Genomic DNA, 115,343 nt, shown 5'->3' with positions numbered 1-115,343 from the left:
TTCTACTTCGATTTCATAATCATCCGCATCATCCGGATTGGTGATGACCCCTGCAATGTTGATTTCGATCTCGTCATCAGCCGAATAGTCGTCATTCAGCGTAATCGTGATCGAATTGTCGTAGTCATCGTATTCAACTTTTTTCGGCGTATCTCCATTCACATCGATATCGCTTTTGCTGACATTATCGTCAATGCTGAATTCCTCGGGAAAATAAATCGTGACCGTATCCCCCGATGTCATGTCTTCCTCCGGGGTAAATTTGATCGTATAGTCGCTGTCATCACCAGCAACATCCGAATCATCCGCTTCTACAGATACATCAGTAACGGCATATGCCTTCGGGATCGATAGAAACGGTGTCGCGACAAGCAACGTTGCCAGCGCTATCGGAAACGCCTTCGTACCTTTCGTAAAGGCTTCACCGCTCTTTACTCCATTTGCTTTACGTACCATTTTCATCGCACCTTTTTTCATTCAATTTCGTTTGAACTTATCAAGATTTCATTATATTAGAGATTTCTTAGATTTTTCTTTGATACTTATGAAATTTTATGATTTTGATCGTTTAATTTCTTCCAATTGAGGTAGGTTTTTCATCTATTTTCATGGAAACGCTGAAAAAGCCAGCTTGCGCGTTAGCTGGCTTTTCTTCCTTTATGAGGTTTTGCGGGATGCCCGCTTGAGAAACTTGGACGCAACATCGAATATCATCGACTCGCGCAACAGGATCAGCACGATTGCATACACGATCGCAGCTCCGCCGATCCCGACCACGGTTTGCACCAGCACATGGAAGTGCGAAAGGAACGGCTTGGCCGCCCAAAGCGCAGCGCCCATCGCGCTCCCGGCAACGGTCACCTTCCCGCACGTGAGCAAAAATGACCGGCTCACCGGAGCGCCGATGCGCTTTGCCAGTAAAATGAACAGTAACACCGCCTGGAACCATGCAGAGATGGACGCGGCCAGCGCGATGCCGCCATGTCCCAGCGACGGGATACCGGCATAAGCCGAGGCGATGTACACCAGGATTCCGCAAGCTCCGATGGTCACGGGCGTCCGCGTATTGTCCAGCGCGTAAAAGGCGCGCGTCAGCAAATCGCGGGCGGCCAGCCCAAACAGGCCAAGCGAGTAAAAGGCCAGACCCAACACGGTCCAGGCGACGCCCGTCTCATCGAATTTGCCGCCTTGGCGTACAAAAAACAGGCGGATCACCGGCTCGCCGAACAAAATCATCCCGATCGTAACCGGCAGCATCAGCATCCACAAATAGGCCAAGCCTTTTTGCAGCGTATCTTTCATCAAATTCATCTCGCCGCGCTTGACATAACTCGCCAGCAGCGGGAAAAGCGGCAGCGTAAACGCGCCGACGAATATACCGAGCGGAAGCTGGAAAATCTGGTTGGCATACGAAAGCGCCGCGATTTTCCCTTCTCCGAGGCCGGCCGTCAGCCCTCTCTCCAGAAAGGTCGTCGCCTGCGAGATGCAGGAGCCGATCAAAATCGGGATGACCCGCTCGCCCATCCCTTTGAGCGACTCGTCTTCTTTCCATTGAAAGGAAAAGCGGGTCGCGTAGCCAAAACGCTTGAGCGTCGGCAGCATCGGGACTGCGGCGGCGATGTAGCCAAGCGTGGTCGCGATTGCGAGACCGACCGGCCCGTAAGCCGGCACCAGCGCATACATGGCGACGATTACAACCGCACCGTTCGTCACCGTCCCCAGCGCAGGGGTAAAAAAGTGCTGGTGCGCATTGATCACGCTCGCCCACAAGCCCGCCACGCCGATGAAAAAGACGGACGGCCACATCCAGGCGAGCAGTTCAGCCGTCAGGGCAGCCCGCTGGCCGGTCATGCCGATCCAGCCGGCGATCTGCGGCGACAGCGCTGTGCCCGCCGCGCAGAGCACCAGGAAGAACAGCGTCACCATCGCCAGCATTTTTCCGTACAGCGCCTCTCGCTCGCCTTCTGCCTTTCGCTCGATGAGTCCGCGCATCGTCGGGATCAGCACCGCATTAATTGCGCCCGGAATGACCATAAATAATGTCATGGGGATCGTCAGCGCCGTAAAGTAAGCGTCCGCTGCCGCCCCTGTCCCATACAAATCTGATACATACATCGTCCGGATAAACCCGAGCAAACGCCCGAGCAAGGTTAGCGCCACAATGGATGTGGCTGCCTTCAATACGCTCATCTGAAAACTCCCATCTGTCTGTCACACATCTACTTGCCAAGACTACCAACTTAGATCATATAGCATTTCTCAGATACTTTCATTATAATGTTTAGGTTGAACTATGTCGCAGGGGGACGAATTTTCATGAAACATGCGATTACCAAGCTGCCGATGGCTTCGGCCAATTGGCTCTATCTATTGCTTTGCTTTCCGATCGTTGACTATGTCTTGCGCAAATTTGTACCGATCTCGTTTATCTCCTCGCTGTGGGATGAAGGAGTGCTGATCGTGCTTCTGCTCTTTTGCGTCACACCGTTTTTGCGGGGGGCGCGGATCGTGCCCGGCATCAAGCATGTGTTTTCCGCCTTTTTTGTGCTTGGCCTTGGCATGACGGTCGCGGACATGTCCAATGTGGATGCGAGCGTCGAAGGCTTTCGGGCCATCTATGAATATGTGCTCACCTTCTTCATCGGCTTTTATTTGATCGCCTCTGAAGAACAACTGGCAAAATTCATGAAAATGCTGGGCCTGGTCAGCTTCATCGTGGCCTTCATCGGCGTGATGCAGGTCGTGCTTGGCGTACAGACGCCGGAAGCATGGGTGAACGCTGGTGAGAGCACGCGGACGCGCGCCTTCTCCATCGTTACCAGCCCGAACGTATTGGGCAGCTTCATGGCGTTCGCCTCACCGCTCGCCATCGGGCTGTTTTTGAACAGCAAGGACAAGAAGGAACGCATCGTCTGGGCGATCGTCAGCCTTACCACCATCGCGGCGCTTTTGTTCACGATGTCGCGCGGCGCGTGGTTCGCGTTCGGCTTCGTCGTCTTTGTCGGCTGCTACTTGTGGAAAAAACGGTTGACGCTCTATCTCGCGCTCGCGGCCATCGTGCTTGCAGCCGGGCTTTCCTTTGTGCCGCACATGCCCGTCCTCTCCACCGTGAAGGATCGCATCGGCACCCTGTTCACCGCCGAATATTTGGAGAAAAGCGAAAGCGACGGGCGGATCGCACGCTGGAAAAACTCGTACTACGAGATGATGAAAGAACCGCTCTTCGGCAAAGGGCTTGGCCATTACGGCGGTGCGGTCGGCTCGCGTCATTTCGGCACTATCTACTCGGACAGCTATCTGTTCAAAACGATCGCAGAAACGGGCATTCTCGGCACCGGTCTTCTGCTCACACTCATGTTCATGGGGCTCCGCTACGCGCTGCGATTCGCGCAGGAGCGGCGAAAATCCCCTCATTACTTCCTTTATGTCGGGATATTTTGCGGCTTGCTGGCTGCTGCCTTGCACAATATGGTTGAAAATATTTTCGAGGTTCCGTTCATGAGCACGTATTTCTGGCTCACGACGGGCTTTCTCGTCGGGCTTCTGGCAGAGAAAACCTTGCAGAAGCAGCGATAGGAGGGGAACGCGATGCGCAACATTTTCCGTTTACAAACATTATTATGGGCGGTTTATGCCGCAATTCTGTTCCTTGTGTACCATCTGGTGATCAAGGTGGCGTTCCTTGACGGCTCCTGGATCGCGCTGATCGTTTTTGTCCCTGTGCTCATTTTGGGGCTGTACTTGATCCGCCCGGAGCATCGCAAAGAGGTTGCTGTCTTTACCATCGGCTTCTTGCTTCTGGACCGCGCGTTCAAGACGCTGGAAACCGATCAGATGAAGCATATCATTCAAGGCGTGATCGGCTCGACGCTGGTCATCGTCATTTTGGCCAAGCTATACGGCAAACTGCGCTGGAATGCGATCATCGCGCTGCTTTTGATAGCTTTCCTCGGCAACTTTACGTTTAACCGCGACAATTTGGCGGTGCTGAACCATTTCTACGTCAAATGGGAATCGCCCAAGCTGTACCAAGGCGAATGGGCCGACTTTTTCCCGATCACCCTGTATGACGTCGACCATGACGGCAAAATGGAGATCATCACCTACGGCAACAAGGACGAGGTGCCGCCATTGCCGGAAGAGGAACCAAAGCCGGAGACGCCGGAAGAAAAACTCGCGCTCGCCGAAAAAATCGTCAAGCTGAAAACCGAGCCGGTCAGCATGTACATTTACACCTACAAAAACGGTGAGATGGTGCGGATTCCAAATGAGCAAGTCTCGGCCCAGGACATGGCTGCGATCAAGGAGCAAATGCCGGTCGACTATCCTGGTTTCCCTTACTATATGATGAAAGGCGATCAGCTTCTGCCGAACGTGCAGCGCCAGCCTTACTCCGAGGGCATGATGCAGGCCGGGACAGCACCGTACCGCGCGTTCCTTTTGGATATGGTGAACATCGACAAGGTACTCTCCGAGCGCAACGGCCAGATGGACAGCCGCTCCACGTTTGGCCACGGGTCCAAGTTCGCCAACCTGTCCATCCGCGCCGGCAAGCTGAGCGGGACATTTGATGGCGTCGCCTTTTCAACCCCGACCACCGCGACCAAGCTGCTCGATACGATGCGGCTGCCCGGCGGCAAGGAAGGCTTGATCCTGCTCGGAGAAAACTTGACGGTGATGACCGTCAACCCGAACGGCACGACACAGGATGCGTATACGATCCTGCGTAAAGAAATCAACGGTCTGGCGACCAGCGATATCATCGTGGCAGACATCGATCACGACAATGTAGACGAGATGCTGGTGGCCAATACGCCATCCTATGTGCTCAAACCGCTGGCTGATGGCAAGTGGGACGTCCTGTGGGTCAGCGCTCCGAACGATAAAGCGTTCCGCTTCTCCAATTTCGCCACCGTGGGCAACGATCCCCAGCCGGAGATCATCGCCAAGGCGAAGAGCTGGGTCAGCAGCTACTACTTGCGCTATTTGGCCGGCTTCCACTATACGCCGCAAGGGCTTGAGCAAACGTGGAAAATTTATTTGCCGCTGATCAACGTACAGATCGGCGATGTCGACGGCGACAAGCAAAATGAAATCGTCGCATCCATTTACGGCACGCATCAGGTGCTCGTCTTGAAACAGCACAATGTGCCGGTGATGTGGATCGTCATTCTGCTGTTTGCAGCGCTTGTCGGCTACGGCCTGGTAAGGAGGTTCCGTCATGTTTCCTAAAGCAATCCGCCGTATGGCTCCCGTCTGCTTGTCGGTCGCGTTCCTGCTGGGCGGCTGCACCTACCCTTCAGCCGTGAAGGAGTTGAAAGCAAACACGCCGTCCGCTCCCACCGATATCGGGACGCCGGCAGGACCGCTCGCGGTCGAACGGCTGAAAAAGGCAATTGAAAAGGCTGAAACCGATCCGAAAGCGCAAAAGTTCTGGTATACCGGTTATGTGAAAAACACCATCCTGTCCCGGACGACGACCAGCATGTTCGATGGCATCGTCAGCAAGCCGGAGGGCTATCTGGTCAATGCGCGCATTGCGGCACAGCCGTATCAATATTACCGCTATCACGATAAAACGTATTTGCGCAACGGCGACTATTGGATTACGGCGCAAGAGCAGCCGCTTTCCTTTGACGTATGGAAGGGCTTTGACGATTGGCTTCCGTTCCTGACCGATGCGGTGCAGCTGCCGAGTGAAAAGATCATGGGTGTGGACACGACGCCCTTCCAGATCAAGATCAGCGGCGCACAATGGCTGGCTGGCAGCAAGAGCGACCTGTTTGGCGACTTGAAAAAAGAGATCGCGGATCGCCCTGACATGCAAGAGCTTTTGAAGCAATCGACGATCAAAACCACCATCTGGGTCAGCAACGAAGGCAAAACGGACAGCGAAAAAGAAGATTCCGACCTGATTTTCAAATATCAGACGTGGATCATCATCCCGCTCCCAGGTGCCGGATACATGGACCAGGAAGTGAACTACACCTTCTTCAAATACAACGATCCGGGCATCAAGCTCCCCGACATCAGCGAAGTGGAGAAGTATCTGCTTTATTAATTGGGAAGCAAACATAACCGTTCTGCTCATTTCGCGGGCCGTCAGAAAATTTCTGGCGGCTCTTTTGCATTGCGTTGACAGTTGAGGAAAAACATGCTAACCTAGTCAACAATACTAATGCCGACTATTTTTATCGGTTTTATTCATCCCGGATACTCTGTCGGCGCAACAGCTTGGCCAAGCCAAGTTTTCTAATTGGGGGAGAGAGAACATGACAGCTTTGAACAAGTTTTCCACAGGACAAAAACGCCAGACCAACAAGTGGATGAGCACGGCGCTCGCCTCCGCGATTCTGCTTTCTTCGCTCGGCACAGGAACAAGCGCATTCGCGCAAACGACCGTTGCGCCTACCGCAGCAGCTGCAGTAACACCAGCAGCAGTTGAAAACTACGCCGCTTACCTGAAAGAAAATTACGACATTCAATTTTCCGCTTCCCTTACGAAAGCGAGCTACATCGACGCTTTGGCGAAAGCGCTGAAAATTGAAAAAACCGCTCTTTCGTCCGACACGAAAGCAGACAGCGCCTTGACTGCTGCTGATGCGGTTTCGCTGGCTGTGCGCGCAGCTGGTCTGAAGGAACTCGCTTATTCCTACCCGCAAGAAAAAGTAGCGAAATCGCTGGCGAAAGCAAACGTAAACGGACAAGCTCTGGCACCTGCCGCCGCACAGGAGATCGCGGCAGCGATCGACACGAACCTCGTCCCTGCTTCCTACTACGGTTTGCTGGCTGACAAAAAGCCTGCGACAGCTGAATTGGCAAGCACGCTGATCGGCAAGGCGCTTTCCTTTACCGGCGCGTACAAGCATTATTTGGGCTATGTCAGCGACAGCGACATCTACGGCAAAGTGTATCAAGCATGGACAGCGTCCAGCCTGATCGATGCGCCGGAATTGCGCAAAGTTGTCGATCAAGCGGTAAAACAAAGCCTGGTGACCGGTTATAACCTGAAAGACAGCCGTTTCAACGCCAATTTTGACCCAGCGCGCTCCCTGACCTACGGCCACAGCGACATCACGCACGCGATCCAGCTGATCGGTTTGCTCAAAAGCGAAGGGCTGGATGCCAAAGTTCAGTTTGAGCCAAAAACATCCGCATTCCTTTATTTGAAAGAATGGGGCGAGCCGACACAAACCCCTGACTATAAAGTGGTGCAAATCGAGAACGGCAATTACATCGCCTACTCCAAGGAGTATGACCTGAGCTTTGAATTCGCGACAGCTGCCGACAAGGAAGCATTCGATGCCGTAATCAACAAGTTTGCGAAGAAAAATGAAGAAAATCCAAAAGGCCTGATTTACGCTTCCTGGTGGCAGCCGCTCTACTACTCTGCGAACGAACTGAAAGGCTACCAAAAAATCACGAACAATTACATCGCAAAAGACCACTACATCGCGCAGTCGTTCTCGCTCAACGACAAAGCTGCTGACGTCGCCGCCGGCTTCAAAAAGATCGATCCAAGCGTCTCCGTCACCTCCTACCAGTTCTGGGTAGACCAGCCGTTCTTCAATTATTTGAACGGCGAATCGAAATAAGGTCGAAATAAGGCAAACGAAAAAACCCTCACGCACGCGAGGGTTTTTTCGTTTGTTCCGCAAGAACGAGCTTGTCCAGCTCAAGGGCGAGCTGTTCCGCCTGATACCGCCGCTCATAGCGCTTCACACGCTCGTAGAAGCTCGCATCGTCGCGTGCGGCTCCTTCTGCCCCGCCTGCGGCTTGCTGCGCTCTCTGCGCCTTCCACGCTTGATACAGAGCGAGATACGCTTGCTTGATCTGGGCTTTGTCCGTCGGGTCGCACACCTCACCCAACTGGAACTGCTGGATGATCTCGGTCGCCTCTCCCGCCATGTTCAGCGCCAAAATCGGCTTGCCGATTCCCATGTATTCATAAAGCTTGCCCGGGATATAGGCACCGGCATCCGCCGATACGTCGCCGACCAGCAACAGGGCATCTCCGCCCTTCATCAGCCCAAGCGCCTGTTTGTGCGGCAAATTGCCCAGCAGGCGAACCTGCTCCCCAAGCTGCAGCCTTTCGACACAATCCCGGTTTTCCGAGTAGCCTGGATAATCGAACACACCTGCAAAGCTGAACAGGATGTCAGACTGTTCCACACGGCCCTCATCGATCAATTCGCGCACGGCTTCAAGCAGCAGGCGCGGATTGCGCTTTTGGTACAAAATGCCCGCATAGACAGCGTGGAATCGGTCCGGCACTTCGAATTGCGGCTGCAGGTTGGCAAAATCGGCGCGGTCGAAGCCGTTGTAAATCAGCTTCATCGCCTTGATCGTGTCTCCATACTTCTCGCGGAACATCTCCACGAACGTCGCCGTTACCGTCGTCACGACATCGGCTCTCGCCATGACGCCTCGCTCCAGCCGCTCCTCCAGCGCTTCCCGCCATTCGATGCCGGTCTGATGCATGTTTTGCGTCCACGGGTCGCGGAAGTCCGCGATCCATTTGCAGCCGAACTCATCTGCAAGCTTTTTGGCCACCAGATGGTTGGTTGCAGGCCCGGAGGTGGAAAAAATCGCGTCGAATTTCTCCCGCTTCATCAATTCCCGCCCTGTTTTTACCGCCTGTGGATACCAAAGGATTTGATCGTCTGGTATCATGAAGTAAGGCTTCACTTTTTTCAAAAAAGCAACGATCGTTTTTTTCAAGCGCGCTTTGGCGGATGGAGCAGCGGGATTCGCTCCTTGAGACTGCGCAGCTGGCGTTGGCGCAGCTGCCCCTCCTCTGGCGAAAACTTTCCATTCCTTGGCGCGCACGATCCGCACAGAAGGCGGAACCTCCTGCAAAAGACTATGATCAAGCGTTGCATGGTAGCCGGGCTCCACGGTCAAAACCGTCACATCCCAGCCAAAATCGCCCAAATACTTCGCCATCTTCAACGGGCGGGGAACTCCTCCGCCGCCGATCGGCGGGAACCCATAGCAAACCATCAGCAACTGTTTCTTTGTCATTGGACTAACCTTCCCTGTGCAAAAATTTCACTGATAACCATACCATATCTCGCGTGTTATTGCGAATGTAATCACCATCTGCTATATTGGAAATGGTCTGTTTGGAAAGGTTCGGGTGGATTCGATGAATAGCAAATTACGTATCCTCCACGTCATCGGGGGAGGAGAGTTTGGTGGCGCTGAACAGCATATACTCAACCTGATACAAGCCTTTCCGGAAGAAGAGGCGCAGGTTGCTGTTGTCTGCTTCTATGATTCCGTTTTCGCTTCCCGGCTGCGGGAGGCCAATATCGAGGTCATTCCTTTACATCAATTCGGCCGTTTTGACTTGCGCCTTTTGCAGGGCATCAAGCAAGCGGTCCATACATATCAACCGGATATTATCCATACGCACGGGATCAAAGCCAACTTTTTTACCCGGCTGGCCGTCAAGCATTCGGTTCCCGTCCTCGTCACGACCGTACATAGCAACCTTCGCTACGATTATCACAGCAAGCTTGCCTATTTTGCCGTATCGTGGATGGAACGGCTCACCCGTCATTACAATAAGCATTACATCGCGATCAGCGGGGCCATCGGCGAACTGCTGCGTCAAGACCGCGTCGCACCCGATGCGATCAGCCTGATTTTCAACGGGATCGATCTCTCTCCGTTTCGCCAGACACAGCTGAAAGAATCCGATCGCAAGCGGTTGCTTGCGGAATGGAACTTGCCGCAGGACGCCTTCATATTCGGCACAATGGCGCGGTTTGTTCCGGTGAAAGGCTTGCATTTGATACTGGAAGCATTTGCGCAGCTGATCGCCGCTGAAAAAGGGGCGGTCCCCTACCGGCTCGTGCTTGTCGGCGACGGACCGGAACGGACGCGGCTGGAGGAGTTGACGGCGAAGCTGAATTTGTCCGAGTACGTCCGTTTCCCCGGCTTCCGTCAGGACATTCCAACTGTCCTGCACGCGTTCGATACGTTCGTGCACTCTTCCTTGTATGAGGGCATGGGCTACACCATCATCGAGGCGATGGCAGCGGAAGTGCCCGTGATTGCCACAAGCGTAGGCGGCGTGAAAGAACTGGTTTTCCCGGATCAAAACGGTCTGCTGATCCCCCCTAACTCCGTTGCAGAGCTGGTGCGGGCGATGGAAAGGCTGGCAGCCGACCCGGCATTGCGCGAAAAGCTCGCGGACGCAGCCCTTGCCAAGGTGGAGGAAACGTTCACAATCAGCCAGATGGCTCGGCAGACGCTGGAGCTGTACCGCAAATTGTTGACTGATGCTGCACGATAAAACAGAAGTACCGTTCACCGGTACCTCTGTTTTTTTGTTTGTCTGTTTCCACTGGCAAAAAAAGCAAACGTTTTACTTGCACAAACCGTCGCAATAAGAGAAGATTAATTCGAAATATTTTTGAAAGGTTGTGTCATAAGCATGAAACTCTTTATCTCGATCGACATGGAAGGGATTTCCGGCATTGTCGATGTTACCTATTGCGATCCCGATCGAGGCATCAACTACGATCGCGGCCGCCGATTCATGACCGCAGATGCCAACGCTGCGATTGAAGGCGCGCTGGAAGCGGGCGTAACCGACATTCTTGTGGCTGACAGCCACGACAACATGCGCAACGTCCTGATCGAAAACCTGCATCCGCAAGCCAAGCTGCTCTCCGGTACAAGCCGCGATTACTCCATGATGCATGGGCTGGACAGCTCCTATGACGCCGCCATCTTCCTCGGCTACCATTCCCGCCACGGCGCGCCTGGCGTCCTCAGTCACACAATGTCCGGCGTCATCAAAAACATGTATGTGAACGGACAAGTCGTCGGCGAGTTCGGCTTCAATGCGATTTATGCCGGCCTGCTGGGCGTTCCGGTCGTCATGGTTTCCGGCGACGACCACATTGCGGAAGAAGCGAAAAGCTTGATCCCTGGCATCAGCACCGCGATCGTCAAAACCGCCGCTTCCCGCACGGCAGCCATCTGTTTGCCATTGTCTGCCGCCCAGGCGGAAATCAAGGCGAAAACAATCGAAGCGCTCGCTCGCGTCAAGGAGATTCAGCCGCTCACCACCGAAACGCCGCTGGAGCTGAAGATCGAATTCTCCCATGCCGGACAAGCCGAGATGGCCGCACTGGTTCCAGGTTCGGAATACAAGCTCGGCACGACCGAGGTATCTGTCGTGTGCCAAGATCAGCATGACATGTACAAAGTGATGCGCGCGATGCTGAATCTCGCGGGTGTTGCGAAGTTTTGGTAATGATATGAAAAAGAAAAAACCTTGCCGCGGCAAGGTTTTTTTCTGTAATAAGATGCTTTTATTGCTTGCTCAAATGCGCAGTACGTTTACCGTCGCATCCAGCTCGCGCGGAATGCGGTTTTTCAGATCGAACAGGATCGGCGATTTGCCCATCAGGCTGACGACATGCGCCCAATCGAGATCGGCGAACTCTTTCTGGATCGCGGCCAAAATGACAGCGTCGGCGCCGCGTACCGCTTCTTCAAGCGTTGCTACCTTGTGCTCACGGGCTGTTGGTACAGCCGGATCGTAGGACACGACATCGGCATGCTGGGCTTTCAGGCTGTCGATGATGTCGTGAACCGGGCTTACGCGGTCGTCGTTGGAGAAATCTTTCATCGCGATCCCCAGCACGGCGACACGGCTGTTGGCCAATGTCTTGCCCGACGCGACAAGCGCCTTTTCCAAAATGCCGACCAGCGTTGCCGGCACAGCGTCATTCGTCTTGCGTGCCGTCGTCAAAAGCGGCAAAGCTACGCCCAGCTCTTTTGCCTTAGGCATGAGGTAATGCAGCGCATTCGGCAGGCAGAAGCCGCCTACGCCCGGTCCCGGCGTCAACAGGTTGACGCGCGTATGCGTATTGGCCACTTTGATCAATTCAAAGGTATCGATGCCAAAGGCTTCGGAAAAGCGGGCAAACTCTTGCACCATGGCAATATTGACATCCCTCTGAATATTCTCGATGACTTTTGCCGTTTCAATCACGCGGATGTCGGACACGGTGATTTCGGTATCATTGATGAAGGAAAGCAGCGCTTTTCCTTTTTCCACGCTCGCTTCGTTGATCCCGCCCAAAACGAGCGGCATATGCATAAACTCTTCGAAGGCACGCCCTTCCGCGATGCGCTCGGAGCAATAGGTCAGATAAAAATCAACACCGGCGACAAGCCCGCTCACCTCTTCGAGGATCGGCTGGATCACTTCCTGGGTTGTACCCGGCACGACGGTACTGCGAATCATCACGGTATCGCCAATTTTCAGGACAGCACCGAGCGTTTGTGCAGCGCTTTTCAGTTGGCTGAGATCAGGATCGCCGTTGTGAACCGGCAAACCTGCGGTAACAATATAATTGGAAACCGCTTGCGCAGCTTCTTCATAGGAGGTGGTGGCGCGGAAACGTCCGGCAGCCAGCTGCTCCTTCAAAATATCTGCAAGCGTTTTGCCTTGGTAATGCTCCAGATGGTGCGAATGACCGCTGTTGATCTCATCGACCACGTGCGGCAGCACATCCAGCCCAATGACGCTTGCTCCTTTCATCGCATATGTCAAAGCGAGCGGCAGCCCGACGAAACCAAGCCCCACAACCGCGACACGGACAGAACTGGTCATGTTCAAATCTCCTTTTTCACTCGTGAGCGTTTGACGCTCATGGTAATAATTGCATCAGAAGCGAGCCGAATGCGCCGCTTGGTACCGGCACATTGGGAACCTTCGGGAGAAAATACAGGTAATACACGACGCCTGATGCGATAAACAGCAGGCAGAATACGATGAGCACCTTGTACAGCACTTCCAAGGTGAGTTCACCTCGCTATTCTAGCTTTCGCTTTCCTCTTGCAAGTCCTCATTATACTTCGTTGCGGGAAAAGCATCAATAAGACAGCTCCAAATCGACCTGCATCGGCCCTTCCACGAACACACGGCACGCAAGCCGAACGCCTTGGGCGATCGCCTGCTCGCCCAGGCGGTAACGCTCCGTATCGCTTGGCAGCGCAGCGGAACCCGCAGGTATCTCCATCCGCAGGCGGCACGTCGTGCATTTGCCTGTCGTGCAATGGTACGCCACCGGCAAGCCGGCATCGACCATAGCCATCAGCAAATTCTCCCCGCGCCGCACAAGGATCTCCTCCGTCGCGCCGCCGTGTTTCACCGTCACCGGAATTTGGTCCGCTCCCATTATGCCGCCTCCCTTTACTTGGGTAACGTCGTTTTCATGATACCATCACCTTGACAATGCAGCCCCGATGATATAGGAAAACCCGATGGAAAAAATCATCGCAATAAAGCCGATCGCCCGGTTGTCGCGCTCGATCTCCCCATCGACATGGATGCTTGGGGTCAAAAATTCAAACACAAAATAACTGAACAGCAAGAGCACAAAACCAAACGAGCCCCAGGCCAACGCCTGTCCCATGCTGTCATTATGCTGAATCGAAAAGCGAAAAATGTTGGCCACGCCAAAAATTTTCCCGCCGGTGGCCATCGCGACCGCCAAATTTCCCCGTTTCAATTCGTTCCACACGCGGTACTTGGTGACCATTTCGAAAATGCTCAGAAACAAAATCATGGCCAAACCGGTCAGGGCAAAATAGGCGACAGTGGCGAAATAAGGATTGTGCAGCAATCCAGCCATTGTATCCTCTCCTTATAGGGGCGTCTCGCCCTTATTTGACTTCAACAATGGTTGCGCCGACCCCGCCCTCGCCTTGGCCGCCCAAGCGGAAGGATTTGACATGGCGATGGTTGCGCAAGTAGTCGTGAACCCCTTTGCGCAAAACCCCGGTGCCGTGCCCGTGGATGATCGAGACGGAATGAAGGCCTGCAAGCAGCACCTCGTCGAGATATTGATCGATTTCCCGGATGCCGTCCTCGACATTGTAGCCGCGCAGATCAAGCTCCATCTTGACACGGTCCCGCGACGCTTTCACGGCTGTGTATTGCGCGTGCGGCTGCTCTTGCTTTGACGGCTTGATGACTTGCATGTCGTCGCTCTTTACCTTCATTTTCATGATCCCGATCTGCACGAGGAATTCCTTGTCCGTCACTTTTTCCAGCACGATGCCTTTTTGCCCGAAGCTCGTCACCAGCACCTCATCGCCCACCTTCACCAGCGTGGCGCGAACGGCCTTCGGCTTCTTCACCTTTTCTTTTTCCAGCTCCAAAACGGCGTTGTTCAAACGCTGCTTGGCGTCGATCAGCAGATGCTCCTTGATCTCCACGCCTTCCTTGCGCATTTTCCGCAGCTCGCGAATCACCTGATCCGCTTCCTCGCGGGCCAGCTGCACAGCGATGCGCGCTTCTTCCTCCGCCTGCTCCAGGAGGCGGTTTTTCTCCTCGGCAAAGGCGTTGCGTTCCGCTTCCAGCTGCTTGCGCATATCCTCGACTTCGCGGCGCAGCTGTTCGGCGGTTTGTCGTTCGCGTTCAGCCGATTTTTTGTTGCGCTCCAGCGAAGCGATCATCGTCTCGACCTGGTTCTCTTCCTCGCTGATGGAGCCGCGCGCGATGTCGATGATCTCTTGGGACAGGCCGAGGCGCCGCGCGATGGCAAACGCATTGGAGCGGCCCGGTACGCCGATCAGCAGCCGGTAGGTTGGACGCAGCGTCTGCACATCGAATTCCACGCTCGCGTTGATGACGTCCGGACGGTCGTAGGCATATGCTTTCAGCTCGCTGTAGTGCGTGGTGGCAATCAGGCGCGCGCCTTTTTGCAGCACATGGTCGATGATCGCCATCGCGAGCGCCGCCCCTTCGGTTGGATCGGTTCCTGCGCCCAGCTCGTCAAACAGCACGAGGCTTCGCTCATCCATCTTTTGAAGAATCCCGATGATGTTGGTCAAATGGCTGGAAAACGTGGACAGACTTTGCTCGATTGACTGCTCGTCGCCGATGTCGGCAAACACGGAGGAGAACATGCTCATCTCGCTGCCCTCTTCGACCGGAATCTGCAACCCGGCCATCACCATCAAGGCGAACAAGCCCGTCGTCTTGATCGAAACGGTTTTCCCGCCCGTATTGGGACCTGTGACGATAATCGCTTTGTACTCATTGCCCAGCTCGAGATCGATGGGCACCACCACATCTTTTGCAATCAGCGGATGCCGCGCTTTTTTCAGGCGGATGTAGCCGTGATCGTTCAGTGCAGGAGCTGTCGCTTTCATCGAGTGAGCAAGCTGCGCTTTGGCAAAAATAAAATCAAGCTCTGCAAGCGCCTCGATGTTTTCTTTCAGCGCCTCGATATGTTCGCCCGTTTTGACCGTCAGTTCGTACAGAATGCGCTCGATCTCCCGCTCTTCCTTGAGCCGCACTTCCCTAAGCTTGTGGTTCATCTGCATCGTCACTTCCGGCTCGATGAAGAGCGTTGCGCCCGAGGCGGACTGGTCGTGCACGATTCCGCCAAATACGTTGCGATACTCCTGCTTCACCGGGATCACAAACCGATCGCCGCGAATCGTCACGATGTTTTCCATCAGCATCTTCTGGTAGCTGGCCGAACGTGTCAGCTGATCCAGCTTTTCGCGGATGCGTGCTTCCAGCGAACGGATTTCCTGACGCAGCTGGCGCAATTCAACGCTTGCGCTGTCCATCACCTCGCCATTTTCATCGATGCAGCTTTTGATGACTTGTTCGAGTTCGCGCAACCCTTCGATGCGTTCCGCCGTCATCTGGATGATCGGCAATGGCTCCTCTTCACACAGATCGAGCAAAAAGGTTTTCAGCCGTCTGCCGGAAAAAATCGTGCTCGCAATATCCAGCAGCTCCATCGGGGCGAGCATGGAGCCGAGACGGGCGCGTTCGATCGGACTGCGGATATCGCGGATGCCGCCGAGCGGTATGCTGCCCTTCAACCGAAGCACCGTCGCTCCTTCCACCGTAGCTGCCTGTGCTGTTTTGACTTCATCTATGGTTGCAAAGGGAATGAGTTGTTTCGCCTTTTCCTTGCCTAATGTCGATGTCGCCTTTTCTTCAAGCATGGCGATCACTTTGTAATATTCCAAGGTTTTAAAAACCCGTTGCTCCACTCCACTTGCCTCCTTTAGCCTTCGTCCCCCCATTATAGCACGTAACAGCAAGCCCAATCCAAATATTAGCCTGCATAGCCGCATGGTGTTTTACACAAAATGAAATCGAAACTCTTAAAGAATAGTTGAGGAGGAAACAAGATGACCATCCTGCGTCACGTCATCCGTTTCATCGTTGCAGCCATCGTGCTAATGATCGTTGGCTTTCTGGTCCCTGGTTTTACAGTCAGCAGCTTCTGGACAGCGCTGTTTGCAGCAATCGTCATCGCTGCGATCGGCTGGGTCATCGAGGCGATGTTCGGCGATCGGGTTTCTCCTTTCAGCCGTGGAATCGTTGGCTTTATCGTCAGCGCCATCGTGATCTATGTTACCCAGTTCATCGTATCCGGCTTTCATGTGACAGTCTTGGGCGCACTCCTGGCTTCGCTGGTGATCGGGATCGTTGACCTGTTCATTCCGATTAAAAACCATATGGACCTGCGCAACGGTGATGCGGGCAACCGCCAAAACACGTAGCCTATACGCAGAAAAAAACGGCCGAGTGGAGGCCGTTTTTTTTCTTTTCCAAGATTAGTTTTTGCGGTAATACGTCGATGCCAAAGCGAGCGCCAATACCGCGCCCTTGACGATATTGAGCGAGTAATACGGCACCGACATCATGACCAGACCGTTTTCCAGCACCCCGACGAGAACAGCGCCGACAAAGGTTCCGATCGCATTGGGCCGCCCCAGTCCACCGAAGGAAAAGCCGATGAACGCAGCCGCAACCGCAGGCATCAAGTATCCTGCCCCCGCATTAATTTGGGCGGAACCGATCCGCGAGGCGAGGATCACGCCGCCTAAGGCAACCAGAAACGTGGACAGGAAATACGCGATCGCCCGGTAGCGGTCAACCGGAATCCCGGAGAGGCGGGCTGCCTCCTGGTTGCCGCCGACGATATACATATAGCGGCCGTGCTTCGTGTAGTTGAGGAAAATATGTGCCAGCACGACGACGACCAGCATGATGATGATAATGTAAGGCGCTTGTCCAAGCAGCTTGAAAACTTCCGTAAGCTTCCCTTCTGTCGGCGTTCCGTCGAGCCGCGGCATCCCTTCGGAAATCGAACCGCCGCCCGTATACGTCATCGCTACGCCTTCGAAAATAAACATGGTGGACAGCGTCGCCAACATGTCTGGAATCTTCACCTTGACGATCAGAAACGCGTTGACCGCCGCCACGACGAGCGTCACGGACAATGCGACCGCAATGGAAGCGAAGGTGGACATGCTGTACCAGACGTACATGGACACGACAAGCGAGTTGGAAAACGTCGCCGCCGACCCTACGGACAGGTCAAACCCGTTTACTGTCAAGGAGACTGTCAGGCCAATGGCGATGACCGTCACGATCGAGATGCTGCGCAGGATCGTTAACATATTGGATGACTCAATAAATTGCGGCATCATGGCCGTGAAAAAGATGACTAAGAGCAAAATCGCCATCACCGTTCCCCACTTGTTGGTGAACGCAAGCAGCGATGCATGCCATACTTTTTCGCGGCCTTTTGCAGACTCTGTTTTTGCAAGCATCTTCAATTCCCTCCTGTAGAGTAATACAGAATTTCTTCCTCGGTTGTTTCGGAGGTGAGAAGCTCCTTCACGACGGCGCCGTCATACATCACGTAAATCCGGTCGGTGATGGCCAAAATCTCCGACAGCTCGCTCGTTGCGTAAATGCTGCCTTTGCCCAGTTCCGCAAGCTGTGCGATCAGATTGAAAATATCGCGCTTCGCCCCGACATCAACGCCTTTTGTCGGCTCATCGAACATGTATACATCCGCATCGGCCAAAAGCCATTTGCCGACCGCAACCTTTTGCTGGTTTCCCCCTGATAAGAGCGCTACCTTTTGATTTTCGTGCGGCGTCTTGATTCCGAGGTCACCGATCATTTTTTGCGCAGCGGCACGCTCCTCGCGCGGCTTTACAAAACCGAATGCACCGCTGAAAGCGCCGAGGCTCGCCGCAGACAGGTTGCTCACGACCGATTCATCGACCAGCACGCCTTCCTTGCGCCGCTCTTCCGGGACGAGCGCAAGCCCTTGTTTCACCGCAGCGTGCGGCGTTTTGTTTTGCAGCTTCTTCGCTTTAAGCTTGATCTCGCCCGACTGCGCCGCATGCGCGCCGAAAATGGTTTTGCACAGCTCGGTTTTGCCTGCCCCGACAAGTCCCGCAATGCCGACGATCTCACCTGCCCGCACATGGAGGCTGACGTCGCGCACCATGCCTTTGCGGTCGTACAGATGACTCACCTCAAGCAGCGGTTCGCCGATGGCGGTTTGCTTTTTCACATACGTCTCATCCATTTTGCGGCCCAGCATCCACTCCACGACCTGCTTGGTGGTCAGCTCCGTGATCGGGCTGCGCGTGACCACCTGACCATCGCGCATGATGGTGATCTCCTCGCAAATTTCAAACAGCTCCGGCAGGCGGTGGGAGATGAAGATGATGCCGACATTTTGGTGATTGGCGAGTTCGCGTACGACGCGGAACAGCTCGTCGGTCTCTTTATGGCTGAGCGGTGCAGTCGGCTCATCCAGGATCAGAAAGCGGCGCTCCTCCGCGATGGCGCGCGCGATCAGCACCATTTGCTTTTGCGCCAGCGTCAAGTCCTGGACGCGCTTGCGTGTATCCAGCCGGATGCCGAGACGCTCCAGCACCTTGCCGGCCGCGTCGTGAATGTGTTTCCAATTGATGAACACCTTGCCCTTCATCCGGTTCACCATCACGTCGAGCATGATGTTTTCCGCCACGTCGAGATACGGGATCAGCGCCGTATCGACCTCCTGGTACACGATATCGATGCCCAATTCCTTCGCGTCGCGCGGCGTACGGATCGTCACCTGATTGCCATTCAGATGAATGGTGCCGGTGTAATGGGAATAGGCCCCCGAGAGCACCTTCATCAAGGTGGATTTTCCCGCTCCATTGGCGCCGATCAGCGCATGAATCCGCCCGGACTCCACCTGAAAATCCACATCGGACAGCGCCTTTACGCCTGGGAATTCAATTGAGATTCCCTTCATCTCTAACGTCGTTCGCTCTTGTTGCGCCATGCCTTTTCACCCCATCTGCACCCAAAAATAAGAAAAACTTCTTTCAGAAGTCCTTTCGAGAAGCAGGTCCTTCGGTCAATGAAAGTTTTTATTCCGCTCCAGAATTTATAAGCGCCAGCACTTATAAATTCTTCTACGATAAAGCGAGGAGAACCGGGCGGAAGTGCTAAGCCGCTCCGGTTCCTCTACCCGGCCGAGTTTATTTCTTCGCAAAATTGGTCCGCAGCGTCTGCATCCATGCTTCATTGAAGACGTCGGACGTCCCCCAGCCCTCGATCACATCTTTCAGCGTCGTCATGTTCGTTTCCGGTTTCAACTGCTCTTTTTTGATCAGTCGCGCTTCCAGGTCAAAGGTAGCAGGCGTCTCTTCGCCCGCCAGTTTTTTCGCCAGCAGGCGCATGTCGACGATTCCGATCAGTTTCGGATCGACGGCCGCTGTGGAAATCCAGACGCTTCCGTCTTCGCGCATCAGGTTGATGTCCTGGTTGGAGACGTCGATGGAGACAAGCTTGATGTCGGTGCGATTGTTGTCCTTGAGCGCCTTGAATGCCCCTTTGGACATTTCATCCCATGAACCCCAGATCGCATCGACTGTTCCCGCAGGATACTTGGCCAAAATGGCGCTTACTTTTGCCGCGATGTCCCCTTGGATGTCTTGCATATTCGTTGGCCCGATGACTTCAAGCGTCTTGATTTTGTTGTTTTTCTCGTAGTCAGCATAAATTTCCTGACGGCGGTCGAGCGGCGGCACCCCTGGACCGAACCACAGCTTGATCACGCGGACCGGCTGCCCGTCCTTGGACAGGGCGGCGACTTCGTTTAACGACAGCTCTGCCAGCTTGTGGTCGTCCTGCGCCGTCGTGGTGATCTCCGGCAAGTTTTTGCCATCCTTTTCGATGACCGTATCGAACGTGACAACCTTCATCTTTTTATCGATTGCCGGCTTCAGCATGTCATAGGAGTAATCTTTTTTCCCGTGGGAAATGATCAGTCCGTCGTAATCTTTCTGGATCGCTTGGGCGACCAGCTCCTGGAACTTGGCGTCGTCATTGTCCGCGATGAACGTGTCGACCTTGAAGCCGAACGACTCCCCTTCGCTTCTCGCCCCATCCAAAAACTGCTTGGTATGGTCGTCGGAAGGCAGGTTGCGGATGACCGCCACTTTTTTGCCTCCCTGCACGCCGTCCGGCACGCCGCTGATTTTTTCCGCAGGCGCACCGCTGTTGGCTGTCTGTGAGTTGCCGCCGCATGCCGTCAGCACAAATGCTGCCGACAGTACGGTCAAAAGAACTTTTTTCATTTGTTGAAACCCCCTCTATATTTTGGACTCATTGAAACCGTGGTGCGCCTACTCATTATTCATAAGATTGCGAATTGACTCGGCAAACGGAGCCCGGATGATGCCTTTTTCCGTGATGATGCCCGTGATGTAGTCATGCGGTGTCACATCGAACGCCGGATTGTAAACCTTGACCCCTTCCGGAGCGGTGCGTGTGCCAAAGCCGACCGTGATTTCCGACTCATCGCGCTCTTCGATCGGGATGGCGCTGCCGTCCGGCGTCATGATGTCGATGGTAGACAGCGGGGCCGCCACATAGAACGGGATGTTGTGCGCTTTCGCCAAAAGCGCTACGCCGTATGTGCCGATTTTGTTCGCGGTATCCCCATTGGCCGCGATCCGGTCAGCCCCGACGATGACGCCGTCGACCCAGCCGTTTTTCATGACCATCGCCGCCATGTTATCGCAAATGAGCGTCACATCGATGCCAGCTTCCTGCAGCTCGTAGGCCGTCAGCCTGGCGCCTTGCAATACCGGACGCGTCTCATCGGCATACACCTTCACATGAACCCCTTTTTCTGCCGCGATGTAAATCGGCGATAACGCTGTGCCGTAGCGGCCTGTGGCGAGTCCTCCCGCATTGCAGTGCGTGAGGATGCCCATGCCGTCTTGCAAAAGCTCTGCACCATATTCGCCGATTGCCCTGCAAGCCGCTTCGTCCGAGTCCTGGATGCGCTTGGCCTCGTCCAATAAAACCGCCTTCAGCTCCGGAATCGGCAAATGCTTTGCTTCCTGCGCCTTCTGTTCCATACGCCGCAGCGCCCACCCCAAGTTCACCGCTGTCGGCCGGGATGCGTTCAAATAGTCGGATTGTTCGCGCAGTTCCGTCCAAAACCCATCGAATGTTTCCTGTTCCGAGTTACGAACCCCCAAGTACAGACCGTATGCCGCTGCCATGCCGATCGCCGGCGCGCCGCGAACCGTCAAATCTTTGATCGCATGCCACGCCGCTTCCGCCGTCTCCAGTCTGACATACTCCTGTCTGGTTGGCAGCAAACGCTGATCCAACAGTACCAATGCATCATCTTCCCATTTTACCGATTGTAAATACGTCACGTGGAAATCCCCTTCCTTCAACTCGCTGTATCGATGATTGCAAGTATCGCATCAATGCCTGTTGCCTGCTGACGCCCTCTGATCAGCCCCGCGCCGATCGCGAGCGCCTGCTTTTGCGCGGCGACCCTCGCCCCGGTATCCGCGATCGAATCGATGTCCGCCACATGTGCCAGCCCGACGATGCGGCGGATCATTTTGCAGCCGGCAAAACCGATCGCATCCTGCAAAATTTGCTGCATGTACCAGTCATAAAATCCTGCCGCTTTGGCCATCGGCTCCGTCGTTTCCGTCTCGTACAAGCGGCGGAATTCCGCCTCGAAATACAGCCACATCTCCTCGATTGTCTGCAGCAAGTAGCTGCGGTACTCCGCTGCCTGCTGCGCATCCGCCCGATGGCCTGGCTGTGCGCAGTAGCTGAGCAGCAGATTCGCCAGCATCGCCCCGACATCAAAGCCGATCGGGCCGTAGTACGCGAATTCGGGATCGATCACCTTCGTCCCCAAATCCGTCACCATCACGCTGCCTGTATGCAGGTCGCCATGCACCAGCGTCTGTGCTTTTGTGAGAAAAGCATGCTTGAGAATGGCCACTTCCCGCTTGAGCGCTTCATCCTGCCACAAAAACGGTTCGACAAAGTCGCGAATTTCTGCCGGAATGTTGTTGGACGGCGCATCCCGGTACGGATCGGTAAAGACCAAATCTTCTGTAATCTTGCACAACTCAGGATTGTGGAATTGAATCTGACGCGCTTTTTTCTCGCCCGGATTCATGTAAAGATCGGATGAGTAAAACAGCGTGCGCGCCATATAAATCCCGATGTCGCGGGACAGATTCCCGTAACGCCTGCCCTCGATCAAGCCTTTGCGCAATATGAGGTGATCATGCAAATCTTCCATGACGATCAGCGCCTGCTCCTGATTGAAGCTGTACACCTCCGGAACAAGCCCGGGACACACATCTGCTGCCAGTTTGAGCGCCTGCGCCTCGATCCGTGCCCGATCGAGCGACAGCGGCCAATCCCCTCCTACGATGCGGACATAAGGCAGCGCCTGCTTGAAAATGACGCTTTTGCCGCTCTCGCTGTCTTTGATGCGAAACACGTAATTCAAATTGCCGTCACCGATCTCCTCGGCATGCAGGATCGCCGATGGAGGGAAGCGATCCGGCAGCTCCTTCGCATACGCGATCGCTTCATCGGTGGAAAACGCACGATATTGTTCCACGCTTCATCTCCCCTAACTCTATGGCTTCAGCGGATTTTGACCGTACCTCGTCGCATAAATCTCATGCAAAACCGGGATTTCCTCATCGTTAAGGCGAATCGCCCGTTTCCCTGCCATAAGGCTGAACAAGTAAATTTTCGCTGCCTCTTCCGTATCCACAGCGATCAAAAATGCTTTTTGCAAATCTTTGCCGGCACAAACCACCCCATGGTTTTGCAGCAGCGCCGCCGGCTTGTCGCCCATCGCGGCTACCGCCACGTCGCCGAATTCCGGCGTCCCGAACCGCGCATAGGGGGCTACGGGAATCGGCCCGCCCGCGATGGCCGCCACTTCCGCCAGAATGACCGGGATCGGTTCGCCCATCGCGGCAAGCGCCGTCGCGTACGTGGAATGCGTGTGAAAGACGGCATTCACATCCGGCCTGCTCTGATAAATTTTGATGTGCAGCATTTTTTCGCTGGATGGGCGGCGAGTGCCATCCACCACCTGTCCTTCCATATCGATGAGCGTGATGTCCTCCGGCGTCAGCTCGTCGTAGTCCATGCCGCTCGGCGTGATGGCAATCGTATTGCTGTCACGGTCGATAGCGCTTACATTTCCGGAAACGCCGACCGTCAACCCCGCCTTGTACATTCGTTGCGCATATCGCAACACATCGGTTCGCATCTCTTGTAATAACATGTTGCACCCCTTACTCGCTTATTTTCGTGCTCCTGTATCAGTCTGTGAATAAGATCGGGATCTCCCGGTCCAAGAACGGCTCCCGGCTCTCCTGGCTCAATCGTCCGTCCGTGATGATGGTGCTCACCTGATCGAACGGGCAAACGTTGGAAAAAGCCACTTTGTTGTATTTGCTTGAATCCAACAAGGCGATCGCTTCTTTTGAACGGGAAATCATCACTCGTTTCATGCTGATTTCGAACATGTTGGTGTCGGTGATTCCGTTGACGGGATGGATGGCATTGCTTGAGAAGAAAGTCTTGGTGAAGTGAAAGTTTTGCAGGAACGATTCGGCGAGCGGCCCGACAAAAGACGTGGCTTCCTGGCGCATGATGCCGCCGCACATGATCAAGGTGACATTCGGGTACAGATGGACAGCGTTCGCCACCAGGAGGCTGTTGGTCACAACGGTCAGATTGGGGATATCGTACAGAAGCTTGGCCAGCTCGGCGACTGTCGTGCTCGCATCCAGCGCGAGGATGTCTCCTTCCTGAATGAACGTGCGCGCCTTTTCCGCGATCATCCGCTTTTCTTCCAGCTGTTTGGTCTTTCGTTCCTCCACATTCAAATCGCGGCCGGTTTCCTCAATGATCAGCGCCCCTCCATGGGTGCGCTTCACCATTTCCTTGCGCTCCAGCTCCTCCAGATCGCGGCGGATCGTCATTTCCGAGACATGAAACAGCTGTGCCAGCTCGTTCACTTTGGCCGAGCTGTTCTTTTGCAGGTGCTGGTAAATCGCCTTCTGCCGTTCAGCCGGAAAGAGCAAGCTTTGTGAGGTGGAGTCCATTCGTTCGGTCTTCCTTTCCGCTGTTCATTTCTGTTCGTTGATGTTTTTTTGTGTGAATATTAGTTATTTTATGTCATTATATCGATCGTAAATAAAAAAAGCAAGCCATACTTTTGGCTTACTTTTTGTCTCTATCGGTTTGTCGATGAATCATCCCGGCCATATAACCTGCACCAAATCCGTTGTCGATGTTGACGACCGCGATGCCGGTCGCGCAAGCGTTCAGCATCGACAGAAGAGCCGCCATGCCGCCGAAATTGGCGCCGTACCCGACGCTCGTCGGCACCGCGATCACCGGCTTGTCGACCAGTCCGGCCAGCACGCTGGCCAGCGCACCTTCCATCCCCGCAACACAAACGATGGCGGCCGCGCCGCGAATTTCTTCCAGGCGGGCAAACAGGCGATGGATGCCTGCCACGCCCACATCGACGATCACCCGCGCCTCGCTGCCCATGGCCCGAACCGTCCACGCGGCTTCCTGTGCCACCTGCCAGTCAGAGGTTCCCGCTGCCACAACCGCGACATAGCCGCCGCGCTCCGGCGCAAGCGGGCGGCTGCTCCAGATCGCAACGCGGGCGTCCGCATGGTACACGACATCGCTTTCGCGCTCAAGCAAAAGCTCGGCCTGCTCCTGCGATACACGGGTCGCAAGCACGATCTTTTGCTCGCTGCGCAAGGCGCGGAAGATGGCGCAAAGCTGCTCAGCCGTTTTCCCGGCGGCATAAATCACCTCGGGAAAGCCGGTCCGCTGCTCGCGCCCGTAATCAAGCGTCGCGAAATCAAATGTTTCGCGGTCAATCATTTTCGTTCGATCGACATTATCTGTTCGATCGTGTTCATTTTTGCGAATTTGTCTGGCTGTAAACGGCTCTGCTTCCGCTGTCAGCCCTCTGATCAGCCGCTCCGCTTCTTCTACGCCAAGCTGCCCTTTGCGCACCTGCTCCAAAATGTCCGTCATGTTAGCCATTGCTCGTTCTCACATCTCCGCTCAACACCGCGTTCATGCTGCCGGTTTGGTAGCCGAACAAATCCAGTGTGACATATTGGAAGCCGATCTTGCGCAGCTCCCGGTCAATATCCGTTCGTTTGGCCAACAGCATCGGAATATCATCAGGCATGACCTCAATGCGCGCGATCGTGTCATGATGGCGGACCCGCACCTGGTGAAAGCCGAGACTCAGCAAATACCCCTCGGCCCGGTCGATCTGATCGATTTTTTCCAAGGTGATGGCGGAGCCGTACGGAATGCGCGAGGACAGGCAGGCGAACGACGGCTTGTTCCACGTCGTCAATCCGAGTTCACGGGACAGCGTGCGAATCTCTTTCTTATAAAAACCGGCTTCCTGCAACAGGCTGCGCACCCCGCGCTGTGCTGCTGCGATCCGGCCGGGGCGGTAATCGCCCAGATCGTCCATGTTGGCGCCGTCGCAGATCGTGGCGCCCCAATCGTTCTTTACAGCCAGCTCGCCCAGGTGCTCATACAGCCCGTCTTTGCAGTAAAAGCAGCGGTTGACCGGATTCGCCACGAAATTGGGGTTCTCCATCTCGCGAATCTCGGTCTGATGCCAGCGGGCGCCGAGCGCTTCGGCCAACCGCTTCGCCGCCTCGAACTCCCGCGTTGGAAACGTCTCAGACGCGGCTGTAACCGCAATCGCCTGCGTACCCAGCTCCTGCACCGCGCGCGCCAGCAAAAACGTGCTGTCAACGCCGCCGGAGAACGCGATCACGACCTGTTTCTGCTCGCGGAGCAGCCGCCCGAGCAGCGCATCCTTTTCCTGCAGCGTGAGCCGCTGCGCTGATGCTATCAGCTGTTCTTTCGTCCATGTCGACACGCCAAACCGACCTCCCGTTCCTCCCGCTCCCTGTCCGTTGCGCGGAGGTTTTTGCTCTCTTTTTTTGCTATGTGAAAGAACAACCCTTCATTCACATGAACAACTGTGAAGAAGGGTTGCCGCAGGTTCGTTATTTCGATTGTCCTTTGCCGTCTGCCTGGAGGATTTTCAGCAGCTGTTCGTACTCTTGCTTCAGACGCATGTATTCGTCAGCCATGTTTACTGCAGCCAAAACGGCGATTTTCGCTGTATCCAGTCGAGTATTCCCTTGGCCAATCTCATTCATTTTGTCATCCACATAACCGGCAACCATCCGCATATGGCTCACATTGGCACTGCCGCTAAGCCGATATTGCTGACCATAAATCTCCACCGTTATGCGATTTTTCCCCGCTTCCTGCACGCAGGTTTCCTCCCAACTACACAAGACTACTACCGTGTTCCTTTAAAACTACCGAAATTGGGTACGCTCGTCAAGAATTTCCTCGTGAAAAACGCGCTGCAGCGGCACACTACATCCGCAGCTCTGCGCCGAGTTGTTCCTTCAGCGCTTCGATCACTTTCGCCGTCGACTGCTGCACCTCTTCATCCTGAAGCGTGCGCTCTGCATGGCGGTACACAAGGGAGAACGCCAAGCTTTTCTTGTCGGATGCGATCCGCTCGCCCGTGTACACGTCAAACAGCGTCACCGATTCGAGCAAGTCGCCGGACTGCTGGCGAATCAGCTCGGTCAGGCTCGCCGCCGGCACCGAACGGTCGACGACAAGCGCGAGGTCGCGGGTGATCGCCGGGAATTTCGGCAGCGTACGGTAGTCCTTCAGCTTGCTTGCCAGCTTGATCAATTTGTCCAGGTCAAACTGGAATACGTACGTCGCTGTCAGATCGTAAGCTTTTTCCAAAGCCGGATGCACTTGGCCTATATAGCCGATGTTCTCGCCGTTCACCGACACATCTGCCGTACGTCCCGGGTGCATGCCTTTGCGGTTCGCTGTCTGCTGATAAGACACATCGGCAATGCCCAAGTGAGCGAACAACGACTCGACGATGCCTTTCAGCAAGTAAAAATCGACCGGCTGCTTTGCCCCTGACCAGTTTTGCGGAATCCACTCGCCGCTCACCAGACCGGCTACATAGAGCGGTTCTTCCGGCAGCTTGGTCAGTTTGGTTTCGCTTGTGATGAACACTTTGCCTTGCTCAAAGAAAGCGAGGTCATGGTTTTGACGGTTTTTGTTGTATGCGGCCGTTTCCAGCAAGCTCGGGATCAGGCTGGTACGCAGGACGCTGCGCTCTTCGCTCATTGGCATCGCGAGTGGAATCGGCACCGCTCCTGCGTGCAGCCCTTCGACTTCATCCACGCGAGCAGGCGATACCAGCGCGTACGAAACGGCCTCCGACAAGCCGGATGCCATCAGGTGATGGCGGATGGAACGGCGGACTTGCTGGGACACCGACAGCTGTCCTTGCGTCGTTTGCCCTTCCATCAGCGAGGTCGGGATGTTGTCATAGCCATACAGGCGAGCCACTTCCTCGATCAAGTCCTCTGGCAGCGTGATGTCGCCGCGGCGCGTCGGCACGGTAACCGTCCAGACGTTATCCGCTGCTTCAAACGGGAATTGCAAACGGGTGAAAATGCCGGAAACGTCTTCTGCCGTCAAGCTCATGCCCAAATGCGTGTTCAGCTTGGACAAGGTGAGCTGCACCACTTTTGGCTCAATCGTGTTCACCCGCACGTCAGCGATGCCAACGGACACCGTTGCGCCGGCAAGCTGCTGGATCAAGAGGGCCGCGCGATCGCCTGCAGCCAGGACGCGCGATTGATCCACGCCTTTTTCCCACCGAACGCAGCCTTCCGTACGCATGCCCAGCATTTTGGCCGAGCGGCGGATGGAGCGCGGTGTGAAATAGGCGGATTCCAGAATGATTTCGGTTGTCTCCGGCGTGATTTCGGAATTGGCGCCGCCCATGATCCCCGCGATCGCCAACCCTTTTTCCCGATCCGCGATCAACAGCGTTTCCGCATCCAGCGTGCGCTCTTGATCATCGAGTGTCACCAATTTTTCTCCCGCTTGGGCGAGACGCACGACGATCTCGCTGTTCGCCACTTCTTTTGCCGTGAAGGCATGCAGCGGTTGGCCGTATTCGAGCATCACATAGTTCGTTACGTCGACCACGTTGTTGATCGGACGGATGCCCGCAGCCATCAGGCGGTTTTTCAGCCATTGCGGAGAGGTTGCGATCGTCGCATTGGTGAAATGGCGGCCAGCATATTGGAAGCAATGATCTCCTGCCTCAATCGATACTTTAACCGGATTGGCCCCGCCGTTTTCGTTCACATTCGTGTCCGGCAGCATGACATCGCGGCCCAAAATCGCCGCTACTTCATACGCTACGCCCAGCATGCTCAGGCAGTCGGAACGGTTCGGCGTCAAGCCCAGCTCCAGCACGTAATCGTCCAGACCGAGGTACGAAACGGCATCCATGCCGATCTCCGCATCAGCTGGCAGCACGAGAATGCCTTCCTGCTGGTCTTTGGCCAGCAGCTTGTCGTTGATGCCCAGCTCTTTTGCCGAACAGATCATGCCCTGGGACTCGACACCGCGCAGCTTGGAGCGCTTGATCGCAATGCCGCCCGGCAATTTGGCGCCAATCAGCGCTACCGGCACTTTTTGTCCTTTATCCACATTGGGTGCGCCACAGACGATCTGCAAATCCTCGCCCTGGCCCGCATCCACGATACAAACGTTCAGGCGATCCGCATCCGGGTGCTTGCTGCGCTCCTTCACATAGCCGACCACGACGTTGGACACGCCGCCGTTGCGCGATTCTACGCCCTCTACTTCAATACCGCTTCTCGTCAACAGCTCTGCCAATTGATCCGGGGTCACGCCCGTCAAATCAACATAATCGGCCAGCCAATTATAAGATACTTTCATTCCTCTGTTCTCCTCCCTAGCTCCGGTTGAACTGGCGCAAGAAACGCACGTCGTTCGTATAGAAATGGCGAATATCGTCAATGCCGTATTTCAAAAGTGCGATGCGCTCTACGCCCATCCCGAATGCGAATCCGCTCACTTCCTCAGGGTCATAGCCGCCCATGCGCAGCACGTTCGGATGAACCATGCCCGCACCCAAAATCTCGATCCAGCCTGTTTGTTTGCACATGCGGCAGCCTTCGCCTCCGCACATCACGCACTGAATATCCACTTCCACGCTTGGCTCCGTGAACGGGAAGAAGCTCGGACGCAGACGAATCTGCTGCTTTTCGCCAAACATTTGGCGAGCGAAGGTGAGCAGCGTTCCTTTCAGATCGCTCATGCGGATGCCTTTGCCGACGACGAGGCCCTCGATCTGCATGAACTGGTGGGAGTGTGTCGCGTCGTCATCATCGCGGCGGTACACTTTGCCCGGGCAGATGATCTTGATCGGGGTTTTGCCTTCCTTCGCCAGCATGGTGCGGGCCTGAACAGGCGAGGTTTGGGTTCTCAGCAAGATTTCCTCGGTGATGTAAAACGAGTCTTGCATGTCGCGTGCCGGGTGATCCTTCGGCAGGTTCAGCATTTCGAAATTGTAATGATCCAATTCCACTTCCGGACCTTCCGCCACCTCGAAGCCCAATCCGATGAAAATATCTTCTGCTTCTTCGATCACGCGGGACAGCGGATGCATGGTGCCCACGGGAACCGGACGCCCTGGCAGCGTCACGTCAATTTGCTCGGAAGCCAGCTTTTGCGCCAATACGGCTTGTTCCAGCTCCTCTTGCTTGGCAGAAAAGGCGGATTCCAGCGCTTCACGCACCTGGTTCACGATTTGCCCGACCAATGGACGCTCTTCGGCGGACAGGCTGCCCATGCCGCGAAGAATTTCGGTCAATTCACCCTTTTTGCCCAGATACTTGACACGCAGCTCTTGCAGCTGTGTGCCTTCCGTCGCATGAGCGATCTGCTCAAGCGCCGTTTGCCTCATTTCATTCAATCTGGTTTGCACTTCCATCTCTCCATTCTGCTTAAAAATACAAAAGACCCGCCCCAATAAGGGACGAGTCGTTGCTCGCGGTACCACCCTAGTTAAACAATCGTGTGTTGTTTCACTCAGTTGATCGGTAACGGAATCACCCGAAAACTTCTTACTTTCCTGAACTTCAGGTTTCGGAAGCCTACTCCGGAGGGAATTCCATAGGTATAGCGATAGAAGTGCTTCCAGTCAACGACACTTCCTCCCTGCAAAGCCATAGTTCCTATGTACTAGTCTCCATCAATGCTTTATGCTATAACTAACTTGTGAGAAATTATATCGCAATTCAGCTATTCATGCAAATACGATCAGAAAAAACAGGCATAAACGACTACATACATAGGGGGTGGCCAGGATGGCCATCAATCTCGACGCACTTTTTGACCGAAAATGGACATGCCATGCATGCGAAACGACGTTCGTCTCCCAGCGTGTGCGCAGCAACCAGCTTCAATTGGTGAAGCGGGATTCCGACTTTTGCACGCATTACAAAGAGCAGCGCCTCAATCCGGTTCTCTACTCCGTCAACGTATGCCCTTCTTGCGGCTACAGCTTTACCGACCAGTTCAGCAATTACTTGCCGCCGCACGTCAAGAAGCGCATCCAGGACAACATCACGAGCAAATGGACGCCGAAAGAATTTGGCGGGGTCCGCGGCTATGAAGAAGCGATCGCCTCCTACAAGCTGGCGATCTACACCGCGATTTTGAAAGAGGAAGCCTATTGTGTCAAAGCGGGGCTTTACTTGCGATTGGCCTGGCTGTATCGCTTTCTGGACAAGCCGGAAGAAGAACAGCGCTTTCTCCAGCTGTCTGTCGGCGAATATGAAAAATCGTTCGCCCACTCCGATTTCTTGAACAAAGACAAAGAGATGTCCGAAACGCGCATGCTGTATTTGATCGGCGAGCTGATGCGCCGCATCGGTCACTATGACAAAGCGATCCTTTATTTCTCCAAAACGGTCGAAATGAAAAAACGCACCATTGAGTCCGGGATTATCAATATGGCGCGCGATCAATGGTCTGTCGCACGCGAAGAGTACAAAGCAAAAAAAGCGGCTTCTTCGGAGATGAACGAAGCGCAGAGCAGCTGATTGCGGCTCTGCGCTTTTTGGTTTTTTCTTATTGTTTCCGCTGGCGGCGCGCTTCATACAGCATGATGCCGCAGGCAACCGCCGCATTGAGCGATTCCGCAGCACCATACAGCGGAATGTGAACATGGGTGGTGGCGAGCCGGCTGATTTCCGGCGAGACGCCTCTTCCTTCATTTCCGATGACGATCGCGATGCGGCCGTCGTAGACCGGCTCATCGTACGCGACACTGCCGTCGTGAACGGACGTTACCAAAAGCCGCGTCCCCATCGCACCAAGCTCCTCACACGCCGCTGCCAGCGGCAGACGGAACAATGGCAGACGGAAAATCGCGCCCATCGTCGCGCGCAACACTTTTCCGTTATACAGATCCACGCTGTTTTCGCCAACGACAATTCCGTCGATGCCGGCCGCTTCCGCCGTGCGGATGATCGTTCCCAGGTTGCCCGGGTCTTGCAGCTCGTCGAGCATCAGAACGACAAAGACGGAGCCTGTCTGCTCGTGCTTTCGCTTCCACGCTTGCCAGTTAACCGAATGCTGGCTCACCTCGGCAACGATGCCTTGTGGCGATTTGGTTTCCGACAGCTTGGCCAGCACTTGTTCCGTGACGGCGATCCGCTTGAGCGGCCCGTCATATACCCGTAGTGCCGCTTCGCATGCAGGATCGATGCCCCGGTCCCGATCATAGACGACCGTTTTGACCTCGGCCCCGGATCGGAGCGCCTCTTCGACAAGATGGACGCCCTCGACCAGAAATGTGCCGGACGCCTCCCTGCCTTTCCGATTCAACAATTGGTGCAGCCGCTTGATTTGCGGATTATGTACGGACGTAATCATCTCTTGTTCCATTGTTTATGCTTGCTCCTCGAATTCCTTCAGGTCCAGATTATGTCCGATGACGACCAGCACATCGTTACGCTCGATCATCTGATCAGGACGCGGCGCGATATTGAACCGATCGTTGCTTTTGATCGCGATGATATTGACCCCGTATTTTGCCCGTACATCCAGCTGGCGAATCGTTTTGCCGAGCATACTGGGCGATGCAGCCACTTCCGCCACGCTGTAATCTTCCGCCAGTTCAATGAAATCCAGGACGTTGGCCGAGATCAGGTTGTGGGCGACGCGCACACCCATGTCGCGCTCCGGAAAGACAACCCGGTCTGCGCCGACTTTGTACAGCACTTGCCCGTGGCGCTCGTTTTGCGCTTTCGCGACAATTTTTTTCACACCCAGCTCTTTTAAGATGAGGACGGTCAGGATGCTTGCCTGGATGTCGGCTCCGATCGAGACGACCACGACGTCAAAATTGCGGATGCCGATTTCCTTCAGCGCCATCTCGTCAGTGGAATCAGCCGCAATCGCGTGGGTCACGTATTGGATATTTTCATTGATTCGCTCTTCATCCTCGTCGATCCCCATTACTTCATAATCCATCTCATACAACGTCCGGGCCACGCTTGAACCAAAGCGTCCCATCCCGATGACGGCAAATTGCTTCGACATGCTTTCCACTCCTTGTTTTCCCAGTAGCTTGGGTGCATTATAACATACTTCCCATGCCTCATAATAGCAGGTATGAAGCCACCCGTGCCAACGAATACTACTCATGCGTGAACGACCCGAAAGAAAGAAGGGAGCTGAAGGCATGAACATCAACTCGTTGAATTTGCGTCAAGCCATCATGTACAAAATGCAAGGTTCGGATTCAAACGCGGTAGAGGATACGATCAGCGACGCCATCTCCTCCGGCCAGGAAAAAACGCTGCCCGGACTCGGTGTGCTGTTCGAGGTGCTGTGGCAAAACAGCGACCCATCACAGCGTCAGCAAATGGTCAGCACGATCGCGTCGCATATTCCGCAGACCTCTTCTCCGGTGTAACCGAAACAGGCACGATAAAGGCGAAACAGGCACGATAAAGGCGAAACAGGCACGATAAAGGAGCAGGCATCCTACCTGCTCCTTTTGCTTTATTCGTATGTTCTAAGCTTCTCCACGGTTTCGCGGTCGAGGCGCTTCAAGACCGCCACGATGAGCTTCACCAGATTTTCATAATCGTCATAGTGAATGATCGAGGCGTGGCTGTGAATGTAGCGCGCCGGTACGGAAATCGCCAAAGACGGCACTCCGTTGCCTGTCGTATGCATCGGGCCAGCGTCTGTTCCGCCCCCTGGAATGGTCGTCAACTGATAAGGGATGCCTTCTGCGGTTGCCGTATCCATCACCAGCTGCAGCAGCCCTTGATGGGCGATCATGCGCGCATCGTACAGGCACAGCTCAGGGCCCCCGCCCATTTTCGTATTGGCCTGGTTCCGGTTGATTCCGGGGGTGTCGCCAGCGATGCCAACATCGATTGCAAAAGCGATATCCGGCTGGATCAAGCGAGCAGCGGTACCAGCGCCGCGCGTCCCTACCTCTTCCATGACCGTCGCGATGCCGTAAACGGTATTCGGGTGTTGTTCGGTCTGCAGCTGCTTGAGCGCATCGACGACGACCGCACAGCCCATCCGGTTATCCCACGCTTTTGCCATCAGCAGCTTTGGATTTTTCATGACGGTAAACGGGCAGACCGGAATGATCGCGTCCCCCGGCCGGATGCCGAATGCTTCCGCTTCCTTCTTGTTGAACGCGCCTACGTCGATAAACATGTCTTTGACCTCGACCATTTTCCGGCGCGCTTCCACTGTCATCAAATGAGGCGGCACCGAGCCGATCACCCCATCGACAAAGCCATCCTTCGTCTGAATCTGGACGCGCTGCGCCAAAACGACATGCGCCCACCAGCCGCCCAACGGCTGGAATTTGATGTAGCCGTCCTCGGTGATTTGGGTCACCATGAATGCGACTTCGTCCAAATGTCCGGCGATCGCGATTTTTGGACCATCTGCCACACCGGTTTTTTTGGCAATCAGGCTGCCGAGATTGTCATGAAAAATTTCGTCGGCATACGGCTCGACATAGCCCCGCATAATCTGGCGGACGGCCCCTTCCCGGCCAGGCGCCCCCGGTGCCTCCGTCAGTTCGCGAAACATCTGCAATCTTTGCTCCATCCTGACACTCCCCTTCATCCTAAGTAACGGTAAGCCGCGATTGCGACCACGAATTGCACGATAAGAAACGCTGGTACACCGTATTGAAATTTCGCATGCTGGGTCTTGTGCCGATACGTTTTCATCCCGATCAGCATGCCGAGAGCGCCGCCCAGCGCACTGACGGTCATCAGACTGCGCTCGGGTATGCGGAACGAGCCCGCCTTTGCCGAACGTTTATCCGTCCCCGTCAACCAAAAAGCGTACAGGTTCAGCAAAAGGAAGCCACTCCATATGTATGAGGGTTGTGCGGAAAATAATCCGAAAAGCAGGATCGCCCAGCAGATGCCGAGCACCAGGTTGCGGTTTCGGCCATGGGTTTTTATTTTGCCCATGCTATTCCCCCTCGATCTTGCACGATTGTTTGCCCAAGAAAATCCGGCGGATGATGAAAATGATCACGATCAGGATAATGATGATCCCCAGCGCGATGAACCCGTACTTGCGGGTCAAGGCAACCACCATTTCCATGTTCCGCCCAAAAAAATGGCCGACAAAATAAAAGCCTGCTGTCCAGACTAACCCGGTCGTATAGGAGTAAAGCGCATAGCGGCGGTAGCTCATCCCGCCCATCGCCACGATATAGGGAACCACATGCCTGACGACAGGAAGCAAATAACTAATGCAAAGGGAGAAGGTGCCATACTTCTCGATCAAGGATGAAGACTTGATGATATAGGCATGCATCTTGGGTTTTCGGGAAAGGCGGCGCAGGATCGGCTTCCCGAACCACCTGCCCAGCAGATAACCGATCGTCAGGCCGGAAGCGACACCGAAATACCCCGCCAAAAAGGCATAGAGCGGGTAGAGGAGCCCTCGCGATGCGAGGAATCCTCCGGCAGCCACCACCAGCTCATCCGGAATCGGCAACCCGACAATTCCCAGCCAGAGCATGAAAAACAAGGCTAGATAGCCATATTGTTGAATGATCCCCAGGAGCATATCAAGACTAAAGTCCATTGTGTTACCTTCTCCTTATCCATCACCATAACATGGGTTAATGTCAGGACAATAACGGGCGTTCGTTATTGCGTTGCTAGTAGGAATACGTTTATTTGATCAAAAGGTTTCTCACAGCTACCGTGACATCCCTGCATGGCGATCGGCAAGCGCGACGCAAACAAACGTGTTGGCGCTCTCTTGCAGATACGGATAATAGACGACAAGGGCATAGTCCCCCGCGATCACCTCGCCATCCTGCAACCAGCGCTCAATGTCAAATGAGACACGAGCCATCATCGTATGCTTGGCATACTCCTTCTCATGTGCCGCGTGCTCGGCAAAATCGGCGCGCAGACGAGCCGACTGCTCCACAACAAGCTCATGAACCGTCTGCAAATCTTTTTTGTCCACCGGATCATTCCACCAAATTTTGCGCGGACGGTGTTTTGCATTCCGCAAATAGTCGAATTTCAGCAGGCTTTCCACATGGGCGAATTCGCTCGTTTGTCGATTTCCGAGGAAATAATGGATGCGGCTGAACAAATCCTCCAGTTGGTGACCCAGCCGATTCCAGCCTTTCTCTTCCCAAAAATCCCCGAACTCCTGGAAAAAGTCGAACGGTGTCTCAAAGCTGCGCGTCACCAGCCATTCGAGGGCATGGTCCATCCGATGGGCATTCCAATACTTCTCCAAAATGTCTTCCACACGCTTGATCCGCTGCATCTCGTCAAACGAAAGCACATTGTTGCCCAAAATTTCGTACGGCGCCTCGTCCATATAAATGTAGCCATGGTTGGCCGCGCGCGCCCGCACGCCTGTCCCGCGCAGCATTTTCAAAAAGCCGAGCTGAAGCTCTTCCGGACGCAGCGCGAACACATCGTTGAACGTTTTGCGGAACGACTGGTAGTCTTCCTCCGGCAAGCCTGCGATCAAGTCCAGATGCTGGTCAATTTTGCCGGATTCCTTGATTTTTGTGACCGTGTAGCTCAGCTTGTCAAACTTTTGAATCCGCTGAACGAGGCGGTTGGTCGCATCATTCGTCGACTGCACGCCGATTTCGAAGCGAAACACGCCAGGTGGCGCATTTTCAGCGAGAAAATCAACGATATCCGGCTTCAAAATATCGGCCGTAATCTCGAATTGAAAAACGGTCCCATTATGGTTATCGATCAGAAACTGGAAAATTTCCATCGCATATTTTTTGTGGATATTGAACGTGCGGTCCACGAATTTAATCGTTTTAACCCCATGCTTGATCAGACGCATCAAGTCGCGTTTCACCCGCTCGATGTCGAAATAGCGCACGCCATCCTCGATCGACGACAGGCAGTATTGGCATTTGAACGGGCAGCCGCGCGACGCCTCGAAATATACGACACGATTGTTCAGCTCCGCCAAATCCTCTTCAAACGGCGACGGGATCGTATTCAAATCGCCGATCTGCTCGCGCGGTGCGGAAAAGCGGACATGCTCGCCTTCCCGATAAGCGAGACCAGGGATGGAGCCCCAGTTCGGCTTTTCGCCGCTTTCCTTGCAGCGGGCCAGCTCCTGGCAAACCTCCAGGAATGTGACTTCCCCTTCACCGAGCACAATCGCGTCGATGTCTGCATGCTTTTTCAGCCAATGGTCGGCATCATAGGTGACTTCCGGTCCACCGAAAATGATCGGTACATCCGGCATAATTTTTTTCAAGATCGCGATGACGTCAAGCGTCTCCCGGATGTTCCAGATGTAACAGGAGAACGCCACGACATCCGGCTTGCGCTTGTGGATATCGCCCGCAATCGTCAGGGTCACATCGTTAATGGTATATTCAACTAGCTCTACTTGCGGAAAATGCGGTCTGGTATAGCTGCGCAAATAGCGCAAGGCCAATGACGAATGGATAAACTTGGCGTTCAAGGTGGTAAGCAAAATGTTCATGGCAAATCTCCTCGTTTGATCTAACAATTCATTATAACAAAAGAGTCGCTGGACCGCCAAACATAGCTTGGATTTCGCTCCCCCTTGACGTTTTTATCTACTATTTTCGCAGCTCCCTGACCACATGGCCCAATTCCGGCAAAATCAGGCGAGTCATTGCCAATCTCACCGCGCCAGTAGAGCCCGGCACGGAAAAGACGCCTTTCCCCTGAAAGGTGCCCGCAATCGCACGGCTTAAAATCGCGGCGGAGCCAATATCCTCGGTAAAGCTGAGCATGCGAAAAATTTCACCGAAGCCCGGCATTTCCTTCTCCAATATGCCTTTGACTGCCTCTAACGTCGTATCCCGCCTGGCGATTCCGGTCCCGCCATTCAGCAAAATGACCTCCACGCCCTCTGTGTTTGCCCCGCGCCTGATTGCCTGCACAATCGCTTCCGCATCATCCTTGACGATTTCATAGCTTGTGCACGCATGCCCCGCTTCCGCCAGCAGCTGCTTCATCAGCTGGCCGCTTTTGTCTGTCTCCTCCGTGCGGGTGTCAGACACGGTAATGACCTTGCAGCCGACCGTTTTCGGGGCCGCTGCCTTATGTTCTGTTGTGCTCATGCCATGTGCCTCCTCACAAAAAATTCGGTTATTTTCAATTTTGCACTTCTCGGCTATACTTGCGAGATAGCTGGGTGATTTGCGCATTTTTGCCCTGTTTCGGAAATACTATCGTAAATGTTATTCCTATTCTTCTAACAATGGAGCGTAATGATCAAACATGCTGCGAAAATGGTTAGCCTTTCTTCATCTTGATCCGCCAAAAACGCTTGTCCTTGGGTTTGCGCTCATTATTTTGAGCGGTGCTTCCCTGTTGCATCTGCCGATCGCCACCAATGACGGCCAAGGGCTTGTCTGGATCGATGCCCTCTTTACAGCGACATCGGCCACCTGTGTGACCGGACTCGTCGTGGTCGATACCGGTACGACGTTTTCGACTTTTGGCCAGCTTGTCGTCATCTCGCTGATCCAGATCGGCGGGCTTGGCTTCATGACGTTCGCCACGTTTTTTGCCCTTATTTTGCGCAAACGGATTTCCTTGCGGGAGCGTTTGCTATTGCAAGAATCGCTCAATCACATTTCCATCGAGGGCATCGTGCGGCTGGCCAAAATGATTTTGATCTTCACGGCACTGATCGAATGTGCCGGCGGCATTTTGCTGTCGATCCGCTTTGCATTTGACATGCCGCTTGGCAAAGCCGTCTATTACGGATTTTTCCACGCGATCTCGAACTTTAACAACGCCGGTTTTGATTTGATGGGCGATTTCCGCAGCATGACCGACTATGTCGCCGATCCTGTGGTGAATCTCGTCATCTGCTCGCTCATCGTCATGGGGGGAATCGGCTTCATCGTCATGAGTGAAGTCTACGAATACCGCCACACCAAGCGCCTTTCCCTGCATACCAAAGTGGTGCTGGCAACCACGGCTGCCTTGATCGCCGCCGGAACGATCCTGATCTTCATCTTCGAGTACCACAATCCGAAGACGCTTCAGCCGCTGTCCTTCATGGGCAAATTTTTCGGCTCGCTGTATCAATCGGTCACGGCGCGAACCGCCGGCTCCAATACGATCAGCATCGGCGATATGGAGCATTCCTCGCTTTTCATCATTATCCTGTTGATGTTCATCGGCGCTTCGCCTGGTTCGACAGGAGGCGGTATCAAAACCACGACCTTCGCGACGCTGGTCGGCGCGGTTATTGCACAGGCAAAAGGGAAGGAAGATGTGATTTTTTTCCGTCAGCGGATCGTCCCCCAGATGATTTACAAATCATTGGCGGTCACGATGATTGCGCTCTCGCTGCTCATTGCGGTTACGATGATCCTGACGATTACCGAACAAGGCGCGGACTTCCTGATGATCCTGTTTGAAGCGACGTCTGCCTTTGCGACGACCGGACTGTCCATGGGGCTTACGCCGCACCTGTCGAGCGCCGGAAAAGCCGTGCTTGTCTTGACCATGTTCGCCGGACGGGTCGGACCGCTCACCATCGCCTACGCGCTGACACTGCGCAAGAAAAAAGAATACTATCGGTATCCAAAAGGAAAAATCACGATCGGATAACCGCCAAAAAAGCGCCGTTGCTTACGCATACGCGCTTTTTTGTTTCCCCGTGAAGCTCTATTTTTCTGAAAAATGGGCCATCCTTGTACTAATGCCTTCAGTATAGTAGAGGAACGATAGGGCGTCCAGTTCCTGTGCAAGATGAAACATTTTATCATGGTTAGCCGTATTACTTACAAGGACTTCCAAGCGGTGTGAGCCCATTTGCAGGTTCGCAAACGGACGCAGGGAGCGTTTTTTTATTGGAAGGGAAGGCTGTGTGCGTACGCATGGCCGGAAAAAGAGAGAGTTTCGGAGGTAGATTCATGTCGAATGAATACGCAATGGAGTTGCGGCATGTAACCAAAATCATCAACGGAAAACGAATCGTCGACAACGTCTCGTTTACCGTAAACAAAGGGGAAGTGCTCGGCTTGCTCGGCCCGAACGGTGCCGGGAAAACGACAACCATGCGCATGATGGTCGGCCTGTCCGGTTTGACGGAAGGCGATGTGCTGATCGAGGGACACAGCATCAAGCAGTCCTATTCGCAGGCCATCTCGCACGTCGGAGCGATCATTGAAAATCCGGACTTGTATCCATTTTTGAGCGGTTATCAGAACTTGCTGCACTATGCCAACATGATGCCTGGCGGCGTGCCGGCCCGCGACATTTATGCGATTGTCGAGCAGGTCCAGCTGAGCGAGCGCATTCATGACAAAGTCGGCACCTATTCCTTGGGAATGCGGCAGCGGCTGGGATTGGCACAGGCGCTCCTGCACAAGCCGAGCGTGCTGATCCTTGACGAGCCGACAAATGGCCTCGATCCGAAAGGGATTCATGAGCTGCGCACGTATTTGCGGATGCTCGCCAAGGAACAGGACGTCGCTGTGCTGATTTCCAGCCACCAGTTGGCCGAGATGCAGCTGATTTGCGACCGCGTCGCCATCATGCAGCACGGCCGGTTGATTGATGTTGCAAGCGTGCATGCCGCGGATACGGAAGAGTCGCAGCAGCGAGTGGTCCATTTTACCGTCGAACCGCTTGAACAAGTCCAGCAGCTGTTCCGCGACGAACTGCCGGATATGGCGCCACAATGGAAGCTGGATGGCTTTACGCTGACGCTCAGAAGGGATCATATCCCTGCGCTGGTCGCGCGTCTGGCAGCCAACGGAATCAACATTTTCGAGGTACATGCCGAGCAGCAATCGCTTGAAGCCATCTACCTGGAAGTGACAAAAGGGGTGGCTCACCAATGATCAAGCTGATCACGAACGAATGCATGAAACTGTTTTTCCGCAGGGGCGTGCTGATTTCCCTGGCGATTTTCGTCGTGCTGGCGGTCGGGACGAACGTCGCCGTCAAAAAGCTGGATGATGCCCTCAACGCAAAAGCGGATTGGCACCAGACTGTGCAAAGTCAGATTCAAGACATGAAAACACAGCTCGCCTCCTCCTCCGCACTCACGCCGGAACGACGGACTGAGCTGGCAAACGAGATAAAGGCACAGGAATATGCGCTTGCCCATGACATCGATCCGAATCCTGTCAACATCTGGCGCGGCCTGGACAACTCGCTGTTTCTTTCCAGCGTGATCGGCCTGTTTATGGTCGTTTTCGCCAGCGGAATTCTGACCAAAGAGTTCGAATGGGGCACGATCAAGCTGCTGCTCACAAGACCGCCGACGCGGACCAAAATATATGTGTCCAAGTTTTTGACGCTGGTGCTGACGGCGGCCGGCATGTACGTCCTGCTGCTCGTGGTGTCCTTTCTCACCTCGATGTTCACGTATGGATTTGCCCAGATGGGACAGCCGATCGTCTCGGTGGGAAAAACAGGCGAGATCGCGCTCACGAGCCCGATTGTCCCCGTGCTTGCCAACGCCGGCTTCCGCTTCATCGAGACCTTCATTTTGCTGACCATTGCCTATGCGCTGTCCATTTTGCTTGGCAACAACTCGGCAGCCATCGTGATTACACTCGTGTTGAGCGTGAGCGGCGGCCCACTCGGTTTCTTTGTCGAGCGGTACACCTGGCTGAAGTATTACTTGTTCCTGCATGCTGATTTGTCCGGCTATGCACAAGGCAATCCGCCGGTTCCGGGGATGGGGCTTGCCTCCTCGATTTCGATTATTCTAGTCTACATGTTGATCTTGCTGATTTCGTCGTGGTATACCTTCAAAAGGCGTGATCTTGCTTCGAAATAAAGAGGGCTGCGATGCATGTGTAGCCTGCGGGGCAATTCAAGTGGGAATCGCGGTCGCTTACACGAGCACAGACGACCGCTGCTGTATTTTGGCCTGTTCCTCCTTTTCGGGGAACAGGCCTTTTGTAGGAAGGGAGGAATCATGATGGACTATCCATTTTACGAAATGACACAGGAACAAGCTGAAGAGATCATTACGATTGTGAAATTTCAAGACAGCAGAAAACCCGATCCATCTAACAGGATCGGGTCACGGTTCAACTACTTTATTACTGTAATGTTGATCGATACCGTTTTTCCTTTGTAGGTTGCCAGGATTTTGGCGGTACCAGGTGAAACCGCCGTAATCACCCCGTCACTTACCGTAACAATTTGTTCATCGCTTGACGTCCACACAGCTTTATCCGTGACATTTTTCGTCGTTCCGTCTTGATAATAAGCCGTTAGTTTCAACGATTCGGATTGTCCCGCCGTCAGCTTGAGCGTTCGTTTGTTTACTGAAATACGTTTGATTTGCTTATCTTTGGTTACTTCTACGGTAAGGATCGCTGTCTTATCCCCGTATGCAGCGCGTATCGTCGTTGTTCCCGGAGCGATTGCAGTCAACTTCCCATCCTTCACGCTGACCACTTCCGAATCGTCTGAACTCCATTCTACGATTTTCGTTGCCTCGATCGACTTTCCGTTAGAAAGTGAAGCTCTTACTCTCAATCGTTTGCTTTCTCCACTCATCAGAGAAATTCGATCTTCTTCTAAGGGGAAAGAGAGTTCTTTCACTTCGGCTTTGGAAACCATAACAGCAATTTCGATGCGCTGGTCTAAATAGCTGATGGTTATGGTTGCTTCGCCCTCTTTTTTACCCGCCTTGATCTTACCTGGTTTGACGGAAACCTTAGAGGTAGAGCTACTCTCATATTGGGTCATTTTATCAAGCGTAATCTCTTCCCGTTTCCCGTCGGAATAGAGCGCAAACACCTCGAAGTCCACTGATTTGTTCGGTTTCAACAACAAACCTTGTGTTGTCGCTTCCACCCCGAGCAGTTTTACCTCTTCTTTCTTTGCTTCAACCATTACCTTAGTTGTAGCCGTTTTTCCTCCATCTCTCGTTATAACGGTGATAATCGCTTCGCCTTCCGAATGCGGCGTTACTACGCCATATTCATTAACTTGAGCCACCGCTGGATTACTGCTGCTCCAGATGACCATGGCGTTGGTCGCGTATGACGGGTAAACAGTTGCATGCAGCGTTTCACTGTTACCTTCTGCAATCAGTTTCAGGCTTGTTTGATCCAAAGTCACACCACTCACAGGGTAATATACGGGAGAATTCGGTGCAGCACTCACCACTTGCTTCACCGTAAACGTTACGTTCGTCATGTTGTCTGCTGAAACCGTAACGGTTGCGGTGTACGTTCCTGCTGCCAGTCCGTCCTTCACTTTCACCGTGAAGGTGGTCGAAGTGGTTCCTGTGTTTAGTGTTGTAGCAGTAGGCCGTGTGATTTCAAAATCAGCTGCATTCAGACCACCTAAGGAAGCGGCGAGGTTGTTCAAATCTCCCGTGCCTGTTCTCGTGACGGTGATCGTCTTCCTCTCCTGAGACCCTGATCGATACTGTGCGGTCAACCCTGCAAGCGTCTGATCCACGATCGGAGCGATCGTGTAGGTCAGCGTTGATGGGATGACCACGTTGGACTCGACGGAGGTTACGCCGCTGCCGACCACATTTACCGCCTTCACGGTAAACGTATAGCTCGTTCCGTTGATCAAGCCAGCAACGATAATCGGGCTAGCCGCTCCGGTTGCCGTCTGGCCTCCCGGACTTGCGGTGACCGTGTAGCTCGTGATCGGACTGCCGCCGTCGCTTGTCGGCGGCGTAAAGCTGACCGTCGCTTCGCCGTTTCCTGCGACCGCCGTTACACCCGTTGGAGCGCCCGGCGCGGCAGCATCGGTCGTGATGTCCACCGTATTCGAGCTGCCTGCGTTCGCCCCGCCGGTAACTACCAAACGGAAATCATACGCGGTTGCTGCGCTCAATCCAGTTACCGTAGCGCTAGTCGCATTGACCGCAATCGTGCCTGTCGTTGCCGTTGTCCACGTGTTCGCGCCTGCTGGCGACTGCTCGATCATGATGCCCGTCGCCCCGCTTGCTTCTGTCCAACTGAACGATGCCGTCGTGCTTGTCTTCGCTATGCTGGCAAAGTCGGTTATCGGAGATGCTGGTATTCTCAGCTTCTGAATACGAAAGTTAAACGAATCTGCCACATACACATTCCCGCCGCTATCTACCGCTACTCCAGCTGGTGTATTAAACTCACCCAGGCCGTTTCCCGGGCCTCCGTCGCTCTTTTTCCACTCGCTCCATGCACTCGTGGATCTGGTCAACTTCTGTACCCGATGGTTGCCACTATCAGTCACATACACATTCCCGCTGCTGTCTACGGCTACTCCAAATGGCTTCGTAAACTCGCCCAAGTCGCTTCCTGCGCCGCCATCAACTTTCCCCCACTCGCTCCATGTATTCGTGGATACGGTCAGCTTTTGTATCCGATGATTGCCATAATCCGCCACATACACATTCCCGCTGCTGTCTATCGCCACTCCACTTGGACTAGCAAACTCACCCAAGCCGTTTCCTGCGTAGCCGTCAACTTTTCCCCACTCGCTCCATGTATTCGTGGATGCGGTCAGCTTCTGTATCCGATGGTTGCCACTATCTGCCACATACACATTCCCACTGCTGTCTACGGCTACACCACTTGGCTGGTTAAACTCGCCCAAGCCGCTTCCTTCTCCGCCATCAACCTTTTTCCACTCGCTCCATGTATTCGTGGATATGGTCAGCTTCTGTATCCGATTGTTGCCATAATCCGCCACATACACATTCCCGCTGCTGTCTACCGCTACTCCAAATGGCATCGAAAACTCGCCTAGGTCGCTTCCAGCGCCACCGCCGATCTTTTTCCACTCGCTCCATGTATTCGTAGATCCGCTCAGCTTCTGTATGCGATTGTTGATAGCATCAACCACATACATATTCCCGCTGCTGTCTACCGCCACTCCACTTGGAACATTAAACTCGCCCAGGAGACTGCCCGAAACAATGGTTGTTGCACACCACTGACTCCATATATTTTCGGCTGCTGTCAGCTTCTGAATGCGATGGTTGCCATAATCCGCCACATACAGATTCCCGCTACGATCTACCGCTACTCCGGCTGGCGTATGAAACTCGCCCAAGCCGCTTCCCGGACCTCCGTCGCTCGTTTTCCACTCGCTCCATGCACTCGTGGATATGGTCAACTTCTGTATCCGATGGTTGCCACTATCAGTCACATACACATTCCCGCTGCTGTCTACGGCTACTCCAAATGGCTTCGTAAACTCGCCCAAGTCGCTTCCTGCGTAGCCGTCAGCTTTCCCCCACTCGCTCCATGTATTCGTGGAGATGGTCAGCTTCTGTATCCGATGATTGCCATAATCCGCCACATATACATTCCCGCTACTGTCTACCGCTACTCCACTTGGACTAGCAAACTCACCCAAGCCGTTTCCTGCGTAGCCGTCAGCTTTTCCCCACTCATTCCATGTATTCGTGGATGCGGTCAGCTTCTGTATCCGATGGTTTCCACTATCTGCCACATACACATTCCCACTGCTGTCTACGGCTACACCACTTGGCTGGTTAAACTCGCCCAAGCCGCTTCCTGCGTCGCCATCAACCTTTTTCCACTCGCTCCATGTATTCGTGGAGATGGTCAGCTTCTGTATCCGATTGTTGCCATAATCCGCTACATACACATTCCCGCTGCCGTCTACGGCTACTCCAAATGGCATCGAAAACTCGCCTAGGTCGCTTCCTGCGCCGCCGCCGACCTTTTTCCACTCGCTCCATGTATTCGTGGATACGGTCAGCTTCTGTATCCGATTGTTGAAAACATCAGCCACATACATATTCCCGCTACTGTCCACGGCTACACCAGTTGGCGAATTAAAACCGCCCGGATTTGAACTGTTGATCGGCGCTGGCCGGCCATATTGACTCCATGTATCTGCTGCAAACACCGGAACTGCAAACATGCTCGCACATGCAATCAACAACACGACGCTTAAGATGTACAGCTTACCCAACCGTTTTCCGGATTTCGCCTGATTATTCACAGAACTCGTCCCCATTCGCTACTAACCCCACATTCGATCATTAAATTAAACAGAGATTAAGCGTGAATGCACACCTCTCCAATCGGCGCATTTACTTGGAATAGACTAAACCTGTCCGTCCCAAACTTCCATACCTAAAAAGGGGTGTTTTTCTCGATGAAAATTGAATGCGAAATAACCAGACAAATATCGGGCCTATTTTTTATTCAACGCTAGTGATAAATTCCTATCAGCACAAAAAAAAGCCTGATCACCTGGATCAGACTTTTTCGCATGCTTACGATTATTTCGCCGCAAACTGCTTTTTCAGTTCGTCGCGGACCAACTCGCCCATTGCGACCGTACCGAGCGCTTTGGACTTGTCTGTGCCGATGTCCCCTGTGCGGTGGCCGGCGTCCAGCACAGCCCACACTGCTTTCTCTACCTTGTCAGCCGCATCGTCGAGGCCGAGGGAGAGACGGAGCAACATCGCTGCGGACAGAATGGTTGCGAGCGGATTGGCGATTCCTTTGCCTGCGATGTCAGGCGCCGAGCCATGCACCGGTTCAAACAGGCCGAAGCTGCCTTCCGCCAAGCTTGCGGATGCGAGCATGCCGATGGAACCGGTGAGCATTGCTGCCTGGTCGCTCAGGATGTCTCCGAACATGTTCTCCGTCACGATCACGTCGAATTGCTTCGGCGCGCGCACCAATTGCATCGCGCAAGAGTCAACCAGCTGGTGGGTCAGCTCGACATCCGGGTAATCCGCTGCTACGCGCTCAGCCACTTTGCGCCAGAGGCGGGAGCTTTCGAGCACGTTTGCCTTGTCCACCGAGCACAGCTTTTTGCTGCGTTTGCGCGCGATTTCGAAAGATACACGAATAATTCGCTCAATTTCATCTTCATTGTAAATCAATTCATCGACAGCTGTGTCTCTGCCGTTTTCATCTGTGTACCGCTTCTTCTGGCCAAAATAAATGCCGCCGGTCAACTCGCGAACCACGATCAGGTCGACGCCAGCTACCACTTCCGGCTTCAGCGTGGACGCTTCCAGCAAGCTGTCTGTCATGGTTGCAGGGCGCAGGTTGGCGAAAAGGCCGAGCCCTTTGCGAATGCCGAGCAAGCCGGTTTCCGGACGGAGATGTCCCGGGTTCTGGTCCCATTTCGGGCCGCCAACCGCGCCGAGCAGCACGGCGTCCGCCGCTTTGGCGATGCGCAAGGTTTCATCCGGCAATGGAGTGCCGTCTTCGTCGATCGCGATTCCGCCGATGCGACCATAGCTGAAATTGAATTGTACGCCCGTTTGCTCTGCCACCAGCTCCAGTACCTTGACCGCTTCTGCGACGATCTCCGGTCCGATGCCATCCCCTGGCAGGCATGCGATGTTATATTGTTTCGTCATCTTCATCCCGCTTTTCTATCTATTATTGGTAAGCTTCTGCTGCGAAAATAGATTTCAAGTCGTGCGATTTTGGTTCGCACGACTTGAACGTTTGCTTTTCGTTTATTGCGCGCTGGCGACAAGCTTCTCGCCGCGTTTTTCGATGATTTTGTTGATCGCCCGGATGTACGCGAACGCGCTCGCTTCCAGTACGTCGGTGCTGACGCCGCGCCCTTGCACGATGATGTCATCTTGCTGCAGGCGGACGAATACTTCACCAAGCGCATCCTGGCCGTGCGTGACGGAAGCGATGCGGTAATCCACCAATTCAACCTCTTCTCCGGTAGCCCGATCGATCGCTTTGTAGATCGAGTCGACAGAACCGTTGCCGATCGCTGCCTCGTCAATCGTGGTGCCATCGTTTTTCACGAGGCGCACGCTTGCTGTCGGCACGGTCGTGTTGCCGTATGCGAGCTGCACGGTCTCCAGCTTGAACGTTTCGTTCTCGGATTCGGTGACGAGCTTGGCATCGATCAGGGCGAGAATATCTTCATCGCTGACCTCTTTCTTCTTGTCGCACAGCTCTTTGAAAGCGACGAACGCTTTGTCGATTTCCGCTTGCTCCAATGTATAGCCCAGTTCGTTCAGCTTATCTTTGAACGCAGCGCGGCCGGAGTGTTTCCCCATAACCAGCTGTTTCGACTTGAAGCCGACTTTTTCCGCCTGGATGATTTCATAGGTGGATGCATGCTTCAAGACGCCGTCCTGGTGAATACCGGACTCATGCGCAAACGCATTGGCCCCAACGACCGCCTTGTTGCCAGGGATGATCATGCCGGTAAGACGGCTGACCAGCTTGCTGGTGCGGGCGATTTCTTGCAGATTCAACGCGGTTGTCGCCTGGTAAATGTCTCTGCGCGTATCGAGTGCGAGCGCCACTTCCTCCAGCGCCACGTTACCGGCGCGTTCGCCGATCCCGTTGATCGTTCCTTCTACCTGTGTTGCACCGCCTTCGATTGCCGCCAGACTGTTGGCAACCGCCATGCCAAGGTCATCGTGGCAGTGGCAGCTCAGCTTGATTTTTTCTGCGCCAGGCACGCGAACAAGCATTTCGCGGAAAATGTTTCCGTATTCCTTGGGCGTTGTGTAGCCTACCGTATCCGGAATGTTGAAAATGGTAGCGCCGGCATCGATGACCGCTTTGGCTACTTCAGCCAAAAACTCGATTTCCGTACGGGATGCATCCTCCGCCGAAAACTCGATCTGGCTGAAGTATTTTTTCCCGTGCTTCACAGCGGCAACCGCGTTTTCGATCACTTGCTCCTTGGTCATCCGCAGCTTGTATTCGCGATGGATCGGGGATGTTGCCAGGAAAACGTGCAGGCAAGCATCGTTCGCATCCTTCAAAGCCTCATACGCTTTGTCGATATCGTTTTGGGTAGATCGTGCAAGACTGACGACGGTGGCGTGCTTTACACGGCGTGCCACCTCTGCCACCGACCGAAGATCCCCCGGTGAGGCGGCAGCAAAACCAGCCTCAATTCTCGTTACGCCCAATCGCTCGAGCTGTAACGCAATCTCCACCTTCTCCTGGGTATTCAAGTTCACGCCTGGAGATTGTTCGCCATCGCGCAGGGTCGTATCAAAAATCTCGATTGTCCGCATTTGCTTTCCTCCTCCGTCGAAAATCCGACGACTACTCTCTATTTTTTTCGTACTGAACTAGCTTATTTGTTGATCCATTGCATCATGCCGCGCAGTTTTGCCCCAACTTGCTCGATGCCATGCTCGGCTTCGATGCGGCGGCGTGCGCTGAATGCTGCGCGGTTGGATTGGTTTTCCAGGATCCAGTTGCGAGCGAATGTACCGTCCTGGATTTCAGACAATACTTTTTTCATTTCTTTGCGCGTTTCTTCGGTGATGATGCGTTTACCGATGCTGTAATCACCGAACTCAGCTGTGTCGGAGATGGAGTAGCGCATGCGAGCCAAGCCACCTTCATACATCAGGTCAACGATCAGCTTCAGTTCGTGCAAGCACTCGAAGTATGCCATTTCAGGCGCATAACCCGCTTCTACCAGCGTGTCGAAACCGGCTTTCACCAGCTCGCTCGCGCCGCCGCACAATACTGCCTGCTCACCGAACAGGTCTGTTTCGGTTTCTTCACGGAAGGAAGTTTCCAGAACACCCGCACGAGTGCAACCGATGCCGCATGCATAAGCCAGCGCGATGTCTTTTGCATTGCCGGTAGCGTCTTGGTGAACAGCGATCAAGCCAGGAACACCGAAGCCTTCTGCGTATACGCGGCGAACGAGGTGGCCCGGGCTTTTTGGAGCAGCCAGGATCACATCCACGTCAGCTGGAGGAACGATTTGTGCAAAGTGAATGTTGAAACCATGGGAGAAGGAGAGTGTTGCACCTGGTTTCAGGTTTTTCTCGATCTCGGCATAGTACACTTTCGCTTGCGTTTCGTCCGGGAGCAGGATTTGCACGATGTCTGCCTGTTTGGTCGCTTCATCTACAGTGAATACTTTGAAGCCGTCCATTTCAGCTTGTTCCCACGATTTTCCTTTGCGCAGACCGATGATGACGTTCACGCCGGAATCGCGCAGGTTTTGCGCTTGTGCGTGGCCTTGGCTTCCGTAACCGATGATTGCTACCGTTTTGCCTTGGATAAAGGATTTGTTCACGTCTGCATCGTAATACATTTTAACCATTTTGATTTCCTCCAATTAGTTCGATAAATTTTGGTTTGATTAGGATTGGGATATTATTCCACACTTGCCGGCACGGCAACGATGCTGCGCGCCATGGCAAGTGATCCTGTTCTGGTCAGTTCGGCAATGCCGTAAGGTGCGAGCAAGGTGACGAGCGCGTCGATTTTTTCGGAATCGCCTGTGACCTGAACGATCAAGGACGATGGTCCGATATCGACGATCGTTGCGCGGAAAGGCTCAACGATGCCGTTTAGCTCGACCAGCTGGTTCGGCGCCGCATTCACCTTGATCAAGGCGAGTTCGCGGGATACCATCTGGTTTTCACTCAAGTTGGTGACGGACAGGCAATCGATCAACTTGATCAGCTGCTTCATTAATTGATTGATTTCCTGGTCGCTGCCGCCGGTGGTGATGATCATGCGCGAGAGGCCTTCTTCTTCGGTAGCGCCTACCGTGATGCTGTCAATGTTGAAGCCTCTTTGCCCAAACAGGTTGGCAACGCGGGTCAAAACGCCTGGCTGGTCGTTTACGAGAATTGCGATCGTATGACGTTGCATCTATTTGTCCTCCAGTAACATCATTTGGTCAAGTGTGTCGCCGGTCGCTACCATCGGCAGTACATTTTCACCATTCGCTACGCGGAAGTCGATGACAACCGGCCCGTTGTAAGCGAGCGCCTCTTCCCAAACCTTTTTGGCTTCCTCCGGTGTGCTGGCACGCATGCCGCGCACGCCGTACGCCTCTGCCAGCTTGACAAAGTCAGGGCTGCACGTCAGGTCGATTTCGCTGTAGCGGTTCTCATAGAAGATTTCCTGCCACTGGCGCACCATGCCGAGGCATTGGTTGTTGATGATGACGATCTTGATCGGCAATTTGTATTGCGCGACGATCGCCAGCTCCTGGTTGGTCATCTGGAAGCCGCCGTCGCCGGAGACCGAGACGACCGTGCGATTCGGGTGAGCGAACTGCGCACCGACCGCTGCCGGGAAGCCGAATCCCATCGTGCCCAAACCGCCGGAGGAGATCAGGGAACGCGGGTTTTTGAATTTATAGAACTGTCCCACCCACATTTGGTGCTGGCCAACGTCAGTGGTGACAATTGCTTCACCATTTGTTGTTTCATAAATCATTTCGATGACTTGCTGCGGCTTCAGCACGTTTTCTTCCGCATGATAACGGTACGGCTGTTCTTTCTGCCACGTTTTCAGCTGCTCGAGCCATGCGGCTGTATCGCAAGCGGCAATCAGCGGGATCGCTTTGATCAATGTGCTTTTCACGTCGCCCGCAACAGTGACGGCCGTTTCAACGTTTTTGCCAAGCTCAGCCGGATCGATATCGACGTGCACGATGCGTGCGTTCGGTCCGAATTCCTTCGTCCGGCCCATCGTGATCCGGTCATCGAAGCGAGCGCCGAGACCGATGATACAGTCTGCATTGAGCAGCGCCTGGTTAGCTGTGTAGCTGCCATGCATGCCCGGCATGTTCAGTGCCAACTCATGTGTGCCAGGGAAGCCGCCGAGTCCCATGAAGGTGTTGATGACGGGAATGCGTGATTTTTCTGCAAATGCCAGCAACTCTTCATGTGCGCTGGCTGCGAGAATTCCGCCCCCTGCGAGAATGACCGGACGCTTCGCCGTTTGGATCGCTGCGATGAACGCTTTCACATCGTCATCGCTTGGCGTGAGCGTCGGCTTGTAGCCTCTTACCTCGATCGTTTCCGGATAGTAGAATGGCGCTTTCGCATTTGCCACGTCTTTCGGAATATCGATGAGCACCGGACCTGGACGGCCGGTCGAGGCGATGTAGAACGCCTCTTTTACGATGCGCGGCAGATCGCGCACATCGCGGACAAAGTAGTTATGCTTGGTGATCGGCAGCGTGATCCCTGTAATATTCGCTTCCTGGAAAGCATCCGTTCCAATCAGGCTTTGCGCCACGTTACCGGTGATGCAGACCAGCGGAATGGAATCCATTTGCGCGGTAGCGATCCCCGTTACCAGATTCGTCGCTCCCGGTCCGGAGGTCGCCATCACGACGCCCGGCTTGCCTGTCGCCCGTGCATAGCCGTCTGCCGCATGGATTGCGCCTTGCTCGTGACGGGTCAGGACATGATCCAGATAGCTGCTGTACAGTGAATCGTAAATCGGCAGAACAGCTCCTCCCGGGTATCCAAACACGTATTCAACCTGCTCCAAAATCAAGCAACGCAGCAATGCTTCCGCACCCGTTACTTCTTCGCCAAACGTCATCTCGGGCATTTGTTTCTTTTGGGTTAATTCAGCCGCTTCTACGCTCATGTTCTCTCCTCCATCCTCCATTGAATTCCTATCTGAAAAAATAAGAAAAACCCTTTCTCCCCGACACTTGTAATATGTCTGCTTGGGGCGAAAAGGTTTCGCGGTACCACCCAATTTTGTCGAGCCCTCACGGAATCTCGACCTTGTGCAGTCTCTTGGACTGCGACCAAATAACGATGGTCAGTCGGCCTATACCTACTGACTGCATAAGCAGCGTTCAGTCGGCAGCTCAGAGGTGAGCCATCCTACTGTGTCCTACCCGTTTCTCATCATCTCGGGCTCTCTGTGAAAGACACAAAATAAGAGTTATCCTCTTCAATGCTTGTTATGATATTCGGATTTACGATCACGCTTTCGAATCGTAGTTCCAATTCAACAATTTTTGAAATTGTTTATTGTTGTCTGAAAATAAATTGTTAAACTGATTATAGCTAGGGGTTTTCTGAGTGTCAACGAATCAAAATATTTTTACTTGAACTTTTCGCCGAACGAATGATCAGTCAAACAGAGGCATCCCTTGGGGTTTTTCGATGTAAGCGGATACATCCGTTTGCAAAAAAAAGCGGGCGCTCAGCGGCGCTCGCTTCACTTTTTTTACACGCTGGTTGTTTCTCTCATCCCTTTGATCAGGATCGCAGCCACTTCCGGACGAGAAAATTCCGGCGGCGGTACCTGGCCGCTGCGCAGCAGCTCACGCACTTTGGTACCTGACAAGGTCAGGTGTGCCGATTTGTCGTGCGGGCATGTTTTGGTCGTTGCCATCGAGGAGCACGCGGTGCAGTAGAAGCTGTGCTCGAAGAACATCAGCGAAATGCCGATTTCTTCCGGTGAGAATTGGGCAAAAATGTGCTGGGCGTCATACGTTCCGTAGTAGTTGCCCACACCCGCATGGTCGCGGCCGACGATAAAGTGCGTGCAGCCGTAGTTTTTGCGCACGATCGCATGGTGGACGGCCTCGCGCGGACCTGCATAGCGCATGGCTGCAGGGAAAGCACCGAGGAACACGCGGTTTTGCGGATAGTAGTTTTGCAAAAGCGCCGTATAGCTTTCCATCCGGACAACCGCCGGCACATCATCGGATTTGGTTTCGCCGACGAGCGGATTGAGGAACAGCCCGTCAACCGTCTCCATCGCCACTTTTTGGATGTATTCATGCGCGCGGTGGACCGGGTTGCGCGTCTGGAAGCCGACAACCGTGCGCCAGCCTTTTTCGGCAAAGATCGCGCGCGTCTCTTCCGGCGTAAAATAGTATTCCGCGAATTGAGCGCGCTTTGGCCGCGCCAAAACCGTGATCGGACCGCCCAAATAAAGCGATGGACGCTCAAACAGCTTGCGGACGCCAGGGTGCTCCAAATCGTCCGTGCGGTAAACGAGCACGGCTTCTTTTTGTTTGTCCGGCACGTATTTGCTTTCAATCGTCAGGATCGCGTAATCGACGCCATCCTCCCCGCGCAGCAGCACTTGCTCTCCTACTGCCAGCGTCTGATAGGATGCATCAACGGCCAAGGTGATCGGAATCGACCAGATCGTCCCGTTGGCAAGTCGCATCGACTCGACGACGCTTTGGTAATCGGCTTCGTTCAGAAAGCCGGTAAGCGGGGAAAACGCCCCGATTCCAATGCAGTCGATATCGGAAATCGCCCAGCTGTCAACGGTGATAACCGGAAGAGAATCAAGCGGCACGCTCGTTGCCGCTGCATCGGCCAGTCGATTGACAAGAACGCCGCCGTGCGGGAGTGATGTAGGTTGTGGCATGGTGATGTTCCTCCTTATTTGTGCAAGCCGCACTCTGTTTTCTGGAATCCTGCCCATCGTCCTGCGCGCGGATCTTCACCCGGCATGACCTGACGGGTGCAGACATTACAGCCGATGCTCGGATAGTGGTTGTCATGCAGCGGGTTGTAAGGAACATCGTTTTCGCGGATATACTTCCAGACATCCTCCGATGTCCAGTCTGCCAGCGGATTGAATTTGACCAGATTGAACTTGCTGTCCCACTCGATTTTTTTCGAATTCGCGCGGGTAGGAGCCTGGTCGCGGCGAATCCCGGTAATCCATGCCTGGAACTGGCCAAGCACGCGGGTCAGCGGCTCTACCTTGCGGATGTTGCAGCAAAGGTTCGGATCGGCCTTCCACAGCTCGTCGCCATGCTGCTGCGCTTGCTCCTCCAGCGTAAGGACAGGCAGTACCTGAATGAAATCAACACCGTAGCGCTCGGCCAGGCGGTCTCTCGTTTGATACGTCTCTTCAAAGTGCTTGTTCGTATCCAAATAGAAGATCGGGGTAGCAGGCGCTACCTTGTGCAGCATATCAATCAGCACGACGTCCTCGGCGCCGAAGCTGGATGCGAGGACGATGTCCAGTCCAAACTGGTCTGTTGCCCATTTCAATACGTCTGAGGCGCTTTGCCCCTCCAGTCGATACGCTTGTAGCGTAATCTCCTCCTCTGTCAAGCTGCGGTTGTTTCCCATCTGCTTCATTCCCTCCTTGTGCACTCGCTCTCCATCTTATGAAAGCAACAAATTTCTGGGTGCGTGTTCCCCCCATGTTTTTTATTCATACTTTTCCAATCGGAATTACATTGACCTCATATTAGCCGTTCCAGATTATTCTGTCAACACCGAAAATATTTAATAATAGCAAGGAGAAAGGTGTTGACCCGACAAAAAATGACACGTATGTTTCACACAAAGTATTCCGACAAAAATAGTGTGAATAAAATAGGGATTCATTGGTGAGCGAGACGATCACCAGACCCTGGGAAACGGATTTATCCAATTTGAGCAAGCAGGCGATCCAGTTTCGCAGGCAGCTTTTGACTCCGCCTGCGATCAAGGAGATTTCGGTCGTGGAGAAGAAGTATGTGGAAAAAGGAAAAGGCTGCATTTTGGAAACGCGGTAAGGTCAACAAATAGACAAAAAGCGCAAGCGGATCGTTCATGATCCGGCTGCGCTTTTTCTTTTTTGTGCGGTCTGCCTGTGGTTTTAGCAATGTGCAAGAATGTTGACTAGCTTGCCGAACGGGTCGCGGACATAAAACCGCCGGACGCCCCACGGTTCGTCTGCCGGTCCGTATTCGATCGCAAATCCCGCCTCCCGCATGCATGCGCAGGCAGCATCGACATCGTCCACCTCAATCGAGAGATCCGGCACAGGCGTATCGGAGCCGCCCTCGGTGGCGAAGCTGAGCTGGATGCCCATTTCCTCCGTACTGCCGTAAGTCGCGATCCATCCGTGATCCATCAGCAAGTCGAGCCCGAGCACATCCTGATAAAAGCGTTTGGCTGCCTGCGGGTCATGCGCCTGGATATTGCTGACGATTCGTTTGACTTTCATGGGACGCCTCCAATCCTGTTAGTTGCCCCCTTATTGCTCGCGGTGTTCTTGCCTTGCTTGTCAGAAAAATAACGGCAGCAGCGTTTCCGCATCCATTTTGCCAAAATACTTGCCTAGCTCAATGCCCGCAAGCACCTGGCTGACGGCTTCCTTCTCATACGGAACGCCGGCAAGCTGCGCCTCGATTTCTGCGACATCCGCAACGCCAAAGAAGTCGCCATAAATTTTCGCCTGGGCGATCTTGCCTTTCTCAATCGCAAGCTGCACCTCGATCGTGCCTGCGTCAAAGCGCTTGGTTTGGCGGAAGTTGCTTTTCGGCGATTTCCCGTAGTTCCAATCCCAGTTTTGGTAGCGTTCGCGCGACAGCTCGTGAATGTTGGCCCAGTCTTGCTCGGTCAGCTTGTACTCCTCCACATCGCCTCCGCTGAAAATCGATTGGAGCACGCGCTGGCGGAATTCCTCGATCGTGATCCGCTCGGTGAGGAATTCGGTGATGTTGGCGACGCGGCTGCGAATCGATTTGATGCCTTTCGACTGGATTTTCTCAGCATTGACCTTTAGGGCCGAGACGACGCTCTCGATCTGCGAATCGAACAGGAGCGTGCCATGGCTGAACATGCGTCCTTTCGATGCATACTGGGCGTTGCCAGAAATTTTGCGCTCGCCCACCTGAATGTCGTTGCGGCCGCTCAGCTCTGCATTCACGCCCATTTGCTTCAGCGCTTCGATAACCGGCTTGGTGAATTTGCTGAAATTGTGGAATGACTCGCCATCGTCGTTGGTGATGAAGCTGAAATTCAGGTTGCCGAGGTCGTGATATACCGCTCCTCCGCCAGAAAGACGGCGCACGACGTGAATGTTGTGCTCGCTGACGTAATCGGCGTTGATTTCTTCGATGGTGTTCTGGTTTTTGCCGATGATGATGGACGGCTCGTTTATGTAAAACAGCAAGTAATCGTCGTCGTTCGGAAGCTGTTTCAATGCATATTCTTCAATAGCTAGATTGATACGCGGGTCGGTAATCCCCTGGTTATCGATAAATTTCACACTACGCCTCCTTCGCGGGCCCTGCTTTTTTCGCTAGGAAAAGTCATACATGATTTCGTTTTTCTTGGCATCAAAATCAACGGTCATGTTCTTCTCATTCAAATACCAGATATCGTCCTTTTCGACGTAAAACAAGATGCCGTTGACTTCCGTGCCGAGTGCCGCATCACGCGGCTCTTCGACGGCGACGCCCAGCGAAAAGCCGTCCTGCACCGTGCTGCTCCCGCCATAACGGGCAAAAAACCGCACGTGCTTGCCTTTTTCCAAGCCCCATTCTTCTTCAAACCAGGCGATCGCCGCCGGCGTTACACGCAGTTTCATGCCAGTTCCCCCTCCATACGTTGTCCCGTTCACCATACACCTTTTTTTTCCGGGAAGTCAATGCGGGAGGAGTTGGCCGACGATTCAGAAAACAACGCCCTCAAAGCGATTCCAGCAAGCTCTAGATCGCGGCTTCGGCGCAGCGGATGTCTTCCTCCACCGTCCCGCCGCTCACACCGATGGCGCCGATCAAACGGTTGTGCCCGTCCCGAATCGGAATGCCTCCGCCGAAGATGACCATCCTGCCGCCGAGATTATGCTGCAAACCGTACAGCTCTGCGCCGGGCTCGCACATTTTCCCGAGCTGCGCCGTCGACATCCGGTTGACGAGCGCGGTGTACGCTTTGTCCTGGGCAAGCGTGATGCTGACGATTTCCGCTTCTTTGTGGCGTGAAAATGCGAGCAGATGGGCCGCTTCGTCCACCACCGCGACCGAAATGAATATGCCGAGACGCGCTCCTTCTGCAAGCGCTTTCTCTACGAGCAATGCTGAATGTTTTTGGTCGAGCACCATCGAGGATTCCCCTTTTTTCACCGTTTCGTTTGGCTGTGCATCCTCTCCATTATCACATGACAAATCTTGGTTTTGCCAGAAAAAAAGCCCGCTGCAAGCATCTCTCACAACGGGCATGGCAAATTTTCACGGTTTCGGGGCAAGCCGGCCATCCCCTAGACCGCGCTTGCCGTAATTTGCTGGACCTTGGCTGCTGCAGCGAGCGCCTGGGCCAAATCCGCTTTGAGGTCCTCGATGTCCTCCAGCCCGACGGACAGGCGGATCAGGCCGTCGGTAATGCCCCGCGCTGCGCGCTCTTCTACCGGCATGGAGGCATGCGACATCATCGCAGGATAGGACAAAATACTTTCGACCGCTCCCAGGCTCACGGCCACAAGCGGCAGCTTGACGGCATCGAAGAACGCCTTCACCTGCGGGCGTCCGGCGAGGCGGAACGACAATACCGCTCCGTGTCCGCTCGCTTGGCGCTGCTGCAAAAAGTGCTCGGGATGCGAGGCCAAGCCTGTATAGTAAACATGCTCCACACCTGGCTGTGCAGCAAGCCATTCGGCCAGCTTGCCTGCTGACGCCGTGCTCGCATCAAGGCGTGTCTTCAGCGTTTTGAGACCGCGCATCACGAGCCAACAGTCTTGTGCGCCGAGCACCGCCCCGAAGCCGTTCTGGATCGCATACAGCTGGCTGCCCAGCTCCTCATCGCGGGTCACGGCAAGACCTGCAACCACGTCGCTGTGGCCGCCGATGAACTTGGTGGCGCTGTGGATCACGATATCGGCTCCCAGCTCCAATGGCCGCTGGTAATACGGCGTCAAAAACGTATTATCGACGATGGACAGCAATCCGTGCTTTTTGGCAATCGCGCAAACCGTTCGCAAATCCGTTACTTTCAGCGTCGGGTTGGACGGCGTCTCCAGGTAAATCCCTTTGGTCGCCGGCTTGATCGCCGCTTCCACCAGCTCCGGCTTTGTCGTATCCACGAAGGTGGCCTCGATGCCGAAACGGGTAAGCACCTTCGTCAGGATGCGGAACGTCCCGCCGTACACGTCTTCCGATACAACCAGATGGTCGCCAGCGGAGAAGAGCAGAAATACGCTGGAGATCGCCGCCATGCCGGACGAGAACGCAAAGCCGCGCGCGCCGCCTTCCAGATGTGCGATCGCCTCCTCCAATGCCTGACGGGTCGGATTGCCGGAGCGCGCATAGTCAAACGTTCCCGGCTTGTCGATGTCGAACTGGTGGAACGTGGACGCTTGGAAAATCGGAATGCTGGATGCTCCGGTAACCGAATCAATTCCGCTTGTGCCATGCAGCAATCGGGTTGCAAATTCCATTACGACTCTCTCCCTTCGGATTTACATGACGCGTTCAGCGCCGCATCGAGGTCTGCGATCAGATCGTTTGCGTTTTCGATTCCGACTGACAAGCGGAGCAGGCGATCGCATACGCCTACTTTTTCGCGCACTTCAACCGGGATATCGGCATGTGTTTGCGTAGCAGGATAGGTGCACAGCGATTCGACGCCGCCCAGGCTTTCCGCAAACGAAATCACTTGCAGGCTGCTGAGGAAGCCCGGCACCTGGCTCGCGTGGCGGACCCGGAACGATACCATGCCGCTGAAGCCGGATGCTTGTTTAACCTGCGCCTCATAGTTGTGGTGCTCATCCAATCCTGGGTAAAAGACCTCTGTTACTTGCGGGTGTGTTTTAAGAAAATGCGCAATTTTCAAGGCATTCTCCTGGTGGCGTTCCATGCGTACCGCCAGCGTCTTCATCCCGCGGATCAACAGCCAGCTGTCTTGCGGCCCAAGCACCGCTCCGATCGAATTGTGCAGAAAACGGATTTTTTCGGTCAGCTCCTGCCCTTTTGTGACGATCAGCCCTGCGAGCACGTCGTTGTGGCCGCCGAGATATTTGGTGGCGCTGTGGAATACCAGATCAGCTCCCAGCTCCAGCGGTCGCTGATAGTAAGGCGTCATGAACGTGTTGTCAACGATGGTGAGCAAGCTGTGCCGCTTCGCGATCTCAACGATTGCGCCGATATCGGTGATCTGCATCAGCGGGTTGGTCGGCGTCTCCACCAGGATCGCTTTCGTATTGGGCAAAATCGCTTCTTCTGCCAATTGCGGCTCGCGCAAATCCACATACGAGAAGGTCAGACCATAACGGCTCAGCACCTGCTCGAACAACCGGTATGTACCGCCGTACAAATCGAGCGATACGATCAGATGGTCGCCTTGCGCAAAGAGGCCCATGATCGTTTGGATCGCTGCCATCCCGGATGCACAAGCGAATCCGCCGTCGCCTTTTTCGATCGCTGCAATCGCTTCTTCGAGCACCGAACGCGTCGGGTTCGCCGTGCGCGTGTAGTCAAATCCTGTGCTTTCGCCCGGAGCCGGATGGCGGTACGCCGTCGCCGGATAAATCGGGAAATTGACCGCTCCCGTCACTTTGTCTTTTCCTGTTCCAATCTGTGCCAGCTGTGTTTCAATATGCATGTTTTCTCTCTCCTCCTGGTGGATCTATCCGTTATGGCTCTATTTACACAAATTAAAAAACCTTCTTTCGAGACGAAAGAAGGTTTTGGATACACGGACGGTAAGCAAATCCTCCTCATCTCTCAGAGCACATGACATGCTCTGCAGGAATTGGCACCTTATTGCTCATGGAACATGAACAATTGGTTGCCGGGCATCATCGGGCCAGTCCCTCCGCCTCTCTTGATAAGAAGAGTGCTATTCAATTGAATTGGTTGTTCCCATATTACCGAGCCCAGACTGATTTGTCAATACGCAAGGTCTCGAATATTGGCAATTTTTCAGCTAGAACGTGACCGGAAACGCCGTTTTCGGCAGCACGACTTTCGCTGTGCGCAGCGGATTCACCATTTGCGATACGCGCATGTCTGCCAAAAGGCCGACCAACATCACGATGTCGTTTGCAGGCACATCCGGCATACGCGGCTGCAGGAAGGCGACCGAGGCTGCGACTGCATGTTCACACGCCTCATCAAGCCCCTTTGCGCTGGACAGCACGTAAAACGCCTGCTCGTCTTCCACAACCGGCGTCTGCACACTGACACCCTTGATCAGCTCGACGTGCAGTTGTACACGGCCGCCAATCTCCACGCCGCATGCTGCCAGCTCGCCATCGCCCATCAGCGCGTGAAAATCGCCAAGCGCCAGATTCCCTCCGGCGACACCGACAGGAAGGTAGACGCTGGCGCCTTCCGTAATTTCCTTGCAGTCCAGATTGCCGCCATGGGTTCCTGGCCGCACCGTGGAAACCGCGCCTTCTGCAGGTGACACTCCGATGACGCCGATCATCGGCTTGACCGGAAACGAGCGCTTTTCATCCAGATGAACGCGCCCATCCTGCACGTTGATCCGCTTCACTTCCGGTTCGGTCGCGCAATTTTTCAAAAAATCAGTCGGCGTCACATAAAACGTTCCGACCGGGTCGAGCTCAAACTTTTTCACCGTCACCTTGATCGTGTCTCCCGGCTCTGCCCCCGCCACCGCGATCGGCCCTGTCGCCGGATTCAGCTCGTCATATTTGGCATATACCCCTTTCGACGGGGTTTGCAGCACGTTTTTGAAGCAGTCGTACGTCTCCACGACAATGTCGCTGCCCGAATCGACGGTCGTCACCGGCGTCGCGTCGGCTGCGAACGAAAGAATATAGCTCGTTTTTGCAATCGTTTCCATTTTTATCGTCCCTTCTGCACATGACTGGAAAAAAGGCTTGTCTCTCCCCTATCTTACGCTTTCCATCTTTCCATGCAAAGAAAAAAAGCGCCCGCAAGATTGCGAGTGCTTTTTGGAATGAACCGCTATTACGCGTTCACTTTGCCTTTTGCCAGTGCTGCCAGCTCGTTGAAAGCTGGTTTGTCGTTGACTGCGAGGTCAGCGAGCATTTTGCGGTTTACTTCAACGCCAGCAACTTTCAGGCCATGCATCAGGCGGCTGTAGGACAGACCGTTGATGCGAGCTTGAGCGTTGATACGAGTGATCCACAGTTTGCGGAAATCGCGTTTTTTCTGACGGCGGTCACGGTATGCATACATCAGGGATTTCATTACCTGAGCGTTTGCAGATTTAAATAAACGGTGTTTGGAACCGAAATAGCCTTTAGCCAGCTTCAAAATTTTCTTATGACGACGGCGCGTTACAATGCCACCTTTTACTCTTGGCATACTGAATTCCTCCTGATAATTCGAGCATGGCGGTCACAAGGACACTTAGGGAGCGCATGCTGCGTAGAATGGATTTTTGCAATGTGAAACTTAACCTGCCTGAGCAGCTTACAGGTATGTAAGCATTTGCTCAATGCGTTTTTGGTCACCTTTGGAAACGAGAGCAGCTTTGCGCAGGTGGCGCTTTGCTTTTGTCGTTTTGTTAGCGAACAAGTGGCTTCCGAAAGCACGGTCACGTTTCAGTTGACCTGTACCAGTCTTTTTGAAACGCTTCGCAGCGCCTTTATGGGTTTTCATTTTAGGCATAATGACATCCTCCTGTCTTGAGTCAGTGTTACTTCTCTGCTTTTGGTGTAAGAATCATGATCATGCTGCGGCCTTCGATCTTTGGCTTACGCTCAACCGTTGCGATATCCTCGCAAAGAGTCGCCACACGTTCAAGAACCTGTTGACCAATTTCAGAGTGGGTGATTTCACGTCCGCGGAAACGGATTGTGCATTTCACCTTGTCTTCGTCCTCAATAAATTTGCGGACGTTGCGAAGCTTCGTTTGGAAATCGTGCTCCTCGATGTTGGAGGAGAAACGAACTTCTTTCAGCTCAATAATTTTTTGATTCCGACGTGCTTCTTTTTCTTTCTTGGCTTGCTCGTACTTGAACTTTCCGTAGTCCATAATCCGACAAACGGGCGGTTTCGCAGTTGGCGCTACGTTTACGAGATCCAACTCCGCTTCTTGCGCGATGCGCAATGCTTCCCGAATGTTTACAACCCCAAGCTGAGCACCGTCTGCTCCAATCAATCGAACTTCACGAGCACGAATCGCTTCGTTGACCAACATTTGATCCTTGCTAATACTTGCCACCTCCGTCATCTTTCGAGACAAAAATAAAATGTGCGGACGCCGGGGCGCCCGCACACAACTCACCTAGCAAGAATAACAAACGAATCGAATTCTTAGTAGAGAGATACCCGTAAACAATCCAAACGGACGTCTAGTCAGGTGAGAAGCTGGGCGCTTCTTCTTGTTCTCGAAATATGATGTGTTCATTCACTTTTTCTATATTACGCGTGTCCAGTCCCAATGTCAAGGGCTTACTTACGGCTGGCAATCTCCTGGGAGATTTTTGCAATAAAGTCTTCTGTCGTGAATGCGCCCTCGTCGCCTACGCCGCGTTTGCGCACGGACAGCGTGCCGTCCGCCGCTTCTTTTTCCCCGATGACCAGCATGTACGGGATTTTGGAAACTTGCGCTTCGCGGATTTTGTAGCCGATTTTTTCATTGCGCGCATCCAGCTCGACGCGTACGCCTGCGTGGATCAGCTGTTCTTTTACTTTTTCCGCATACGGTACATGCACTTCATTGATGGTCATCAGGCGCACCTGTGTCGGAGCGAGCCATACCGGGAACGCGCCTGCATAGTGCTCAACCAGAATACCGAGGAAACGCTCCATCGAGCCGTACATCGCACGGTGCAAAACAACCGGACGGTGCTTCTCGTTATCTGCCCCGACATAAGTCAGGTCGAACTTCTCCGGCATTTGGAAGTCAAGCTGGATCGTTCCGCACTGATGGCGGCGTTTCAGCGAGTCGGTGATTTGGAAGTCGATCTTCGGACCGTAGAAAGCGCCGTCTTTGTCTTTGATTTCATACGGCATTTCCAGCTCTTCCAATACGTCGCGCAGCGAGCCTTCCGCGATTTCCCACAGCTCGTCGGAGCCCATCGAGTCTTCCGGACGAGTGGACAGCGCTACTGTATACTCGAAGCCGAACACTTTGTAGATCGTGTCGATCAGCTTGATCATGCCTTTGATTTCGCTCTTGATCTGGTCCGGGCGAGCGAATACGTGGGCGTCATCCTGACAGAACGTACGCACGCGGATCATCCCGTTGAGCGCACCGGAATACTCATGGCGATGCACTTGGCCGAACTCGGAATAACGGATCGGCAGATCGCGGTAGGAATGGTTTTTGTTTTTGTAAATCATCATGTGGCCCGGGCAGTTCATCGGCTTGAGCGCGAACTTGGCATTCTCTACCTCGGAGAAATACATGTTTTCGTGGTAGTGATCCCAGTGACCGGATTGCTGCCACAAGCGTTCGTTCATCATGAACGGCGTGCGCACCTCGGTGTAGTTTGCCAACTGCTGCAGGCGGCGGGAGAATTGCTCCAGCTCGTTGCGCACGGTGAAGCCGTTTGGCAGGTAGAACGGCATGCCTGGCGCTTCCTCGGAGAACATGTACAGCTCCAGCTCTTTCCCCAGTTTGCGGTGGTCGCGTTTTTTCGCTTCTTCGATGAAATGGAGGTATTCGTCAAGGTCGGCTTTTTTCGGCCAAGCGGTGCCGTATACGCGCTGCAGCACCTGGTTATCCGAATTCCCGCGCCAATATGCGCCTGCTACGCTCATCAGCTTGAACGATTTGATGATACCGGTGGACGGCAGGTGCGGTCCGCGGCACAAGTCGAAAAATTCGCCTTGCTCATAAATCGTGATGACGGAACCCTCCGGCAAGTCGCGGATCAATTCCAGCTTGAGGTGGTCGTTCAGCTCTTGGAATGTAGCCAGCGCTTCCTCGCGGGATACTTCTTTGCGGCGGATCGGCAAATCTTCCTTGATGATTTTTTCCATTTCCGCTTCGATTTTTGGCAGATCTTCCGGGGTCAGCTGGACAGGCAGGTCCATGTCATAGTAGAAGCCGTCCTGGATCACCGGACCGATTCCGAGGCGAACTTCTTTGCCGTAAATGCGTTTCACCGCTTGCGCCAACAGATGTGCCGTGCTGTGGCGGTATACTTCCAGACCGTCTTCCGAGTCGAGCGTCACGATCTCAATCGCGGCGTCTTCGTTTACCTCGGTGTACAGATCAACCACTTTGCCGTTCAGTTTGCCGGCAACCGCTTTTTTCTTCAGGCTTGTGCTGATGGAACCCGCGATGTCTTCGATTGTTACGCCAGCGGAAAACTCGCGAACGGCGCCATCTGGAAAAGTCACTTGTACGTGTGCCACTTTCATAACTTCCTTTCAAAAGTAAAATAAAAAAGCCCTCAATCCCAAAAGGGACGAGCGCTTTGTTCTCGTGGTACCACCCTAGTTCAGATTGATTGCGGACGTCTCGCAAACCAATCCCTCTCAAACGGATAACGGCCGTGGCTCCGGCAGCCGATACTTGACGGTCAGCGTATGACCGGTTCCCGACTGCTGCTCAAAGGGGGTAGATCGTTACTCTTTCGCGGCGGGCTCACAGCCAAAGGCCCGCTTCTCTGGAGCGTCCAACTAACGTCCATGTCCTTTTCATAGCATGTTTGTTGAATTCTTATTTATCTATTATATGTGAAAGGATTGTTGATCGTCAAGCGCAGGCAATGGGCGCAAGCGGAACAATGCGAAATACGCTCCCCGTACAAACTGACCAACGTCTGCATCAGCATTTGCTGATCATCGAGCGAGTGCAGGACAATCCGTTTCGGTGCAAGCGTCATCAGCGCGCTGATCAAAAAATCTTCATCACGGTTATGCCCTTCGCCAGACAGGCGCAAATGATCGAGTTGCGGCAGAATGACGGGCTGTTCGTTATGGTCATACAGCAAAAACTCTTGGTTTTCGCCGGCGACCACATGGATGACCTCGCACTGGGCTTCCTGAATCGAGATGAAATGGCGCAGGAGGGCGACGAATTCTTTATACTGCTTTTCTTCCAAAAATTCGTCGATGGCCGAGATCGTTGCTTCTTTCAGCACCTGCACATACTCTTTCAGACGAAAACGGATAAAGCCTCCCAGATTCAGGCTGTCCTCTTGATCAAGGTACTCGTACACCTTTTTATAAATTTTGGCCCTTTGCACGTCCGCATGATCCAGCTGCAGAAAAGGGCGGATGTCTTCTGTTGATTCGATTTGTCGGATGGCGCATTCGCGTTTGAGCAGATAATCCGTCAATACGGGCTCCACCGCGCGCACAACCCATTCGGAGATGACGATCGCAACGAACGAGCGCACAACATCCCGGGTTGCCAGCGTATACTCGCCGCTGCTCCATGCCGAGAACGTAAACCGTTCCTGCTGCCCCAGCTCCTGTTCACGATGATGGATCATGACAGGGTCCGTACAGACTTTTTGACTGACCGAGACGATGCTTGAACGAAATGCCGCATGAAGAGCCGGGGTGCCTTTGTTCAGATAGACTGATATCGTTTGCACACTGATCACCGCCAATCGTCGTGTACTTACAGTATATGTACGGGTAGGTGCGATATACTTTCGGGGTGGATGGTAAATTCATCTGATGTAGATGTAGTGGATAGACGGGGATTTTGGCAAGAAAGTTCCACAAAAGCGTTACACTGCCCACTGGGGGTCGGGGGGAACGCGGCTGGCATTGTAAAAGCTTTTGCTCCACTTTCTTGCCAAAATCCCTGTGCTGCTGTGATTCCCCTCATTACCAAAATCATTCAAATTATTGTATAATTATATTTATATTGGGGGATTGAATATGGCTGATTGGTTGCTGGAAGATCGGAACGGCACTTTACATAAGGCATCATTTTTGCCGGTTCAGAAATCGGATATCGTCCAAATGAGATGGACGCCAAGGCTTTATTGGGAAAGAGAGCTCGCAGACAAATCGCGAATGGTTTTCAAGCTTGTCGATCAAGCTACAAGTAAAATCCAAGGCGCAATATCTTTTTCTGACGCTGACGATCATTTATTCATTCATTTGCTTGAATCCGCACCCTCGAATCGATATACCACTCAACCTCCGCGCTTTTTCGTTAACGTGACGAGGTTGCTTATTGCCTTTGCTGGCCACATTGCTAACCAGAAGGGATACGACGGCTTTTTGGCCCTTAAACCCAAGTCGAGCCTGGAAAATTATTATCGCCAGCAGTTCAAGGCATTCGATCTACCAGACCGCAGAATGGGCATTCACGGTGTTGTGTCAAACCACTGGATTGGGGTATACTATAAATAAAGGACGTGATCGCATGACGACTCGTAAAGTTCTGCCTAATGTCCAAAATGTGAATGGACAACCTATTCGAGTGACCGTTGGAGCATCCGGCATCAAGGAAGGTCGGATCATTGATCCTTCAGGCATCTTGACAATACCGGGCAGTCATACACCAAATTCCAAAGCGGCTATGTCCGAGTTTATTCGCAAATCCAACAACGGCGAAATACAAATAACGTACCCGTAAACGGCATCTTCTAAGCCCTCGCTTATGAAGATGCTGTTTTTTTGTCCTATATACCAGATAGCTCAGTGTCGAGCCTCGATTATGCAAATGGCAAGATGACTGTTAAATCGGACTGATTCCAAAAGTCAATCGCTGTGAGATCACCCATTACGGATAACTATATCGACGAAAAGAATAAAACCCCATATTTCATGGGGTTTCGATACTGCGTTATTTTTTTACCTGAACCGTTACCTGTACGCGTTTGCCACTGTAGGTCGCGGTGATGGTGGTTACGCCTTTTTCCTTGGCTGTTATAGTGCCGTTAGCAAAATCAGCGATTGTTTTTTTGCTGTTGGTGTACGTCGCATCTTGGGTGATGTCGGTTTCCGTTTTGTCATTGTAGATGGCTACGACTTTGATCGTCGCGGTTTGGCCTGGTATGAGTTCTACTTTAGTCTTGCGCTTTCCGCTTTCATCGCGGATTTCGATTTTGGACAGCTGTTTTTCTGCCGCCGCTTTGATTTCTACGCGAATGAATGCGGTTTGACCGCCGTAGCTGGCGAGCGCGACTGGATTGCCTGCCGCGATTGCCGTCAATTGACCGGCTTTCACCTGAAGGCGCGTGTCGTCAGAGCTTTTCCAGTCCGCTTTGGCGGTGACATCCTCTGTCGTCCCGTCCGTGTAAGTGGCGGTCAGCTGCACGGCTTTGGTTTCGCCGATTGCCAGTTTGACGCGGTCCTGCTTCGCGACGAGTTTTTTCAGTTCGCGCTCGGCAACCACTTTCACTTCCAGCTTGACGAATTCACCACCGTAGCTTGCGATGATCCAGGCTTGTCCCTGGCCTTTTGCCGTCACCTGGCCGTTGTTTACTTCCGCAACCGCTTTCGGAATTGCGACCCATTCCGCCTTTGCCGTCACATCTTCTTTCGAGCGGTCCTTGTATTCTGCCGTCAGCTTCAGCTGTTTGCTTTCGCCTGCGAGCAGCGTCATGCTTTTCTCGTTTACGGTCAGCTTGTCCAATCTTTTTTCCGCCGGGCTGGTCACTTTTACGACGCTGATGGCCGTGTACGCCCCGTCGATGGTGGTAGCGGTAATAAATGCCTCACCTGCCGCCTTGGCTTTCACGGAAACGGTCAGTTTGTTCGCTTGCTCGGATGTTATGACGCTTGCGACCGACTCGTCGGTGGATGCCCATTTAACTGCTTGGTTCGCAGCGTCGGCCGGCGTAATGGTGGCTGTCAGGGAGCCGGTATCTCCCACATTTAGCGTGAGACCGCTTTTGGACAGCGAGATGCCGGTTACCGGGGTTCCCAGCTCTTGTTGCTGCCCCGTGCCATCATCGCCTGCCTCGGTCGTTTGCGCAAATCCGATTTGGGTAAATCCGAGTGCTACAAGCAGAATGGCGAGAAACGTCAATTTGATTGCTTTCACCCTTCTTCTCCTCCTTCAAAACGTTCTCATTACTGTATCGGCAGCAGATGCCCGTACGATCACCCTTTCTTTTCCAAGCGGTATTCCCCAAAAAACGCCCTTGCCGGACGCCAACGATAAGCGGCATCAGGAAAGGGCGTGTTACACGAATTAATTTTGCATCGAAAAATCGACTTCCGCCTGTTCGCCTTCTTTGAACACGCGGAGAATATCGTATCTGGTGTTGCGTTGGGCCGGGATTTTGCCGCATTCGCGAATCAGCTGCAAAATCATGTTTGTGTTCATTTTATAGGAGCAGCTCGCTGCAGATACGACGTTTTCTTCCATCATCGTTTGGCCGAAATCGTTCGCGCCGTAGGACAAGGAAAGCTTGCCGATCTCCGGTCCCATCGTCACCCAGGACGCTTGCAGGTTCGGGATGTTGTCGAGCATCAGGCGGGAGATCGCGAGCGTTTTCAAATATTCTTCCGGCGTGTTGTTGACCGCCTTCATGTTGGTATTGTCCGGCTGGAACGTCCAGGTGATGAACGCCGGGAAGCCGCCTGTCTCATCCTGTGCCTCACGAATCCGCAGCAAGGACAGCACGCGCTCCTCCATCTCCTCGCCGAAGCCGATGACCATCGTTGCACTGCCTGGCAAGCCTGCACGATGCGCCGCTTTTTGAATGTCGACCCATTCTTTCCAGGAGCCTTTCAGACGGGAAATTTTGCGCCGCGTCCGGTCGTCGAGAATTTCGCCGCCGGCGCCCGGCAACGAATCGAGTCCCGCTTCTTTCAGCTGTTTGAGCACCTCTTCAATCGGCAAGCCGGAAACTTGCGACATTTTCGCAACTTCCGCCGTTGAGAAGGAATGCATCGTGATTTGCGGATAATGTTTTTTGATTTTGCGCAGGAGGTTCAAATAATACTCGAATGGCAAATCCGGGTTGGTTCCGCCTTGCATCAAAATCTCCGTGCCGCCGACATCGATCGTTTCCTGAATCTTTTGCAGGATCACCTCGTCTGGCAGCACATAGCCTTCCTTGGAGCCGGGCGCCCGATAAAAGGCACAGAAGCGGCAGTATGTGTCGCAAACATTCGTATAGTTGATGTTGCGGCTGATCACGAATGTGGCGATTGGGTCCGGATGCAGGCGCTCCATCACCTGATTGGCGGCATGACCGATTTTTTCGATCTGGTCGCTTTCAAACAGCGCCAAGCCGTCCTCCAGCCCCAAACGTTCCCCCGCGATAGCGCGAGCTAATATGTTGTCAATCACGGAAGTTCCTCCTCTCACTTAATTCCCTCTCTCATCCTAACATAACCGTCCAAATGATAGCTATGGAAATCCAGCTTTTCGCTTGTGTGAGGTGGGTTGGCTGCGGTGGAGGTGAGGGGATTTTGGCAAGAAAGTTCCACAAAAGCGTTACAATGCCTGCTGGGGGTCGGGGGGAACGCGGCTGGCATTGTAAAAGCTTTTGTTCCACTTTCTTGCCAAAATCCCTTCGCTGCCGGTTAGCAAAAGCAAAAAAATTTTGGGGAGATAAATAAAAAAATCCTGCCCGCAGACAGGATTTTTTCCTACTTTAATTATGACTCAAAACCAATCGATTCAAAAATTTCCGGCTCCCAGTTGATGACGCATTGCGCCAGTGGCATGTTGATTTCGCGGGCGCCGTTTGGCTTGCCGTTGAAATAGATGATTTCCGTGACCGTGACGCGTTCGCCGCGGATCAAAATTTCTCCTTTTAGTGTAACTTTTTCCCCATCTGGTGCGTAAAATATGAGTTGTCCCGATCCGATATCCTTCATTGCGCCCTCCCAAAAAGTTGCATCTATTCTAAATAGTAGATGAGACTGCTGGTGAGCGTCAATGCAAACGTTCTAATGATTGGACAAAACCTGTATAATAGCCGTAAGAAGGAAAAGAAAAAGGAGAAATCCATGTTCGACTCAATCGTCCAAGTATTTATGCAATACGGCCTAGCCGGTTTGTTCGCTTTGTCATTTCTCGATGCGATTGTCCTGCCCGTTCCACCTTTTTTCCTGCAAATCGCGATGAGCCTCATCGAGCCGGAAGCTTCGCTGCGCATCGCAACCGTTGCGTTTACCGGTTCCGTGCTTGGCGCGCCAATCGGGTACATGCTTGGAAAATGGCTGGGGAAACCGCTGATGCATAAATTGGTTCCGGCCAAATGGGCCAACAAAGCGATGGAGCTGTTTGAAAAAAATGGCGACGCGGCTGTGATCATCGGCTCGTTCACACCGATTCCTTTCAAGGTTTTCACGATTTTGAGCGGCGTCTTCAATTTTTCGCTGACGCGCTTGATGTTCTACTCCATTCTGGGGCGGGGCTCCAAGTTTTTCTTGATCGGCACATTGTTTCACTTTTACGGAAAACAGGCCAAGGTGCTCCTGGACAATTATTTGGAGGTATCCCTGCTCGGCGTTGCGGTGATTTTGGCCGCAGGCTGGTACATCCTTCGCAAACGAAAGCAAAAATTTTTATCAAAATAAACCACTCGGCCCAAAAGCGACGTCTTTTGGGCTGTTCTTTTGCCCTCGGTCATTCACCTATTTGTAACACCCCAATATATTGATAAGGTATTGCGGATACGGGGGGTGAGATCATGGCCGTAATCAAGGTGAACTCGTCAGATGTTGATCTCTTGGCAAGGCTGCTGCGGGCTGAAGCGGAGGGCGAAGGGGAGCTGGGCCAGCTGATGGTGGGCAATGTCGGTGTCAACCGGATTCTTGCCAACTGCCTGGACTTCAAAAATATCCGTACGATGAGACAGATGGTCTTCCAATCACCCGGTGGGTACGAATCTGTGCAAAAGCCGTATTTTTATCAGCGGGCACGCGAAAGGGAAAAACGTCTGGCGCGGCGTACCATCAACGGCGAGCGGACTCATCCGGCGACCAATGCCCTATGGTTTTACCGACCGACAGGGGCCTGCCCTGCAACCTGGTGGGATCAGCGCAATTCAGGACGCTACAAGGCTCACTGCTTCTTTGTTCCGACTCGGGCAGACTGCCCGCGGGTGTTCTGAACAAAAAGAGCGATAAACCCGCAACTCGGTAGGGCCAAAAGCCGCATAAGAAAAACTTCTTTCAGAAGTCCTTTCCAGAAGCAGGTTCTTCGGTCAAAGGAAGTTTTTCTTCCGCTCCAGAATTTATAAGCGCGAGCACTTATAAATTCTTGTACGAAAAAGAAAACCATTTCTTCAAGGGAGAGAGTTTCATGTCGAAGAGTAAATCAAGCGGAAGCACACAATTCGTCAGTTATCCATATCAGACTTATGACCCGAATCAATTGTATGCCCAGACTACCCCACCATTCCAGCAATTCCCAACTACGCCACAAAACCCAAGCGGTTCATTCATCCCCGGAGCGCCGGGCACCCAGCCAGCGCCTTTCATCGAGGAATCGTACGTCGAAAACATTTTGCGCATGAATTTGGGCAAAGTCGCCACGCTGTACATGACCTATGAAAACAACAGCCAGTGGAATGCCAAAATTTTTAAAGGCGTTCTGGAAGCGGCTGGCCGCGATCATATCATCATCAGCGACCCTGCCACCGGAAGACGCTATTTGCTCTTGACGGTCAACCTGGACTACATTACGTTCGACGAACCGCTCAACTACACTCGTCCGGCACTGCCACCAGGCGTGCGGTAACGATCGGGCAAATCTGCCGTTTCACAGCGAGAAGCGATGGAGCGGCTTTTCCACGAAGAAAAAGCCTTGCTCGTGCGCTTGTTTTCGCGCCAGCAAGGCTTTTTGCTTACTTATGATCGTTTACTTCGGCAGCAAGCCAATCATCCGATCCGGATGGTTGGTGCAAAGATGAATCTCGGGATGGTACGCCAGCACGGTCTCGATACTTTGCTCGTCGTCCACCGTCCACGCCAGCACCTGATAGCCTTGTTCGTGCATCTCGCGTACAAACGGCGCCGTCACATACGGATATGCGATCGAAATCACGGTCGCCCCCGTCTCCCGCAGCTGTTCGGCAAGCAGCGTCGGCTTGCCATAGATGATCAGCCCGGTGGTGAACGTCGGATCAAGCTCATGCACCCGTTTGATCGCCTCGTGATCAAACGACGTGATGATCACCTCTGCCTGCATTTCGTGGCGCGTGACCAGCTCGACCGCTTTTTGCGCCAGGTCGGGATAAAGGTCGCCCGCGGTTTTCAGTTCGATGTTCAACATGCATCTGCCGCGTACGGCCATCAGCACTTCTTCAAGCGTCGGCACGCGTTCTCCGGTAAATGCAGGGCCGAACCAGCTGCCCGCATCGAGCGACTGGATTTGCGCAAGCGTGTGCGCCTTGACCGGGCCCGATCCGTTTGTCGTCCGATCGACGGTGAAATCATGCATCAGCACAATCGCGCCATCTTTGGTGACCTGCACATCGATTTCAATCGCCTGAACACCCGGTTCGCCCAATGCCAGCTGAATTGCTGCCATCGTGTTTTCCGGCGCCTTTCCTGACCAGCCGCGATGGGCCATACATACATGCATACGTCGCCTCTCCTCTCGCTCCATCCGGAGTCGTGCCTATTTTTTCAGCAGCTTTTCGCCTTTTTCCGTAATGGCTTTCATCGCTTCATCCGGTGTGGACTGGCCAAGCATCGCGCGCTGCACTTCTTTTTGGATCACGTCCTGCAGCTCTTTGTAGCCAGGCACCATCGGACGGGCGTAGCCGTATTGAAGTTGGTCAACCGCTACTTTGAAGTTCGGATTTTTCTCATAGAAAGCTTTCATTTCCGCCGAATCCACCGCTTCTTTTGTAACTGGCATATAACCGGAAGCGATCGACCAGTCAACCGTTTGCGGCGTATCGGTCATCCATTTGAGGAATTCCCACGAAGCCTTTTTCTCCTCATCCGTCGATTTGGCCAAAATCACCAGGTTTGCGCCGCCAGTCGGCACACCGAAGTTTTTGTTCGCTGGCAAGAACGCTGTGCCCATTTTAAATTTCGCATTTTTGCCCAGCTCGCCAAGCGATCCCGTTGTGGAATAGATCAGGCCGACTTTTTGGTTGAGGAAATCTTGCTCCGCCACATCCCAGGAATCGTAGCCTTCCCCCGGCGGGTTTTTCATGCTGCCATTCTTCACCATTTCCGACCAGAGCGCGATCGGCGCTTTGCCCGCTTCATTGTCGAGGGTCACTTGCTTGCCGTCCTCGCTCAAGATCGTCCCGCCGCTTTCAAAGACGCTTGCTTCATAAAACCAGATGTCGACTGGTGTGGAGAAGCCGTAACGGACGTTTTTGCCGCCCTCTTTTTTTGCCAGCGCACTGGCGAAAGATTTCAGCTCATCCCAGTTTTTCGGGCCTTCCGGATTGAGACCTGCGGCTTTCAGCATGTCCTGGTTCACGTACATGATCGGTGTGGAACGGTTGAACGGTACGGCGTACAATTTGTCTTTCCAGTAGGAATTTTTCATCAGTCCGTCGATATATTTGCTCTCTTCACCCTGGGAATAAGGTCCGAGGTCAGTCAACACTTTGGCATCGGCAAAAGCGCCGATCGAGGCGATCTCTACCATCGTAATATCAGGTTGGTTGCCTGCCGCCACCGCCGCGAGCACCTTGGAATGGTTTTCGGCATAGGAGCCTTGATACGCCGCCTTTACCACGATGCCAGGATGGCTTTCATTGAATTTTTTCACCATCTCCTCGATTTTTTTCCCTTTTGCCCCGCCGACCGCATACCAGAAGTCCAGCTTGACCGGCTCTGTGCTTGCAGGCTGCGCACTTGTTTGCGCCGAGCTGGTGCCCGATGATTGCGGCTGGGCCTGCTGCTCGGCTCCTTTCGTCGCACACCCCGTCATCAATGTCGTCAATCCTACTGCCAGCACACATGCGAGCGTCCCTGCTTTTTTTGCCATTTTCATGCTTGATTCCTCCACTCTTTTATTTGGATTGGTAGACAAACGCCTGAATGATTTGGCGCTGTGCCAGAAAAAACACAATGAGAATCGGCAAAACCAAAATCAAGTTGCCCGCCATCATCACATTCCACAAGGTGCCGCCGTCCGACATATGCAGATTGGAAATTCCGATCGGCAGCGTTCGCACCTCGTCGCTGTTGGTCATGATCAGCGGCCAGAAATAATCATTCCAGTGGTAGATGAAGCTGAAGAGCCCAAACGTCACCAAGACCGGTTTGGCCATCGGCACCATGATCGTCCACATGATTTTCCACTCGGAGGCATCGTCCAGCCGAGCGGCTTCAATCACCTCGTCAGGCACCTGCATGAATGCCTGGCGGAGCAGAAAGATTCCGAATGCGCTGGCAGCGGATGGCAAAATCAGCGCCCACAGCGTATTCACCAGCCCCCAATTGCTAAGCTCGATGTAAATCGGCAAAAAGACGACTTGGCCCGGAACCATCAGCACGATCAGCGTCAAGGCAAACAACAGATTGCGTCCGGGAAACCGATAACGTGCAAAGGCGTAAGCGGCTGGCACGCCGATCAAAAATTGCAGCACCAAAATGCCGAATGCGACGATCATGCTGTTGATGATGTAGGTAAGAAACGGACCGGAATGCCAGGCATCCGCGAAATTCACCCATTGCCAAGAGGCAGGGAGCAGACTGGGCGGAAATTGATGCACCTCCGGCATTGTTTTGAATGCGGTCGAGGCCATCCATAAAAACGGGAAGACGAACACCAGACCGACGAACAACAGCCCGATCCACTCCACGGTTTTAAACGCCCGCAGTGCGATGCGACTCACACGCATTTCCTCCTTTTTTGATCGTTTTCCTTAGCGATAATGCACGCGTTTTGCCATGAACAAGAAATGAGCAGCCGTCAGCACGCCGACGATGACCAGCAAGACGACCGAAGCGGCGGATGCCAAGCCTCCGTTGTAAAAATCCATCCCCTGCTGATAAATGTAGTAGACCAGCATGTTGGTGCTGTTGACCGGCCCGCCTCCTGTCATGATGGCGACGGTGTCAAACGCCTGGAACGACGAGATCGTGTTGATGATCAAGAGGAAAAAGAGCGTCGGCGACAGCATCGGGATGACGATGTGCCACATCTTTTTCCACGGCGAGAAGCGATCGAGCGCTGCCGCCTCGTAAATGTCTTTCGGGATGCTCTGCAGTCCGGCGATGAAAACGAGCGTGTTGTAACCCAAGCCTTTCCATATATTGACGAGCATCAAGGACGCAAGCGAGCTTTTGGGATCGGTGAGCCATGTATAGCCCGGCAAGCCGAGCCACTCCAGCAGCGCGTTGAGAAACCCGAACTGCGGGTCCATCAGCCATACCCAAAGCATGGAGACGGAGACGAGCGAAATGATATGGGGACTGAACACCATCGCCTGCATAATGCCGTAAATTTTCGCCTTGCGATTGAGCCACAGCGCCAGCAAAAAGGACAGCCCAAGTCCGAGGACAACCGTAACGATTGTGTACAGCGTGGTATTCCACAGCACTTCCTGGAAATCGCGTTCGGCGAACAAATCCGCATAGTTTTGCAGCCCAACCCAGTCCATCTCTTCCAGATTCAACAGCGTCCAGTCGTGAAAGCTGAGATAGACGATGGAGAGGATCGGGTAAAACAAGAACACGGCGAAACAGATGAGTGCAGGCGCTATGTACACATAGGGCCGAACTTTCGCCCAGACCATCTACACCAGCACCCCCGTTTGCAAACTGTCCAAAATGCCGGAGTGATCGCCAATGATCCGGGCGGTCGTCCGTTTTTCAAAGAAATGCAAATCAGCTTTCGAAATCGTCAGGGAGACTGCCTTGCCGATCTCATGCAGCTGATCGGACGTTGTTTTGACTGTGACCCGTCCTTGTGGGGTAGCGATATGATAGAGCGTTTCCGAGCCGAGAATCTCGCGGGACGCAATCTCGCCTCGCATCTGGTAGTCTTGCGGCAGACCGGCCAACGCCGCCCTCGCTTGGGCACCCCCGCTTTTAATCACCGCTTTTTCCGGCCGGAATCCCATCACGAACGGCTTCTCATCGTCTGCAAAAAGAATGTTCATCGGCGGCGAGCCGATAAATTGGGCGACGAACAGATTCGCCGGGTCGCGGTACATGGCAAGCGGCGATGCGACCTGCTGGATTTGCCCGTTGTTCATCACCACGATCTGGTCGCCCATCGTCATCGCTTCCACCTGGTCATGTGTCACATAAATGAAGGTCGTGCCCAACTGCTTGTGCAAGTCCGTCAGCTCGGTGCGCATCTGGTTGCGCAGCTTCGCATCCAGGTTGGAAAGCGGCTCATCCATCAGGAACACCTGCGGCTTCTTCACCATCGCCCGCGCCAATGCTACGCGCTGTCGCTGCCCGCCGGACAACTGGCTCGGCTTTCGATCCAAATAGGGCGTCAGCTGGACAATCTCGGCAATCTCGTGCACCAGCTTTTTCGTTTCCGTGCGGGAAACCCCGCGGTTCCGCAGACCAAACGCAATGTTGTTGTAGACGCTCATCGTCGGGTACAGCGCGTAGTTTTGGAACACCATGGCGATGTCCCGTTTGCCGGGCGGAAGCTCGTTGACACGCGTATTGCCAATCCAGATCTCTCCTTTGGTGGCACTCTCCAATCCGGCAATCATGCGCAGTGTCGTCGATTTGCCGCAGCCGGATGGCCCGAGCAAAACCGTGAATGAACCGTCCGGAATCGCAAGCTGCAGCTCTTTCACAACCGCCTGCTTGTCATACGTTTTTTCCACCTGCTTCAACAGCACTTGTGCCATGCGCTACCCTTCCTTTCTCCTCCGCTTGGGCTTTGGTCAAACGCTCGAGCAATTCGTCGAGGCTGGCAAAACGATAATCAGGGGATGACTCTGCGAGTTCACCCGGGCCATACCATTCCAAAATCGCGCATGCCGCACGCGCTGCGCGCGCCGCCTCCAAATCGTAAATGCTGTCTCCCACCATCAGCGTTCGTGCCGGCGATACGCCGAAATGCGCCATCGCCTTTTCCAGCGGCTCCGGGCTTGGCTTGCCGTTTTCCACATCATCCAGCGTCACGACGATTTCAAACAGTCCGCCAATTCCGGCCGCTTCCAAATTCACGAGCGTGATTTCGCGCTGCTTGTTGGTGACAAGACCGACACGATAGCCCAGCTCCACAAGTCGGGACAAGCTTTCCTTCACGCCTGCAAACAGCGGAACCGGCTTTTCCTCCAGCTCTTTTGCCTGGGCCAGGTACGCTTGATACACGTCATCGCGTTCATACCTGCCTTCAAGCATCGAATCCCACTCGGCCAAAAAATCGGTAAACGACTCGCCGAATCGCGCGAGCACCGCCTCTTTGGAATACACACCCGGGACGAATTGCTCCGCCGTTGCATGCACGGCCGTGATGACGATGTCCCTGCTGTCGAGCAAGGTGCCATCCAGATCAAAAAGCAGGCAATCATAGTTGTTCATGTTCGACGTTCTCCTTCCACAGCTCACGGCTTCCCATCGATACGGCCGATGCGCCCGCCGCCAATGCGGCCAGCATCTGCTCCCGATTTTTGAGCAATCCGCCTGCAATGATCGGCACCTTCACTTCCTGGCGACAGCGCTCGATGGAATCGGTCAAAAGCGCAGGCATCAGCTCGATGGCGTCAGGCTGCGTCTCCTGTACCGAGTTCATCCCGGACCGGATCGCATCGCTATCCACAAGAAACACCCGCTGAATGGTCAACAGACCTTCCCGCTTTGCCAGCTTGATCAGGCTGTTGCGGGTCGTGACGATTCCGTCCGGCTTGACGATCTGCGCCAAAAAAGCGATGCCCTCGCGATCCTGCGCCAAGCCCCCGATCCGCTCGATATGTAAAAAGACAGGAAGCCGATGATGTTTGAACAAGTCGACGTAGCGCTGGATCATGCCGATATTCCCAATCGAAAGTACAGCTGCGCTCACATCTGCCTGCAAGGCTTTTTCCAAATTTTTCGCTTCCTTTACCGAAGCGATTTTTCGCTTACTCGTCAGCTTTTCATAAAACTCCGCCTGACTGATCATTCGCAATGCCCCTCTCGATCCAAAAAGGAGAAACCTCGCATAGGCATCCCGTCCCCTTTTGACAGATGTCATGGGGGACAGCTCCTATTGCAAGGTTTCTCCTCGGCTCCAACCTTACGTTATCTACTTGTTGATTTGATTGTATCGAACGATTGTTAATCGAGTGTGAAAGCGATGTAAATCGTTCGTCGCATTCCTGTAAAGGCAAGCTCTGCCATTTCGCTGGCCACCGCTTCCCTTGCGAAGAAAAAAAGCCGCCCCTCATGCGGAAGCAGCCCATGTAAGCGGATTAACTTTTAAGGAAACCTAAAAAATTTTTTTATTATGCCGATATATCAGATAGACGTTCGTTTTTTCACCTAGCTGATTCAGCTAGGCTTTTTTTTTGCGCGGGTTGACGCAGTTGCTTGCTTGCAAAACTACTTGATACGAATATCTTTTCGTGTAATAGGAAAATCCACCCAGACAAAATTCATGTCATGTGCAGTCGTATCCTCTACCGTAAACCGATACACCTTGTACGCAAAAATACCGACAAACAGCAAAAATCCAAATGTCGCATACAGAAACAGCAGCATTGTCTCACGCCTCCCCGCCTCGTTTCTCTATACATACGAGGGGAAGCGTCATTCTATGCCCATGCTTGCTTCCGCATGATTCGATTTTGTCACAATCTTATGTCAAAACGCCCGTAATGAAGATGGTTGTCTCCGTGCTCAGATCGATATCGACCACTTCATGCTCCTCATCCATCCGCTTGCTTGCCGGTTTGTCCCGCTTTATCACACGTACGACCGGGCGAGTCGGGAGCCCGCGGTTTTGATCGATCACCACGCCGACCTCGCCCGTGCTCAATTTGATCGACGAGCCTGTCGAATACGTCGCCACCGAGCGCAAAAACCGGATCACCATCTCATGGTCGAAGCGGAAGTTGGCCAGCGCCATAATTTTTTCGCACGCTTCATACGGGTGAAGCGTTTCTTCCTCAGCGGAAAAAGGGGAGATCAGATTGTCATAGTAGTTCGCAATCGCTACGATTTTGGCAAAATCATGAATCTCGGCACCGACCAGCCCGCGCGGTTCGCCTTTTCCATTCACCCATTCATGGTGTTGGAGCGCGACGTGTGCCGACACGATGCTCATTTCGTACTTGCGGCGCAGCAGATTAAACCCTACCCACGCGTGATGCTGCTCGCCCAGCTCGCCATTGGCCGCGTCTTCATCATCTTTGCTTACTTTGCCGATGTCGTGCAGAAGTGCGCCTATCGCCAGTTCCTTCAGCTGATTCATGTTGTAGCCCAGGCTGATCCCCATCACTGTTGCCATCATGCATACGTTGAGCGAGTGAATGAACAAATGGTTATCATTCGTTCGGATATCGGCAAGGTTGACGAGAACTTTCCTGTTTTTCAGCAATTCATCAATGATGTTCGTCGATGTTTTCTGTATGCCGCGCAAGTCGATCGACTTTCCCGTCTGCACGCACTGCATGGCGGTGGACAAATTGGAGATGGCTTCCTTTCGCGTGGATTCCGTCAGCACGTCCTCCATCTTGACATCGTCTGTTAACGGATCTTTTATGTACAACATGGTAACGCCGAATCGGCGCAGCTTGTTGATCATGCCGACCGTCAGCTGCATGTCGGCCTGCAGCAGTGTCAATCCATCACTGGTATAAATGCTGCGGTATAATACGTCTCCAGGTTCCACCTGCTCAATGCTGACATAACGCATGTTCCAACCCCCATAAACCAACTTCCCTCATCTTACCATGAAATCGCTATCCCGTATGTGGCAATAAAATTTCAATGCAACCGGCTGTTTTCCCCCCAGATCTGCCAGCAAAAAAGAAACCCCCAAGCTTTTTTCGCTTAGGGGTTGTGGCGATGCATTACAGACGGAAATTCCCGATCGTCTGCTGCAACTGCTCGGACATTTTTGCCAAATTGTCGGTCGAAGCCGCGACCTCTTGCATGGAAGCGCTCTGCTGCTGCGTTGCCGCAACGACTTCCTCTGCGCTTTGCTGGGCGGTCGAGGTCACTTCCGCGATATGCTGAATCGAATCGACCATCGAGTCGGTCTCGCCCTCTACCTGAGCGACGACGGCGGACACGTCCTTCACCTGCTCCAGCACCTGATCGACGGCGGACAAAATCTCCTGGAACGCCTCACCGGCCTCTTGCGCAAGATGTTTGCCTTCGCTGACCGCAATGGTGCCCTCCTGCATGGAAGCGACCGCTTTTTCGGTTTCCGCCTGAATCTCGCTGATCAGCTGGCTGATCTTCCCTGCCGCAGAACCCGACTGCTCGGCCAGCTTCCGGACCTCGTCGGCCACAACCGCGAACCCTCGGCCCTGCTCGCCAGCGCGCGCCGCCTCGATCGCTGCATTGAGCGCGAGCAGGTTCGTCTGGCTCGCAATATCGGTGATCATCGAAACGATGCTGCCGATTTCTTGCGATTTCGTCCCCAGCAGGGAGACGATTTCAGCCGAGCCCGACACTTTCCGGTCAATCTGGTTGATCTGTTCCACGACGCGGACGACCATGCGATTCCCCGCCGTCGCTTTGTCGGCAGCGGTTTGGGAAGACTGGGTCGCCTGCTCCATGCTTTGGGCAATATCGTCCATGCCTTCTTTAATCTGTTCGGCCGCTTTTGTCGATTGCTCGACGGCAACGATTTGCTTTTCCGATCCTGCAGCGACTTCCTGGATGGAGCTGGCGATCTGCATGGACGAATGAACCGTCTGCTCCGCGATCGCGGCCAGCTCTTCCGATGTGGCAGCCACTTGATGCGAGTTCATCGAGACTTGTCCGATGACCGTCCGCAAATTGGCCGTCATTTGGTTAAAGTTGCGGATCAGCTCGCCGACCTCATCCTTCAGCTTGGTAGACAGCGGCTCCACTTGCAAATCGCCGTCTGTCACCTGTTTTACCTGACGTGCGATCATCGCCAGCGGCACGCAAATCATCCTGGAAATGACGGAAGCGATCGCAAGCCCGATGAGAATCGCCACAACGCAAACGATCATAATGAGTATCAGTCCATTGTGCGAAGCGATTTCCGCTTCCTTCGCGTCGTTGTTGACGTCCTTTTTGTTGCGTTCCACCAGATCGCTGATCAGGCCGCTCGCAATCAAATAATCGGTGTGCGCATCCCGGAAATAGACGAATTGTTCGTACTGCTTTCCGTCTCGCTTCGCCTGAACGATGACAGGGATTTTTTTCTGGAGCGATGCCCACGTGTTTTCGAAATCGTCAAAACTCTTTTTCTCTTGCGCTGACGAAATCATCGGCGCATAGCTTTGCTCCGCTTTCGCGAAGTCTTCGATGGACTTGTTCAGGTTTTCCTCCAGCCGCTCTACCTCGCTGGGGATCGGTTCGCTCATCACTTGCAAAAGTTGTCTCTCGATGTCAGATAATTGCGTGTTTAATAAACCTAGCAAGGTGACCTTTGGAACCCAGACTTTGCTCGCCTCATCGATTTTTTTGCCCAATCCGTTCATTTGAATGATGCCTGCTACGCCAACGATGACAAGCAGCAGCAAGACGAGAATAAACCCGCCAAACATCTTGGCCCGAACGGAAAACCCCATAATGTTCTCCTCCTCCATGCTTTCCTCGTTCGATTAAATTCGACAATTGGCGAATTATTCCTGCCGCTTTAGCAAGAAGCCTCTCTTTTTGCGCATTTTTTTAGTTCGTTCAATAATTCCGATTGCGAGTACCGCTCCGCCTCAAACCGTATGCCGTAGCGATATTCGCCTAAATAAAGCTGCTTCCAGATCATCATGCCACGGATGGTAAACGGTTTCTCATTGAGCAAAAAAGAGAGGGACACATGCTTGGGCTCCTGTGCATACCGGATGTTCAAACCTGGCGCCGATACTTTGGCTCCCCCCAAGCTGATATCGAGAAGCTTGACCTGATCTTTTTGCCCAACGGGACGCTCTCCCTGCTCAATCGTCAGCATTGCATCGTGCGGTGTGGGAAACCGATAGCGAAACCCTTCTTTGCGTTGGTACAGCATCTTCATTAGCTCCCTTACCTTTTCATTTTTTTCCATTATAGTCACATCCTTTATGGCGTGATAGTGTCCGGCGTCACGGTTCCCGTTCGATTTCCGGGGCTTGTCTGGGACTTTGGAGGGGATTGACCAACTTCCTCCGAACTGCTGGCAGGCCGCTTTGCTGCCACACGGTGACCGAAAAAAAACGAAAAGGTTCAGGGAAGCTACACGCCGATCCGCCGGTCTGCTTGCGGGAGCCTGCCGATCGCCTTGGCTTTGATCCGCACGGCTTTGCTTGGCACATAGGCCAGCGGAATGTTTTGCACAGACAGCACCTGGACGCTTTCCGGTTCCGCTCCCGCCTCGATTGCCGCTGACACCGCTTCGTCCTGCGCGCTTGCCAATGCCTCCTCCTCGCTCATCTCCTCAAGCCAATACATCCGGTCCACCGTTCCGCCGACCGGCGCGATACATGCACCTGCCGCCCGGACCGTCCGATACATGCCCGGGACGAATACTTCTGCCCACGGGTAGGTGAAGCTCGACACAAGCTGCTGGCTTCGTTCCCCGACGAAAATGAGCGGCAAGCGGTCGTAATGCGGCTGAAACCGCTGGATCGCGTGAAAAACAAGCTCGACCAGCCTGCTGCCGACCGCTTCGCCGCGCCTCCACGGGATCGTGACCACGTCGGGAATTGGCAGATTCAAGCGGACGCCTGCGATCCGCTGGCCTTGCCTGTGCTCTTTGGGAAACCCGTTCTCTAACATTCCGATCCTTACCTCATGGCTCGCCACATCGATGACGATCGCATCCTTGCGCCCGCAGGCGTGCAGCCCGCCCAGCAAGCTTCCAGAAAAGTCGGAATAATAGAGGCGCAGCGGTTGGCGCAATGTAGCATCGAACGGAAGCAATGTTCCGTCATTTTGGACAAAAAACAGCGGCGCCTGCAAGCCGAAGCAGCGAATCCGCTCCCGCATCTTTTCAAAATCCGTGCGCATGTGCAAAGACAGCGCCGCATTTAAAATCGCCGCGTTCTCCCGCTCCATAAAGCCAATCCCGCCCAGTTCATACGACAAGGTGACATTGGCATGCTCTCCCGCCAGCCGGTGCAGCCACGAGCCGATGCGAATCTCCTGCTCTTTGTTGACCGGAGAGAACATGCCGGTGACAGCAAAGGAGCGATATTGCTCCAGCTGAATGCCATCCAGCAACCGCTCGGTATCCGCGATGGACGGCCCGCCGCCAAACGACGGCGTTCCGTCGATCTCATGCCCGCCTTTCAATCGCCCGCACCAGAGTCCGAGTTCCTGGCGCAGCGTCGCGTCAGCGCCCCACAGCGGCGGCAGGCTGTCGGATGCCTGTCCCAGCCGAATGACCGCCACACGTGACAGCTGCTCGCTGTCATGCAGACGAGACATCGCGTCATTTGTCGCGATCATCACATGGCTGACCTCCTGCTGCATGATCTTCTCGTTTGCAAACAGTCGCATAAGCAGCGTGACGATCGTATCCGCAACGCCAATGTTGCCTGAACCATCCGCATGGGCGACGATCTGATTTTCCGCATCGATCAGGACGCAGGAAGCCCAGTTTTTATCGATGCTGATGCCTAATCGGTAAATCATTTCATCACCTCGCCCTCCTGCCACCGTTGATTGACCGGCACGTATTCGCTGGCGATGCCGAAGCTTGCGGGCCCCACCACTTCCAGCATTTTCGGATGTCTCATCAAATAGGGGCACGGAATCGCGATGACCCAAACCTTGTGATGGTTTTCCAAATCCTCAATCATGATCGGCTCCGCTGTGTCGGCATCAAGGATGCAGATAAGGTCCGGGACTGTAACCAATGTCTGCCCGCCGCGTTTCACCTGCGTGAATTCCGTCAAAAACGAAACCTCCACCTGCTCGGCAATGTGGCTTCCCGTCCCTTGCACGATCAACTGGCCGCTCAGCAACCCGTCGCGTATTTCCCGCTGCAGGTCCACGACTTTTCCCTCGATGATTTTTACCGGTTTGCCGTAAAGCGAGGATTGAAAAGTCCGCTCCATGCCCGCAAAAAAACGGTGGATGTCTCCGCCAGAGGCAACCGCCGCTTCGCCCAGCCCCAGGCATACGGAGTACGATTGAAGAAACGCGCTCTCCTTCAACCGTTTCGCTTGCATGGAGTAACCGGAACAAACCGCCCAGCCGCCCATCATGAGCACGTTGGCGCGCAGCGCCTCTTCGATTTGCCAGCTGGTCGCATGCTCCAGCAAGTTGCACTGCCCCCGGTCGCTGCAAAATACAAATGGGCTTGCCGGAATCTCGAACGCGTGGAAGCTTGTCATTTGCAGCTGGGGAAAGGCACGCCCCATGCCATCGCAGTCGATGACGGGCAGCCTGGTCATGGCCGCGGTAAAGATCGGGGTCAACGCATTCAAGCCGCCGATTTCAAGCGTAGTCAAACCGGCTGCCTGAATCCCGCGAACACGCTCCAGCTCGCGGAGCGCCTCGACCACCTCGAAGCCGGTCATGAATTTTTCATTAAACATCAGCGGGGAGCCGATGAAGGAAACCGGTACAATCCAATCCGGATCATTCAGCTCAAATGCCGGCACCAGCGGAACCGGACCATATTCGGCAACAGCTCTGGCGGTCAAAACTTGCAAAATCGGCGATATGCCTCCGCCCCCGGAGCCCAAATACTCCGCTCCTTGGGCGATTGCCAGCACGTCCCGCTCATGAATCCACATTCTCACGCGACGCACCTCCTTCTTTCTTTTCTTTTTCAATAATTGTGCCAATCATTCGCAAGCAAGGATCGCAAAAAAAAGAGAGGTTTTGGCCTCTGCGAGTAAACTTGCTTCAAGACATACGAGATGATGAGGTAATGATTTCGCAGTTTTTCGCGTATTCAATCAAATTTTCGCGAACTTTCTCATTTCGAGAATTTTTGCTGCCGCTGCAGCTTATGTAATCGGCGGTATAAGGTCGCCACACTGATCCCGAGCGATTCCGCCGCCCTTTTCTTTCCTTCCGTCGTTTGGCCGAAGCGTTGCAAGGCGTGCAGGATCAACAGCTCTTCCGTTTTTTCCAATGGCATTTGCGCATCGATCCCCGGCGGCATACGCCCTTCTGTCTGCTGCGGCAATACGGGCTGTTCTGCCGCTTCCTGCAGCTGTTCGCGGACCGATGCCGGCAAACTGTTGACGGTGACCAAATCGCCCGTTTCCAAACTCACGATATATTCGACGACGTTTTCCAGCTCCCGGATGTTGCCAGGCCAATGATAGCGCTGCAGACATTGGAACGCTTCCGTGGATAGCCGCTTCGGCGGCTTCTGAAACCGCTCGCCGAATTTCTTCATGTAATGCAAGATCAGCTCATACAAATCTTCCTTCCGCTCGCGCAGCGGAGGCACGTACAGCGGAATAACGTTCAGCCGGAAAAACAAATCCTCGCGAAACTGTCCGGCCATCATCATTTCCGTAATGTCTTTATGCGTGGCGGCGATGACGCGGACGTTTACCGGAATGCTCACAGCGCCGCCGATCCGCTCGACGCGCCGCTCCTGCAGGACGCGCAGCAGCTTGACCTGCAAAAACGGCGGCATATCGCCGATCTCGTCCAAAAAAAGCGTGCCTTCATGCGCCAGCTCGAACTTGCCTTGCTTGCCGCCTTTTTTCGCGCCGGTGAACGCCCCTTCCTCATAGCCAAACAATTCGCTTTCCAAGAGCGATTCCGGGATCGCTGCGCAGTTGATGGCGATGAAGGGACCGCCAGCCCGCCCGCTCGAGGAGTGGATTGCCTGGGCCAGCACCTCCTTGCCGGTCCCGCTTTCGCCGCGAATCAGCACGGTCGAGTCGTTTCCGGCCACTTTGCGCCCCTGCTCCTTCAGGGCGAGGAGCGCAGGGCTTGACCCGCGAATGTCATCAAAGCTGTAGCGGGTGGCATTTCGCCGTTTTTGTTCGCGCTCCTGTTCAGCGGGAGGCTTGGCGAATTGCAGGATCGCCCCCTCGGCTACGCGCTCTACATACAAAGGGTGCACCTTGCACAAGTAGGGCAGCCTTTTGCCTGACTGGTCGACGATCGTCACCGTCAAATCCCGAACCGGCTTGCCTTTTCGCACGGTTTCCAGCAAAAGGGCTGAATCGACCAGCTGGCCTAACGATTGCTGAAACAGCGTAATTTGCGGGCAGTTCCAGACGTATTCCGCCGCGCTGTTCACATGAAGCACTTTTCCCTCAGCCGATACGACCAGCATGGGAAACGGGATCATTCCCAGCAATCCCTCGACTTCCGACAAAAACCATTTTTTCTCTTTGCTCCACGGCTCGTTCATCAACATTCCCCCCTTCCTGCCAGGCATGCGAGGCGCAGCTGCCTCATCCACCTTTCGCTCTCAGCCGCACGCAGCACGGCCGCTTGCAGCGAAATCGGCTGAAAATGCAGTATATCCTGCGGTCTCGCCTGTGCGACGAGCGGCAAATCAGCGGTAATAACCGTCCCGATGCGCGTATAACCGCCAGTCGGCTGCCGATCGCAAAGCAAAATGATCGGCTGGCCGTCTGCCGGAATCTGCACGGCACCAACGGGAACAGCTCCGCTGATTACATCTGCACCGCTTTTATGGCGGAGCGGCTCGCCTTGGCAGCGCACGCCCATCCGATCAGCCTGTGTCGTCACAGCATAGCCCTCTGCCCAAAATCGCTTGATGCACGCTTCCGTAAATGCATCGCGATGCGGCCCCATGATGACATGCACCTGTTTTTTCACAGGGTAATCCGGTATTCTCGACGGATGCAGCCGGCGGTTGGCCATCTGCTTCAACGTTTTGGCGTACGTCGCGCTGCCGTTCCTGCACGGGCCGATTGCGAGACGATCGCCGGCGTCAAGCGCCCTTCCCTGAAAGCCGCCGATCTTGCCTCTAAGATAAGTGGAGCGGCTCCCCATGATAGGCGGGACATCGACTCCGCCGTGCACGGCCAGATAGGCGCGGCACCCGCGTACGACCGGACCCACGCGAAGCGTCGAGCCCGCTTGTGCAAGAATGCTTTTGTACATCTCGATCGGTTTGCCGTCGAGCGTCGCGCCCACGGTCCCGCCCGTCAAGCAAATCAAGCTGTCTGCCGCAAACCGCAGGATCGGACCTGTCAGCGTCAGCTCCAGCCCGGCAGCCGATTCCGGATTCCCGACCAGAAGATTGGCGACGCGCAGCGCAATCGAGTCGGCGGCACCGCTAACCGGTACGCCGTACTGCTGATAGCCGTACCGCCCCAAATCCTGAACGGTAGTCAGCGTCCCAGCCTTCACGACTTCAATCTGGCCTTCACGTTCGTCCACACGCACTCACCACGACTCCCAACCGCTCCAGCTCGGTGCGGATACTGCGCGCAAACAGGACGGCCTGCCGCTCATCGCCATGAATGCAGACCGTCTCAGCCTCCATGTCGATCTCCTCGCCGGTCACCGTCACCACTCGCTTGCGGGCGAGCATGTTCGCTACGCGCGCTGCCGCAGTCGCCGCATCCTTGATCATCGCTTGCGGATGCGTGCGCGCCACGAGCGTGCCGTCCGCCTGATAGGCGCGATCAGCGAAAAATTCCCGCGCAACCCGCAGATTCGCTGCTTGTGCCGCCTGCAGCAGCTCTCCTCGCGGCAATGTGTAGATGACCAGCTCGCGATCGATCGCAAGCACCGCTTCCACCAGCGCACAGGCCAGCTCGCGGTCCCGATTCACCATATGGTACAAAGCTCCGTGCGGCTTGACATGCGACATTCGGACGTTTTCCGCCAAGCAAAACCCGTTCAACGCCCCGATTTGATAAACGGTGTCCGCATACAGCTGGTCTGCAGACAGCTCCATCTCCCGCCTGCCGAAGCCCGCTAAATCCGGCAAACCAGGATGGGCTCCGATGGCTACGCCGTGCAGCTTGGCCAATTGTACCGTGCGGCGCATCACCTGCGGGTCGCCAGCGTGAAACCCGCAGGCAATATTGGCCGAGCTGATGTAGGGCATGATCCCGTCGTCGTTCCCGACATGATACCGGCCATACCCCTCTCCCATGTCACAGTTCAAGTCGATGGACATGTGATTTCCTCCTTTACCTGATAGGTTCCTCGCTCAATCTGGCGGCAAATATCGCAATATTCCACCATCTCCACCGGCACGAACTGCACCAGATCAGAGGCAGCGAGCAAAAAGGGCTGTTCCTTTTCCGGTTGAAAAAGCGTAACAGGCATATGCGCGATAATGCGCCAGCCGCCAGGCGTGTCAAGGGAATAGATGCCGGTTTGCGAGCCCGCGATTCCGACCGAACCGCTTCGCACCATGGCTCTCGGTGTTGCCAGCCGTGGCGTTGCCAGCGAATCCGGCAATCCGCCCAAATACGGGAAGCCGGGCGCAAAGCCGAGCATGTAAACCCGGTAGACCGCACCCGCATGCAGCCTGATCACTTCATCGACAGTCAATCCGGCGAGCCGGGCCACATCTGCCAAATCGGGACCGCCACTGCCCCCATAGAGTGCGGGGAGCCAGACTTTGCGCACTTTTGCCGGCTCATGCCGCAAGTCCCGGTACGATGCTTCAATTGCGGCAACAAGCCGCTCGTAAGCGAGCAGCGCTGGATCATAATAGATCGTCAGCGCAGCATATGACGGCACCATTTCGATAACGCCTCTGATCCGGCGCCGCTCCAGGCTTTTGCGCAATCGGTTCACCTGCTGATTGATGCGCTCGCATACGACTTGCTCGAACACGACATCCACCGCTTGGTCGCCGACAGGTCTGCACACGTATTCCACCCAACCACCTCCGTCAACGAGCGAGCATGCGCGAAAGCTCCTCATCGCGCATCGTTTCAAATGCAAGCAATTCTTCATACGGGTCCTCACAAGCCACTTGCAAATAATGCATAAAAGCGGGTTCGGTCTTCATGCCCGCGCGTTTCAGCTTCCTGATCTCATCGCGCATGCGCGCTCCACCGACCGCAAGCATCCGGGCCTCAATCACCATGTGCCGATACCCGTTTTGCCGCTCGCTCGGCACAGGCTGCGCGAACAGTTCGAACAGAAAACCGTCATAGTGAAACCCGATCACAGCCGTTTCGATTCCGCGCACAATCGTGCGGCCCTCGGCATATGCGCCAAGCTGCCCGTACGCCTCATAAACCGTCTGTGAAAACAGTTCCATCTCAGCCGTACAGCAGACAATATCCAGATCGCTCGACCCGATGTCAATGTCCAGCGGGATCGTCCCGACCAAAATTGGATCGAACGCGTGCAGCGTCTCCATGATCCCAAGCTTTTTCATGACCGCATAGGCCGCTTGCTGACGCGGTGTGCCGGTTGACAAATAACGTATGTTTTTAAAATCATCCATTTCCTTGGAAGCAACTCCCTTTTCTTCCATTCAATCATACCGTACGATTGAAAAATAAAAAAGCTTCATGTATCGAACGAAGCTTTTCAATCGGTGCCTTTTCCGGCTGGTTGTATACTATCGATTTCATTTAGCTTGAAATTGTAAATCTGTTTTTCGTCGTCATGATAGATCAGCAAGAGTTCGTTTTCTTCTGAATACTGAAGAAGACGGCCAGCAAACGATTGGCGTTCCGCTTTTTTCCGAACCACCTCAATTCGCAGAAGTTGTCTGGTCGCAATCCAACCCGAAAACAAGTCTTTCAGTTCAGACAATGGACATTCTTCTTTCTTTGTTAAAGAGTGTTTCTTCTATTGTAACTGATTTCGCTCTGTTTTCCCTCCTTGTTTTACTGCCAATTTATGAAGTTTTGACAAGTAGGCGCTGCTTGGCGTTCCATGTCGAACAGAAATGCTCAGTTCATGTAGCAAAATACCGACCAGCGGTTTGTTGAAAAGCAACAAACCTACTGTTTCAGGCTCACTGCTGCCCCCTCGTGCAGCCGAAGAGCTGTGCTGGACACTTGCTCAAACGATGCGTTTAACTCCTGCATCCCCGACAGATGCTGCTCCGCATAGGCGGCAACCTCTTGTATCGAGCGATCCATCGTCTGGATGCCCTGAAGAAAGTGCTGCAGCTGCAGGGCGATCTCGCTTGCAGAGTTTTTCGATTGATCGGCCATTTTGCGAATTTCTTGCGCTACAATCGCGAAACCGCGTCCATGCTCGCCTGCACGAGCCGCTTCGATCGCCGCATTCAATCCGAGCAAATGCGATTGTGCCGCCATCTCGTGCACGATCCCGAGAAGTCGGTGCATGTTGGCGATGTCTGCGGTCATTTGGCTTGATTTTTCCGAAAGCTGTTGCAGCAATGTCGTGATTTTGTCAGTCCCTTTTGTCATTTGTTCCGATGTAGCGTATACCTCCTCCGCTACTGCCGATAAATTCTCCGCAGATTGACGCAGTGCGTCCACTCTCTCGTTGGAGACGATTGCGGTCAGCACGCCGACAACCCGCTGATCTTCATAGATGGGGGTGGCCGATGCGATATAGGAAAAGCCGAATGCTTCAGGGCCGCGTTCATCGCGCATGGGACGTCCCGCGCGAAAGGATTGTTCCGTGACCGTACCTGCAATGGCGGACAACGGTGAGCCGATGGAAAGCTTGAAATCGATCGTTTTCCCCGGTAAATAGGCAATCAGTTTCTCGGAATCATAAAGCGCGAGGCACACCTCTTCCTCCGGGTAGGTGTGTTTGAAATACTCGATGGATGTTTGAATGTCGGTCAAGACTGACATAAGCTACCCCCTGATAAAATTTTCGCTGTTTTATTAAAATACATTACCACAGCTCGCCCGACAATACATGTCCTCGCTTCCACTTCTCCACCTGATCAAAGATGACGCATCGCCCATTCTCGCCAGCAAACGATTGCACCAGTCGATATAAAGCTTTTCATAGTGGATTCCGAACTCGACAACCGCGATGCGCGCTGCGATCGGGTCCATCTGCAAGCGCATCGCGCAAAGGCTACCAACAATCACCTGCGAAAAGATAAAATAAATAGGTTAATTATGATCTATATCATGGTTGACTCGAAATTGTTTTTAGGTTATTTTTGTTTTAGATCAAATTTAACCTATAGACTTGTTGCCAATTGAAGGAGGACCCTTCCATTATGAAGTGCATTTTTGACGATCAAACCTTTTCCTTTGAACTGCTGCGTACGATGGGGTATGCTCCCTTCGGCGGTGCCGATATCGGCGAATGCCTGACGACCGCTTATCGCATCGAGGAAGGGAATTTTGAAAGCTGGTACAACGAGTGGTACAAAACTGCCGAGCGGATTCATGCGCTCGCGGAAGAAAGCATGTCGCGCGGCAAACGGGTCAGTGCGCGGGAGTGCTACTTGCGTGCGCACAATTACTACCGGACTGCGGAATTCTTTTTGCACGGCGACCAAAACGATCCGCGCATTCTGGATACATGGGGAAAAAGCCGCAGCGCATTTCGCAAAGCCATCCAGCTGTTTGATACGCCGGTCGAAGAAGTGAACATCCCGTATGAAGACACGTTTTTGCCAGGCTACTTTTATCGGGTGGATGAGTCGCCAAGACCGACCCTGCTCATTCACGGAGGCTTCGATTCGACCGGGGAAGAGCTGTACCTGGAAGTGGTAGCGTCCGCGTTGCAGCGCGGCTACAACTGCCTGACGTTCGAGGGGCCGGGCCAAGGCGCGGTGATCCGCGAGCAGCGGCTCCCCTTCCGCCATGACTGGGAAAAAGTCGTGACACCGATGGTCGACTATTTGGAGACGCGGCCGGAAGTGGATGCCAAACAGATCGCGATCATCGGCATCAGCCTCGGCGGTTACCTGGCTCCCCGCGCTGCCGCCTATGAACATCGCCTCGCAGCATGCGTCGCGAACGACGGCCTGTTTTCCAACCAATTCGGTGAAATCGGGCGCAGATTTTATCCAGGCAATCCGCAAGACTTCGACAATCCGGCAGTTGTGGAGCAATTTATCAGCGTCTTGATGAGCAAACACATCGGGGTTCGCTGGGCGGTCGAAAACGGCATGTTCACCTACCAGGCCAAAAACATCCACGAGCTGATCGAAAAAACCGAGCCGATCACCTTGGCCGGTGTGGCGGACAAAATCACCTGCCCGACGCTCGTGGTTGAAGCGGCCGAAGACCACTTCTTTGCCGGCCAGCCTCAGATGCTCTACGACGCGCTCACCTGCCCGAAAACATACATGCGCTTCACCGCGGAAGAAAGCGCGGAGGAACATTGCCAATTCGGCGCCCTGCTGTACTTCAACCAGCGCATGTTTGAATGGCTGGATGAAACGCTGCAGGTCAACCACTAGCGAAACACAAAAAAGCTGCTCAACGTGCCATGGTCGCATCCATGCACGGAGCAGCTTTTTGCTTGATTGGGACGAAACTGGCAAAAAAGTGTACCCGTTGTTTTCGCGGATACACTTTCATGCAAGTAAAACGAATATAAACCATTCATGCGATCGTGCCATTCCTTCTGACAGCATTGCGTTAAAGCTGAACAATGACAGCCAAAATCATGCCAGATATCGTGATATCCCCTTGCTCAACTTCCAACGATTCCGTGACCCCGGTAACAGGGGCAAGGATTTCGCAATTGACCCCATTGGACTGCAGCGAAAAAATCGGCGTGCCTTCTTCGATTTTTTCGCCTTTGCGCAGCATGACACGTTCAATGGAGCCGTCGCGGGGAGCGACCACGTCAAATCTTAAACCCAACCTTCTCACCTCGACTAAGCTTCTCCGTAATCTCCTGGTATTTTCGGCTTATGGTTGATTGGCTGACTCCCAAGACTTTTGCTGCCATCGAGGTTGTTTTGAATTCATCCATCGCCATTTTGATCAGTTCTTCTTCCATCGCTTTCGTCGCTTCCTTCAGCGGCATGATCTTGTTCATCCGTTTGGCCATCTGGTTTTTCTTCCCTTTTTTCAGCAACGGAATGATCACGTCCGATTCGATCAGCTCTTCATCGGATGTTACGCAAATGCGCTCGATAATATTTTGCAGCTCGCGCACGTTGCCCGGGAATGTATACGATTCAAGCACATCCAGGGCATCTTGCGACAGCTGTGTGTGGCGGTCGTACTTTTCATTGAACTTTTGCAGAAAATGGAGTGCGAGCAGCGGCACGTCTTCCGGACGCTCGCGCAGCGGCGGAATTTGGATCGGGATCACGTTCAGCCGGTAATACAAGTCTTCGCGGAACGTCCCTTCCTCCACCATCTTCTCCAGGTTTTTATTCGTCGCGGCGATGATCTGCACATCGACCTCCACCACTTCCGAGCCGCCGACCGGAATGATCTCGCGCTCTTGCAGGACACGCAAAATCTTCACCTGCAGATTGAGCGGCATCTCCCCGATCTCGTCGAGGAACAGAATCCCCTTGTTGGCCATCTGGAAGTAGCCGGGCTTTCCGCTGGCGTTGGCGCCGGTAAACGCACCTTTTTCATAGCCGAACAGTTCGCTTTCCAGGAGCGCTTCCGGAATCGCCCCGCAGTTGACCTTCACGAACGGCTTGCTGCTGCGCGGCCCCATCTCATAAATCGTCCGGGCAAACACCTCTTTCCCGACACCCGACTCACCTGTCAGCAAAACCGTCGAGGAGGTTGCCGCGATTTTTTGGATGTATTTCATCACTTTCTCGATTTTTTCGCTGCCGTAAATCACCTGGTGGTTTTTCACGTACGTTTTTTGATCGAGCAGTGTTTCCAGCTCTTTCTTGTACTTCTCCGACATCTTCTGCGCATGCCGCAGCTCTTCCTTGAGCATCACGGTTTCGGTAATGTCGCGCAGAGCGATGACGATCCGCTCCAGCTTGCCTTTCTCATCAAAAATCGGGTTCCCGACGGCAAGCACGTCTTTGCCGGAACGGCTCTGCTGGGTAACGGATACTTTTTTCTTGCGCTCCAAGACCATCTTGACGATCGCGGCGAAAAACGTCCCCTCATGCTCCAGCTCCATCAGGTTGATCCCGATCAGCTGTTCCTTGTCGATTTCCCAGAAGTCTTTGATCAGGTTGCCGCTGTAACGCAAGAGCACGCCTTTTTCATCGACGACCAAAATCTCGTCATAAATGGAAGAAAGGATCGCCTGCATGTCCATGTTCAGGTTTTTGACGTACTCGAGTTCCATCGCCATGTTTTCGATGTACGGCAAGTCTTGCAGGACGACGATGACGCCGGTTACTTTTCCGTACTGGTTGCGGACAGGTCCGAAATCGGCCAGCACCCCGATCCTGTCGTTGATGATGATATGGTTCAGGATCGTTTCCCCGTTTTCAACGACCTTTGCGAATTGCTCCGCATCCAGCAGGTCGCCCACGCGCTGTTGGCGCAGCTCATCGGGCTCGACCCGGATCATCCGCAATGCTTCCAGGCTGAAATTTTCAATTCGTCCATGCACATCTGCAATCAAAATCCCCATCGGAATGGAGTTCAGCAGCGAGCGAATCCAGTCTGTCGATTGGTTGGTCAGCAAATAAGCGAGAATATCCTCGCGCTGCAAATAACCCTCATGCTCGCCATCCTGATTCAAGATCACCACGACTTCCTCGCCGAACACCTTGAAGAAGTCCAGCATGTCTGCACCGCGCTGTATGCTGATCAAATGGGTGTGATACGGCAGCTCACGGACCGACCGTTTCATCCATTCGGTATTGTCGAAAAACGGGATGATGTCTGTGTTGCGAATGAACGCCGCAATCCTACCCTCGTTATGCGGGTCCGTAATAAAGACATACGGTTCATTGTAACGAGACATGATGCTCCACACTTCATTCGCAGATGACTCAAATGAAACAGTGTAAGCCTTTCTCACGAACCATTTCGAAGCCATAAATCCTCCTGTAGACTACTTAGTCAGTTTCTATCATTATTATAATCGTATTTCGACATCGATTCTATCTATGTGAAAAAGAAAAGAGGACTCGTGTAGACACAGTCCTCTTTCTTTTCTTGCAAGGAGCTTAGATTTTAACCTCGCCCAACACTTTTTTGAAGGTAGCGATGACTTTGTCCGCTTCTTCATAAGTCAGTGTGAGTGGCGGTTCGATACGGATGGTTTTCGCGTTGATGAGTGTACCTGCAACCAGTACGCCGTTGTCGAACAAGCCCTTGGACACTTCGTAACCGATCTCGTCGTTGTGGAATTCTACACCGATCAACAGACCCAGACCGCGGATTTCCATTACTTTATCGCCGTAGTTGGCAGCTGCTTCACGCAGGCCTTTCAGCATGTAATCGCCCAATTCAGCTGCACGTTGTGGCAAGTTTTCTTCGATCAATACGTTGAAAGTTGCGATCGCTGCCGCGCAAGCCAGTGGGTTACCACCGAATGTAGTTGTGTGCATGAACGGGTTTTCGAAGAAGCTGCTGAATACTTTCTCGGAAGCGATGGTCGCACTTGCCGGCATGATCCCGCCGCCGAATGCTTTTGCCAAGCACATGATGTCTGGCACAACATCGTAGTGTTCTGCCGCGAACATTTTACCTGTACGGCCCATACCTGTTTGTACTTCGTCGAAAATGAGCAGTGCGCCGAACTCGTCGCAAAGCGCACGAACCGCTTTCAGGTAACCTTCTGGTGGCAAGTTAACGCCGCCCTCGCCTTGGATTGGCTCGAGAATTACCGCTGCTACGTCTTCACCTGTCATTGCGCAAGCTTCGAACGTTTTGCGCATCATGTCGATGTCACCGAAATGAACGTGCTTGAAGCCAGGGATCATCGGCAGGAATGGTTTGCGGAATACGCCTTTCGCTGTACCGGACAGGGAGCCCAAGCTCTTGCCGTGGAAAGCTTTTGTCGTTGCGATGAAAGTCGTGCGGCTGCTGTACATTTTCGCCAGTTTCAAAGCTGCTTCCACAGCCTCTGTACCGGAGTTGCCGAAGAAAGCGTATTTCAGGTCGCCTGGTGTTACGTCAGCCAGAATTTTTGCGAGCATCGCGCGCAATGGGTCGAGCAAGTCTTGGCTGTGCAGCGCTTGACGGTTCATTTGGTTGATAACCGCTTGTTTTACTTTTGGATGGCCGTGACCTACGTTGTAGATACCGAAACCGCCCAGGCAGTCGATGTATTCTTTGCCGTTCACATCTTGGAAAGCGTTCAGACCGGAGTCTTTCCACTCTACGGATGCGAATTGCGTATCTTTTGTTACGGATTTGCGGTATTGCAGGAAGCCCGGGTTTACGTGATCGCGGAAGTTTTCAACCGTTTGGCGTGTTACCCATGCCGCTTCTTCCTTCGTGATGTCTTGCTTTGCGATCAGATCCAGCACCTGGTTGGTATAGTCGTATACACTTGCGTATTTTTCTTTTGCTGAGGTAGCAGTTTGGTTTGTCATGTTGTTGCCCTCCTATATAAGGTAATTTTTATTATTTCCGCAGGGAGAGCGGGCTCGTTCGAATGGGCGCGAACCCGCTTGACAATTGATGCGAACCGGCTGTTAGTTCTCGAACCAGCCTGTCGGTTGCACATCGAGGTTGATGTTGATTTGTTTCACTTCTGTGTACTCTTCGTAACCGAATGTACCCAGGCTGCGGCCGATACCGCTTTGTTTGTAACCGCCCCATGGCGCTTCGTTGTAAGTTGGGTGGTAGCTGTTGATCCAGGTGATGCCGGCGCGCAGTTTTTTGATCACGCGCATTGCTTTCGCACCGTCTTTTGTGAAGACGCCGCCAGCAAGCCCATAGATCGAATCGTTTGCCAGACGGATCGCCTCTGCTTCATCTTTAAATTTGGAAACGGCCAGCACAGGTCCGAAAATTTCTTCCTGGACGATGCGCATGCTTTGATTGCAATCGACAAAAATGGTTGGCTCTACGAAATAGCCTTTGTCTTTGCCGTCCGCCGTGATGCGGTTGCCGCCGCAGATCAGGCGAGCGCCTTCCTGTTTCCCGATTTCAATATAGGAAAGAACTTTTTCCATGTGTTGCTGGCTCACCAATGGGCCCATTTCTGTGCCTTCATCCAGGCCGTTGCCGACGCGGATTTTGGAAGCGCGTTCCGCCAATCGCTCGATGAAGCGATCGTAGATGGACTCTTCCACCAAGAGGCGGGAGCCTGCGGAACAAACTTGGCCTTGGTTGGCAAAAATTCCGAACAGAGCGTAATCAACCGCTGTTTCGAAATCGGCATCCGCGAAAATGATGTTCGGGGATTTGCCGCCCAGCTCCAGGGAAATCTTTTTCAAGTTTCCTGTAGCCGCTCTCATAATGCTGCGGCCTGTGACAGTACCGCCGGTGAAGGAAATCATGTCCACATCGTGGCTTTCTGCCAGCTCGTTGCCCACTGTAGCGCCTGGGCCCATTACGAGGTTGGCAACGCCTTTTGGAATTCCGACTTCTTCAATAATTTCGAATAGAATTTTTGCGGTGACCGGTGTAACCTCGGAAGGTTTGTACACAATCGTGTTACCTGCTGCAAGCGCAGGAGCGATTTTCCATACGGACATCAGCAGCGGATAGTTCCAGGGAACGATCAAGCCGCAAACACCTACAGGCTCGCGTACAACCATGGCTTGCATCGGATCGGATACATGATAGGTTTGACCATCCGGTTTCGTAACGATTCCTGCATAGTAGCGGAAACATGCAGCTGCGTCGGCTACGTCGAATGCTGTCTCGCGGAGTGGTTTCCCGTTGTCCATCGTTTCCAGACGGCCGATTTCTTCCGCGCGCTCTTCCAGCTTGGTAGCGATTGCAAGCAAGTAGTTGGCGCGTTGTGCGGCTGGAAGGTCAGACCATACACCGCTATCGAATGCTTCACGCGCAACTTGTACTGCATGCTTGGCGTCTGCTACATCACCTTCAGCCGCTTTTGCAATGACTTCACCTGTGGCAGGATTCACGATGTCGCGCGTTTTACCGCTTTGTGCATCTACCCACTCACCATTGATGTACATTTTCAAATTTATCATGAAGATATTCACTCCCTTCGCGTCGTTACCTATTCACTTTTAGGTATAAGCAAGTCGCGTGCCAAACAATGAATACCGTCTGAACAGGCGTTTTTCGTTTATCTGCCCTTTCATATTACTCAATTTTGCATAGGTTATGCAATGGTGGATAATAACAACCGAATTGTTGTCCGCTCGATTGCTGGCTGATCGTGTCGTACGATCGATGCTGATTTACGCTATTCGGGACCGGGATAACGCATCGATCCCGAGGTTGTTTACCCATTTTTGCAACAAGCCGTTTTTTCACAGGGAACCCATGCCAAAATGAATAAAAAAAAGAGGGCCAATGCCCTCTTTTTTTGCACTTCGTCTTTCCTTAAAAGGAAACCCATCCGCGCAGACGGCCTGCTTCCGCCAGACGGCGAACAGATACCAGGTACGCTGCTTTGCGCATGTTTACTTTATATTGTTGAGCAGTATCGTACACTTTGTGGAAGCTTGCTTCCATTTTCTCCTGCAGCTTCGCGTCAACTTCCGCTTCCGACCAGTAGTAGCCTTGGTTGTTTTGCACCCACTCGAAATAGGAAACGATTACGCCGCCGGAGTTAGCCAGTACGTCTGGAACAACCTCGATGCCGCGTTTTTCAAGGATTTCGCCCGCTTCGTGAGTTGTCGGTCCGTTTGCAGCTTCGATAACGACTTTGCACTTCAGGCGATCTGCGTTATCTTTTGTGATTTGTCCGCCCAATGCAGCCGGGATCAGGATGTCGCACTCTTTTTCCAACAGCTCTTTGTTCGGGATTACGTTATTGAACAGGTGTGTTACCGTACCGAAAGAATCGCGGCGATCCATCAGGCTAGGGATATCCAGGCCGTTTTCGTCGTAAACTCCGCCATTTGCGTCTGCAATGCCAACAACTTTTGCACCTTGCTCATGCAAAAAGAGCGCCAGGTAGCTACCTACGTTACCGAAACCTTGCACGATGACGCGGGAGTTTTTCACGTCGATTCCTTTGATTTTGCAGATCATGTTGTACACGTGGAACACGCCTTTGGAAGTCGCTGTTTCACGGCCTACGGAACCGCCCAGCGCGATCGGTTTCCCTGTAATGAAGCCTGGGGATTCGAACTCGCGAATTTCACTGTATTCGTCCATCATCCACGCCATGATTTGCGCGTTGGTGAATACGTCTGGAGCCGGGATGTCTTTTGTCGGCCCGACGATTTGGCTGATTGCGCGAACGTAGCCGCGGCTCAAACGCTCGAGTTCGTTCATGCTCATTTTGCGCGGGTCGCAAATGATTCCGCCTTTACCGCCGCCATATGGCAGGTCAGCGATCCCGCATTTCAGGCTCATCCAGCCTGAAAGCGCTTTTACTTCATCGGCATCTACTTCAGGGTGAAAACGAATGCCACCCTTTGTTGGTCCTACAGCATCATTATGTTGGGCGCGGTAGCCTGTGAACGTTACCGTTGTGCCGTCGTCCATTTTCACCGGGATACGAACCTGGAGGAAACGGATCGGCTCTTTCAGGAAATCGTAGACATTTTCCGGATAACGCAGCAGCTCGCACGCGTCTTTCAAATTGTGTTGAAACTCAACTAATGGATTTGCTTCTGCATGATTTGAAGTTGCTGTACTCATCTTGTAAACACCTCATCAGATTTTTGGGTCACACCGTAAATTTATACAAGCAATTCGCGTGCCAAAATATATCCATATCTTTTATCTTTTCGCTATGATAGTTTTACTATACAAGCAAGCTATGCATTGATGGGTAGTTATTCATATTCGCATAGAATATTATCATTTTTGCATACTTGCTATTCTAGCAAAAACGGCTCTGCGTTCGACCTTTTTCGCGAATTTTCGATATTTCGTTTTTGGCACAGCACTTGCTTATTGTAACATCGGAAAAATGTCGAGTCACTGCTTTTTCGCCAAGCAATGCCTCTTTCCAGTCTAATTCTTCCAAGCGAAATCCTCATGGAAGAGGCCGGATCTGATTGCTGGATTACGTTATGCTGTCGAGAACTCTCACGCTTCTGATTCAGTAAGCAAGCCAAAATGTACCAGAAAGGAGGTTATCGTGACAGACGCCGACGTCGCCTATTTAAGCGCTTACAAAATTTACAATAGAATGGAGATCGTTACATGCAACATTCTCACACTACCTACGAACAAGCAGGGTCTCTCAAGAAGACACTCAAGCTGTGGCATGTCGTCGTTCTGGGCCTTGGATACTTAACGCCAATGACCGTCTTCGATACGTTTGGTATTGTATCCCAAGATACGCATGGTCATGTGCCAACCGCCTATTTGATTGCTTTGATCGCGATGTTATTTACCGCTGCCAGCTATGGCAAGATGGTTAAGGAGTTCCCGACTGCCGGGTCTGCTTATTCCTATACAAGTAAAGCCATCAACCCTCACCTTGGCTTTATGGTAGGCTGGGTTTCGTTGCTCGATTATTTCTTTCTTCCTATGATTAATGTGCTATTGGCCAAGATTTATTTGTCCGCCGCCTTCCCTGGCGTACCGGAATGGATCTGGGTCGTTTCCGTTACCTTGCTGTTTACTCTCGTCAATATTCGCAGCGTGAACCTGACTGCGAACTTTAATACGTTGCTGGTCATCTTTCAGATTCTCGTCACCGGTTTCTTCGTCGTTCTTGCCATTAAAGCGCTGCTTTCTGGAAAAGGTGCGGGAACCGTTGCGACAGCGGAACCATTTTTCTCTGCAGGAATGACCATGCCGGACTTGATGGCCGGGGCTGCCGTTCTCTGCTTCTCCTTCCTCGGTTTTGACGCCGTTACAACCTATACCGAAGAAGCGGTCAACCCGACCAAAACGATTCCGCGCGGGATTGTGCTCGTTGCGCTGATCGGCGGATTGATCTTCACCACCGCATCGTATTTCGCGACGGCCGTCATCCCGGACGTTTCGATTTTGCAAAATCCGGATTCGCCATCGCCTGAGATCGCGTACCTGCTCGGCGGCGCGTTTTTCCAATCGTTGTTCCTTGCCGGCGCGATCACCGGGACAATTGCATCCGGTCTCGCATCGCACACGAGCGCATCCCGTCTGCTGTTTGCCATGGGTCGCGAAAAAGTGCTGCCAGGATCTTTCCTGGCTTACGTTCATCCGCGTTATTCGACGCCGATCAACAGTATCATCGTAACAGGCGTGTTCTGTCTGGCAGCGATCTGGTTTGACCTGGACACCGCGCTTTCCTTCATTAATTTTGGTGCACTCACTGCTTTCACCGCAGTAAACATTTCCGTCGTCATTTACTTTGTGGTGCGGAAGAAGCAGCACTCGCTCGGTTCATTGATTCAATACGTCTTGTTCCCTGCATTGGGCGCAGGCTTTGTCGGCTATCTGTGGGTGAGCCTCGATGCGCAATCGATCACGCTTGGCTTGATCTGGGCTGCGCTCGGTCTCGGGTACCTGCTTTATACGACCAAAGGCTTTACCAAAAAGCCGCCGAAAATGGATTTTGAAGAAGCGATTTAATCATATGGCTGCGCCGATTTTTGTGGCGCAGCCTTTTTTGTCTGAAACCGAGTCTACGGTCTGCTTTTCGGTAAACCTGCGGGCTTATTGAGTCGCGCTCGGTGCGTACACAATCTGGTTCAATTGAAAAAAAATCCGCTCGACCTTTCCGTGATGTTTTCCAAAGGCAGTCTTGCGTCATTGCGGTGCAAAGGAAATCGCCTGTAGAACTTTTTCTCGGGCGATTTTTTGTGCACTCGCATGTCGACACTGACGATTCATCTTGCAATCGCTTTGATTTTTGTGTGCATCCGGCTACAATAGAAGGAGCTACGAAAACGGAGGATTGGCCCATGCAGGAGAGTCAGGTCTCTCACGAATCACTGCGGTTTATCGCTGAGCAGATTCCAACTTATTTTCAATTCCATATCATTGAACGTGGATTTGAGTATTACCGCAACGAACGGATTGAAATGAATGAGATTCTGGATGGCACACGAGTTGTGGCCACAGTGAATGGAAACGATCCTTACCGCGTCATTCTTGATCTCGATTTTTTTATGAACAGCGATTGCAGTTGCCCGTATGAGCATTTTTGCAAGCACATGGCGGCGACCTTTTTCTTTTTGTACGACCAAATCGATTCGGCCAGCCGGCTGTTCAGCCAGCTCAAGGAAACCATGGTCCCTGCAAGCGAGCGCAAAGTGGTCATTACCGCAGCCAAGCAGCCGCTCAAGCCAGCGGCATGGTCGGAGCAGGCCAGCCTCGATGAACACAGCGCTGTCGATGAATGGTTCGCTTATTTTGAAAAACAGTTCCAACGGCTGCGCCTGTACGAATCGTATCGGATGATCGAGGAGCACGCGCTCTATTTGCGTTCGCTGCACCAGGCCTCCTTTCAATGGAACTCACAGCTCCGCTATCTGTTTGAACTGAACGGCGTCCTGTATTATCTCTCCCGCCTGGAAACGTATTTGCACGATAAATGGCGCCCGGCCCATCTTTCCTATGCCCAATACATGGCGTTTCATTCGGCTGTGGAGACGTGTACAAACCGGTTGAAGCAGGCGATTTCCCGCATACAGGCGGATGCGGCCAAGCTGCGTTACCCGGCGTATGTCCGTACGATTGCCGACGCTTTTTTTCAGTTCCCGTATCCGGCGAATGAACGGTACATGGACTGGCGGATTTTGTACCAAAAGCTTTGGTGGAAGCTCTTAAACCGGCCCGAATGGGTCAGCGAGGAGCGCGACAGGCTCAACCTGGCGGCTCCCGAGAGCATGGATGACGGGCAGAAGCGCGATTGGCTGCTTTTCCGGCTCGCCCATCTCGATGTGATCGAGGGCAAGGATCGGGAAGCGATGGAGATATTTGATACGACCAGCTTCACGCTGAAATATGGCATCGTCTATTTCGAATCCTTTTGCTCGCATGAAGAATGGGAGCGGCTCCTGGTCTGGCTGCGCTGGTCGCTGCCGCATCTGTCCCATGCGGATCAGGAGGCTTTCGCGACCACGAGCGCCTATTGGCAAAAAGCCGCCGCCCACCTGCCGTCCGACGACGAATGGCTGGAGGCGCAAAAACGGCTGCTCCCTCATTCCTACGAAGCGTATGCGCAGTATTTGCTGGAAACGAACCGGTTCAAGAGCTGGACCGATCTGCACATCGCCATGGCCAATTCGCCACTGTCGCTTGCTCCAGGCGACCTGAGCAAAATCGAGGAATACGACCGTTCGCTGCTGCTGCCGCTCTACCACACGGCCATCGAGCGGCATATTGGCGAAAAAAACCGCGATTCGTACCGCATGGCGATCCGGCTTTTGAAAAAATTGCAAGCTCTCTATCAACAATTGCAGCTCATGGATCGTTGGAACCGCTACTATCAGCATGTCGAACGTCAGACCGGCCGCCTCCGCGCATTTCAGGAAGAGCTGAAGAAAGGAAATTTCACTACATGACAGCGTTGCACACCGTTACCATACATGCGCAATGGATCGAGGATGGTTCCGTGTTCATCCGGGCACTTGGCCCTGATGGCCAGGATTTGCAGCCGGAGCTGTCACGGAACATCTTGTTTGGCTGGCATGCCGAATCGTTTTACGGCGCGCTTATTCCCGTAACGGATGAGCGCCATCGGAGGGGACTCGTTCTGGACGCCTCGATGGCGCTCGATTTTTTCGCGTCTCCCACCGTGCTGGAGCATGCCTATGTGACATGGGATGAGACCGCTGTTTCCTTGATGAAGCTCGCCCCCATTCTCACCCGGTCGTTGCGCGAAGGCTTGTATGCTCCCGACCCGTTCGGCTGGAACCCCGATCGCTCGCGCTGGAAACTGTTGGAACCGCCGGGAGAGTGGAGCGAGAGCGACATGCGCCTTGCCAACGATTGGCTGAGCAGCGCGCTGCAGCAGCTGCTGCGCGATAAACCGGACATTCGTCAGGCTTGGGAGCGCATCGTGTCCGCCTATCCGCTGCTGCAGACAACAAATGCCGACCGTGACCGCTGGCTGGAGGATGAATGGCTGGTCACGGTGGGGTGGAAGCAGGATGCCGCCCCGTTTCGCAGTTGTTTGAAGCTGGATGAGCCGGCCTTTGGCACGGGCAGCTGGAAACTGTCGGTTTGGCTGCAGGATCGTGATCTGGAAAGTGCGCTCATCGCCTGTTCGCCGTCCGGGGAAGCGATCGACGAACCTTTCCCGCCGCATTGGATCGGCTGGCTGGATCGCGTCGAAAAGGATGTCCAGCGCTGGGTAAAGCTGCTGCCCTGGCTTGCCGGCAGCGACCCGGCCCATCCGCTGCGCACGACATTGGACGATGAGATGGCGTGGACCTTGCTTTCGGAAGGGAGCGTTCGCCTGGCTGAAGCGGGCTACACCTTGTTTTTGCCTGCCTGGTGGGAAAAGTTGAAGAAAGCGCAGCTTGGGTTAAAAGCAAGCATGGCCCAAAACATCGGCTCGCCTAGAGAATCGCTGCTCGGCTTGAACAGCATCATGCAATTCGATTGGAAGCTCGCGGTTGACGATGTGGAATTGACGGACGACGAATTTCACGAGCTGTTGGCACAAAAAAAGCGGCTCGCCTACATTCGCGGCAGATGGGTCCAGGTGGATCAGGAGCTGCTGCGCCGCGTCCAACAGGTCATGTCCAAAGCGGAAAAGAAAAACGGGCTGACCTTTCGCGACGTGCTGGAGATGCATTTGCTCGGAACATTGCCGGATGAGCTTGGCGGCCAGCAGGCGGAAGACCTTTCCTCCATCCTGCATGTAAGCGTCGAGCTTAACCGGCATCTGTCCCACATGATCGAGCAGTTGACCACGCATGAGCACATGCCCTCTATCACACCGCCCGATACATTCCGGGGAACGCTGCGCAACTACCAGCTGGCCGGCAGCTCATGGCTCGCCTTTTTGCGCCGGTTCGGCTTGGGCGGCTGTCTCGCCGATGATATGGGATTGGGGAAAACGGTGCAGTTCATCGCCTATTTGTTGCATGTCAAGGAATCGGAACAACAGCAAGGCACCCCGTCGCTTTTGATCTGCCCGACATCGGTTTTGGGCAACTGGCAAAAAGAGCTGCAGCGTTTCGCCCCCGAACTTACGGTGCATCTGCATTATGGAACGAACCGCGCGAAGGAACATGACTTCCCGGCTTCCATCCGGGATGCTGACCTTGTTTTGACATCGTACACGCTGGCCCATCTCGACACCGATGAGCTGGCCGGCGTCTACTGGAATACAATCTGTCTGGATGAAGCGCAAAACATCAAAAACGTCCATACGAAACAAGCCCAATCGATCCGCCGCCTCGACGGTCATCACCGGATCGCGCTCACAGGGACGCCGATCGAAAACCGTCTGACAGAGCTATGGTCGATCTTCGACTTCCTGAACCCGGGTTATTTGGGCAGTCTGCGCACGTTCCAGCATCGTTTCGTGATTCCGATTGAGAAGAACAACGACAGCCGCTCGATCGAAGGCGTGCAGCGGCTGGTTCGCCCGTTTTTGCTCCGCCGCGTCAAGACCGATCCGTCAATCCAGCTTGATTTGCCTGACAAAAACGAAGCGAAGGAATACGTCTCGCTGACGGCGGAGCAAGCGGCGCTGTACGAAAACATCATTCAAGACATGTTTAGCCGGATTGAATCCGCATCGCCGATGGAACGGCGCGGCCTCATCTTCGCCGTACTGACCAAGCTCAAGCAGCTGTGCAATCACCCCGCTCTCTTGCTGCGGGAAAAGAATGCGCAATGGCGCGGGCGTTCTCACAAAATCGAGCGTCTGCTCGAACAGATTGAAGAGCTGCGGCAGGAAGGCGAGCAGTGTCTGGTGTTCACCCAGTTCGTCGAGATGGGCCATCTGCTGCAGGCGATTTTGGAAGAGGAACGGAAAGAGACGGTCTTTTTCCTCCATGGCGGCGTGCCGAAAGGAAAGCGCGACGACATGATCGCCCACTTCCAGGATCAGTCGCTGCCAGCGCAACAGCGATGCGGCATCTTCCTGCTGTCGCTCAAGGCGGGCGGTACAGGATTGAATTTGACGGCGGCCAACCATGTCTTCCACGTCGACCGCTGGTGGAATCCGGCTGTCGAAAACCAGGCCACCGACCGTGCCTACCGCATCGGACAGACGCGGAATGTGCAGGTGCACAAGTTCGTCACCCTGGGCACGCTCGAAGAGCGGATCGACGAGATGCTGGAGCGCAAGCAAGGCATTAACGACCAGATCATGAACGGCGGCGAAAACTGGATCACCGAGCTGTCCACCGAAGAGCTGCGCGACCTTTTTGCATTGCGAAGGGAGTGGATCGAATAGATGGCGAAGAAGAAAGCGCCTGCGGCTGTGGAGCAAGCGCCGGAGCCAAAGCCGCTGCATGGCAAGCATATCAAGGAGATGTCGCCTGCCTGGCGCCTGCTGTATGAACGGATTGCAGCGCACGCGGAAAAAAGCAAGCGATGAAGCAAAGCAAAAACACCCGCTGCCCCTCTTGGTGAGGACGCAGCGGGTGTTTTTTACAGAATCAGAAGTTCTTTCGGCGAGGACGTCAATCTTTCGTTCCCGTTCTCCGTCAGCACAATATCGTCTTCGATGCGGACACCGCCGATGCCCGGCAAATAAATCCCCGGCTCTACCGTCAGCACCATGCCCTGCTCCAGTACCACATCGCATTTGGTCGACATGAACGGTTCCTCGTGGATATCCAGCCCGAGACCATGCCCGGAGCCGTGTCCGTATTTGTCCCCAAATCCTTTTTGCGCGATGAAATCGCGGGTGAACGCATCCGCCTCGCGTCCGGTAATGCCTGGCTTGATTCCGGCAAGACCGCGCTCCAGCGCCTCCAGTACGATTTGGTAAATGTTCTTCAGCTCCTCGCGTGGCTCGCCGACAGCCAAGGTGCGCGTCATGTCCGAGCGGTATCCTTGATAATACGCGCCGAAGTCGAGCGTCACCAGATCGCCTTTTTCGATCACTTTGCTGCTCGCCACGCCATGCGGCAGCGCGGAGCGGGCGCCGGACGCGATGATGATATCGAAGGCAGACGAGCTTGCCCCCAGCTTGCGCATGGTAAACTCCAGCTCATTGGCCACATCCAGCTCGGTGATTCCCGGGCGGATAAATCCGGTGATATGCGAGAAAGCCGCATCGGAGATTTCCGCCGCTTTACGGATGAGGGCAAGCTCTGCGCTGTCCTTGATCATACGGAAACGTTCAACGGCGCCAGAAAGAGGGACAAGCTCTGTGCGAACAGCGTCCGCATACTTACGGTACAGCTCGAAGCTGAGCTGGCTTTGCTCAAAGCCGAGCGCTTTTATGCCCAGCTCTTCCACACGTATGGCCACCTCCCGATAAATATCTTCCTTGGCGGCAAGATGCACGATCGTATACCCTTTCGCCTGTGCTTGTGCCTGCTCGACATAGCGAAAATCGACGAACAGGATCGCTTCCGTATGCGTAATCAGCACGATTCCGGCGCTTCCGGTGAATCCGGTCAGGTAACGACGGTTTTGCCCGTTGGTGACGAGGAGCGCATTGATCCCCATCGTCGCGAAATGCTCCCGCAGTTTTGCCAGCTTTTCCATTGATTCGTACCTCCCATGTATGTAGTGCTCCACTTGAGTTTGCATAGCAATTCCCATACCATTGCTGCCCATCGCTGTTGCCATTGCCTTTTGGCCCCCTGCCAGGCAATCCGACTGTCAAACATGTTGTACATAATGGTTTGATTGATCCATTTTTTTTTACACTTCTCCTGCACAGTTTTGTTCAACGCGCTGCGCTTGGATAAGCTGAAAATGCTTGTATATCGCACGTAAATTGATAGAATATTTAAACTTAAGAAGCGCTTTCATGCTTATAATCATTCATAGACATTCATTTCCCTTCATTGGAGGAATCATGGTGAAAAAAAATCCTTTCCTCAACGTTTTGGCCATTTGCTCTACCGTGCTCGCCCTTGTCACCACAGCCTGTTCTTCCGCGCCTGCATCCGCACCTGCGGGAAACAGCGGTGGACAGTCCAGCGGTTCGACCTCGACAAGCGGCGGGACAGAGGCGGCGAAACCGGGCGGGACGCTTGTTTTTGCGCTCAATTCCGATATCGTTTCGCTTGACCCTGCTTTCAACTACGATTTTTCCACCAGCCCGGTCGTCAACGAAATTACCGAGGGTCTTTGCCGCTACGATGAAAACATGCAGCTCGTCGGCAATCTCGCCGAAAAATGGGAGATGACCGACGACAAAACGTATGTCTACCATTTGCGCAAAGGCGTCGTCTTCTCCGACGGTTCGCCGATGACGGTGGACGACGTAGTCTTCTCCATGGAGCGCACGCGCGACCCGAAAACCGCCTCCTATCTGGGCTGGCTCTACGGCAACGTGGACAAAATCGAGGCCGTCGACGACTCCACCGTCAAAGTGACGCTCAAACAGCCCGACGCGATGTGGCGCTATGCGACTGCTACCGCCGCCACGCACGTCATCAGCAAAAAGTATTATGAAGCGCACAAGGACAATTTCGGCAAGCCGGATGGCGGCGTGCTCGGTACAGGACCGTTCAAATTCGTCAGTTGGCAAACCGGCTCCGAGATCGTGCTTGAAAAAAATGAAAACTATTGGGACAAAACCGGCGGACCTTACCTGGACAAAGTCGTCTACAAGGTCATTCCGGAAGGGACAACCGTCATCACCGGCTTGAAAACCGGCCAGATCAACATGGCGATCAACCTGCCGCTCGACCTGATCAAAGTCGTCGAGGGGATGGACAGCGTCAATGTGCAAAAAGTCGACAGCTACATGAACGATGCCATCGAGTTCAATACCCAGCGCCCGCCGTTTACGGACAAAAAGGTGCGCCAGGCGATGAACTATGCGCTCGATAAGCAAAAGATCATCGATCTGTTGGTCCATGACAACGGCATCGCCGGACATGCCATCCCGGTTCCGCCGGCGCTTTGGACGATCGGCAAAGCCAAGTGGGAAGCTGCATTCAAGGAAATTCCGGATTATGCCTACAATCTGGAAAAAGCCAAGCAACTGTTGGCAGAATCCAGCGTGCCGAACGGCTTTTCCGCAAAAATCTTGACCGACAACGACGGCCTGCGCATCAACTCGGCACTCGCGCTCCAGGCAGCCGTCAAACCGCTCGGCATCAATCTGGAGATCGAAAAAGTGACGGGCGAAGAGCTGACAACCCGCGGTTTCTCCGGCTCGCGCGACTACGATATTATCGTCAACAACTGGAGTTCGGACTTCCCGGACCCGTCGGGCACACTGCTCCCGCTGTTCCACTCCGATAATGCGGCAGACGGCGGCGCCAACTATGCCAACTACAAAAACCCTGAGGTCGACAAGCTGCTGGCCGAACAGGTTCGTCTGACCGATGACGAAAAACGCGCCGATCTGTTGATTCAGGCGGCCAAGCTGATCGCGGACGACTCCCCGTGGGTGATGCTCTCGCACAACAAACAGATCATGGCGACGAGCAAAAATGTGGAAGGGTATAAGATCGTGCCGCTGTGGTCGTTTCAGGATATGTTGAAGCAGGTGAAGATGAAGTAGGGTTTGTGCGGGGATAGGTAGAGGGAAAAGTCGGTTGAGGATGTGAAGTGCCCCCTGTCAAGTAGACAGTGTAAAAACAAAAAAGTTATTCTATTACCCTCCGTTCATATGTTACAGAACGGAGGGTTTTTTCTGATCTTATGTTTATGCAGCTTGTTTTCGATACTCGTTAGGAGACAAGCCATTTAAACGCTCTGTATAGCGGTAATTGTTGTAGTAGCGGATATAACGGCTCACGTTATGAAGTACGTCTTCGTAAGTGTCGTGTTTAGCCAAATAAAAGCTTTCTGACTTAAATGTTCCCCAAAATCGTTCAACGGGTTGATTATCCAGGCATCGACTCACACGAGACATACTCTTGCTAAAACAATATTTATTCATAAGACGATTGTATTCATGTGAAGTATATTGAAAGCCTCTGTCGCTATGGAGAAGTGGAGTTACTCCTGGGTTCTTCCTATACGCTTTCTTCACCGTATCCATAACGAGTTTATTGTTGTTGGAGTGACTTAAAACCCATGAAACGACGGAGTTATCGTATACATCAACAATAGCGCTCAGATAGGCTTTACGACCATTCCCGTACTTCAACTCGGTGACGTCTGTGCACCATTTCAGATTTGGAGAATCGGCGTGAAATTCACGATTCATTACATTTTCAGCCACATGTACTTCAGAGGATTTTACGTAGTTTGGCCGTTTCTTACGAATGACGGCTTTCAATCCAAGAGCACGCATTATTCGATAATAACGCTTTTCGTTGTAATTTTTCTTGAGTTTTCGATTCAATTGTGTGCCGATTTGACGATAGCCAAGAGCGCCCTTTCGTTTGTCATAGCGAAGTTTCACTTCCTTAGCGAGTGAAAGAATGTCAAGTTCTCTGGTGGATGGCTTCCATTTTAGCCATTTATAATAGGCAGATCGAGCAACTCCAGCTAGCTCACACAGCTTCGTGATCGCGTAGCCTTTCTCCGTATGCAGTTCTTGGATCGCGTGATACAAGTCTGCATGACGAACTAACGTGAGCGTGTATTTCGTCGCTTGATCTCTGCCAACTTTTTTGCGAAGGCATTCTCCATCTCTAGGTATTCGTTTCGAGCTTCTAATTCCTTGATCCGTAGTCTTAGACGTTCCTGCTCATCGAGTTCCTCTACAGGCTTTTTGCGACCGCGATTGTCCCTAAGAGCATCCTCACTGCCTGCTTGATATTTCCGAACCCAGGCGTACACCTGCTGGTAAGATACACCGTACTTTTCGATAGCTTTCTGATAATCTAAACCATTAGCGATTGTATATTGAGCAATTTCAATACGTTCTTCGAAAGTTGTTTTACGTCCTTTATTCATACGAGATAGTCCTTTTCCCTTACGTGTAGGTTTCAATTCTATCTCATTAGTATACTTGGAAATCCATTTCCCCAAAACACTTCTACTTGAAATACGATGCTTCTTTGTCGCCTCTTCTACGGAGCAATGACCAGACAGTACATCTTTAATAGCGGCAAGCTTCAATTCTTTTGCGTATGATTTCCACGTATTCGATTCCTTTAACCCATCCAAACCATCTGCTCTATATTTTCTTATCCATTCTTTCACAGTGTGTGAGCTAACCCCTAGCTGCTTCGCTTCATAGTTTGAATTTGATTTGTGCTCTAAGCATCGCTGTACAACATGTAATTTCGTTTCAAAAGAAGTTAAACTTCTTTTAGACATCATAAAAACTCCCATCATTGTAGAAGTAGAAGTTTTGTTTTTTTCTACTGTCTACTATGATGGGAGCATATCAATGGGCCTCGGCCGGCTTTTTTTGTCGGGGTTTTGGAGCAGGGATTCGGTTTTCGCTTTTCTGTGTTAGTGACTATGATTTAACTCGTCGCGCTCCTTTGGCAATTTGTCCTAGCAATCGAATCCTTTCAACAAGCAAACTTGATATAGGTGCTCAATCCATTCTTCAAATTCCTCCGAAAGGCTACTGGCAGGAATTTTTATCAAATACCGCTCCAATATCTCTTCTACCTGCACCCTAACTTCTTCTCATTTTAACATTTATTACTTTCTCCTCTCGGGACTTGCTTGATTTCCTGATCATACGATATCTTGGGCAGAGTCCAAAGCCTCGAATCAGAGAATTTTTCGTGGAGCGCCGGGTAGTTTTTTGTGAGAAATTTCCACGTTCTTCATTTTACCGAGTTTACCACCTCTCATCCGAATGGCGGCTACAAGGCAAAAAGAAATCCCAGACGAGTAGTTGGTTACTCGTTTGGGGTAATCTGTTTTATGCGTTAGCTATCGCTTCCCGGAGCTTTGTGAATACAGAGTTTTCAACCTCAATACCATTTTCTCCTATATAATGTGACCAATCATAAACCTCAACAAATCCTATTTGAGACCATTTAAGCAACAAACCATCAACACTAGCATCTAATTCCACCCCATGTATATATGATCCCCCATCCATAACATCATGTTCTAAAAAAACGACTGAGAGTAAGTTTTTATTAATACAAAAGGCGTCCCCATTCATAAAACGAATGATTGGAATCCAATTTGGCCAATCATTTACCAAAGCTTGTAATCCCGCATTCTCCTCTAATTCATCATTATTCAACTTAGCTTCTTCGACCATTTGGAGCATTTCTAGATAAGTATCTGCGATCATTTCGGGTGAAAGTATTGTTATTCCTCCCAATTTGCAATCTTCACCATAGGTATTACTAGAAGCCATCCAATTAAATGAAACATATTGGGAACCGTATAAATACAATTCTCTTAATATTTCAGGAAAAGTAAAATCCAATTTATTTTCTATTTCTGTTAATCCATCTATTCCTAAGGGAGAAGCAAGGTTGAGTTCATCAACAGTGATTTCTGGAACCTTAGATAATTTTTCATAAGTTGATTTTACAATATTCAATATTTCCATAGTGCCTCCCTACTTTTTATACCGATGTATTCTATTATCCGACCACTCGTAATCATCCGTCATTTTGTCTGCATCTATCCATGCCTTCCAAGTGGTTTAACAAGCATCGTGTTTATGGAACCGTAGGCTACAGGTCGCCTGTTCAGTATCGCCAAGAAGCCCTTAAAAAGTTGTCTGATTTACTGTTGACAACCCAATGACGAAGACTATGGAAGTTTATCTGGTTTACGAACTTTGTTTTTATGATTTTGTAGGTGGCTTCAGCCACAGCGTTATCGTATGGACAGCCTTTCGTACTTAGGGATCGACCGATTTCAAACGTCTCCAGAAGTTCGTCTATCTTTTGATTTTTAAATTCTCTGCCACGGTCAGTATGAAACCACTGAATCTAACGTAAATCGCCCTTGATGCTCGCAAAAGCACGGGAAATCAGAGCAGCGTCCTTATTTGGACCTGCACTATGACCAATGATCTCTCGATTGAACAAATCGACCAGCACACAAATGTAATGCCATCGGTTCTGAACCATCACATAAGTCAGATCGCTGACAACGAAACGTTGGGCTTCCTCCTGCTCGAACTCACGGTCCAGAACATTCCCCGTAGTTGCTTCATTAAAAGCGGTTTTATAGGGTTTATATTGAGCCACAGTGTAGGTGGAAACGAGCCCTTGCTCCTTCATGATCCGACCCATTCGACGTCTGGAGACGACGAATCCGCGTTCCTGGAGCTTGACTTTGGTCTTTCGTGTACCGTAAGCTTTTCGATTTTTGTAGAAAATCTCCACGATCGTTTCGGTTAGATCGTCTACGTGCGGTTGTTCTTTCGCTTCATAGTAAAATGTACTTCTTGCGATTTGCAGGACGTCGCACATTGCTGATACCGAGTATTTATCAAGGTTGTTCTGGATGATAGCTACTTTCGTCCCATGATCAGCGCGGCTTGCTTTAAAATATCGACTTCCATTTTTAGGCGTTGGTTCTCTTTTCGTAAAGCGATCAGTTCATTTTCTTCTGACGAGCGATTGTCCTTCTCCTTGAAGGAGCCCGTCGTCTGAGCTTGCTTGATCCAGCGGTCTAAAGCGGAAGCTGTGAGGTCATATTCCTCCACAATTGCTGCTCTGGATTTCCCGTTTTCATAGAGTTCCACCATTTGTTTTTTGAATTCTGAGGAAAAGGTACGTCGTTGCTGTTTTGGCATTGTAGAGATCCGCTCCTTAGCATAATAGGTTTATTCTACAAGCCCTTATTTTTTCTGTCCAACTTAGTGTAACCGATCCAGGTTTGAAATTCCCCTTCCCAATAGTTGTCTATTCATTTCCTGTTTTGATCGGGCTGTTCCATAAACATCCCCCCTGTTTCTATGTAGTTATTCGCTATTATTTCACTTACGTCCTTTAAGCTTTAGTCGCTGTTGCATTTTTATTATCTATCTTGTTAGAAGTTAGTAAATAGCCATTCAAGTCTATACAACTTAACCGATGAATTTTGCGGTAAGCAACTGAAATTGGCAAGGTCTATTTTTTAGGTTGTTTTGGGGGATTATTCCCTCAGCAACCAACTGATAAAAATGGAAAAAAGAAACCCCAGACGAGTAGTTGGTTACTCGTTTGGGGTACCACTTTATATTCTATTCAACTCTTAAAGCTCCTTTGGCGATAGGGTCAAACCCTTCAGGCCAAACTGTAGTATCATTAAACTTTGCATTCTCGAAACTACTATCTTCAATTCGCTCACATAGCATAATGGCACCACGTAAATTAGCATCAGTAAATCTTGCTGCAAACACATCAGCGCGGGTTAAGTCTGCATTTTGTAGATTAGCTCCAGTAAAATTTGCTCCAATTGGTTTGCTATCCTGAAAATTCACAAATGATAGATTTGCTTGCTGAAATAATGCATTCATCAACAAGGTTCTGGACATATTTGCATAACTTAATTCAGCCCCATCTAGCTCGGCTGAACGCAAATTTGCATCTACAAGGCTCGCTCCTTTTAGTTTAGATTTAGACAGCAAGGCTCTGTGTAAATTTAAACCATCAAGGACTGCGTTTTCAAGAGTTTCCGCATCTACAAACACAGGTTCTATCTCAGAAGCAGCACTATTTATTACGATCATTTATATTCACTCCCGTTATTTATTTCCCCAGTCAGTAGGATCTATTTTGACTTTTATCCAATCGATAACTTGATCAAGTCGTCCACCTGACCATTGGACTTGTTCTATATCTTTACCAACTATCCTACTTGCGATATATCTGTGATTTCCATCCACTATTATTCCATTGCTTACCTTAATTGGTGGAGGGGCTTCGCCGTTTAGAAGGCGTTGAACATACCTTTGAACTGCAGGTAAAGATACTGCTCCTTGCTGAGTTTTTAGGGGGGCATCCTTCATAACGTTTTTAATCAATTGTTCTGAGACTTCTATTCCCTCTTTTTTACCCCCAGCTGCAAATAGACTCAAAAATAGTAAACCTACAGTCTTACTTCCTTTTACGGCTACGTTCCTTACCATCCCTCTGAGTATACCTGCAGCTCCAGAGATGTAAATTGTCGGATCTTCAAACCCTTCTAATTCCCTAATATTCCCTCTGTATAGATCATGTAATCCTGCGGCGTTGGGTATCGCATCAATACCTTTTGCATAATACTGATCATCATAAAACTCATAATCAATCTGTTGAGTACCATGGATTCTCCTAACTCCAGCTTTATCGTAGTAGTAATAGGTACCTGTTGCCCCGTCGCCACCAATGATCGCTTCATAGCCACTTGGATCAATAAACTTTAACGGATTGTTGTGCACATACGTATACCGATTCAAACTCAACGGATTATCCACTTGCCCCTTATACGTATCCTCCGTAATAAACCTTCCTACACTCGGATCATAATACCTCGCCCGCAAGTAATAAAACCGCGTCTCCGCATCATACATCTCGCCCGCATACTTAAACGGATTGTTCATCCCCTCCGTCTGGGTCAGCACATTTCCCCAGCTATCGTAGTCATAACTGTTCAGCACCGCGCCCG

Annotated in this window: 105 protein-coding genes, 1 pseudogene, 1 riboswitch and 2 other annotated features (2 of these 109 cut by a window edge); of the genes and pseudogenes, 23 read left to right on the top strand and 83 right to left on the bottom strand. The window is 53.1% G+C overall.

Annotated features, from left to right (window positions below; genetic code table 11):
• Positions 1 to 456 carry the start of a copper amine oxidase N-terminal domain-containing protein gene (locus ACTID9_RS08505; protein WP_441070771.1) on the bottom strand. 1,761 nt of this gene lie to the left of the window's left edge, so the window shows 456 of its 2,217 coding nt (coding positions 1-456); its start codon is at positions 454 to 456; its stop codon lies beyond the left edge, outside the window.
• 201 nt (positions 457 to 657) lie between these two features.
• Positions 658 to 2,190, bottom strand: a complete 1,533-nt coding sequence (gene murJ / locus ACTID9_RS08500) for a murein biosynthesis integral membrane protein MurJ (RefSeq protein WP_441070770.1) — start codon at positions 2,188 to 2,190, stop codon at positions 658 to 660.
• Between the two features lie 126 nt (positions 2,191 to 2,316).
• Between murJ and ACTID9_RS08495 the strand changes: the two genes are divergently transcribed.
• The 4 genes from ACTID9_RS08495 to ACTID9_RS08480 all read left to right on the top strand — a co-directional run bounded on the left by ACTID9_RS08495 (position 2,317) and on the right by ACTID9_RS08480 (position 7,595).
• Complete coding sequence (locus ACTID9_RS08495; protein WP_441070769.1) at positions 2,317 to 3,576, top strand: O-antigen ligase family protein; 1,260 nt, start codon at positions 2,317 to 2,319, stop codon at positions 3,574 to 3,576.
• A 12-nt stretch (positions 3,577 to 3,588) separates the two neighbouring features.
• Positions 3,589 to 5,232 (top strand): hypothetical protein, encoded by a 1,644-nt coding sequence (locus ACTID9_RS08490; RefSeq protein ID WP_441070768.1) that lies wholly within the window; start codon positions 3,589 to 3,591, stop codon positions 5,230 to 5,232.
• Positions 5,222 to 6,061 carry a hypothetical protein gene (locus ACTID9_RS08485; RefSeq protein WP_441070767.1) on the top strand — a complete coding sequence of 280 codons (840 nt, stop codon included), beginning with the start codon at positions 5,222 to 5,224 and terminating at the stop codon, positions 6,059 to 6,061. The genes ACTID9_RS08490 and ACTID9_RS08485 overlap by 11 nt, the downstream gene beginning before the upstream one ends.
• A gap of 211 nt (positions 6,062 to 6,272) precedes the next feature.
• Positions 6,273 to 7,595 carry a hypothetical protein gene (locus tag ACTID9_RS08480; RefSeq protein ID WP_441070766.1) on the top strand — a complete coding sequence of 441 codons (1,323 nt, stop codon included), beginning with the start codon at positions 6,273 to 6,275 and terminating at the stop codon, positions 7,593 to 7,595.
• A gap of 28 nt (positions 7,596 to 7,623) precedes the next feature.
• Here the strand turns inward: ACTID9_RS08480 and ACTID9_RS08475 are convergent, their stop codons facing one another.
• Positions 7,624 to 9,024, bottom strand: coding sequence for a glycosyltransferase (locus ACTID9_RS08475; protein ID WP_441070765.1), 1,401 nt, complete (start codon positions 9,022 to 9,024; stop codon positions 7,624 to 7,626).
• A 124-nt stretch (positions 9,025 to 9,148) separates the two neighbouring features.
• Here ACTID9_RS08475 and ACTID9_RS08470 point away from each other — a divergent pair, with 124 nt between their 5' ends.
• Together ACTID9_RS08470 and ACTID9_RS08465 are read left to right on the top strand one after the other, a co-directional pair.
• Positions 9,149 to 10,303 carry a glycosyltransferase gene (locus ACTID9_RS08470; protein ID WP_441070764.1) on the top strand — a complete coding sequence of 385 codons (1,155 nt, stop codon included), beginning with the start codon at positions 9,149 to 9,151 and terminating at the stop codon, positions 10,301 to 10,303.
• A 141-nt stretch (positions 10,304 to 10,444) separates the two neighbouring features.
• The gene (locus ACTID9_RS08465) at positions 10,445 to 11,272 is read left to right on the top strand and encodes a M55 family metallopeptidase (protein WP_441070763.1); all 828 of its coding nucleotides are present in this window, start codon (positions 10,445 to 10,447) and stop codon (positions 11,270 to 11,272) included.
• 69 nt (positions 11,273 to 11,341) lie between these two features.
• Here ACTID9_RS08465 and ACTID9_RS08460 read toward each other — a convergent pair whose 3' ends face one another.
• The 5 genes from ACTID9_RS08460 to ACTID9_RS08440 all read right to left on the bottom strand — a co-directional run bounded on the left by ACTID9_RS08460 (position 11,342) and on the right by ACTID9_RS08440 (position 16,050).
• Positions 11,342 to 12,640: a nucleotide sugar dehydrogenase gene (locus tag ACTID9_RS08460; RefSeq protein ID WP_441070762.1), complete on the bottom strand. Its 1,299-nt coding sequence runs from the start codon at positions 12,638 to 12,640 to the stop codon at positions 11,342 to 11,344.
• A 37-nt stretch (positions 12,641 to 12,677) separates the two neighbouring features.
• Positions 12,678 to 12,827 carry a hypothetical protein gene (locus tag ACTID9_RS08455; protein WP_354092978.1) on the bottom strand — a complete coding sequence of 50 codons (150 nt, stop codon included), beginning with the start codon at positions 12,825 to 12,827 and terminating at the stop codon, positions 12,678 to 12,680.
• 75 nt (positions 12,828 to 12,902) lie between these two features.
• On the bottom strand, positions 12,903 to 13,208 hold the full coding sequence (locus tag ACTID9_RS08450; RefSeq protein WP_441070761.1) for a 2Fe-2S iron-sulfur cluster-binding protein: 306 nt from the start codon (positions 13,206 to 13,208) through the stop codon (positions 12,903 to 12,905).
• Positions 13,209 to 13,253: 45 nt separating this feature from the next.
• A complete protein-coding gene (locus ACTID9_RS08445) occupies positions 13,254 to 13,664 on the bottom strand; it encodes a DUF350 domain-containing protein (RefSeq protein ID WP_122917283.1) in 411 nt (136 codons plus the stop codon).
• Between the two features lie 31 nt (positions 13,665 to 13,695).
• On the bottom strand, positions 13,696 to 16,050 hold the full coding sequence (locus tag ACTID9_RS08440) for an endonuclease MutS2 (RefSeq protein ID WP_441070760.1): 2,355 nt from the start codon (positions 16,048 to 16,050) through the stop codon (positions 13,696 to 13,698).
• A 141-nt stretch (positions 16,051 to 16,191) separates the two neighbouring features.
• Here ACTID9_RS08440 and ACTID9_RS08435 point away from each other — a divergent pair, with 141 nt between their 5' ends.
• Positions 16,192 to 16,566, top strand: a complete 375-nt coding sequence (locus tag ACTID9_RS08435; RefSeq protein WP_122917281.1) for a phage holin family protein — start codon at positions 16,192 to 16,194, stop codon at positions 16,564 to 16,566.
• 54 nt (positions 16,567 to 16,620) lie between these two features.
• Here ACTID9_RS08435 and ACTID9_RS08430 read toward each other — a convergent pair whose 3' ends face one another.
• The 12 genes from ACTID9_RS08430 to pheS all read right to left on the bottom strand — a co-directional run bounded on the left by ACTID9_RS08430 (position 16,621) and on the right by pheS (position 30,086).
• Positions 16,621 to 17,622, bottom strand: coding sequence for an ABC transporter permease (locus ACTID9_RS08430; RefSeq protein WP_441070759.1), 1,002 nt, complete (start codon positions 17,620 to 17,622; stop codon positions 16,621 to 16,623).
• Positions 17,623 to 17,624: 2 nt separating this feature from the next.
• Complete coding sequence (locus ACTID9_RS08425) at positions 17,625 to 19,145, bottom strand: sugar ABC transporter ATP-binding protein (RefSeq protein WP_441070758.1); 1,521 nt, start codon at positions 19,143 to 19,145, stop codon at positions 17,625 to 17,627.
• A 199-nt stretch (positions 19,146 to 19,344) separates the two neighbouring features.
• Positions 19,345 to 20,445: a substrate-binding domain-containing protein gene (locus ACTID9_RS08420; RefSeq protein ID WP_441070757.1), complete on the bottom strand. Its 1,101-nt coding sequence runs from the start codon at positions 20,443 to 20,445 to the stop codon at positions 19,345 to 19,347.
• 48 nt (positions 20,446 to 20,493) lie between these two features.
• Complete coding sequence (mtnA, locus tag ACTID9_RS08415) at positions 20,494 to 21,540, bottom strand: S-methyl-5-thioribose-1-phosphate isomerase (RefSeq protein ID WP_441070756.1); 1,047 nt, start codon at positions 21,538 to 21,540, stop codon at positions 20,494 to 20,496.
• 17 nt (positions 21,541 to 21,557) lie between these two features.
• Positions 21,558 to 22,763, bottom strand: a complete 1,206-nt coding sequence (gene mtnK, locus ACTID9_RS08410; RefSeq protein ID WP_441070755.1) for an S-methyl-5-thioribose kinase — start codon at positions 22,761 to 22,763, stop codon at positions 21,558 to 21,560.
• A gap of 18 nt (positions 22,764 to 22,781) precedes the next feature.
• A complete protein-coding gene (locus ACTID9_RS08405; RefSeq protein ID WP_441070754.1) occupies positions 22,782 to 23,444 on the bottom strand; it encodes a class II aldolase/adducin family protein in 663 nt (220 codons plus the stop codon).
• A gap of 37 nt (positions 23,445 to 23,481) precedes the next feature.
• On the bottom strand, positions 23,482 to 24,270 hold the full coding sequence (locus ACTID9_RS08400; protein WP_441070753.1) for a DeoR/GlpR family DNA-binding transcription regulator: 789 nt from the start codon (positions 24,268 to 24,270) through the stop codon (positions 23,482 to 23,484).
• A 118-nt stretch (positions 24,271 to 24,388) separates the two neighbouring features.
• The gene (gene larB, locus ACTID9_RS08395; protein ID WP_441070752.1) at positions 24,389 to 25,237 is read right to left on the bottom strand and encodes a nickel pincer cofactor biosynthesis protein LarB; all 849 of its coding nucleotides are present in this window, start codon (positions 25,235 to 25,237) and stop codon (positions 24,389 to 24,391) included.
• Positions 25,230 to 26,102 (bottom strand): ATP-dependent sacrificial sulfur transferase LarE, encoded by an 873-nt coding sequence (gene larE, locus ACTID9_RS08390; protein ID WP_441070751.1) that lies wholly within the window; start codon positions 26,100 to 26,102, stop codon positions 25,230 to 25,232. The genes larB and larE overlap by 8 nt, the downstream gene beginning before the upstream one ends.
• A 130-nt stretch (positions 26,103 to 26,232) precedes the next feature.
• Positions 26,233 to 26,505, bottom strand: a complete 273-nt coding sequence (gene zapA / locus ACTID9_RS08385; RefSeq protein ID WP_122917272.1) for a cell division protein ZapA — start codon at positions 26,503 to 26,505, stop codon at positions 26,233 to 26,235.
• A gap of 109 nt (positions 26,506 to 26,614) precedes the next feature.
• Positions 26,615 to 29,035 carry a phenylalanine--tRNA ligase subunit beta gene (gene pheT / locus ACTID9_RS08380; protein WP_441070750.1) on the bottom strand — a complete coding sequence of 807 codons (2,421 nt, stop codon included), beginning with the start codon at positions 29,033 to 29,035 and terminating at the stop codon, positions 26,615 to 26,617.
• Positions 29,036 to 29,051: 16 nt separating this feature from the next.
• Positions 29,052 to 30,086 (bottom strand): phenylalanine--tRNA ligase subunit alpha, encoded by a 1,035-nt coding sequence (pheS, locus tag ACTID9_RS08375; RefSeq protein WP_441070749.1) that lies wholly within the window; start codon positions 30,084 to 30,086, stop codon positions 29,052 to 29,054.
• A 44-nt stretch (positions 30,087 to 30,130) separates the two neighbouring features.
• Positions 30,131 to 30,366, bottom strand: a binding site (T-box leader).
• 102 nt (positions 30,367 to 30,468) lie between these two features.
• Here pheS and ACTID9_RS08370 point away from each other — a divergent pair.
• A complete protein-coding gene (locus tag ACTID9_RS08370; RefSeq protein ID WP_441070748.1) occupies positions 30,469 to 31,206 on the top strand; it encodes a DUF2225 domain-containing protein in 738 nt (245 codons plus the stop codon).
• Between the two features lie 28 nt (positions 31,207 to 31,234).
• Here the strand turns inward: ACTID9_RS08370 and ACTID9_RS08365 are convergent, their stop codons facing one another.
• Together ACTID9_RS08365 and ACTID9_RS08360 are read right to left on the bottom strand one after the other, a co-directional pair.
• Complete coding sequence (locus ACTID9_RS08365; protein WP_441070747.1) at positions 31,235 to 32,053, bottom strand: TrmH family RNA methyltransferase; 819 nt, start codon at positions 32,051 to 32,053, stop codon at positions 31,235 to 31,237.
• Positions 32,054 to 32,056: 3 nt separating this feature from the next.
• Entirely contained in the window at positions 32,057 to 32,710 is a 654-nt protein-coding gene (locus tag ACTID9_RS08360; protein ID WP_441070746.1) for a potassium channel family protein, read from the bottom strand.
• A gap of 142 nt (positions 32,711 to 32,852) precedes the next feature.
• Between ACTID9_RS08360 and sspI the strand changes: the two genes are divergently transcribed.
• Positions 32,853 to 33,086, top strand: coding sequence for a small acid-soluble spore protein SspI (sspI, locus tag ACTID9_RS08355; protein ID WP_441070745.1), 234 nt, complete (start codon positions 32,853 to 32,855; stop codon positions 33,084 to 33,086).
• Positions 33,087 to 33,175: 89 nt separating this feature from the next.
• Here sspI and ACTID9_RS08350 read toward each other — a convergent pair whose 3' ends face one another.
• The 5 genes from ACTID9_RS08350 to ACTID9_RS08330 all read right to left on the bottom strand — a co-directional run bounded on the left by ACTID9_RS08350 (position 33,176) and on the right by ACTID9_RS08330 (position 37,766).
• Entirely contained in the window at positions 33,176 to 34,255 is a 1,080-nt protein-coding gene (locus tag ACTID9_RS08350; RefSeq protein WP_441070744.1) for a M42 family metallopeptidase, read from the bottom strand.
• Between the two features lie 14 nt (positions 34,256 to 34,269).
• Positions 34,270 to 34,629: a DUF1294 domain-containing protein gene (locus ACTID9_RS08345; RefSeq protein WP_441070743.1), complete on the bottom strand. Its 360-nt coding sequence runs from the start codon at positions 34,627 to 34,629 to the stop codon at positions 34,270 to 34,272.
• A gap of 1 nt (position 34,630) precedes the next feature.
• The gene (locus ACTID9_RS08340) at positions 34,631 to 35,254 is read right to left on the bottom strand and encodes a DedA family protein (protein ID WP_441070742.1); all 624 of its coding nucleotides are present in this window, start codon (positions 35,252 to 35,254) and stop codon (positions 34,631 to 34,633) included.
• A gap of 117 nt (positions 35,255 to 35,371) precedes the next feature.
• On the bottom strand, positions 35,372 to 37,159 hold the full coding sequence (locus ACTID9_RS08335) for a B12-binding domain-containing radical SAM protein (RefSeq protein ID WP_441070741.1): 1,788 nt from the start codon (positions 37,157 to 37,159) through the stop codon (positions 35,372 to 35,374).
• Positions 37,160 to 37,259: 100 nt separating this feature from the next.
• Positions 37,260 to 37,766, bottom strand: a complete 507-nt coding sequence (locus ACTID9_RS08330; protein ID WP_441070740.1) for a MogA/MoaB family molybdenum cofactor biosynthesis protein — start codon at positions 37,764 to 37,766, stop codon at positions 37,260 to 37,262.
• A gap of 160 nt (positions 37,767 to 37,926) precedes the next feature.
• Between ACTID9_RS08330 and ACTID9_RS08325 the strand changes: the two genes are divergently transcribed.
• From ACTID9_RS08325 to ACTID9_RS08315, 3 genes are all read left to right on the top strand, one after another.
• Positions 37,927 to 39,273: a TrkH family potassium uptake protein gene (locus ACTID9_RS08325; protein ID WP_441070739.1), complete on the top strand. Its 1,347-nt coding sequence runs from the start codon at positions 37,927 to 37,929 to the stop codon at positions 39,271 to 39,273.
• A gap of 305 nt (positions 39,274 to 39,578) precedes the next feature.
• Entirely contained in the window at positions 39,579 to 40,511 is a 933-nt protein-coding gene (locus ACTID9_RS08320) for an ABC transporter ATP-binding protein (protein ID WP_441070738.1), read from the top strand.
• Positions 40,508 to 41,458 carry an ABC transporter permease gene (locus tag ACTID9_RS08315; RefSeq protein ID WP_441070737.1) on the top strand — a complete coding sequence of 317 codons (951 nt, stop codon included), beginning with the start codon at positions 40,508 to 40,510 and terminating at the stop codon, positions 41,456 to 41,458. Before ACTID9_RS08320 ends, ACTID9_RS08315 begins: the two co-directional genes overlap by 4 nt.
• Before the next feature lie 260 nt (positions 41,459 to 41,718).
• On the opposite strand, the gene ACTID9_RS08310 is transcribed toward ACTID9_RS08315, so the two are convergent.
• The 8 genes from ACTID9_RS08310 to ACTID9_RS08275 form a co-directional block, all read right to left on the bottom strand.
• Complete coding sequence (locus ACTID9_RS08310; RefSeq protein ID WP_441070736.1) at positions 41,719 to 45,630, bottom strand: Ig-like domain-containing protein; 3,912 nt, start codon at positions 45,628 to 45,630, stop codon at positions 41,719 to 41,721.
• 268 nt (positions 45,631 to 45,898) lie between these two features.
• A complete protein-coding gene (gene leuB / locus ACTID9_RS08305; RefSeq protein ID WP_441070735.1) occupies positions 45,899 to 46,996 on the bottom strand; it encodes a 3-isopropylmalate dehydrogenase in 1,098 nt (365 codons plus the stop codon).
• 102 nt (positions 46,997 to 47,098) lie between these two features.
• Positions 47,099 to 48,640 carry a 2-isopropylmalate synthase gene (locus tag ACTID9_RS08300; RefSeq protein WP_441070734.1) on the bottom strand — a complete coding sequence of 514 codons (1,542 nt, stop codon included), beginning with the start codon at positions 48,638 to 48,640 and terminating at the stop codon, positions 47,099 to 47,101.
• A gap of 62 nt (positions 48,641 to 48,702) precedes the next feature.
• Positions 48,703 to 49,692, bottom strand: a complete 990-nt coding sequence (gene ilvC / locus ACTID9_RS08295; RefSeq protein ID WP_441070733.1) for a ketol-acid reductoisomerase — start codon at positions 49,690 to 49,692, stop codon at positions 48,703 to 48,705.
• Positions 49,693 to 49,745: 53 nt separating this feature from the next.
• On the bottom strand, positions 49,746 to 50,249 hold the full coding sequence (ilvN, locus tag ACTID9_RS08290; protein WP_441070732.1) for an acetolactate synthase small subunit: 504 nt from the start codon (positions 50,247 to 50,249) through the stop codon (positions 49,746 to 49,748).
• A complete protein-coding gene (gene ilvB / locus ACTID9_RS08285) occupies positions 50,250 to 51,989 on the bottom strand; it encodes a biosynthetic-type acetolactate synthase large subunit (protein ID WP_441070731.1) in 1,740 nt (579 codons plus the stop codon).
• Positions 51,990 to 52,583: 594 nt separating this feature from the next.
• Complete coding sequence (gene sat, locus ACTID9_RS08280; protein WP_441070730.1) at positions 52,584 to 53,744, bottom strand: sulfate adenylyltransferase; 1,161 nt, start codon at positions 53,742 to 53,744, stop codon at positions 52,584 to 52,586.
• Positions 53,745 to 53,758: 14 nt separating this feature from the next.
• Complete coding sequence (locus ACTID9_RS08275; protein ID WP_441070729.1) at positions 53,759 to 54,460, bottom strand: phosphoadenylyl-sulfate reductase; 702 nt, start codon at positions 54,458 to 54,460, stop codon at positions 53,759 to 53,761.
• Between the two features lie 263 nt (positions 54,461 to 54,723).
• Between ACTID9_RS08275 and ACTID9_RS08270 the strand changes: the two genes are divergently transcribed.
• Entirely contained in the window at positions 54,724 to 54,891 is a 168-nt protein-coding gene (locus tag ACTID9_RS08270) for a hypothetical protein (protein ID WP_441070728.1), read from the top strand.
• 83 nt (positions 54,892 to 54,974) lie between these two features.
• Here the strand turns inward: ACTID9_RS08270 and ACTID9_RS08265 are convergent, their stop codons facing one another.
• From ACTID9_RS08265 to ytxC, 12 genes are all read right to left on the bottom strand, one after another.
• On the bottom strand, positions 54,975 to 55,325 hold the full coding sequence (locus tag ACTID9_RS08265) for a VOC family protein (protein ID WP_441070727.1): 351 nt from the start codon (positions 55,323 to 55,325) through the stop codon (positions 54,975 to 54,977).
• A gap of 60 nt (positions 55,326 to 55,385) precedes the next feature.
• Positions 55,386 to 56,372: a lipoate--protein ligase gene (locus tag ACTID9_RS08260; protein WP_441070726.1), complete on the bottom strand. Its 987-nt coding sequence runs from the start codon at positions 56,370 to 56,372 to the stop codon at positions 55,386 to 55,388.
• 33 nt (positions 56,373 to 56,405) lie between these two features.
• Positions 56,406 to 56,693, bottom strand: coding sequence for a HesB/YadR/YfhF family protein (locus ACTID9_RS08255; protein ID WP_441070725.1), 288 nt, complete (start codon positions 56,691 to 56,693; stop codon positions 56,406 to 56,408).
• 121 nt (positions 56,694 to 56,814) lie between these two features.
• Positions 56,815 to 57,207 carry a GlcG/HbpS family heme-binding protein gene (locus ACTID9_RS08250; RefSeq protein ID WP_441070724.1) on the bottom strand — a complete coding sequence of 131 codons (393 nt, stop codon included), beginning with the start codon at positions 57,205 to 57,207 and terminating at the stop codon, positions 56,815 to 56,817.
• A 155-nt stretch (positions 57,208 to 57,362) separates the two neighbouring features.
• Positions 57,363 to 58,535 (bottom strand): aminotransferase class I/II-fold pyridoxal phosphate-dependent enzyme, encoded by a 1,173-nt coding sequence (locus ACTID9_RS08245; RefSeq protein WP_441070723.1) that lies wholly within the window; start codon positions 58,533 to 58,535, stop codon positions 57,363 to 57,365.
• Positions 58,535 to 59,698 (bottom strand): aminotransferase class I/II-fold pyridoxal phosphate-dependent enzyme, encoded by a 1,164-nt coding sequence (locus ACTID9_RS08240; RefSeq protein ID WP_441070722.1) that lies wholly within the window; start codon positions 59,696 to 59,698, stop codon positions 58,535 to 58,537. The genes ACTID9_RS08245 and ACTID9_RS08240 overlap by 1 nt, the downstream gene beginning before the upstream one ends.
• Before the next feature lie 112 nt (positions 59,699 to 59,810).
• A riboswitch (SAM riboswitch) is annotated at positions 59,811 to 59,930 on the bottom strand.
• Positions 59,931 to 60,022: 92 nt separating this feature from the next.
• Complete coding sequence (locus tag ACTID9_RS08235; protein ID WP_441070721.1) at positions 60,023 to 60,907, bottom strand: acetamidase/formamidase family protein; 885 nt, start codon at positions 60,905 to 60,907, stop codon at positions 60,023 to 60,025.
• A gap of 128 nt (positions 60,908 to 61,035) precedes the next feature.
• Positions 61,036 to 61,395, bottom strand: coding sequence for a 50S ribosomal protein L20 (gene rplT, locus ACTID9_RS08230; RefSeq protein WP_441070720.1), 360 nt, complete (start codon positions 61,393 to 61,395; stop codon positions 61,036 to 61,038).
• Positions 61,396 to 61,503: 108 nt separating this feature from the next.
• The gene (rpmI, locus tag ACTID9_RS08225; RefSeq protein ID WP_122917240.1) at positions 61,504 to 61,701 is read right to left on the bottom strand and encodes a 50S ribosomal protein L35; all 198 of its coding nucleotides are present in this window, start codon (positions 61,699 to 61,701) and stop codon (positions 61,504 to 61,506) included.
• 28 nt (positions 61,702 to 61,729) lie between these two features.
• Positions 61,730 to 62,233: a translation initiation factor IF-3 gene (infC, locus tag ACTID9_RS08220; RefSeq protein WP_441072501.1), complete on the bottom strand. Its 504-nt coding sequence runs from the start codon at positions 62,231 to 62,233 to the stop codon at positions 61,730 to 61,732.
• 254 nt (positions 62,234 to 62,487) lie between these two features.
• Complete coding sequence (thrS, locus tag ACTID9_RS08215; RefSeq protein WP_441070719.1) at positions 62,488 to 64,407, bottom strand: threonine--tRNA ligase; 1,920 nt, start codon at positions 64,405 to 64,407, stop codon at positions 62,488 to 62,490.
• Between the two features lie 40 nt (positions 64,408 to 64,447).
• Positions 64,448 to 64,699 (bottom strand) — a binding site (T-box leader).
• Positions 64,700 to 64,712: 13 nt separating this feature from the next.
• Complete coding sequence (gene ytxC / locus ACTID9_RS08210) at positions 64,713 to 65,591, bottom strand: sporulation protein YtxC (protein ID WP_441070718.1); 879 nt, start codon at positions 65,589 to 65,591, stop codon at positions 64,713 to 64,715.
• Between the two features lie 292 nt (positions 65,592 to 65,883).
• Between ytxC and ACTID9_RS08205 the strand changes: the two genes are divergently transcribed.
• On the top strand, positions 65,884 to 66,363 hold the full coding sequence (locus tag ACTID9_RS08205; RefSeq protein WP_441070717.1) for a hypothetical protein: 480 nt from the start codon (positions 65,884 to 65,886) through the stop codon (positions 66,361 to 66,363).
• A 436-nt stretch (positions 66,364 to 66,799) separates the two neighbouring features.
• Here the strand turns inward: ACTID9_RS08205 and ACTID9_RS08200 are convergent, their stop codons facing one another.
• From ACTID9_RS08200 to ACTID9_RS08190, 3 genes are all read right to left on the bottom strand, one after another.
• Positions 66,800 to 68,002: an Ig-like domain-containing protein gene (locus tag ACTID9_RS08200; protein WP_441070716.1), complete on the bottom strand. Its 1,203-nt coding sequence runs from the start codon at positions 68,000 to 68,002 to the stop codon at positions 66,800 to 66,802.
• A 150-nt stretch (positions 68,003 to 68,152) separates the two neighbouring features.
• On the bottom strand, positions 68,153 to 69,259 hold the full coding sequence (gene mqnC / locus ACTID9_RS08195; RefSeq protein ID WP_441070715.1) for a cyclic dehypoxanthinyl futalosine synthase: 1,107 nt from the start codon (positions 69,257 to 69,259) through the stop codon (positions 68,153 to 68,155).
• Positions 69,260 to 69,570: 311 nt separating this feature from the next.
• Entirely contained in the window at positions 69,571 to 69,792 is a 222-nt protein-coding gene (locus ACTID9_RS08190) for a hypothetical protein (protein ID WP_441070714.1), read from the bottom strand.
• A gap of 132 nt (positions 69,793 to 69,924) precedes the next feature.
• Here ACTID9_RS08190 and ACTID9_RS08185 point away from each other — a divergent pair, with 132 nt between their 5' ends.
• The 3 genes from ACTID9_RS08185 (at position 69,925) to gerQ (ending at position 71,662) form a co-directional block, all read left to right on the top strand.
• Positions 69,925 to 70,497: a YqaA family protein gene (locus ACTID9_RS08185; protein WP_441070713.1), complete on the top strand. Its 573-nt coding sequence runs from the start codon at positions 69,925 to 69,927 to the stop codon at positions 70,495 to 70,497.
• A 113-nt stretch (positions 70,498 to 70,610) separates the two neighbouring features.
• The gene (locus tag ACTID9_RS08180) at positions 70,611 to 71,033 is read left to right on the top strand and encodes a cell wall hydrolase (protein WP_441070712.1); all 423 of its coding nucleotides are present in this window, start codon (positions 70,611 to 70,613) and stop codon (positions 71,031 to 71,033) included.
• 191 nt (positions 71,034 to 71,224) lie between these two features.
• Positions 71,225 to 71,662, top strand: coding sequence for a spore coat protein GerQ (gene gerQ / locus ACTID9_RS08175; RefSeq protein WP_441070711.1), 438 nt, complete (start codon positions 71,225 to 71,227; stop codon positions 71,660 to 71,662).
• A gap of 120 nt (positions 71,663 to 71,782) precedes the next feature.
• Here gerQ and ACTID9_RS08170 read toward each other — a convergent pair whose 3' ends face one another.
• The 21 genes from ACTID9_RS08170 to ACTID9_RS08070 form a co-directional block, all read right to left on the bottom strand.
• Positions 71,783 to 72,508, bottom strand: coding sequence for a glycerophosphodiester phosphodiesterase (locus ACTID9_RS08170; RefSeq protein WP_441070710.1), 726 nt, complete (start codon positions 72,506 to 72,508; stop codon positions 71,783 to 71,785).
• A gap of 36 nt (positions 72,509 to 72,544) precedes the next feature.
• On the bottom strand, positions 72,545 to 73,885 hold the full coding sequence (locus ACTID9_RS08165; protein ID WP_441070709.1) for an ABC transporter substrate-binding protein: 1,341 nt from the start codon (positions 73,883 to 73,885) through the stop codon (positions 72,545 to 72,547).
• 19 nt (positions 73,886 to 73,904) lie between these two features.
• A complete protein-coding gene (locus tag ACTID9_RS08160; RefSeq protein WP_441072499.1) occupies positions 73,905 to 74,723 on the bottom strand; it encodes a carbohydrate ABC transporter permease in 819 nt (272 codons plus the stop codon).
• A gap of 39 nt (positions 74,724 to 74,762) precedes the next feature.
• Positions 74,763 to 75,635 (bottom strand): carbohydrate ABC transporter permease, encoded by an 873-nt coding sequence (locus ACTID9_RS08155; protein WP_441070708.1) that lies wholly within the window; start codon positions 75,633 to 75,635, stop codon positions 74,763 to 74,765.
• Positions 75,636 to 76,715, bottom strand: a complete 1,080-nt coding sequence (locus ACTID9_RS08150; RefSeq protein ID WP_441070707.1) for an ABC transporter ATP-binding protein — start codon at positions 76,713 to 76,715, stop codon at positions 75,636 to 75,638. It abuts the gene before it with no gap.
• On the bottom strand, positions 76,675 to 77,394 hold the full coding sequence (locus ACTID9_RS08145) for an HAD family hydrolase (RefSeq protein WP_441070706.1): 720 nt from the start codon (positions 77,392 to 77,394) through the stop codon (positions 76,675 to 76,677). Before ACTID9_RS08145 ends, ACTID9_RS08150 begins: the two co-directional genes overlap by 41 nt.
• Positions 77,381 to 77,974: a glycerol-3-phosphate responsive antiterminator gene (locus ACTID9_RS08140; protein ID WP_441070705.1), complete on the bottom strand. Its 594-nt coding sequence runs from the start codon at positions 77,972 to 77,974 to the stop codon at positions 77,381 to 77,383. The genes ACTID9_RS08145 and ACTID9_RS08140 overlap by 14 nt, the downstream gene beginning before the upstream one ends.
• A gap of 419 nt (positions 77,975 to 78,393) precedes the next feature.
• Positions 78,394 to 78,552: a hypothetical protein gene (locus ACTID9_RS08135; protein ID WP_441070704.1), complete on the bottom strand. Its 159-nt coding sequence runs from the start codon at positions 78,550 to 78,552 to the stop codon at positions 78,394 to 78,396.
• 97 nt (positions 78,553 to 78,649) lie between these two features.
• Entirely contained in the window at positions 78,650 to 79,708 is a 1,059-nt protein-coding gene (locus ACTID9_RS08130; RefSeq protein WP_441070703.1) for an HD-GYP domain-containing protein, read from the bottom strand.
• Positions 79,709 to 79,865: 157 nt separating this feature from the next.
• Positions 79,866 to 81,566 (bottom strand): HAMP domain-containing methyl-accepting chemotaxis protein, encoded by a 1,701-nt coding sequence (locus tag ACTID9_RS08125; RefSeq protein WP_441070702.1) that lies wholly within the window; start codon positions 81,564 to 81,566, stop codon positions 79,866 to 79,868.
• A gap of 68 nt (positions 81,567 to 81,634) precedes the next feature.
• Positions 81,635 to 82,036, bottom strand: a complete 402-nt coding sequence (locus tag ACTID9_RS08120; protein WP_441070701.1) for a PilZ domain-containing protein — start codon at positions 82,034 to 82,036, stop codon at positions 81,635 to 81,637.
• A 167-nt stretch (positions 82,037 to 82,203) separates the two neighbouring features.
• Positions 82,204 to 83,604 carry a hydantoinase/oxoprolinase family protein gene (locus ACTID9_RS08115; RefSeq protein WP_441070700.1) on the bottom strand — a complete coding sequence of 467 codons (1,401 nt, stop codon included), beginning with the start codon at positions 83,602 to 83,604 and terminating at the stop codon, positions 82,204 to 82,206.
• Entirely contained in the window at positions 83,601 to 84,713 is a 1,113-nt protein-coding gene (locus tag ACTID9_RS08110) for a DUF917 domain-containing protein (protein WP_441072497.1), read from the bottom strand. Before ACTID9_RS08110 ends, ACTID9_RS08115 begins: the two co-directional genes overlap by 4 nt.
• Positions 84,714 to 84,898: 185 nt before the next feature.
• A complete protein-coding gene (locus ACTID9_RS08105) occupies positions 84,899 to 86,302 on the bottom strand; it encodes a sigma-54 interaction domain-containing protein (RefSeq protein ID WP_441070699.1) in 1,404 nt (467 codons plus the stop codon).
• Positions 86,302 to 87,309 (bottom strand): biotin-dependent carboxyltransferase family protein, encoded by a 1,008-nt coding sequence (locus ACTID9_RS08100; RefSeq protein ID WP_441070698.1) that lies wholly within the window; start codon positions 87,307 to 87,309, stop codon positions 86,302 to 86,304. The genes ACTID9_RS08105 and ACTID9_RS08100 overlap by 1 nt, the downstream gene beginning before the upstream one ends.
• Positions 87,290 to 88,051 (bottom strand): LamB/YcsF family protein, encoded by a 762-nt coding sequence (locus ACTID9_RS08095; protein WP_441070697.1) that lies wholly within the window; start codon positions 88,049 to 88,051, stop codon positions 87,290 to 87,292. The genes ACTID9_RS08100 and ACTID9_RS08095 overlap by 20 nt, the downstream gene beginning before the upstream one ends.
• Positions 88,036 to 88,764, bottom strand: a complete 729-nt coding sequence (pxpB, locus tag ACTID9_RS08090; protein WP_441070696.1) for a 5-oxoprolinase subunit PxpB — start codon at positions 88,762 to 88,764, stop codon at positions 88,036 to 88,038. The genes ACTID9_RS08095 and pxpB overlap by 16 nt, the downstream gene beginning before the upstream one ends.
• Before the next feature lie 13 nt (positions 88,765 to 88,777).
• The gene (locus tag ACTID9_RS08085) at positions 88,778 to 89,341 is read right to left on the bottom strand and encodes a DUF4269 domain-containing protein (protein WP_441070695.1); all 564 of its coding nucleotides are present in this window, start codon (positions 89,339 to 89,341) and stop codon (positions 88,778 to 88,780) included.
• Positions 89,342 to 89,427: 86 nt separating this feature from the next.
• Positions 89,428 to 89,655 carry a hypothetical protein gene (locus ACTID9_RS08080; RefSeq protein ID WP_441070694.1) on the bottom strand — a complete coding sequence of 76 codons (228 nt, stop codon included), beginning with the start codon at positions 89,653 to 89,655 and terminating at the stop codon, positions 89,428 to 89,430.
• 191 nt (positions 89,656 to 89,846) lie between these two features.
• A complete protein-coding gene (locus ACTID9_RS08075; protein WP_441070693.1) occupies positions 89,847 to 90,677 on the bottom strand; it encodes a methyl-accepting chemotaxis protein in 831 nt (276 codons plus the stop codon).
• Positions 90,678 to 90,710: 33 nt separating this feature from the next.
• Positions 90,711 to 90,899, bottom strand: a complete 189-nt coding sequence (locus tag ACTID9_RS08070) for a hypothetical protein (RefSeq protein WP_441070692.1) — start codon at positions 90,897 to 90,899, stop codon at positions 90,711 to 90,713.
• Between the two features lie 158 nt (positions 90,900 to 91,057).
• Here ACTID9_RS08070 and ACTID9_RS08065 point away from each other — a divergent pair, with 158 nt between their 5' ends.
• Positions 91,058 to 92,251, top strand: coding sequence for an alpha/beta hydrolase family protein (locus tag ACTID9_RS08065; RefSeq protein ID WP_441070691.1), 1,194 nt, complete (start codon positions 91,058 to 91,060; stop codon positions 92,249 to 92,251).
• 181 nt (positions 92,252 to 92,432) lie between these two features.
• On the opposite strand, the gene ACTID9_RS08060 is transcribed toward ACTID9_RS08065, so the two are convergent.
• The 5 genes from ACTID9_RS08060 to ACTID9_RS08040 all read right to left on the bottom strand — a co-directional run bounded on the left by ACTID9_RS08060 (position 92,433) and on the right by ACTID9_RS08040 (position 99,482).
• A complete protein-coding gene (locus tag ACTID9_RS08060; RefSeq protein WP_441070690.1) occupies positions 92,433 to 92,660 on the bottom strand; it encodes a biotin/lipoyl-containing protein in 228 nt (75 codons plus the stop codon).
• Positions 92,644 to 94,701 carry a sigma 54-interacting transcriptional regulator gene (locus ACTID9_RS08055; protein ID WP_441070689.1) on the bottom strand — a complete coding sequence of 686 codons (2,058 nt, stop codon included), beginning with the start codon at positions 94,699 to 94,701 and terminating at the stop codon, positions 92,644 to 92,646. The genes ACTID9_RS08060 and ACTID9_RS08055 overlap by 17 nt, the downstream gene beginning before the upstream one ends.
• A 205-nt stretch (positions 94,702 to 94,906) precedes the next feature.
• Positions 94,907 to 96,280, bottom strand: coding sequence for a putrescine aminotransferase (locus ACTID9_RS08050; protein ID WP_441070688.1), 1,374 nt, complete (start codon positions 96,278 to 96,280; stop codon positions 94,907 to 94,909).
• Positions 96,281 to 96,382: 102 nt separating this feature from the next.
• The gene (locus ACTID9_RS08045) at positions 96,383 to 97,855 is read right to left on the bottom strand and encodes an aldehyde dehydrogenase family protein (protein WP_441070687.1); all 1,473 of its coding nucleotides are present in this window, start codon (positions 97,853 to 97,855) and stop codon (positions 96,383 to 96,385) included.
• 358 nt (positions 97,856 to 98,213) lie between these two features.
• Complete coding sequence (locus ACTID9_RS08040) at positions 98,214 to 99,482, bottom strand: Glu/Leu/Phe/Val family dehydrogenase (RefSeq protein WP_441070686.1); 1,269 nt, start codon at positions 99,480 to 99,482, stop codon at positions 98,214 to 98,216.
• Positions 99,483 to 99,992: 510 nt separating this feature from the next.
• Between ACTID9_RS08040 and ACTID9_RS08035 the strand changes: the two genes are divergently transcribed.
• The 4 genes from ACTID9_RS08035 to ACTID9_RS08020 all read left to right on the top strand — a co-directional run bounded on the left by ACTID9_RS08035 (position 99,993) and on the right by ACTID9_RS08020 (position 106,287).
• On the top strand, positions 99,993 to 101,354 hold the full coding sequence (locus ACTID9_RS08035) for an APC family permease (RefSeq protein WP_441070685.1): 1,362 nt from the start codon (positions 99,993 to 99,995) through the stop codon (positions 101,352 to 101,354).
• 332 nt (positions 101,355 to 101,686) lie between these two features.
• On the top strand, positions 101,687 to 103,291 hold the full coding sequence (locus ACTID9_RS08030) for an SWIM zinc finger family protein (RefSeq protein WP_441070684.1): 1,605 nt from the start codon (positions 101,687 to 101,689) through the stop codon (positions 103,289 to 103,291).
• Positions 103,288 to 106,143, top strand: a complete 2,856-nt coding sequence (locus ACTID9_RS08025) for a DEAD/DEAH box helicase (RefSeq protein ID WP_441070683.1) — start codon at positions 103,288 to 103,290, stop codon at positions 106,141 to 106,143. Before ACTID9_RS08030 ends, ACTID9_RS08025 begins: the two co-directional genes overlap by 4 nt.
• Positions 106,144 to 106,287 carry a hypothetical protein gene (locus ACTID9_RS08020; RefSeq protein WP_183192329.1) on the top strand — a complete coding sequence of 48 codons (144 nt, stop codon included), beginning with the start codon at positions 106,144 to 106,146 and terminating at the stop codon, positions 106,285 to 106,287.
• A 53-nt stretch (positions 106,288 to 106,340) separates the two neighbouring features.
• Here the strand turns inward: ACTID9_RS08020 and ACTID9_RS08015 are convergent, their stop codons facing one another.
• The gene (locus ACTID9_RS08015) at positions 106,341 to 107,408 is read right to left on the bottom strand and encodes a M24 family metallopeptidase (RefSeq protein ID WP_441070682.1); all 1,068 of its coding nucleotides are present in this window, start codon (positions 107,406 to 107,408) and stop codon (positions 106,341 to 106,343) included.
• A 316-nt stretch (positions 107,409 to 107,724) separates the two neighbouring features.
• Between ACTID9_RS08015 and ACTID9_RS08010 the strand changes: the two genes are divergently transcribed.
• Positions 107,725 to 109,386 carry an ABC transporter substrate-binding protein gene (locus tag ACTID9_RS08010; RefSeq protein ID WP_441070681.1) on the top strand — a complete coding sequence of 554 codons (1,662 nt, stop codon included), beginning with the start codon at positions 107,725 to 107,727 and terminating at the stop codon, positions 109,384 to 109,386.
• 144 nt (positions 109,387 to 109,530) lie between these two features.
• Here ACTID9_RS08010 and ACTID9_RS08005 read toward each other — a convergent pair whose 3' ends face one another.
• From ACTID9_RS08005 to ACTID9_RS07980, 6 genes and pseudogenes are all read right to left on the bottom strand, one after another.
• The gene (locus ACTID9_RS08005; protein ID WP_441065373.1) at positions 109,531 to 110,388 is read right to left on the bottom strand and encodes an IS3 family transposase; all 858 of its coding nucleotides are present in this window, start codon (positions 110,386 to 110,388) and stop codon (positions 109,531 to 109,533) included.
• Between the two features lie 14 nt (positions 110,389 to 110,402).
• The gene (locus ACTID9_RS08000) at positions 110,403 to 111,101 is read right to left on the bottom strand and encodes a helix-turn-helix domain-containing protein (RefSeq protein WP_441065371.1); all 699 of its coding nucleotides are present in this window, start codon (positions 111,099 to 111,101) and stop codon (positions 110,403 to 110,405) included.
• A 559-nt stretch (positions 111,102 to 111,660) separates the two neighbouring features.
• Positions 111,661 to 112,308 carry an SMI1/KNR4 family protein gene (locus ACTID9_RS07995; RefSeq protein ID WP_441070680.1) on the bottom strand — a complete coding sequence of 216 codons (648 nt, stop codon included), beginning with the start codon at positions 112,306 to 112,308 and terminating at the stop codon, positions 111,661 to 111,663.
• Between the two features lie 205 nt (positions 112,309 to 112,513).
• A pseudogene (locus ACTID9_RS07990) lies at positions 112,514 to 113,508 on the bottom strand (IS3 family transposase); the annotation flags it as partial.
• Positions 113,509 to 113,937: 429 nt separating this feature from the next.
• The gene (locus ACTID9_RS07985; protein WP_441070679.1) at positions 113,938 to 114,426 is read right to left on the bottom strand and encodes a pentapeptide repeat-containing protein; all 489 of its coding nucleotides are present in this window, start codon (positions 114,424 to 114,426) and stop codon (positions 113,938 to 113,940) included.
• Between the two features lie 15 nt (positions 114,427 to 114,441).
• Positions 114,442 to 115,343, bottom strand: partial view of an RHS repeat-associated core domain-containing protein gene (locus ACTID9_RS07980; protein ID WP_441070678.1) — the 3' portion only. 5,170 nt of this gene lie beyond the right edge of the window; only the last 902 of its 6,072 coding nucleotides appear in the window; its start codon lies off the right edge, out of view; it ends in the stop codon at positions 114,442 to 114,444.

This window comes from Brevibacillus fluminis (assembly GCF_052072235.1).
In the GTDB taxonomy this organism is placed as follows: domain Bacteria; phylum Bacillota; class Bacilli; order Brevibacillales; family Brevibacillaceae; genus Brevibacillus_D; species Brevibacillus_D fluminis_A.
The sequence above is the reverse complement of the archived record's forward strand: the minus strand, read 5'-3'. Positions and strand labels throughout refer to the sequence as shown.

Coding starts and splice junctions, on each gene's coding strand:
- murJ (WP_441070770.1), bottom strand. CDS start 2,190: ATGAGCGTATTGAAGGCAGCCACATCCATTGTGGCGCTAACCTTGCTC.
- ACTID9_RS08495 (WP_441070769.1), top strand. CDS start 2,317: ATGAAACATGCGATTACCAAGCTGCCGATGGCTTCGGCCAATTGGCTC.
- ACTID9_RS08490 (WP_441070768.1), top strand. CDS start 3,589: ATGCGCAACATTTTCCGTTTACAAACATTATTATGGGCGGTTTATGCC.
- ACTID9_RS08485 (WP_441070767.1), top strand. CDS start 5,222: ATGTTTCCTAAAGCAATCCGCCGTATGGCTCCCGTCTGCTTGTCGGTC.
- ACTID9_RS08480 (WP_441070766.1), top strand. CDS start 6,273: ATGACAGCTTTGAACAAGTTTTCCACAGGACAAAAACGCCAGACCAAC.
- ACTID9_RS08475 (WP_441070765.1), bottom strand. CDS start 9,024: ATGACAAAGAAACAGTTGCTGATGGTTTGCTATGGGTTCCCGCCGATC.
- ACTID9_RS08470 (WP_441070764.1), top strand. CDS start 9,149: ATGAATAGCAAATTACGTATCCTCCACGTCATCGGGGGAGGAGAGTTT.
- ACTID9_RS08465 (WP_441070763.1), top strand. CDS start 10,445: ATGAAACTCTTTATCTCGATCGACATGGAAGGGATTTCCGGCATTGTC.
- ACTID9_RS08460 (WP_441070762.1), bottom strand. CDS start 12,640: ATGACCAGTTCTGTCCGTGTCGCGGTTGTGGGGCTTGGTTTCGTCGGG.
- ACTID9_RS08450 (WP_441070761.1), bottom strand. CDS start 13,208: ATGGGAGCGGACCAAATTCCGGTGACGGTGAAACACGGCGGCGCGACG.
- ACTID9_RS08445 (WP_122917283.1), bottom strand. CDS start 13,664: ATGGCTGGATTGCTGCACAATCCTTATTTCGCCACTGTCGCCTATTTT.
- ACTID9_RS08435 (WP_122917281.1), top strand. CDS start 16,192: ATGACCATCCTGCGTCACGTCATCCGTTTCATCGTTGCAGCCATCGTG.
- ACTID9_RS08430 (WP_441070759.1), bottom strand. CDS start 17,622: ATGCTTGCAAAAACAGAGTCTGCAAAAGGCCGCGAAAAAGTATGGCAT.
- ACTID9_RS08425 (WP_441070758.1), bottom strand. CDS start 19,145: ATGGCGCAACAAGAGCGAACGACGTTAGAGATGAAGGGAATCTCAATT.
- ACTID9_RS08420 (WP_441070757.1), bottom strand. CDS start 20,445: ATGAAAAAAGTTCTTTTGACCGTACTGTCGGCAGCATTTGTGCTGACG.
- ACTID9_RS08405 (WP_441070754.1), bottom strand. CDS start 23,444: ATGTTATTACAAGAGATGCGAACCGATGTGTTGCGATATGCGCAACGA.
- ACTID9_RS08400 (WP_441070753.1), bottom strand. CDS start 24,270: ATGGACTCCACCTCACAAAGCTTGCTCTTTCCGGCTGAACGGCAGAAG.
- larB (WP_441070752.1), bottom strand. CDS start 25,237: ATGGCTAACATGACGGACATTTTGGAGCAGGTGCGCAAAGGGCAGCTT.
- pheT (WP_441070750.1), bottom strand. CDS start 29,035: ATGAAAGTATCTTATAATTGGCTGGCCGATTATGTTGATTTGACGGGC.
- ACTID9_RS08370 (WP_441070748.1), top strand. CDS start 30,469: ATGGCCATCAATCTCGACGCACTTTTTGACCGAAAATGGACATGCCAT.
- ACTID9_RS08365 (WP_441070747.1), bottom strand. CDS start 32,053: ATGGAACAAGAGATGATTACGTCCGTACATAATCCGCAAATCAAGCGG.
- ACTID9_RS08360 (WP_441070746.1), bottom strand. CDS start 32,710: ATGTCGAAGCAATTTGCCGTCATCGGGATGGGACGCTTTGGTTCAAGC.
- sspI (WP_441070745.1), top strand. CDS start 32,853: ATGAACATCAACTCGTTGAATTTGCGTCAAGCCATCATGTACAAAATG.
- ACTID9_RS08350 (WP_441070744.1), bottom strand. CDS start 34,255: ATGGAGCAAAGATTGCAGATGTTTCGCGAACTGACGGAGGCACCGGGG.
- ACTID9_RS08345 (WP_441070743.1), bottom strand. CDS start 34,629: ATGGGCAAAATAAAAACCCATGGCCGAAACCGCAACCTGGTGCTCGGC.
- ACTID9_RS08340 (WP_441070742.1), bottom strand. CDS start 35,254: ATGGACTTTAGTCTTGATATGCTCCTGGGGATCATTCAACAATATGGC.
- ACTID9_RS08335 (WP_441070741.1), bottom strand. CDS start 37,159: ATGAACATTTTGCTTACCACCTTGAACGCCAAGTTTATCCATTCGTCA.
- ACTID9_RS08330 (WP_441070740.1), bottom strand. CDS start 37,766: ATGAGCACAACAGAACATAAGGCAGCGGCCCCGAAAACGGTCGGCTGC.
- ACTID9_RS08325 (WP_441070739.1), top strand. CDS start 37,927: ATGCTGCGAAAATGGTTAGCCTTTCTTCATCTTGATCCGCCAAAAACG.
- ACTID9_RS08320 (WP_441070738.1), top strand. CDS start 39,579: ATGTCGAATGAATACGCAATGGAGTTGCGGCATGTAACCAAAATCATC.
- ACTID9_RS08315 (WP_441070737.1), top strand. CDS start 40,508: ATGATCAAGCTGATCACGAACGAATGCATGAAACTGTTTTTCCGCAGG.
- ACTID9_RS08310 (WP_441070736.1), bottom strand. CDS start 45,630: ATGGGGACGAGTTCTGTGAATAATCAGGCGAAATCCGGAAAACGGTTG.
- leuB (WP_441070735.1), bottom strand. CDS start 46,996: ATGACGAAACAATATAACATCGCATGCCTGCCAGGGGATGGCATCGGA.
- ACTID9_RS08300 (WP_441070734.1), bottom strand. CDS start 48,640: ATGCGGACAATCGAGATTTTTGATACGACCCTGCGCGATGGCGAACAA.
- ilvC (WP_441070733.1), bottom strand. CDS start 49,692: ATGGTTAAAATGTATTACGATGCAGACGTGAACAAATCCTTTATCCAA.
- ilvN (WP_441070732.1), bottom strand. CDS start 50,249: ATGCAACGTCATACGATCGCAATTCTCGTAAACGACCAGCCAGGCGTT.
- ilvB (WP_441070731.1), bottom strand. CDS start 51,989: ATGAGCGTAGAAGCGGCTGAATTAACCCAAAAGAAACAAATGCCCGAG.
- sat (WP_441070730.1), bottom strand. CDS start 53,744: ATGCCACAACCTACATCACTCCCGCACGGCGGCGTTCTTGTCAATCGA.
- ACTID9_RS08275 (WP_441070729.1), bottom strand. CDS start 54,460: ATGGGAAACAACCGCAGCTTGACAGAGGAGGAGATTACGCTACAAGCG.
- ACTID9_RS08265 (WP_441070727.1), bottom strand. CDS start 55,325: ATGAAAGTCAAACGAATCGTCAGCAATATCCAGGCGCATGACCCGCAG.
- ACTID9_RS08255 (WP_441070725.1), bottom strand. CDS start 56,693: ATGAAACTGCGTGTAACGCCGGCGGCGATCGCCTGGTTTGAAGAAGAA.
- ACTID9_RS08250 (WP_441070724.1), bottom strand. CDS start 57,207: ATGGTGCTCGACCAAAAACATTCAGCATTGCTCGTAGAGAAAGCGCTT.
- ACTID9_RS08245 (WP_441070723.1), bottom strand. CDS start 58,535: ATGGAATTTGCAACCCGATTGCTGCATGGCACAAGCGGAATTGATTCG.
- ACTID9_RS08240 (WP_441070722.1), bottom strand. CDS start 59,698: ATGCATATTGAAACACAGCTGGCACAGATTGGAACAGGAAAAGACAAA.
- ACTID9_RS08235 (WP_441070721.1), bottom strand. CDS start 60,907: ATGGAAACGATTGCAAAAACGAGCTATATTCTTTCGTTCGCAGCCGAC.
- rplT (WP_441070720.1), bottom strand. CDS start 61,395: ATGCCAAGAGTAAAAGGTGGCATTGTAACGCGCCGTCGTCATAAGAAA.
- rpmI (WP_122917240.1), bottom strand. CDS start 61,701: ATGCCTAAAATGAAAACCCATAAAGGCGCTGCGAAGCGTTTCAAAAAG.
- infC (WP_441072501.1), bottom strand. CDS start 62,233: ATGTTGGTCAACGAAGCGATTCGTGCTCGTGAAGTTCGATTGATTGGA.
- thrS (WP_441070719.1), bottom strand. CDS start 64,407: ATGAAAGTGGCACACGTACAAGTGACTTTTCCAGATGGCGCCGTTCGC.
- ACTID9_RS08205 (WP_441070717.1), top strand. CDS start 65,884: ATGGCTGATTGGTTGCTGGAAGATCGGAACGGCACTTTACATAAGGCA.
- ACTID9_RS08190 (WP_441070714.1), bottom strand. CDS start 69,792: ATGAAGGATATCGGATCGGGACAACTCATATTTTACGCACCAGATGGG.
- ACTID9_RS08185 (WP_441070713.1), top strand. CDS start 69,925: ATGTTCGACTCAATCGTCCAAGTATTTATGCAATACGGCCTAGCCGGT.
- ACTID9_RS08180 (WP_441070712.1), top strand. CDS start 70,611: ATGGCCGTAATCAAGGTGAACTCGTCAGATGTTGATCTCTTGGCAAGG.
- gerQ (WP_441070711.1), top strand. CDS start 71,225: ATGTCGAAGAGTAAATCAAGCGGAAGCACACAATTCGTCAGTTATCCA.
- ACTID9_RS08170 (WP_441070710.1), bottom strand. CDS start 72,508: ATGCATGTATGTATGGCCCATCGCGGCTGGTCAGGAAAGGCGCCGGAA.
- ACTID9_RS08165 (WP_441070709.1), bottom strand. CDS start 73,885: ATGAAAATGGCAAAAAAAGCAGGGACGCTCGCATGTGTGCTGGCAGTA.
- ACTID9_RS08155 (WP_441070708.1), bottom strand. CDS start 75,635: ATGGTCTGGGCGAAAGTTCGGCCCTATGTGTACATAGCGCCTGCACTC.
- ACTID9_RS08150 (WP_441070707.1), bottom strand. CDS start 76,715: ATGGCACAAGTGCTGTTGAAGCAGGTGGAAAAAACGTATGACAAGCAG.
- ACTID9_RS08145 (WP_441070706.1), bottom strand. CDS start 77,394: ATGAACAACTATGATTGCCTGCTTTTTGATCTGGATGGCACCTTGCTC.
- ACTID9_RS08140 (WP_441070705.1), bottom strand. CDS start 77,974: ATGATCAGTCAGGCGGAGTTTTATGAAAAGCTGACGAGTAAGCGAAAA.
- ACTID9_RS08135 (WP_441070704.1), bottom strand. CDS start 78,552: ATGCTGCTGTTTCTGTATGCGACATTTGGATTTTTGCTGTTTGTCGGT.
- ACTID9_RS08130 (WP_441070703.1), bottom strand. CDS start 79,708: ATGCGTTATGTCAGCATTGAGCAGGTGGAACCTGGAGACGTATTATAC.
- ACTID9_RS08125 (WP_441070702.1), bottom strand. CDS start 81,566: ATGGGGTTTTCCGTTCGGGCCAAGATGTTTGGCGGGTTTATTCTCGTC.
- ACTID9_RS08120 (WP_441070701.1), bottom strand. CDS start 82,036: ATGGAAAAAAATGAAAAGGTAAGGGAGCTAATGAAGATGCTGTACCAA.
- ACTID9_RS08115 (WP_441070700.1), bottom strand. CDS start 83,604: ATGATTTACCGATTAGGCATCAGCATCGATAAAAACTGGGCTTCCTGC.
- ACTID9_RS08110 (WP_441072497.1), bottom strand. CDS start 84,713: ATGTGGATTCATGAGCGGGACGTGCTGGCAATCGCCCAAGGAGCGGAG.
- ACTID9_RS08105 (WP_441070699.1), bottom strand. CDS start 86,302: ATGAACGAGCCGTGGAGCAAAGAGAAAAAATGGTTTTTGTCGGAAGTC.
- ACTID9_RS08095 (WP_441070697.1), bottom strand. CDS start 88,051: ATGTCCATCGACTTGAACTGTGACATGGGAGAGGGGTATGGCCGGTAT.
- ACTID9_RS08085 (WP_441070695.1), bottom strand. CDS start 89,341: ATGGATGATTTTAAAAACATACGTTATTTGTCAACCGGCACACCGCGT.
- ACTID9_RS08075 (WP_441070693.1), bottom strand. CDS start 90,677: ATGTCAGTCTTGACCGACATTCAAACATCCATCGAGTATTTCAAACAC.
- ACTID9_RS08070 (WP_441070692.1), bottom strand. CDS start 90,899: ATGCGCTTGCAGATGGACCCGATCGCAGCGCGCATCGCGGTTGTCGAG.
- ACTID9_RS08065 (WP_441070691.1), top strand. CDS start 91,058: ATGAAGTGCATTTTTGACGATCAAACCTTTTCCTTTGAACTGCTGCGT.
- ACTID9_RS08055 (WP_441070689.1), bottom strand. CDS start 94,701: ATGTCTCGTTACAATGAACCGTATGTCTTTATTACGGACCCGCATAAC.
- ACTID9_RS08050 (WP_441070688.1), bottom strand. CDS start 96,280: ATGACAAACCAAACTGCTACCTCAGCAAAAGAAAAATACGCAAGTGTA.
- ACTID9_RS08045 (WP_441070687.1), bottom strand. CDS start 97,855: ATGATAAATTTGAAAATGTACATCAATGGTGAGTGGGTAGATGCACAA.
- ACTID9_RS08040 (WP_441070686.1), bottom strand. CDS start 99,482: ATGAGTACAGCAACTTCAAATCATGCAGAAGCAAATCCATTAGTTGAG.
- ACTID9_RS08035 (WP_441070685.1), top strand. CDS start 99,993: ATGCAACATTCTCACACTACCTACGAACAAGCAGGGTCTCTCAAGAAG.
- ACTID9_RS08030 (WP_441070684.1), top strand. CDS start 101,687: ATGCAGGAGAGTCAGGTCTCTCACGAATCACTGCGGTTTATCGCTGAG.
- ACTID9_RS08025 (WP_441070683.1), top strand. CDS start 103,288: ATGACAGCGTTGCACACCGTTACCATACATGCGCAATGGATCGAGGAT.
- ACTID9_RS08020 (WP_183192329.1), top strand. CDS start 106,144: ATGGCGAAGAAGAAAGCGCCTGCGGCTGTGGAGCAAGCGCCGGAGCCA.
- ACTID9_RS08015 (WP_441070682.1), bottom strand. CDS start 107,408: ATGGAAAAGCTGGCAAAACTGCGGGAGCATTTCGCGACGATGGGGATC.
- ACTID9_RS08010 (WP_441070681.1), top strand. CDS start 107,725: ATGGTGAAAAAAAATCCTTTCCTCAACGTTTTGGCCATTTGCTCTACC.
- ACTID9_RS08000 (WP_441065371.1), bottom strand. CDS start 111,101: ATGATGTCTAAAAGAAGTTTAACTTCTTTTGAAACGAAATTACATGTT.
- ACTID9_RS07995 (WP_441070680.1), bottom strand. CDS start 112,308: ATGGAAATATTGAATATTGTAAAATCAACTTATGAAAAATTATCTAAG.
- ACTID9_RS07985 (WP_441070679.1), bottom strand. CDS start 114,426: ATGATCGTAATAAATAGTGCTGCTTCTGAGATAGAACCTGTGTTTGTA.